At 41.8% G+C, this 115,343-nt stretch carries 107 protein-coding genes, 3 tRNA genes and 1 other RNA gene (1 of these 111 running past the window's edge); 27 read left to right on the forward strand and 84 right to left on the reverse strand.

Annotated elements, in window-relative coordinates:
* Positions 1–178 precede the first annotated feature (178 nt).
* The 4 genes from ACMUMQ_RS12575 to ACMUMQ_RS12590 all read right to left on the reverse strand — a co-directional run bounded on the left by ACMUMQ_RS12575 (position 179) and on the right by ACMUMQ_RS12590 (position 3,976).
* A complete protein-coding gene (locus ACMUMQ_RS12575; protein WP_414682337.1) occupies positions 179–745 on the reverse strand; it encodes a YfaZ family outer membrane protein in 567 nt (188 codons plus the stop codon).
* Between the two features lie 10 nt (positions 746–755).
* Positions 756–1,595 (reverse strand): tRNA 2-thiocytidine(32) synthetase TtcA, encoded by an 840-nt coding sequence (gene ttcA, locus ACMUMQ_RS12580; protein ID WP_414682338.1) that lies wholly within the window; start codon positions 1,593–1,595, stop codon positions 756–758.
* A 111-nt stretch (positions 1,596–1,706) separates the two neighbouring features.
* Positions 1,707–2,219, reverse strand: a complete 513-nt coding sequence (locus tag ACMUMQ_RS12585) for a SprT family zinc-dependent metalloprotease (RefSeq protein WP_414682339.1) — start codon at positions 2,217–2,219, stop codon at positions 1,707–1,709.
* The gene (locus ACMUMQ_RS12590; protein ID WP_414682340.1) at positions 2,210–3,976 is read right to left on the reverse strand and encodes a RecQ family ATP-dependent DNA helicase; all 1,767 of its coding nucleotides are present in this window, start codon (positions 3,974–3,976) and stop codon (positions 2,210–2,212) included. Before ACMUMQ_RS12590 ends, ACMUMQ_RS12585 begins: the two co-directional genes overlap by 10 nt.
* A gap of 95 nt (positions 3,977–4,071) precedes the next feature.
* Here ACMUMQ_RS12590 and ACMUMQ_RS12595 point away from each other — a divergent pair, with 95 nt between their 5' ends.
* Entirely contained in the window at positions 4,072–4,713 is a 642-nt protein-coding gene (locus ACMUMQ_RS12595) for a YecA/YgfB family protein (RefSeq protein ID WP_317003989.1), read from the forward strand.
* Between the two features lie 43 nt (positions 4,714–4,756).
* On the opposite strand, the gene ACMUMQ_RS12600 is transcribed toward ACMUMQ_RS12595, so the two are convergent.
* The 7 genes from ACMUMQ_RS12600 to ACMUMQ_RS12630 are packed head-to-tail and all read right to left on the reverse strand — an operon-like array spanning position 4,757 to position 12,470.
* Positions 4,757–5,902: a SpoIIE family protein phosphatase gene (locus ACMUMQ_RS12600; RefSeq protein ID WP_414682341.1), complete on the reverse strand. Its 1,146-nt coding sequence runs from the start codon at positions 5,900–5,902 to the stop codon at positions 4,757–4,759.
* A gap of 12 nt (positions 5,903–5,914) precedes the next feature.
* A complete protein-coding gene (locus ACMUMQ_RS12605; RefSeq protein WP_414682342.1) occupies positions 5,915–6,217 on the reverse strand; it encodes an STAS domain-containing protein in 303 nt (100 codons plus the stop codon).
* Positions 6,218–6,238: 21 nt separating this feature from the next.
* Positions 6,239–6,586 carry a BolA/IbaG family iron-sulfur metabolism protein gene (locus tag ACMUMQ_RS12610; protein ID WP_414682343.1) on the reverse strand — a complete coding sequence of 116 codons (348 nt, stop codon included), beginning with the start codon at positions 6,584–6,586 and terminating at the stop codon, positions 6,239–6,241.
* Positions 6,561–9,980: an SbcC/MukB-like Walker B domain-containing protein gene (locus ACMUMQ_RS12615; RefSeq protein ID WP_414682344.1), complete on the reverse strand. Its 3,420-nt coding sequence runs from the start codon at positions 9,978–9,980 to the stop codon at positions 6,561–6,563. The genes ACMUMQ_RS12610 and ACMUMQ_RS12615 overlap by 26 nt, the downstream gene beginning before the upstream one ends.
* Positions 9,981–9,989: 9 nt before the next feature.
* Positions 9,990–10,634, reverse strand: a complete 645-nt coding sequence (locus ACMUMQ_RS12620) for a DUF4194 domain-containing protein (protein ID WP_414682345.1) — start codon at positions 10,632–10,634, stop codon at positions 9,990–9,992.
* Positions 10,627–12,024, reverse strand: a complete 1,398-nt coding sequence (locus ACMUMQ_RS12625; protein WP_414682346.1) for a Wadjet anti-phage system protein JetA family protein — start codon at positions 12,022–12,024, stop codon at positions 10,627–10,629. Before ACMUMQ_RS12625 ends, ACMUMQ_RS12620 begins: the two co-directional genes overlap by 8 nt.
* Before the next feature lie 38 nt (positions 12,025–12,062).
* The gene (locus ACMUMQ_RS12630; protein WP_414682347.1) at positions 12,063–12,470 is read right to left on the reverse strand and encodes a sirohydrochlorin chelatase; all 408 of its coding nucleotides are present in this window, start codon (positions 12,468–12,470) and stop codon (positions 12,063–12,065) included.
* Between the two features lie 179 nt (positions 12,471–12,649).
* Between ACMUMQ_RS12630 and ACMUMQ_RS12635 the strand changes: the two genes are divergently transcribed.
* On the forward strand, positions 12,650–13,543 hold the full coding sequence (locus ACMUMQ_RS12635) for a TIGR01777 family oxidoreductase (RefSeq protein WP_414682348.1): 894 nt from the start codon (positions 12,650–12,652) through the stop codon (positions 13,541–13,543).
* A gap of 1 nt (position 13,544) precedes the next feature.
* Here the strand turns inward: ACMUMQ_RS12635 and ACMUMQ_RS12640 are convergent, their stop codons facing one another.
* The 6 genes from ACMUMQ_RS12640 to ACMUMQ_RS12665 form a co-directional block, all read right to left on the reverse strand.
* Positions 13,545–14,057, reverse strand: coding sequence for a topoisomerase DNA-binding C4 zinc finger domain-containing protein (locus tag ACMUMQ_RS12640; protein ID WP_414682349.1), 513 nt, complete (start codon positions 14,055–14,057; stop codon positions 13,545–13,547).
* A gap of 5 nt (positions 14,058–14,062) precedes the next feature.
* Positions 14,063–14,407 (reverse strand): hypothetical protein, encoded by a 345-nt coding sequence (locus ACMUMQ_RS12645; RefSeq protein WP_414682350.1) that lies wholly within the window; start codon positions 14,405–14,407, stop codon positions 14,063–14,065.
* Between the two features lie 46 nt (positions 14,408–14,453).
* Complete coding sequence (locus tag ACMUMQ_RS12650; protein ID WP_414682351.1) at positions 14,454–15,170, reverse strand: HAD family hydrolase; 717 nt, start codon at positions 15,168–15,170, stop codon at positions 14,454–14,456.
* Position 15,171: 1 nt separating this feature from the next.
* Positions 15,172–16,164, reverse strand: coding sequence for a ferrochelatase (gene hemH, locus ACMUMQ_RS12655; RefSeq protein WP_414682352.1), 993 nt, complete (start codon positions 16,162–16,164; stop codon positions 15,172–15,174).
* 96 nt (positions 16,165–16,260) lie between these two features.
* Positions 16,261–17,043 carry a TSUP family transporter gene (locus ACMUMQ_RS12660; RefSeq protein WP_414682353.1) on the reverse strand — a complete coding sequence of 261 codons (783 nt, stop codon included), beginning with the start codon at positions 17,041–17,043 and terminating at the stop codon, positions 16,261–16,263.
* Between the two features lie 115 nt (positions 17,044–17,158).
* Positions 17,159–18,094, reverse strand: a complete 936-nt coding sequence (locus ACMUMQ_RS12665; RefSeq protein ID WP_414682354.1) for a chemotaxis protein CheV — start codon at positions 18,092–18,094, stop codon at positions 17,159–17,161.
* Between the two features lie 252 nt (positions 18,095–18,346).
* On the opposite strand from ACMUMQ_RS12665, the gene ACMUMQ_RS12670 reads away from it, so the two are divergent.
* Positions 18,347–19,132, forward strand: coding sequence for a TatD family hydrolase (locus ACMUMQ_RS12670; RefSeq protein ID WP_414682355.1), 786 nt, complete (start codon positions 18,347–18,349; stop codon positions 19,130–19,132).
* Positions 19,133–19,158: 26 nt separating this feature from the next.
* Here ACMUMQ_RS12670 and ACMUMQ_RS12675 read toward each other — a convergent pair whose 3' ends face one another.
* From ACMUMQ_RS12675 to ACMUMQ_RS12685, 3 genes are read right to left on the reverse strand one after another with little or no spacing between them, the layout of a single operon-like run.
* Entirely contained in the window at positions 19,159–21,504 is a 2,346-nt protein-coding gene (locus ACMUMQ_RS12675) for a DNA polymerase II (RefSeq protein WP_414682356.1), read from the reverse strand.
* 33 nt (positions 21,505–21,537) lie between these two features.
* Positions 21,538–23,997, reverse strand: a complete 2,460-nt coding sequence (locus ACMUMQ_RS12680) for an ABC transporter permease (RefSeq protein ID WP_414682357.1) — start codon at positions 23,995–23,997, stop codon at positions 21,538–21,540.
* Positions 23,994–24,677: an ABC transporter ATP-binding protein gene (locus ACMUMQ_RS12685; RefSeq protein WP_414682358.1), complete on the reverse strand. Its 684-nt coding sequence runs from the start codon at positions 24,675–24,677 to the stop codon at positions 23,994–23,996. The genes ACMUMQ_RS12680 and ACMUMQ_RS12685 overlap by 4 nt, the downstream gene beginning before the upstream one ends.
* A gap of 112 nt (positions 24,678–24,789) precedes the next feature.
* On the opposite strand from ACMUMQ_RS12685, the gene ACMUMQ_RS12690 reads away from it, so the two are divergent.
* Genes ACMUMQ_RS12690 through ACMUMQ_RS12700 form a run of 3 tightly spaced genes read left to right on the forward strand, consistent with a single transcriptional unit; the run spans position 24,790 to position 27,029 of the window.
* On the forward strand, positions 24,790–25,332 hold the full coding sequence (locus tag ACMUMQ_RS12690) for an arylesterase (RefSeq protein WP_414682359.1): 543 nt from the start codon (positions 24,790–24,792) through the stop codon (positions 25,330–25,332).
* A 3-nt stretch (positions 25,333–25,335) separates the two neighbouring features.
* Entirely contained in the window at positions 25,336–26,274 is a 939-nt protein-coding gene (locus tag ACMUMQ_RS12695) for a D-2-hydroxyacid dehydrogenase (protein WP_414682360.1), read from the forward strand.
* An 8-nt stretch (positions 26,275–26,282) separates the two neighbouring features.
* Positions 26,283–27,029, forward strand: coding sequence for a pseudouridine synthase (locus ACMUMQ_RS12700; RefSeq protein WP_414682361.1), 747 nt, complete (start codon positions 26,283–26,285; stop codon positions 27,027–27,029).
* On the opposite strand, the gene ACMUMQ_RS12705 is transcribed toward ACMUMQ_RS12700, so the two are convergent.
* Positions 26,980–27,534: a GNAT family N-acetyltransferase gene (locus ACMUMQ_RS12705; protein ID WP_414682362.1), complete on the reverse strand. Its 555-nt coding sequence runs from the start codon at positions 27,532–27,534 to the stop codon at positions 26,980–26,982. The two genes, ACMUMQ_RS12700 and ACMUMQ_RS12705, sit on opposite strands and share 50 nt — an antisense overlap.
* 146 nt (positions 27,535–27,680) lie before the next feature.
* Here ACMUMQ_RS12705 and yciH point away from each other — a divergent pair, with 146 nt between their 5' ends.
* The 3 genes from yciH to ACMUMQ_RS12720 all read left to right on the forward strand — a co-directional run bounded on the left by yciH (position 27,681) and on the right by ACMUMQ_RS12720 (position 29,603).
* Entirely contained in the window at positions 27,681–28,025 is a 345-nt protein-coding gene (gene yciH, locus ACMUMQ_RS12710; protein ID WP_414682363.1) for a stress response translation initiation inhibitor YciH, read from the forward strand.
* Positions 28,026–28,157: 132 nt separating this feature from the next.
* Positions 28,158–29,168, forward strand: a complete 1,011-nt coding sequence (locus ACMUMQ_RS12715; protein WP_414682364.1) for a GGDEF domain-containing protein — start codon at positions 28,158–28,160, stop codon at positions 29,166–29,168.
* Between the two features lie 24 nt (positions 29,169–29,192).
* Entirely contained in the window at positions 29,193–29,603 is a 411-nt protein-coding gene (locus tag ACMUMQ_RS12720; RefSeq protein WP_414682365.1) for an acyl-CoA thioesterase, read from the forward strand.
* Between the two features lie 200 nt (positions 29,604–29,803).
* Here ACMUMQ_RS12720 and ACMUMQ_RS12725 read toward each other — a convergent pair.
* Both ACMUMQ_RS12725 and ACMUMQ_RS12730 read right to left on the reverse strand, forming a co-directional pair.
* Positions 29,804–29,891: transfer RNA gene (locus tag ACMUMQ_RS12725), tRNA-Ser, on the reverse strand.
* 93 nt (positions 29,892–29,984) lie between these two features.
* Positions 29,985–30,551: a nitroreductase family protein gene (locus ACMUMQ_RS12730; RefSeq protein ID WP_414682366.1), complete on the reverse strand. Its 567-nt coding sequence runs from the start codon at positions 30,549–30,551 to the stop codon at positions 29,985–29,987.
* A 112-nt stretch (positions 30,552–30,663) separates the two neighbouring features.
* Here ACMUMQ_RS12730 and ACMUMQ_RS12735 point away from each other — a divergent pair, with 112 nt between their 5' ends.
* A complete protein-coding gene (locus ACMUMQ_RS12735) occupies positions 30,664–32,190 on the forward strand; it encodes a coiled-coil domain-containing protein (protein ID WP_414682367.1) in 1,527 nt (508 codons plus the stop codon).
* 32 nt (positions 32,191–32,222) lie between these two features.
* Here ACMUMQ_RS12735 and nadA read toward each other — a convergent pair whose 3' ends face one another.
* The 14 genes from nadA to ACMUMQ_RS12805 form a co-directional block, all read right to left on the reverse strand.
* Complete coding sequence (gene nadA / locus ACMUMQ_RS12740) at positions 32,223–33,266, reverse strand: quinolinate synthase NadA (protein WP_414682368.1); 1,044 nt, start codon at positions 33,264–33,266, stop codon at positions 32,223–32,225.
* 41 nt (positions 33,267–33,307) lie between these two features.
* A tRNA-Lys gene (locus tag ACMUMQ_RS12745) sits at positions 33,308–33,383 on the reverse strand.
* Between the two features lie 26 nt (positions 33,384–33,409).
* Positions 33,410–33,485 (reverse strand) — tRNA-Lys (locus tag ACMUMQ_RS12750).
* A gap of 41 nt (positions 33,486–33,526) precedes the next feature.
* On the reverse strand, positions 33,527–34,312 hold the full coding sequence (gene ybgF / locus ACMUMQ_RS12755; protein ID WP_414682369.1) for a tol-pal system protein YbgF: 786 nt from the start codon (positions 34,310–34,312) through the stop codon (positions 33,527–33,529).
* Positions 34,309–34,878 carry a peptidoglycan-associated lipoprotein Pal gene (pal, locus tag ACMUMQ_RS12760; protein ID WP_414682370.1) on the reverse strand — a complete coding sequence of 190 codons (570 nt, stop codon included), beginning with the start codon at positions 34,876–34,878 and terminating at the stop codon, positions 34,309–34,311. Before pal ends, ybgF begins: the two co-directional genes overlap by 4 nt.
* Before the next feature lie 19 nt (positions 34,879–34,897).
* Positions 34,898–36,196 carry a Tol-Pal system beta propeller repeat protein TolB gene (gene tolB, locus ACMUMQ_RS12765; protein ID WP_414682371.1) on the reverse strand — a complete coding sequence of 433 codons (1,299 nt, stop codon included), beginning with the start codon at positions 36,194–36,196 and terminating at the stop codon, positions 34,898–34,900.
* The gene (tolA, locus tag ACMUMQ_RS12770; RefSeq protein ID WP_414682372.1) at positions 36,197–37,159 is read right to left on the reverse strand and encodes a cell envelope integrity protein TolA; all 963 of its coding nucleotides are present in this window, start codon (positions 37,157–37,159) and stop codon (positions 36,197–36,199) included.
* On the reverse strand, positions 37,159–37,587 hold the full coding sequence (tolR, locus tag ACMUMQ_RS12775) for a protein TolR (protein WP_414682373.1): 429 nt from the start codon (positions 37,585–37,587) through the stop codon (positions 37,159–37,161). Before tolR ends, tolA begins: the two co-directional genes overlap by 1 nt.
* Complete coding sequence (tolQ, locus tag ACMUMQ_RS12780) at positions 37,587–38,267, reverse strand: protein TolQ (RefSeq protein ID WP_414682374.1); 681 nt, start codon at positions 38,265–38,267, stop codon at positions 37,587–37,589. Before tolQ ends, tolR begins: the two co-directional genes overlap by 1 nt.
* A gap of 9 nt (positions 38,268–38,276) precedes the next feature.
* A complete protein-coding gene (ruvB, locus tag ACMUMQ_RS12785; protein ID WP_414682375.1) occupies positions 38,277–39,290 on the reverse strand; it encodes a Holliday junction branch migration DNA helicase RuvB in 1,014 nt (337 codons plus the stop codon).
* Between the two features lie 3 nt (positions 39,291–39,293).
* Positions 39,294–39,896: a Holliday junction branch migration protein RuvA gene (ruvA, locus tag ACMUMQ_RS12790; RefSeq protein WP_414682376.1), complete on the reverse strand. Its 603-nt coding sequence runs from the start codon at positions 39,894–39,896 to the stop codon at positions 39,294–39,296.
* Positions 39,893–40,450 carry a crossover junction endodeoxyribonuclease RuvC gene (gene ruvC / locus ACMUMQ_RS12795; RefSeq protein ID WP_414682377.1) on the reverse strand — a complete coding sequence of 186 codons (558 nt, stop codon included), beginning with the start codon at positions 40,448–40,450 and terminating at the stop codon, positions 39,893–39,895. Before ruvC ends, ruvA begins: the two co-directional genes overlap by 4 nt.
* 161 nt (positions 40,451–40,611) lie before the next feature.
* Positions 40,612–42,381, reverse strand: coding sequence for an aspartate--tRNA ligase (gene aspS, locus ACMUMQ_RS12800; protein WP_414682378.1), 1,770 nt, complete (start codon positions 42,379–42,381; stop codon positions 40,612–40,614).
* Positions 42,382–42,595: 214 nt separating this feature from the next.
* A complete protein-coding gene (locus tag ACMUMQ_RS12805) occupies positions 42,596–43,081 on the reverse strand; it encodes a transcription elongation factor GreAB (RefSeq protein WP_414682379.1) in 486 nt (161 codons plus the stop codon).
* Between the two features lie 185 nt (positions 43,082–43,266).
* Between ACMUMQ_RS12805 and ACMUMQ_RS12810 the strand changes: the two genes are divergently transcribed.
* Both ACMUMQ_RS12810 and ACMUMQ_RS12815 read left to right on the forward strand, forming a co-directional pair.
* Positions 43,267–43,704: a MarR family winged helix-turn-helix transcriptional regulator gene (locus tag ACMUMQ_RS12810; RefSeq protein ID WP_414682380.1), complete on the forward strand. Its 438-nt coding sequence runs from the start codon at positions 43,267–43,269 to the stop codon at positions 43,702–43,704.
* 10 nt (positions 43,705–43,714) lie between these two features.
* Positions 43,715–44,458 (forward strand): siderophore-interacting protein, encoded by a 744-nt coding sequence (locus ACMUMQ_RS12815; RefSeq protein WP_414682381.1) that lies wholly within the window; start codon positions 43,715–43,717, stop codon positions 44,456–44,458.
* Positions 44,459–44,547: 89 nt separating this feature from the next.
* On the opposite strand, the gene cysN is transcribed toward ACMUMQ_RS12815, so the two are convergent.
* The 3 genes from cysN to ACMUMQ_RS12830 form a co-directional block, all read right to left on the reverse strand.
* Positions 44,548–46,161: a sulfate adenylyltransferase subunit CysN gene (cysN, locus tag ACMUMQ_RS12820; protein ID WP_414682382.1), complete on the reverse strand. Its 1,614-nt coding sequence runs from the start codon at positions 46,159–46,161 to the stop codon at positions 44,548–44,550.
* A 14-nt stretch (positions 46,162–46,175) separates the two neighbouring features.
* On the reverse strand, positions 46,176–47,081 hold the full coding sequence (gene cysD / locus ACMUMQ_RS12825; protein ID WP_347983226.1) for a sulfate adenylyltransferase subunit CysD: 906 nt from the start codon (positions 47,079–47,081) through the stop codon (positions 46,176–46,178).
* A 233-nt stretch (positions 47,082–47,314) separates the two neighbouring features.
* Positions 47,315–48,256, reverse strand: a complete 942-nt coding sequence (locus ACMUMQ_RS12830; RefSeq protein WP_414682383.1) for a coiled-coil domain-containing protein — start codon at positions 48,254–48,256, stop codon at positions 47,315–47,317.
* A gap of 157 nt (positions 48,257–48,413) precedes the next feature.
* Between ACMUMQ_RS12830 and ACMUMQ_RS12835 the strand changes: the two genes are divergently transcribed.
* On the forward strand, positions 48,414–48,998 hold the full coding sequence (locus ACMUMQ_RS12835; RefSeq protein WP_414682384.1) for a superoxide dismutase: 585 nt from the start codon (positions 48,414–48,416) through the stop codon (positions 48,996–48,998).
* A 97-nt stretch (positions 48,999–49,095) separates the two neighbouring features.
* Here ACMUMQ_RS12835 and efpL read toward each other — a convergent pair whose 3' ends face one another.
* Both efpL and ACMUMQ_RS12845 read right to left on the reverse strand, forming a co-directional pair.
* Complete coding sequence (gene efpL / locus ACMUMQ_RS12840) at positions 49,096–49,662, reverse strand: elongation factor P-like protein EfpL (RefSeq protein WP_414682385.1); 567 nt, start codon at positions 49,660–49,662, stop codon at positions 49,096–49,098.
* Positions 49,663–49,768: 106 nt separating this feature from the next.
* Positions 49,769–50,923, reverse strand: coding sequence for a M14 family metallopeptidase (locus ACMUMQ_RS12845; RefSeq protein WP_414682386.1), 1,155 nt, complete (start codon positions 50,921–50,923; stop codon positions 49,769–49,771).
* Positions 50,924–50,960: 37 nt separating this feature from the next.
* Between ACMUMQ_RS12845 and ACMUMQ_RS12850 the strand changes: the two genes are divergently transcribed.
* On the forward strand, positions 50,961–51,473 hold the full coding sequence (locus ACMUMQ_RS12850) for a hypothetical protein (protein ID WP_414682387.1): 513 nt from the start codon (positions 50,961–50,963) through the stop codon (positions 51,471–51,473).
* On the opposite strand, the gene ACMUMQ_RS12855 is transcribed toward ACMUMQ_RS12850, so the two are convergent.
* The 3 genes from ACMUMQ_RS12855 to ACMUMQ_RS12865 all read right to left on the reverse strand — a co-directional run bounded on the left by ACMUMQ_RS12855 (position 51,470) and on the right by ACMUMQ_RS12865 (position 55,051).
* A complete protein-coding gene (locus tag ACMUMQ_RS12855) occupies positions 51,470–52,081 on the reverse strand; it encodes a MarC family protein (protein WP_414682388.1) in 612 nt (203 codons plus the stop codon). The genes ACMUMQ_RS12850 and ACMUMQ_RS12855 overlap by 4 nt on opposite strands.
* A 77-nt stretch (positions 52,082–52,158) precedes the next feature.
* Positions 52,159–52,683 (reverse strand): peroxiredoxin family protein, encoded by a 525-nt coding sequence (locus tag ACMUMQ_RS12860; RefSeq protein WP_414682389.1) that lies wholly within the window; start codon positions 52,681–52,683, stop codon positions 52,159–52,161.
* Between the two features lie 451 nt (positions 52,684–53,134).
* The gene (locus ACMUMQ_RS12865; protein ID WP_414682390.1) at positions 53,135–55,051 is read right to left on the reverse strand and encodes an ATP-binding cassette domain-containing protein; all 1,917 of its coding nucleotides are present in this window, start codon (positions 55,049–55,051) and stop codon (positions 53,135–53,137) included.
* 250 nt (positions 55,052–55,301) lie between these two features.
* On the opposite strand from ACMUMQ_RS12865, the gene ACMUMQ_RS12870 reads away from it, so the two are divergent.
* Positions 55,302–56,396, forward strand: a complete 1,095-nt coding sequence (locus ACMUMQ_RS12870) for an efflux RND transporter periplasmic adaptor subunit (RefSeq protein ID WP_414682391.1) — start codon at positions 55,302–55,304, stop codon at positions 56,394–56,396.
* A gap of 12 nt (positions 56,397–56,408) precedes the next feature.
* On the forward strand, positions 56,409–59,525 hold the full coding sequence (locus ACMUMQ_RS12875) for an efflux RND transporter permease subunit (protein WP_414682392.1): 3,117 nt from the start codon (positions 56,409–56,411) through the stop codon (positions 59,523–59,525).
* 115 nt (positions 59,526–59,640) lie between these two features.
* Here ACMUMQ_RS12875 and purF read toward each other — a convergent pair whose 3' ends face one another.
* The 14 genes from purF to ACMUMQ_RS12945 form a co-directional block, all read right to left on the reverse strand.
* Complete coding sequence (gene purF / locus ACMUMQ_RS12880) at positions 59,641–61,149, reverse strand: amidophosphoribosyltransferase (protein WP_414682393.1); 1,509 nt, start codon at positions 61,147–61,149, stop codon at positions 59,641–59,643.
* 76 nt (positions 61,150–61,225) lie between these two features.
* Entirely contained in the window at positions 61,226–61,759 is a 534-nt protein-coding gene (locus tag ACMUMQ_RS12885; protein WP_414682394.1) for a CvpA family protein, read from the reverse strand.
* Between the two features lie 74 nt (positions 61,760–61,833).
* Positions 61,834–62,415: an SPOR domain-containing protein gene (locus ACMUMQ_RS12890; protein WP_414682395.1), complete on the reverse strand. Its 582-nt coding sequence runs from the start codon at positions 62,413–62,415 to the stop codon at positions 61,834–61,836.
* Positions 62,416–62,418: 3 nt separating this feature from the next.
* Positions 62,419–63,675 (reverse strand): bifunctional tetrahydrofolate synthase/dihydrofolate synthase, encoded by a 1,257-nt coding sequence (folC, locus tag ACMUMQ_RS12895; RefSeq protein ID WP_414682396.1) that lies wholly within the window; start codon positions 63,673–63,675, stop codon positions 62,419–62,421.
* Between the two features lie 4 nt (positions 63,676–63,679).
* Positions 63,680–64,546: an acetyl-CoA carboxylase, carboxyltransferase subunit beta gene (accD, locus tag ACMUMQ_RS12900; protein WP_414682397.1), complete on the reverse strand. Its 867-nt coding sequence runs from the start codon at positions 64,544–64,546 to the stop codon at positions 63,680–63,682.
* A gap of 31 nt (positions 64,547–64,577) precedes the next feature.
* Positions 64,578–65,384 carry a tryptophan synthase subunit alpha gene (gene trpA, locus ACMUMQ_RS12905; RefSeq protein WP_414682398.1) on the reverse strand — a complete coding sequence of 269 codons (807 nt, stop codon included), beginning with the start codon at positions 65,382–65,384 and terminating at the stop codon, positions 64,578–64,580.
* A complete protein-coding gene (gene trpB, locus ACMUMQ_RS12910) occupies positions 65,381–66,592 on the reverse strand; it encodes a tryptophan synthase subunit beta (RefSeq protein WP_414682399.1) in 1,212 nt (403 codons plus the stop codon). Before trpB ends, trpA begins: the two co-directional genes overlap by 4 nt.
* Positions 66,585–67,202 carry a phosphoribosylanthranilate isomerase gene (locus ACMUMQ_RS12915; protein ID WP_414682400.1) on the reverse strand — a complete coding sequence of 206 codons (618 nt, stop codon included), beginning with the start codon at positions 67,200–67,202 and terminating at the stop codon, positions 66,585–66,587. The genes trpB and ACMUMQ_RS12915 overlap by 8 nt, the downstream gene beginning before the upstream one ends.
* On the reverse strand, positions 67,186–68,010 hold the full coding sequence (gene truA, locus ACMUMQ_RS12920) for a tRNA pseudouridine(38-40) synthase TruA (RefSeq protein ID WP_414682401.1): 825 nt from the start codon (positions 68,008–68,010) through the stop codon (positions 67,186–67,188). Before truA ends, ACMUMQ_RS12915 begins: the two co-directional genes overlap by 17 nt.
* A complete protein-coding gene (locus ACMUMQ_RS12925) occupies positions 68,003–70,210 on the reverse strand; it encodes a motility hub landmark protein FimV (protein ID WP_414682402.1) in 2,208 nt (735 codons plus the stop codon). The genes truA and ACMUMQ_RS12925 overlap by 8 nt, the downstream gene beginning before the upstream one ends.
* 147 nt (positions 70,211–70,357) lie before the next feature.
* The gene (locus ACMUMQ_RS12930) at positions 70,358–71,080 is read right to left on the reverse strand and encodes an EAL domain-containing protein (protein WP_414682403.1); all 723 of its coding nucleotides are present in this window, start codon (positions 71,078–71,080) and stop codon (positions 70,358–70,360) included.
* 171 nt (positions 71,081–71,251) lie between these two features.
* Entirely contained in the window at positions 71,252–72,898 is a 1,647-nt protein-coding gene (gene groL / locus ACMUMQ_RS12935; protein ID WP_414682404.1) for a chaperonin GroEL, read from the reverse strand.
* A 60-nt stretch (positions 72,899–72,958) separates the two neighbouring features.
* Positions 72,959–73,249 (reverse strand): co-chaperone GroES, encoded by a 291-nt coding sequence (locus ACMUMQ_RS12940; protein WP_317005984.1) that lies wholly within the window; start codon positions 73,247–73,249, stop codon positions 72,959–72,961.
* Between the two features lie 129 nt (positions 73,250–73,378).
* Positions 73,379–73,849, reverse strand: a complete 471-nt coding sequence (locus ACMUMQ_RS12945; RefSeq protein WP_317003875.1) for an FxsA family protein — start codon at positions 73,847–73,849, stop codon at positions 73,379–73,381.
* 60 nt (positions 73,850–73,909) lie between these two features.
* On the opposite strand from ACMUMQ_RS12945, the gene ACMUMQ_RS12950 reads away from it, so the two are divergent.
* On the forward strand, positions 73,910–74,230 hold the full coding sequence (locus tag ACMUMQ_RS12950; RefSeq protein ID WP_414682405.1) for an MGMT family protein: 321 nt from the start codon (positions 73,910–73,912) through the stop codon (positions 74,228–74,230).
* A 61-nt stretch (positions 74,231–74,291) separates the two neighbouring features.
* Here ACMUMQ_RS12950 and ACMUMQ_RS12955 read toward each other — a convergent pair whose 3' ends face one another.
* Positions 74,292–74,777 carry a YajQ family cyclic di-GMP-binding protein gene (locus tag ACMUMQ_RS12955; RefSeq protein WP_317003872.1) on the reverse strand — a complete coding sequence of 162 codons (486 nt, stop codon included), beginning with the start codon at positions 74,775–74,777 and terminating at the stop codon, positions 74,292–74,294.
* A gap of 84 nt (positions 74,778–74,861) precedes the next feature.
* On the opposite strand from ACMUMQ_RS12955, the gene ACMUMQ_RS12960 reads away from it, so the two are divergent.
* A complete protein-coding gene (locus ACMUMQ_RS12960; RefSeq protein WP_414682406.1) occupies positions 74,862–75,824 on the forward strand; it encodes a ketopantoate reductase family protein in 963 nt (320 codons plus the stop codon).
* 55 nt (positions 75,825–75,879) lie between these two features.
* On the opposite strand, the gene ACMUMQ_RS12965 is transcribed toward ACMUMQ_RS12960, so the two are convergent.
* The 3 genes from ACMUMQ_RS12965 to ACMUMQ_RS12975 all read right to left on the reverse strand — a co-directional run bounded on the left by ACMUMQ_RS12965 (position 75,880) and on the right by ACMUMQ_RS12975 (position 78,369).
* Positions 75,880–76,713 carry a CvfB family protein gene (locus tag ACMUMQ_RS12965; RefSeq protein WP_414682407.1) on the reverse strand — a complete coding sequence of 278 codons (834 nt, stop codon included), beginning with the start codon at positions 76,711–76,713 and terminating at the stop codon, positions 75,880–75,882.
* Positions 76,714–76,792: 79 nt separating this feature from the next.
* Complete coding sequence (locus ACMUMQ_RS12970; RefSeq protein WP_414682408.1) at positions 76,793–77,353, reverse strand: DUF1415 domain-containing protein; 561 nt, start codon at positions 77,351–77,353, stop codon at positions 76,793–76,795.
* 170 nt (positions 77,354–77,523) lie between these two features.
* On the reverse strand, positions 77,524–78,369 hold the full coding sequence (locus ACMUMQ_RS12975) for a polysaccharide lyase family 7 protein (RefSeq protein ID WP_414682409.1): 846 nt from the start codon (positions 78,367–78,369) through the stop codon (positions 77,524–77,526).
* Between the two features lie 254 nt (positions 78,370–78,623).
* On the opposite strand from ACMUMQ_RS12975, the gene ACMUMQ_RS12980 reads away from it, so the two are divergent.
* On the forward strand, positions 78,624–79,847 hold the full coding sequence (locus ACMUMQ_RS12980) for a DEAD/DEAH box helicase (RefSeq protein WP_414682410.1): 1,224 nt from the start codon (positions 78,624–78,626) through the stop codon (positions 79,845–79,847).
* A 108-nt stretch (positions 79,848–79,955) separates the two neighbouring features.
* Here the strand turns inward: ACMUMQ_RS12980 and ribA are convergent, their stop codons facing one another.
* Together ribA and ACMUMQ_RS12990 are read right to left on the reverse strand one after the other, a co-directional pair.
* Complete coding sequence (gene ribA / locus ACMUMQ_RS12985; RefSeq protein ID WP_414682411.1) at positions 79,956–80,564, reverse strand: GTP cyclohydrolase II; 609 nt, start codon at positions 80,562–80,564, stop codon at positions 79,956–79,958.
* Between the two features lie 96 nt (positions 80,565–80,660).
* Positions 80,661–81,134, reverse strand: a complete 474-nt coding sequence (locus ACMUMQ_RS12990; RefSeq protein ID WP_414682412.1) for an Lrp/AsnC family transcriptional regulator — start codon at positions 81,132–81,134, stop codon at positions 80,661–80,663.
* A gap of 194 nt (positions 81,135–81,328) precedes the next feature.
* Between ACMUMQ_RS12990 and leuA the strand changes: the two genes are divergently transcribed.
* Positions 81,329–82,978, forward strand: coding sequence for a 2-isopropylmalate synthase (leuA, locus tag ACMUMQ_RS12995; RefSeq protein ID WP_414682413.1), 1,650 nt, complete (start codon positions 81,329–81,331; stop codon positions 82,976–82,978).
* A 96-nt stretch (positions 82,979–83,074) separates the two neighbouring features.
* Here leuA and ACMUMQ_RS13000 read toward each other — a convergent pair whose 3' ends face one another.
* The 3 genes from ACMUMQ_RS13000 to ACMUMQ_RS13010 all read right to left on the reverse strand — a co-directional run bounded on the left by ACMUMQ_RS13000 (position 83,075) and on the right by ACMUMQ_RS13010 (position 88,855).
* Positions 83,075–83,998 (reverse strand): GGDEF domain-containing response regulator, encoded by a 924-nt coding sequence (locus ACMUMQ_RS13000; protein WP_414682414.1) that lies wholly within the window; start codon positions 83,996–83,998, stop codon positions 83,075–83,077.
* Positions 83,995–88,470 carry a PAS domain S-box protein gene (locus tag ACMUMQ_RS13005; protein ID WP_414682415.1) on the reverse strand — a complete coding sequence of 1,492 codons (4,476 nt, stop codon included), beginning with the start codon at positions 88,468–88,470 and terminating at the stop codon, positions 83,995–83,997. Before ACMUMQ_RS13005 ends, ACMUMQ_RS13000 begins: the two co-directional genes overlap by 4 nt.
* Positions 88,471–88,603: 133 nt before the next feature.
* Positions 88,604–88,855 (reverse strand): hypothetical protein, encoded by a 252-nt coding sequence (locus tag ACMUMQ_RS13010; RefSeq protein ID WP_414682416.1) that lies wholly within the window; start codon positions 88,853–88,855, stop codon positions 88,604–88,606.
* A 263-nt stretch (positions 88,856–89,118) separates the two neighbouring features.
* Here ACMUMQ_RS13010 and ACMUMQ_RS13015 point away from each other — a divergent pair, with 263 nt between their 5' ends.
* The 4 genes from ACMUMQ_RS13015 (at position 89,119) to ACMUMQ_RS13030 (ending at position 93,394) form a co-directional block, all read left to right on the forward strand.
* Positions 89,119–89,520, forward strand: a complete 402-nt coding sequence (locus ACMUMQ_RS13015; protein WP_414682417.1) for a GFA family protein — start codon at positions 89,119–89,121, stop codon at positions 89,518–89,520.
* A 58-nt stretch (positions 89,521–89,578) separates the two neighbouring features.
* Positions 89,579–89,950, forward strand: a complete 372-nt coding sequence (locus ACMUMQ_RS13020) for a methionine-R-sulfoxide reductase (protein WP_414682418.1) — start codon at positions 89,579–89,581, stop codon at positions 89,948–89,950.
* Positions 89,951–90,429: 479 nt separating this feature from the next.
* Positions 90,430–90,879, forward strand: coding sequence for a MerR family transcriptional regulator (locus tag ACMUMQ_RS13025; protein WP_414682419.1), 450 nt, complete (start codon positions 90,430–90,432; stop codon positions 90,877–90,879).
* The gene (locus ACMUMQ_RS13030) at positions 90,866–93,394 is read left to right on the forward strand and encodes a heavy metal translocating P-type ATPase (protein WP_414682420.1); all 2,529 of its coding nucleotides are present in this window, start codon (positions 90,866–90,868) and stop codon (positions 93,392–93,394) included. Before ACMUMQ_RS13025 ends, ACMUMQ_RS13030 begins: the two co-directional genes overlap by 14 nt.
* 136 nt (positions 93,395–93,530) lie before the next feature.
* Here ACMUMQ_RS13030 and ACMUMQ_RS13035 read toward each other — a convergent pair whose 3' ends face one another.
* From ACMUMQ_RS13035 to ffs, 7 genes are all read right to left on the reverse strand, one after another.
* Entirely contained in the window at positions 93,531–93,974 is a 444-nt protein-coding gene (locus tag ACMUMQ_RS13035; protein ID WP_414682421.1) for a DUF411 domain-containing protein, read from the reverse strand.
* Between the two features lie 274 nt (positions 93,975–94,248).
* A complete protein-coding gene (locus ACMUMQ_RS13040; RefSeq protein ID WP_414682422.1) occupies positions 94,249–94,596 on the reverse strand; it encodes a copper resistance CopC family protein in 348 nt (115 codons plus the stop codon).
* An 11-nt stretch (positions 94,597–94,607) separates the two neighbouring features.
* Positions 94,608–97,742, reverse strand: coding sequence for an efflux RND transporter permease subunit (locus tag ACMUMQ_RS13045; RefSeq protein WP_414682423.1), 3,135 nt, complete (start codon positions 97,740–97,742; stop codon positions 94,608–94,610).
* A 3-nt stretch (positions 97,743–97,745) separates the two neighbouring features.
* Positions 97,746–99,293 carry an efflux RND transporter periplasmic adaptor subunit gene (locus ACMUMQ_RS13050; protein WP_414682424.1) on the reverse strand — a complete coding sequence of 516 codons (1,548 nt, stop codon included), beginning with the start codon at positions 99,291–99,293 and terminating at the stop codon, positions 97,746–97,748.
* Positions 99,290–100,678: a TolC family protein gene (locus ACMUMQ_RS13055; protein WP_414682425.1), complete on the reverse strand. Its 1,389-nt coding sequence runs from the start codon at positions 100,676–100,678 to the stop codon at positions 99,290–99,292. Before ACMUMQ_RS13055 ends, ACMUMQ_RS13050 begins: the two co-directional genes overlap by 4 nt.
* 71 nt (positions 100,679–100,749) lie before the next feature.
* Positions 100,750–101,178 (reverse strand): hypothetical protein, encoded by a 429-nt coding sequence (locus tag ACMUMQ_RS13060; protein WP_414682426.1) that lies wholly within the window; start codon positions 101,176–101,178, stop codon positions 100,750–100,752.
* Positions 101,179–101,515: 337 nt separating this feature from the next.
* An RNA gene (gene ffs, locus ACMUMQ_RS13065) (signal recognition particle sRNA small type) lies at positions 101,516–101,612 on the reverse strand.
* Positions 101,613–101,856: 244 nt separating this feature from the next.
* Between ffs and hisI the strand changes: the two genes are divergently transcribed.
* The 3 genes from hisI to ACMUMQ_RS13080 all read left to right on the forward strand — a co-directional run bounded on the left by hisI (position 101,857) and on the right by ACMUMQ_RS13080 (position 105,066).
* A complete protein-coding gene (hisI, locus tag ACMUMQ_RS13070; RefSeq protein ID WP_414682427.1) occupies positions 101,857–102,264 on the forward strand; it encodes a phosphoribosyl-AMP cyclohydrolase in 408 nt (135 codons plus the stop codon).
* A gap of 269 nt (positions 102,265–102,533) precedes the next feature.
* Entirely contained in the window at positions 102,534–104,201 is a 1,668-nt protein-coding gene (locus ACMUMQ_RS13075; RefSeq protein ID WP_414682428.1) for a methyl-accepting chemotaxis protein, read from the forward strand.
* Positions 104,202–104,280: 79 nt separating this feature from the next.
* Positions 104,281–105,066 (forward strand): class II glutamine amidotransferase, encoded by a 786-nt coding sequence (locus ACMUMQ_RS13080; RefSeq protein WP_414682429.1) that lies wholly within the window; start codon positions 104,281–104,283, stop codon positions 105,064–105,066.
* 38 nt (positions 105,067–105,104) lie between these two features.
* On the opposite strand, the gene ACMUMQ_RS13085 is transcribed toward ACMUMQ_RS13080, so the two are convergent.
* The 9 genes from ACMUMQ_RS13085 to ACMUMQ_RS13125 form a co-directional block, all read right to left on the reverse strand.
* Complete coding sequence (locus ACMUMQ_RS13085) at positions 105,105–105,371, reverse strand: amphi-Trp domain-containing protein (protein ID WP_347983184.1); 267 nt, start codon at positions 105,369–105,371, stop codon at positions 105,105–105,107.
* Positions 105,372–105,376: 5 nt separating this feature from the next.
* Positions 105,377–106,702 (reverse strand): metallophosphoesterase, encoded by a 1,326-nt coding sequence (locus ACMUMQ_RS13090; RefSeq protein WP_414682430.1) that lies wholly within the window; start codon positions 106,700–106,702, stop codon positions 105,377–105,379.
* A 26-nt stretch (positions 106,703–106,728) separates the two neighbouring features.
* Complete coding sequence (locus tag ACMUMQ_RS13095; RefSeq protein WP_414682431.1) at positions 106,729–107,412, reverse strand: histidine phosphatase family protein; 684 nt, start codon at positions 107,410–107,412, stop codon at positions 106,729–106,731.
* Entirely contained in the window at positions 107,409–108,521 is a 1,113-nt protein-coding gene (locus tag ACMUMQ_RS13100) for an HprK-related kinase B (protein ID WP_414682432.1), read from the reverse strand. The genes ACMUMQ_RS13095 and ACMUMQ_RS13100 overlap by 4 nt, the downstream gene beginning before the upstream one ends.
* Positions 108,522–108,524: 3 nt before the next feature.
* On the reverse strand, positions 108,525–109,433 hold the full coding sequence (locus ACMUMQ_RS13105; protein WP_414682433.1) for a GAK system ATP-grasp enzyme: 909 nt from the start codon (positions 109,431–109,433) through the stop codon (positions 108,525–108,527).
* Positions 109,423–111,060, reverse strand: coding sequence for a phosphotransferase (locus ACMUMQ_RS13110; protein ID WP_414682434.1), 1,638 nt, complete (start codon positions 111,058–111,060; stop codon positions 109,423–109,425). Before ACMUMQ_RS13110 ends, ACMUMQ_RS13105 begins: the two co-directional genes overlap by 11 nt.
* Positions 111,061–111,171: 111 nt before the next feature.
* A complete protein-coding gene (locus tag ACMUMQ_RS13115; RefSeq protein ID WP_414682435.1) occupies positions 111,172–112,134 on the reverse strand; it encodes an isopenicillin N synthase family dioxygenase in 963 nt (320 codons plus the stop codon).
* 18 nt (positions 112,135–112,152) lie between these two features.
* The gene (locus ACMUMQ_RS13120; RefSeq protein WP_414682436.1) at positions 112,153–114,462 is read right to left on the reverse strand and encodes an ATP-dependent helicase; all 2,310 of its coding nucleotides are present in this window, start codon (positions 114,460–114,462) and stop codon (positions 112,153–112,155) included.
* Positions 114,463–114,473: 11 nt separating this feature from the next.
* Positions 114,474–115,343 carry the 3' portion of a succinylglutamate desuccinylase/aspartoacylase family protein gene (locus ACMUMQ_RS13125; RefSeq protein ID WP_414682437.1) on the reverse strand. The gene runs 273 nt beyond the window's last position, so only the last 870 of its 1,143 coding nucleotides appear in the window; the start codon falls outside the window, past its right edge; it ends in the stop codon at positions 114,474–114,476.

Here is a 115,343-nt window from a genome sequence, read left to right on the forward strand (position 1 = left end):
GATCAACAACTGCCAATTTAAAGGCGAAGGAATAGTCTCTCTGTGTACGCTTAGGTGTTGTAGTCATTGCACTCTCCAATTGAAGTATTGAAAAGTGACAACCTTATTTAGGACGGGTCACTGAGCAATAAAAAAGGTGGCTAGAGCCACCTTTTTTATTGCTCAGAAATTAACTCATTTAAAAGTCGACTGTAGCACCAACCGAAAATCCTTTATTAATTTCTTTACGGGTTTCATCATCATAAATAATAACAGTGTTTGCATAGCTAATATAAGCACGAGCGTTACGCATTGTTAAATATTCAAGTCGAAAGTCATATGTATAAGTATGATTTAAATTTGAAAAAGATAAGACCTCTGGTGCGTAATATAAAGATCCATAAATACTCAATCTATTAGCTTGTTGTAAAGTATATCTGTACCATCCTCCTAAACTAAGAGCTACAGAGAACTCATTGTCATCATCATTAAGGTCTGCATCTATTACGTTGAGTCTGACACCTAAGCCTGTTTCTAAAGGGCCATTACCTCCAGAGTCTTGAACAGTTAGTCCTACATGTGCTGAAGAACTATTTGTTTCTGTATCATTGGTAACACCAGCATTAACACCAAAAGACCCCATATCTAAATTAACATCACCTTTAATGGTTTCATTAGTCAAACTCACACCAGCCGTTGAGGCATGAACAAATGAACCACCTAAAAGGCCGACAGTTAATAATAGAGTTTTATATGTAAGATTCATTTCTATCATCCTATAGAGAAATAATGTTTAAGCGGTTCATAGCGTCTTCAGCTTTTTTCAAACCTTTAAAGTCAAATAATTCAGTGTCTGCCATATGTGATGGCACAACATTCTGCATGGCTGTGAACATTGAATCTGTTCTGCCTGGGTATTCTTTTTCCCATTGTTGAAGCATGTCTTTCACAACTTGTCGTTGTAAGTTTTCCTGAGAGCCACAAAGGTTACATGGGATAATTGGGTATTCTTTCATTATTGAAAAGGCTTCAATATCCTTTTCTTTGCAATAAGCAAGTGGTCTTATAACAACATGTTTTCCATCATCACTGAGTAACTTTGGTGGCATAGATTTGAGTTTGCCGCCAAAAAACATGTTTAAGAATAAAGTTTCAAGAATGTCATCTCTGTGGTGGCCAAGTGCGATTTTGGTTGCACCAATTTCTTCAGCAAAACCATACAGTGATCCTCGTCTTAAACGAGAGCACAGACCACATGTAGTCTTACCTTCAGGGACAATCTCTTTAACAATACTATAAGTATCTCGTTCTAGAATATGGAAATCTACACCAACCTCTTCTAGATAAGCAGGTAGTATATGCTCTGGAAAGCCAGGTTGTTTTTGATCTAAATTGACCGCAACAATACTAAAGTTGATCGGCGCACTGGCTTGAAGATTTCGAAGGATCTCAAGCATAGTATAAGAGTCTTTACCGCCAGACAAACACACCATAACTTTATCGCCATCTTCAATCATATTGAAATCAGCAATAGCCTGACCTGTCAGCCTGCGAAGGCGTTTTTGGAGCTTGTTAAGCTCGAGCTTTTCTTTAGGTTTAGTCGATAAATCCATCATATATACACTGCAAATAAAACGCCATGATTCTACTATAACAATAGTTTTTTCGCATTAAAAATGAAAGACATAAGCAAAAGTGCATGAAAAATCCTACTTCCTAAGGCAAACCTAGCATTGAACAGATGGACTTTTAAACTCTAATTTGGATTTACAGATTTTACAGATGTATTCCGTGCCTTTTTCAACTTGATTATGACGACGCTGTGTAAATTGATGCTTACTGCATTTACATATGTATTCATAACTTACCTTAGGTGTAGGAACGTCAAAAGTGTGTGTCCGGCTTGGCTGAATACCAAATACTTTTAACATAACTGCTTGCCACTCTTTGCCATGGGGTCTGACCGTGCTCCCATATATTTGAAACACAATAATGTGAGCTACTTCATGAGGGACTACTGTATCTAGAAACTCAGTAGGATTTTGGGAATACATGAAATAATTGAAACGTACTTCGTTTTTTTGGAGATGCGCCGTACCTGCCGCTCTCCCCCTTTGCTTAAGGTTACAGCTAGGACGCTTAAAATGATGATTGAAAAAATGATCTGCTTTATCAAAGCAGCGGTTCATTTCCTCAATGACAGCATTCAATGCATGAAGGTTTTCAGAGTTTAAGGACATAAGGCATTATCTTTTTCAGCCTCCTCTTGATGAATAATATCAATAAGGGAATCGGCAAATCTCGACACTCGCTCTTTAGAAAGTCCCGTTAAACGACTTAAAGATGCTACCGTTTTTGGTTTATGTGTGCAGATGAGTCTGAGCTGAGAGTCGCTCAAATCGAAAGTATCTTGACCTTGTTTCCAAGCAAGTACCTTATGCCAACGTAGATGATCAGCACCTAACTCTACTTCGTTTAAAGTCGGATAATAATGCTCACTAGGTAGAATTATTTGGGTGTTACCTTTCAAAATATCACGCGCTTTTTCATTAATATGTACAGTAAATACTTGAGACTGTCCTAATGATATGAATTCATAGGCAATCAAATGGCGAATCACAGATTTCCATTGGGTTTCTGTAAGTTCTTTGCCTTTGCCAAAAACGCTTAATGATTTAGCATTTGCCGCATCCGTAGATTTATTTGTTTTACCTAACAAAATACCAATCAAAACAGAGAAACTTTGCAGACCTTTGGTGTGGTAAATCAATGACAACATTTTTTGGCAAGCAATGGTCATGTTTTGTTCTGACTTAGAGGAAAGGCATCGATCACAATGACCGCAGGCATCAGAGTCTTCATCGAAATGAGATAAAATATTTTGCCTTCTACAGCCTCTGGCTTCTAACAGCTGAAATAAAGCCGCCAAGCTTTGTTTTTCATTTTCAGACACATACGTTTGCTGCGATATTAGCTGTTGGGCCTGTAACATATCTTGCAAACCATAGAGAAGTAGTGCTTTTGCAGGCTTACCATCACGTCCAGCACGGCCAACCTCCTGAAAATACGCTTCTGGACTGTTAGGTAAATCTAAATGAATAACAAAACGAACATGAGAAATATCGATTCCCATACCATATGCTGTCGTCGCCACCATGATAGTACCGTGTTGCGTGGCGAAGGTTTGATGATTCCTTTCTTTAGATTCTTCTGCCATTGCAGCATGATAACTTAAACTAGAAAAACCTAGATGATTTAACCATTCTGAAAGCTCTTCTGTTTTCTTTCTGGAACGACAATAAATAATACCGGTTTCTCCCGGCACTTCATGATGAAGAAAGTAAAGAATTTGCTGCTTAGATTTTCTTTTCTGAGCGATATGGAGGTGAATATTAGAGCGGTCAAAACTATTTTTCAGAACTAGGCAGTCATTAAGCTGCAATGACTCTTGAATACTCCCAATGGTTTTATTATCCACTGTTCCTGTTAAGGCGATTAAAGGGACATCTGAAAAGTCCGCCTTTAGCTGACCAAGTTGACTGTATTCAGGCCTAAAAGAGCCACCCCACTGAGAAATACAATGGGCTTCATCAATCGCGAATAAAGAAATATCAAAGCTATGTAGAAAGCCTATTACAGATGGCTGAACGAGTTTTTCGGGCGATAAGTACAATAAATCAATGTGGTTATGTCGTAGTGCCCAAATTAAATCGTCTTGCTCACCTGGATTTAAGGTTGAATTTAAAAACCTGGCTTGAATCCCTTTTTTATTCAGTGCTTCAACTTGTTGTGACATAAGTGACAACAAAGGGCTAATAATTACAGCCACGCCTTTTCGCATTAACCCTGCCGCTTGATAGACCAAGGATTTACCGCCGCCAGTAGGAGCGGCAAGCAATACGTCTTGCCCTGAACACAAGGCATCAATGGCCTGCTCCTGCAATGGTCGGAATTCGTTATAGCCTAAGCGAGAAAGGGTTTGCATCTTTAAATTCATTATCGAATTATCTCTTAACTCTGAGTTTTCTGCATCGATTTTTCTGCTTCTTTTCGCTAGAATCAAACACTTAATCTGTATTAGGAATGAATTACATGGCACACCAACCTCTTGATGATCTTGAATTAGAAACATTAGAAAACTTTTTGGAATCGGATCAAGTTCATGAGGAATGTCAAAACTTTGTTATGGCACATGGCTTTTTGACCGCTTTGGCTATTTGTCCTGCCAATCTTACTGAAGACAAATGGCTTCCAGTTGTATTTGAAGACACGCCTCAGTTTCAGAATGAGAAAGAAGAGAAGCAAATTACCCAATATCTATCCCGTTTGTATTTAGACATTCAGAAAGAGCTTGAGTCAGAAGATGGCTTTTTAGTTCCATGCGAACTTGAAATGGGGTCAACGCCAGACGAATTGAGTGAATTACAAGAATGGGCCTCTGGGTTTATGGAAGGCGTATTTATGACTGAATCCCATTGGTTTGAGTCAGAAAAAGAGGAAGTGGTCGCAGAATTATTATTGCCAGTAATGGTAGCGTCAGATCTTTTTGATGATGAGGAAGTTTCCCAAATACGCGCCAGTGAAAAGCTCACAAGCTCATGCATCGCACAAATTCCTGAGGTAGTGACAGACTTATTTCTTGTACTTCGAACTGAGCCGGAAAAACGCCCATTTCCAAAAGCGTCACCGAAGCCAAAAGGTAATAAAGGTAAAAAGCACAACAATAAAAAGTAATAAGATATAGCGAGGTTGAGCCCACCAAATAATATTGTCTTATTTAGTGGGCTCTTCTTAGTGATACCAAAGTAATATCGTCGAACTGCTCCGATTCACCTAAATGATCAACCAGTCTCTTTTCAACTTTCTTTTGTGCTTCAACTAGGTCCTCTTCACCATAAGACTCTATGATGAGTTTATTCACTTCTTCTTCGCCTAACATTAGGCTTTGATGATTTTTTAATTCCAAAACACCATCCGACAAGATAACCAGAGTGTCACCTTGGTCCAGTTTCTCGTTTTGTAAAATGGACTCAAACTCAGAAGAAGGCAACACACCTAAGGGCATGTGAATAGAGGTTAATGGCTGTATTTCACCTGTCGCCCGTCTTATAAGCGCATTAGGCATTCCACCACCCCAATATTGAATCTCACCATTCGGGGAAATAAGCATCAGATATCCCGCACAAAACATGTAGTCGGGAAGAATACCTAGAAGTATTTGATTAATACGTAGCCCTAACTCGCTAACACTTGTTAGGTTTTCGACTGCGTCAAAAAAAGCTTGCATGACAGGTAAGGCACCAATGGAAGCGGGTAAACCATGACCTGTAAAATCGCCGACAAAGACCAATCGAGCATCATCTGAGCGAGTCTTAACTAAGGCCAAATCACCATTAAAAATAGCAGCTGATAATCGCGTAATGGCAAGATGCTCTGAGTTCTTCTCACTTCTCATCTGAATATGGTTCAAGACCTGATGAGCCATTTCATGTTCACGTTCAATAACTTTTTGGAAATAAGTAAGCGTTCTGTTTTTGCGGTACATTTCCTTCATCAACTCAACATGACGCATATGAGTTTTAAAGCGAATGTTGAACAAAACTTCATTGAAAGGCTTAGAAAGGAAATCGTCGGCACCAACCTGAAAACACTTATCCATCATGATGTCAGAGGTATGAGAAGCGAGCACAATAATAGGGATAAAGCGGCTTCCTGCCATTTGCTTTAACTGCTGAATTAGATCAAAGCCGCTCCCACCTTTTAAGATAATATCAAGCGTGATTATATCTGGAGCGTATGTTGAAAAGGCGTCAATTGCTTCTTCATAAGTAGCAACTGACTTCACTTGAATATCTAACTTTTCAGCACATAAAGAAACAATTTCACGATAAACGGGTTCACTGTCTACGCATAATAATTTCATCGTGCTTAGCCCTTAATGAATATCAAAGCGCTTATCAAAGCGGGAAATCATTAAAATATTCTTGATAAAGTCATTTGCACCTTTCAACACAATGCTGCTTTCTGCATCAATCGAATTTCGCATACTTAACAACATACCTAATGCAGCACTGTCCAAATATTCGACCATGCTCATATCAATAATGTAACTTTTATAGACTTTACCTAAATTCGAGTAAGCGTCTCTAAACTCGTTAAATAAAGAGAAATCAAAACTGCCGACTATGGTAATCGTCACTGTTTCTACAGAATCATTTGTGTGAACTGAAATACTCATAAAATACTAGGGCTATTCGCCCTATTCCCCTCCGTGGCATTTTGGAGACATTGGAGCAACAGATTGACGCTCCTCCCATTCACTGACTGTATAAAGATGCATTGCAAGCGCATGGATTTTTGTCATTTCAGCTTGCAAGGTACCATAAATAAACTGGTGACGCTGAACCAATCGCTTCCCTTCAAATGCATTACTTACTAAAACAAGCTTAAAGTGAGATTCGCTCCCTTCCGGTACATTATGCATATAACTCTCATTTTCGAGAGTCATATGATAAACATCGAAGTTGTCTCTAATGGACTGGTCAATTTGTGACTGTATTATCATGCTATCTATTTCTCTATTACGCGCTGGTGAGCAAGGTATCATCAGATTGACCGTTTAAGAGAATCTGCCCTTTTTCTTTAGGGTAAGCAACATCAATTGAAACGGCACCGCCTTCTCGCCATACACTGATAATCGTGTCCATATTCGCAGCCATTACAGCTCGTTTATCATCTGGAGCTGCGGCAATCACCTGTAAACCAATATCTTTCATAAAGCCCATACAAGTGGATGTTTTAACCATATCGATTTTGTTGAAAGCTTCATCGAACATAGCCAAAGAGAAGCCACCGACGATTTCACCTTCCATTGTTTCATGCAATCGATAAGTCGTAGACAAAGCAGCCGCAATCGCCAAATAGAATGGGATTTGGTGCTCACCACCAGAACCGGTCTGAATACGCTGGCTTAAGGTGGTCTTCTTGTTACCTTCCAAGTCTAATATATCGACTTCAAAGTTATAGAACTTACGGTAATCCGCTAAATCCTGCTGCTTCTCTTCGTCTGAAATCAACTCTTGAATAGCTGATATCGCACGAGCATGCTCAGGATCATCACTCATTTTAGGGTCAAACAATCCACCTACATTAGCTTGGTCTTGTGTGCTAAAACGCTCAACAAGATCAAGAATGTCTTTCATATCACCATTTGGATAGTAGCGGAACTGATAAACTTCCTGGTTAAATGGGCGGCGTTTAAGGCTGCCATTTAACTCACGTATAATGTGTGCTACTTGATCCAAAGAGTCTTTCAATTTAGACACATAATCGGAACGGAAGGTTTCTTCTGCTTCTCGACGAGCTAATTCTGCACGCTTAGCGTATTTGGCTAATTCTGTTTCACTAAGAATATCTATTTGATAAGAAACATAATGCTCAAACTCTTCAAACTTAGACTCTAAGTAATCCAGCTGAGTGTCATTATCAAGATTCGCTTGATGATATTTTGCATAATGATCAGCCACTTCTTTTCGCACTTTCTGATCAAAACTGCGGGCTTTCTCATTGGCTTTTTCAGCTCGACTAATCGCTTCTTTATAGATAGCTGCACCGCTTACCATACTGCTTTCTAGTAACGAATAACGCTCACTCGCAAACTCAGCGTCGTAGTTAGGATGAGAAGTCAGGCGATTACGCTCTTCATCTAACGCTGACAGCGCAGAGCTCAATTGGCTCTTCTGAGAGTTTAACGCACCAAACTGTTCAGAAATTTGCTGACGTTCTCGATCCAGTTTTTTCTGCTCTAATTCGATGACCGCAATGCGCTCTTTTAGCTCATCAATACGTTCTTGAAGATCAGTATCATCATGCTTTTGAAGCTGTTCAATTTCCGCTTCAATGGCTTCTAGTTCTTGGTTCATTCGAGTAATGCTATGTCCCGCATTACCCAAGCTTTCCACATCAAACTGGTTGTTCGCCATAACGCGACCAAGTAAGGAATCCGCTTGCTCAAGTCGCTGGTCTGCTTTCAAAAAGCTCATGAGTTCTGAACTTAACGTGGCGAGTTGCTTTTCACGAGAATCGCGCATGCCTTCTGTGTTTATGCCGACCATCATATGAGGAACAGAACGTATAGTAGAAATCGTACCCGCCAACTTCAACATACCGTCGGCTGTCATGGCGCTGTCTTCTCTTAACAACTCACGCTCTGTATCAACGGGTTTAATGCCACCTAATCGACGATTTAAATAAGCCTGAGCATGATCATTATTGCAGCGTATAAAACGCAATGTTGAATTTCTATCGCCACGGCTTAACCATAAACGGGTTTGCGTTGTATCAACAACACGACACCCCATTAATTGGCGACGGTGAGCACGGAAGATACGAATAGACTCTTCTGCGTCTTCAGGTTCCACAATCAATGCTTCACGCTGAGCCCCCAAATACCCTTCGATCGCATCTTGCCACTTTCTGTCTGTGACTTCTGCTAAATGGCTCAAAGGCGTTGCTGTGATATTGGCATCTTTTAGCAAGGCAATAAGGCGTTTGGTATTTTGAGAAAGTGGACTAACGCCACCTTTAAGAGAAGAAACATCCGACTCTAACTGCTTGCACTCATCTTTCAAGTTCAAAATCGTGCGGTTTAGCTCAGACCTTTGACCAAACACAAGCGACTTTTCTTTATCCAAAATGGCATTCAGATAGCTTAACTTTTGCGTGAGAGGTTTTAAGTTACCTTCTATTTTTCCGTTCTCTGAGATCAGCCCCTCAAATGAAGCAAATTCGTCTATTAGAGCAATTGCCTCTTTCGATAAGACATCTTTGAACGCCGTAAGCGAAGATAATAACAAGGTTAATTGACGGGCTTGTAAAACGGCTTTCTGATCTTGCTGGCCCTGCAAAACGAGCAATTTTTTATTTTGCTCCAATTGCTGCAGTTTTAAACCAACATCAGAGTGTTCGTATTGTTGCTCAAATCGAAGTAACTGACTCTGCAGCTGCTTTAACAGACTCGCTTGAGTTGTTAACTCTTCTTCAATCTCTTCTTCACGTTCTTTTTGTAACTCATACTGATCTTGGATTTCGTCTTGTTTACTGCCAAGTTCATCAAAACGTGCTTCGGTTGCAATCCATTGGTAATTGATCGCACTTTGTTCTTGTTGATGTTTCTTATCGCAATCTTGCTGAATTAATTTTAAATCATCAATACGCTTAGAAACTTCCAAAGTTTTGGCTTCTAACTGACGATATTCGTTCAAGGATTTTTGGTAAGCACCCACTTGAAGAGGCGCTTCTGCTAGAACAAAATCCTGCACAAAACGTGTTGGTGACGCAATTGGCACAAATTTCAATGCGTTTTTGAAATTCTTTAAGAAGGAGTCGAGCGTAATCAGCTGCTCTGAACTAGGGCTTAACTCTTCAAGGTAGCGATTAATGTACTGAGTTGCCGATGCACTGCCTGATTTAATGTATGGATCAAGGCAAATCTTTTTAATTGATTCACGTACTTCAATCCAAGGCTTCGCTTTGTAACTTTTCCCTTCCACTACATCAATGAAATCAGTTTTTCTTGCGCCATAATTTGGCAATACAAAACGCCCTAGAATATCTTCTTCTGGTGAAGCAAGAGAAGCACTCAACGCCAAGCCAACACTGGACTCTTTTCCTGTGATGCTGTCTTCAAAAACAAGGGCAAGATAACAAGTCGCATCTTGTCTTGGTTGTGTACCGAATACCTTTGCATTGGCTTGGCCTGAGTCAATCATACCCAAAATATAGGAGCGAATGCTTCGACCACTTGCCTTACCGTCATTGGCGCTGGCGTTATAGTTTAAATGGCGTTTACTTGCGCCAGTTAACACAGTTTGAATAGCATCAAGCAAAGAAGACTTACCGGAACCTGTCGGCCCAATGATAGCGGTGTTGCCGCGAATCTCGATCTCTTCTGCACCAAGTAGGTACCAATTCACTAATACGATTCGATTTAGCTTTTTCATATTTAGGCCCTATTCTTGGTTTGTATCTTGTGTTGTTTCAAAATCAGAATCCGAGTCGATATCGTCTTCATCTGGATCCGCACCGTTAAATGATTCTAACTGTCTCAAATAGGCTTCTGTCACGATCAATCGCACAACAGGCGTGATATTAATCATTTGATTTTTACTGTCGTCTTCATAGGATTTACCACGGATCAAAACACCATGGCGACTAAATAAAGCCAATATTTCTTTAAAGCGAGTTTCACTTGGGATTTCACGTTTAACTAGTTGAACAAAGCGGTCTAAGATCGTATGAGTATTGGTTGCGACAAAACCATTATCGACTTCGAAGTTTTCAATCTTCTCTTCGTATATTTGACGAAGTACCAATAAAAACAGCGTTTCTTCGGTTTTCAATCGAACAAAAGCTTCGCGCTGAACAGGTAATACACCAGCCAAACGCTCATTTTCATTGATGTAAAGCTTCATACCTAAGGCATCAAACAAGCGATCAAAATACTCTTGATACGCTTCTAGCAATAAATAATGTTTTCGCTGCCCATGCTTATATGCGCTCGCAAATTGGTTCGCCAAAACAAAATTCGCTGTTTGTTGAAACTCTTGGGCGTCTTTCCCAGACTCTTCAACAACCTTTTTTAATTCTTTAAGCATTCGCTTTACTCCTACGTACCACTTTAAATTCGCGACATTCAACGAATTCATGTACATCCAAATACTCGTTGGTGAAGTGTATTTCAAATAAGTCTTCTAGCTTTTTCGCGCTCACACCGAGTGACCCTATGTAACGCAAATGATCAAAACAAACGAAGTCTTCAACGGACTCGATCGTAAACTCAAGAATATGTTTAGTATCTGCCGTAGCCATTTGTTTTTCTAAATAAGTTTGCATCTTAGGCACTGTAACTTGACGTGCCTCATGGAAGCGTCGCTGTTGATCACGAATTTTGATCGCATCAGCCGACACTTCAGCTGGCGTCATCACTCTTGGCGGTGGTGGCTCTCGACGCTTTGTTGGTTGTGCGGCCGAAGCCATTCCAACAAAACGAGCACCCACCACGTTTTTCAAAACGGGTAATGTCTCGAATTTGGCAACGTCTGAAATGATGCCAGAAATTTTGTTCGCCATACCAGGTCGAGAGCTGTCCATGTAGCGTGCCGTATCTGCCGCTCGTTTTTCTAAGCGATAACGGTATTCGTCAATTCTCTCTAAGCGTTGCTCGATATTCGTGAATGTTTGAATAATATCTCGGCAATCTTTTTCAACCATGACTTCCGCTTCTGCCATGCTGATTAATTGCTGATCGGCATAACATTGCGCAACCTGATCCATCGTTTCAGGGTTCGATAAAAAGTCCTGAGTCAATTCTAGAATCTGACGACGGAAGCGAAACGGGTTGTTACTTGTCTTAATGGTTTTGTAGTCGGCAATTAAAATGCCTTCGACAAACAAATCAAAGAAACCAGCGACAATGGTTTTAGGGTCGCGGCTTGCAAAAAGCTCTTTCTGAAGGCTTCTGATACCCAATAATATTTGGTTAAGGTGCGCAGAGAAATCACGAGATGCTTCAGCCGATTGGCGTAAAGTCACACCACGCTCTTTAGGATATTTGGTAACGGATTCTAAGTTACTTAAAATACTTAAAACCGTAGCACCGTAATTGCGCTTGCCATGACGACTGATTTCAACCAGTGACCGCAAAAGCATTGAAATTTGAGGTGTCATTAAAACGCTGACACGATAGAGTTCTTGCTCTTCAACCAACCAACCGGTATTTACCAGTCTGTGATAAATTCTTAACGCATAATCGTGGATGGTTTTTGGTGAATCAAAAGACTCTTTTTGTTCATCGTGCCATGAGAAGGTATCTACTTTGTGTAATGTATCTTCAATTGATTCAATGATAGTTGATTTATCTTTAATTGGATCTTCTGCATGATCGTAGAAAATTTCAGCAAGATCGGTTAAAACCGCTTCAATTAACGCCCTATTTGAGCCACTTAATGCCTGAAAAATCTCATCAGGAAGATGTTTAAATAACATTAATTCGACTCCATGAATCAATTAAAAGTCTCAACATACTAAGCCTTACCCAAATGCTGAGCAATGGCCGTTTGAATAGCGTTTTGGACCAAGGTATCTTCGCCAATAGGAGGAAGCAATTTGATCTCTAAATCACTGCGCTGCAAAGCTTCAATTTGAGAAGGAACGTCTTTTCTTAAATGACGACCAACGGCCAAAAAAAGTGGTAATACCGCTACTCGTTTCACATTACTGCTTAATGCTGCAACAGCATCTTCCAATGTCGGGGTCGTCAGTTCCATGTAGGCTAAGCTGGAGTTGTCTGCACCGTACATTTGGCTGATTTGTGAATATAATGATTCAAACGGTTCTTTCCAAAGAGGGTCAGGACTTCCATGTGCAAGAAGTATGATGTGATCGTATTCTTTGCGTAGCATTCTGATACCTAAAGTTTTTTGACAATTCATTTTAGCCATCCTATTGCAGAAAAAGAAGGTGCAGATAAAAAAACCTGCAAATCTATTGAATGATTTTGACAAAAAATAGCCAATATTCATGTTCGGCTAAAAAAATCGAGAAAGCATTGATCTTATTTCGTTTTTTATCCGTATAAATTTAGAAAAACCATCGATGGAGAATGGACACAATGGTAATTCTATTATCTGGCGCAACGGGATTTATCGGACGCGTTTTGCGTCAGCGATTACTAGAAAATAATCACAAGATTTACGCATTAGTTAGAAAGGAAAAATCGGATATCGATTCAGGTATAGAGCAAGTTACGATTGATAGATTAAATTCGATAGACGTTGAATTTGATGTGTTCATTAATCTTGCAGGCGAAAATATTGCCGCTAAACCTTGGACTAAAAAACGAAAGCAGGTTCTTTATTCAAGCCGAGTAGATTTGACAGAAGAAATACGAAAAAATCTCAAACACCCGCCAAAACGGGTTATCTCTATGTCTGCCATTGGTTTCTATGGAACAACAAGTACCGGCATTTATGATGAGAACACCACTCCAACTCCAAGTTTTACTCATGACTTATGCAAAGCATGGGAAAATGCTGCTTTGCAATTTTCAAGCACCGCAACCAGTGTCGTAATCTTTCGTTTAGGTGTGGTTCTTGGGCTTGGCGGCGCACTGGATAAAATGCGCCTTCCTTTCAAGCTTGGTTTAGGCGGCCCAATCGCAGGAGGAAAGCAATGGCTGTCTTGGATTCATATTGACGATGTTTTAAAAGCCATCATGGAAGCAATGACAGACTCTAGTTATAACGGCATTTACAATCTTGTGGCACCGCAATTCACAGATCAAAAATCCTTTGCTTTAAATTATGGACAGTCTCTTAAACGCCCTGCTTTTATACCGACGCCAAAATGGCTAATGACTTTGCTCTTGGGTGAAATGGCGAGTCTACTAACAGAGGGTGCAAAAATTACACCTTATAGATTAGAGCAGAAAGGCTTTAAATTTGAATTCAGCCACTTAGACAAAGCATTAAAAGATATTGAGGAAAAATATCAGGCCAGCTCGTAGCTTACACAGACTTCTTACGCAGAACGGGCAAGCCTTTGTCGTCATTTAAAGTGTTGGTGCATTTGGGATATTGAATACAGCCCCAAAAGTAACCGTTTTTACTTTTTTTTCTAATCAGGTAATGGCCACAAGATCTACAAGGATACTTCTTTGTGCTGGATGGTACGCCTTTATCGTCTTCGACTGTTACTTTGCAATCAGGGTAGTTTGAGCACCCCCAGAAGACATTGTCTTTAAAGGTTTTTCTTCGTAATGGAGAATGACAGGAGGGGCACAAATAGCGTTTCGCCCTAACCGGTTTTCCATCTTCGTTATTGGCGGTGTAGTCACAACTTGGATAAGACTCACACCCCCAAAACTCCCCTTTGCTACCTTGTTTCAACACCAACAGGCTTTCACATTTAGGGCATCGATAACGAACTTTAGCGGCTTTGATATGTGCGTCACTTTGCTCTAGGAATTCTTGCTCCCAGTTTGTGACTTTGTATGGTTGTTTCTCATCATCATTCCGCACAGATATTACTCTTTGTCCTTAAAACAAAGGACATTATCTTCTTTACAGTTTTCGTCCACTATTTCTTTGATTTTAGCGGCACCGTTACGTGCACCTTCCGCTGCAGCAGTTCCAATTTCCTTCATTGCATCCAGTGCCGCTTTACCCGCTTCTTTTGTTTCGTCTGGTATTTCGTCACTTAACTCAGAGGCTTTATCGGAAACTCCATCCGCTACCTCAGAAGAAGTGCTCTTTGTCTTTTCCCATAAGCTTGAAGCACCGCTTTTCACTTTTTCCCACATTGTTTCTTCTGCATGAGCAACAGACGAAAGAAAAACAAGAGAAATACAGATGATTTTGATTGTTTTCATAATAACCTTCACTTTTAAAAAGCTGCTCATTTTAGTTTTGCAGCGACTACTTTAATGTTTTCAACCAATCAGAAAGTTCATTCACGCCTTCCAAGCTTTGTAATTGCGGATAATTTGACAAAGTATCTTCCGCAACTTGCTCATGCTCCCAGGTACTGTGATAAGGAATATGAACAGCTTGAGCACCTAAATCCAGAATAGGTAAAATATCTGACTTCAACGAATTCCCTACCATTAAAAATTGCTCAGTCGAAATTTTGTGTCGCTCTAATATCTGACGGTACGCTTCTTCCGTTTTTTCACTTACTACTTCGATGATATCGAAATAATCAGCAATGCCAGAGCGGGCCAGTTTACTTTCTTGATCAAGAAGATCGCCTTTTGTGATCACAAGTAACTTAAACTTTCCTTTCAACTCTTGAAGCACGGCTTCGATGTTCGGAAGTAACTCGACAGGCGATGCCAACATGCATTTGGCCAGTTGTATGATTTCATGTATCTCACTGCCAGACACTCGACCTTCGGTTAATTCAATCGCGGTTTCAATCATAGAAAGCGTAAAACCTTTCACGCCATAACCAAAGTTTTCTAAGTTACTGACTTGGATTTCTGCCAAGTGAGAGCGAATGTAGCTTTCTTCATGATAAGGCAAAAGCAGTTTAATAAACTCGTCCTGAGCATGAATAAAGATGTCTTCATTGCGCCAAAGTGTATCGTCGGCATCAAAAGCAATGGTGTTTATATTGCTATTTATTACGGTCATTTCATGTCCATTGTTGTGTGTTTTTTTCAATTAAGTCCATGTATAAAGCGACTTGATCTGGAGACTCATTCAAAGCAGGAATATAGTCAAAAGCCTGACCGCCATTGGTTTCGAAGATTTCGCCTAATTCTAAAGAGACTTCTTCTAGGGTTTCAATACAATCAATTGAAAACGCAGGACTGATCACATTGATTCGCTTGGTCCCCATCGATGGCAAGGCTGTTAAAGTTGCATCGGCATAAGGCTTCAGCCACTCTTCACGACCAAATCGAGATTGATAAACATGAGTCCACTCACTGTCTTCAAGCCCTAATCTTTCCGCCACCAGCTTACTGGTCGTTTCACAGCGACGAGCGTAAGGGTCGCCATTTGTTACGTAACGCTTTGGAATGCCGTGGTATGAAAACACCAAGTGACGTCGTTCACCTTGTTTGCTCCATTGAGCCTTAACTGAATTCGCTAAAGCCTCAATGTATAAAGGGTGATCCGCATAATCATGGATTAGTTGTAACGATGGCCAATGAGGACAGCGCTTTAAGGAAGACATTAACCGATCATAAGCCGCTGCTGTTGTTGTAGCGGAGAACTGAGGATACATTGGCAAGACTAAAATATTGTCTACGCCTTGTTCTCTTAATTTTTGAGCTGCGCTATCCACGCTCGGATTGCCGTAAGTCATTGCCAGTTCAACAGGAACTGATTGTCCTGTTTTTTGCAACAAAGCTGTTTTAAGGTTTTCTTTTAAACGGTCACTTAGCACCAGTAATGGTGAACCCTCTTCCATCCAAACTTGTTGATAAACCTTAGCTACTTTAGGCGGACGCAAAGTCAAAATAATTAGGTTTAAGATTGGTTTCCAAAGTAAAGGGTTTAAGTCAACTACTCGCGGGTCAGATAAAAACGCCTTTAAGAAACGGCGTACTTCTGGCGTTGTTGGCGCATCTGGCGTCCCTAAATTAATCATCAATACGCCATAGTTACTCGTTTTGCTCATGTCATACCTTTCATTCAATTATTTCGATTCAGCAATAGCATCATGTTTGCCATTATAAACTATAAAAACAGAGGTGATATTGAAAAAACTTAGTACTCAACTCATCCACATTCGAACCAGTGAACACATAAGGAATACGATAGTACTGATGTATAAGACCACTCTGTCTAAGTTATTTCCTCGCTTGTAACAAAACCAGTGGAAAAACCAATAGCTAATTGCCAACACAGCGAATGAGGGCAAATGAATGGCTCCTACAAAACCAGATAAACCAAATTGATTAAAAGGCTGGGCTGGGTAAATAAAGCCCACCATGGCAGCAATAGAGGTAAAAATGGCAAAACCTAGAATGGTGCCTTCAATGTTCTTTTCAGGATTATCACTACTCATATGAAGAAGCTGCCCCATCACTCGACCACAGTTGCCAGCGAGTAGCGAAATCACACCAAAACCTAAACCAATAGGAATGTTAGCGACTCTATTCATTTGGCGAGGGGCAATTTGGATCGACCGCAAAGTGAAGATCATAAGTAAGATTGCGAAGATAGCGACCAAGAGAAAAAATACATTAAAGGTCACGAAGTTGATCAGAGATAATAACTGAGCCCCGATTATGCCGCCCATCGCGAAACCGGGAGCGAAGTTAATCATGTGCTGAAAATCCACCTGCCCTTTTTGCATCGCTCGAATCCAAGCATGTAAATGAGCCGGAATAAAGGCAACGAGGCAAGTGGCAATCACTGGCAGCATTACATCTTCAAAGGAAACATCAAACAAAGGGAGAAAGAAATAAAAAGAAGGCAAAGCAATAAGAGCAGGAGCACATCGAATAAGGCTGCTAACAGCACCCGCTCCAGAACCAATTAAAACTAATAACAAACACCATTCTAGTATCATAAAACAGCAAGCTCAGCTTAAACACATTCCAAACGATTTGAACAAAAATAAAAAAAGCAGACAAAAGTCTGCTTTTCTAATGATTCAAAGAAAGACACTAATCGCGGTATACGACGCTGCGAATCCTTTCTTGAATTAAGGTTGCTAACTTATCAGGCTGAAACTTAGATAAGAAGTCATCACAACCCACCTTCTGAACCATTGCCTTATTAAAACTACCACTTAAAGAAGTATGAAGAACAATATGAAGGTCTTTTAAACGTGGATCTTCACGCACTTCTCTTGTCAGACGATAACCATCCATTTCAGGCATTTCTGCGTCAGTGATCATCATCAAAAGTTTTTCTGGAACGATTTCGCCACTATCAGCCCATTTCTTGAGCTTCTCGAGGCCTCGTTTACCGTCTGTAGCCGTATGAACCTTGATCCCCATGAAATCCAGAGTAGATTGACATTGAGCCAAACCAACAGAGGAATCATCAACTACTAATACTTCTAAGCCTTTAGCAAGAGAAAGTAAGTCTTCATCAATAACATCATCGCTGACAGTACTATCGTATGGTGCAATTTCAGCCAAGACTTTCTCAACATCAATAATCTCAACAATACGCTCATTAACTCGAGTAATGGCTGTTAAATAATGTTGACGGCCTGTTCCATCTGGTGGTGGTAAGATTTCATTCCAGTTCATGTTAATAATGCGATCAACATCACCTACCATAAAACCTTGTACTGTATTGTTGTACTCTGTAACGATCAGATTAGATGGCTTAGTGCGGTCTATCGGCTTCATACCAATAGACTCAGATAAATCAATAACAGGAATGGTTCTGCCTCGAAAATGAGTAACACCCGCAACTGAAGGGTGTCTATGAGGCATAAGATTGAGCCTAGGAAGTTGTACTACTTCTTGAACCTTAAATACGTTGATTGCAAACATTTGCATTCCACCAAGACGGAACATAAGCAGTTCCAATCGGTTTTCGCCTACCAACTTGGTTCTTTGGTCTACAGCTTCTAACATGCTCGCCATATTTTACTCCAAACGTTTTTCTAAATGATGCTTAGATCCATTATAACCATGATATTGCATTCAGCTATGAGTTACAGTATTTTTTTGCGACAAAACAGGTGTTTAGTGTCTTACCAAATAGCTTAAACTCTTAAAGCTTAACACTTATTTATTTTTTATCACCTCAATCTACAAGAAATGCGAGCCTATTTTGCTCTATTTCGTAACACTGAATTCCACTTTAAAAACACAACGCAATAAGACGAGTAATTTATGATCGATATCGGCGTCAATATTAACCATAGCTTTCTTCTGGATAACCTAGAGCAGACCCTAACTGAAATGCGAGAAGTTGGCGTTAACGGCATGATTTGTATTGCATCAGATTTAGACGAAAGCAAATTAGTACAAAAACTAGGGCAAGAACACACTAAAATTTGGAACACCCTTGGTTGCCATCCTCATCAAGCAAAAACCTGGAGCAAAAGCAGTAAAGCGGATTTCTCCAAGCTTATCCAAACAGCAAAGCCTATCGCCATTGGAGAAACAGGGCTCGATTTCAACCGTAATTACTCTACACAAGATGAACAGTTTTATGCTTTTGATGAGCAGATCGAATTGGCACTCGAACATAATTTACCGCTTTATTTGCATGAAAGAGATGCTCATACAGAAATGCTTGAACGACTTAGGCGACATCCAGAGTTGGCAAAGAAGTCGATAATCCATTGTTTTACAGGCAACCAAGAAGAGCTGAATAATTATCTAGATTTAGGACTTTATATTGGCATTACTGGTTGGGTATGCGACGAGCGTCGAGGTGCTGACTTACAGGCTTCAGTACCACATATTCCATTAGACAAATTGTTAATCGAAACCGATGCACCTTATTTGCTACCAAGGAATATTCGACCAAGACCTAAGAAAAATCACCCAAAATACTTGCCTTGGGTTGCCATGGAAGTTGCTCGTTTAAAAGGTATAACATTAGAAGAGTTAACCTTAAATACTAATAAAAATACCGAGACTGTCTTTGGCATTGAGCTTAAAAGTACATGAGTTTTTGTGGCTGCTAACAGTAAAAGCTACAAAAGTGAGATTTGCTGAGAAAGAATGCTTTCCATATTAGTATGGAAGAACGGCAGGATGCTCTCAGCGATTGGCTCAATTTGCTTCTCTATGTAATGCTCATAATCTAAATGTACTAAATCATCTGTGGTTTCATAGGGAATCACGCCGGTTGTCTGGTACACATAGTAGACTCGCTTCCGTCCTTTATCATACTCAAGCGGTTGTCCAAGCTCAGCCCGCTTTTGATCAATAATCGCTGCAGCTCGGACGTGAGGCGGTTTGTTCTTGGTATAAGAAGACAAAGGTCGGCTCAACTGCTTGCTGTACACCAAAAACTCGTCATACTGCCCTGCTCTTAACTTTTCAATCGTGTCTTGAATGTACGGAATGGGGTTTTCATCGTTAAATATTTTTTCAAACAAGGTTCGCTGAAACTGTCTCGCCAATGGCGTCCAGTCACTTCTGGCGGCTTCCAATCCTTTAAAGACCAATTTCCCTTTTGAACGTCCAGCGTAACGCTTCTTACTGCCTTCTTCTTGGCCTCGAATTGTCGGCATAAAGAAGCGGTCATAAACTTGTTCGAATTCGAGCTCTAAATAAGAGTCTAACTGAGCGTAGTCACTGCACCATTGCTGCAAACATGAGTTCATGTCTGCACAAAGCTGCTCACCAAATAATTGCGGGTCAACCTGCGTATCATTTAACGTCACAAATAAAGAATCTGTATCGCCATAAATCACTTTAGCGCCACGCTCTTCAATCCAGGCTTTGGTTCTTGCTAACAACTCATGGCCGCGCATGGTAATAGAGCTGGCTAATTCAGCATGATAAAAACGACAAACGTTAGAGCCTAAAACGCCATAAAAAGAGTTCATTATGATTTTAATAGCGTAACTTAAAATCTCATTATGAGTTCTTTTGGCTTCTTCCCTTGCTTGAGCAAGCTCAGAGATAAGGTCTGGCAGAATGGCTTTTTCTCTGTCAAAGCTCGCGCCCAAAAAACCGGGAACAAATCGGCTATTGCTTGCATTTAATCCTTTGTTTCCCTCGTGTTGGGCAGAGACCCGCGCTAATGGATCAATATGAAAGGTGCGAACAATACTTGGATACAGACTTTTAAAATCAAACACCAAGACATTCTTATAAAGCCCTGGAATTGAAGACATCACAAAGCCACCAGGACTGGGCACAAAGTCCTCATCACGCCAAGCCGGAGCGACAAAACCAGCTTTATGTAAACGTGGCAAATAAAGGTTTTCAAACGAAGCAACAGAGCCGCCCGGTTGTTCTAAAGGAATCCCCGTTAGGTCAACACGAGTTTGTTGTAGCTCAATTAATTTGAGTTTTTCAAAGATTCTGAGAACCAAATCACAATCTTGCAGGTTGTAAGCAACAAAAGCGTTTAAGTCTTCTTTGTGTAGGCGTTCTATTTCTTGCCAACGATCACCACCATGCAATAGCTTGCCGTCGTCTAAAATTTCTTTACTGACATTATTTAGACTGTATGACTCAAAATGATAGCCGCCCACTTTTAGTAAAGTGATGCCGTCTAACGCTACTCGCCCCGGAATACTAATAAAATATCGCCCCTGATTATCAGACGATCGAATGTTCCAGCTTTCACCATTTACGCCAAATGCTGGTCGAATCCCTAATATCTGACAGCGTTGGTCAATAAACTGCAAATCAAAGCCAATTAAATTCCAACCAATAAAAACATCGGGAGAATGGGTTCTCACATATCGCATAAAGGCCAATAGCAAACTTTTTTCGTCGGAAAAAGTATGAACCAACTCGGTATCAACAGGTTTTTTTGTGACAACGAAGGCGATGCGTTGGTCTTTTGCGGTAATACCAATGGATAGCAAGGTATTCGTGGAAACTGAGGTTTCAATATCCAAGGACCAAACCTTCCAATCTGGGCGCCAATCACCTGCAATGATTTTGGCTTGGCGATAGACTTGATTCGCCGCATCGGGAACACCGATAAACCGAACAGAGCCTCGGATATTGCGTTCCATTAAATAGCGATTATGGGCTTTAATGTCTTCTTCAAAAACGGAATAATCGTTGCGCTTTACTAAGCTCACCATTTGCTGGTGGATAGTCAGACTATGGCTTTGAATAATAGTAACGGGAGCGTTATCAAAAGATCGAAACTGGGATTCAGTACATTGAACCCCAGCAACGTCATTAGGAAGACTATCGAATGGTGCATCAGTGAAAAAAACACTTTGTTGCTTGTCCGGTAGGACCTTAACGGTTCCTTCCGGTGTTTTAATAAAGAGGCTCATTTCTATCTGGCCGCCTACTTCGCGAGTATGGCGGCTGACGATATAGCCATGCTTTTCTACAAACATTCAAACAACCCAGATTAATGAAAAAGTACCTAATTATAACCCACGTAATAAAAGCATGGGCGGCACTTTTAACACAGTCCTGCTGGCAAATATACCAATGGTTGAAATCACCCCAACACCGATTAATGGGCCAAATAGCCACAAAGACAAATGGAAACTTGGAGCGGTGTTAAATACAAACACCTGTAATCCATATAAACAAGCCTCAGCGCCAATGGCAGCTATCAATCCAGAGAAAAAGCCAAGCGCACCAAACTCAACAAACAAGGCTTGTCTTACCAATGAACTTTTCGCACCCAACACTCGAAGTAATGCGCCTTCTTCCAACCTTTCTTCCAATGTGGATCGCACACTGGCGAGCAAAACCAAAGCGCCAGCACTCAGAATACAAAGTAAAACCAATTGGATTGCTTGAGATAGCTGTCCGATGATCGTTTGTATCTGCTTCAAGATATCGCCTACGTTTAAAATAGACACGGTTGGGAATTGTGACATCGCACGATAGAAAGGCTGAGCAGACTCATCGCTAATAAATAAACTGCTCACAAAGTTCGCTGGATAATCTTCTAAAGCACTTTTAGGTAAAATGAGATAGAAGTTAGGCTGCATAGAACCCCAATCAACCGTGCGAACAGACGTAATCGGCAAGGTAACAACATTACCACCAATGTTGATGGTTAATTCATCCCCAAGGGAAAGGTTCGCTTCTTTAGCCGCTTCCTGCTCAACAGATAAACCTTCTGCACTGAAATCGCCAGCCACTAATTCATTCCCTTCACCAAGCGTATCAGACCAAGTGAGATTTAACTCACGCTCAAATAATTCTGGCTCACCTCGAGCTTCTGGATAAAGGTCTTGAACCAAGTCTTCATTAACCGCAGTAACGCGGCCACGAACCATAGGGTACCAGTCAGATTTCTCAACATTAAGCTGAGTTGTCTCATTATTGATTTGCTCGATTTGGTTGGCTTGAACATTAAACAAATAATGATTCGGAGCGTCTTCTGGTAACTGTTGCTGCCAATCGGCAATCAAACTTGATTTAATTCCGATCAAGATCAGAGTCAGCATGATAATTAGAGTGAAAACCAGAAGCTGAAACAAATTTGGAACTAAGCGGCGATACAAAGAAGCCAAGCCAATTTGCCAACCACTGGTTGCACCAGAAGTAAGCGAGCGCCCTAGCCTGAAAGCCAACCAACCAATTCCAGCCACTAACAAACTAATGCCAGCAATCACTACCGTCATAATGCTTGGCAGCAAAATACCATTGGTATAAAGGCACATCAAACCATACATACCAATAAAACCAATGACATAAACAAACAAGGTGTTTTGTTCAATTTTGGCATTGGGTTGCAGCACGGATAATGGCGAGATTTTTATTAGTCTCATCATAAGTGGCAAACAAAATACCAACATGGAAATAAAACCAGTTGCGGCACCTAACCACAAACGATCGACAGAAGGCGCAGGCAAACTGGTTGAAACCAAGCTAGATAACAAGGAAACGATAATCTCCTGTATTCCCCAACCAAGTCCAAGACCAATAAGCGCCCCAACAATTAACAAGGCGAATAATTGCTGAGCAAATATTCGCGTTAATAATTTCGGCGTGGCGCCAAGTGTTTTTAAGATCGCAACTTGCATGAGGTGGCGTTTAACAAAACGAGCAGAAGCAAGCGCCATGGCAACACCCGACATAACAACGGCTAACGTACCGGCAAGCAATAAGAAAGATTCTGCACGACCAATAGTGTCGCCAATACGTTCGCCACGCTGAGCAGGAGTTTGCCAACGCTGTCCGTCTTCAAGTTGTGGTTTAACCCATTCTTCGTATTCTGATAAAGCTTCTCTGTCGCCAGCTAGCAATAACGAATAACGAACGCGGCTGCCTGGAATAATAACATTGGTAGCAGCAAGGTCTTGTATATTCATTACTGCACGCGGGGAGATAGCGAAAGCGGATGTGCTTGAGCCTGGATCCCTTACGAGATAATTGGAAACGGTTAATGAAGCTTCGCCTACTTCTACTTCATCACCAATGCTGATGTTTAGCAAACTAGCGAGTCTGGATGATACCCAAACTTCGCCTTGCTTAGGGGAATCTGCTGTACTCTTTCCTGTACCGAACAAGGTGTCATCAACAAGATAAGCGCCTCGTAGCGGATAATTATCACTCACCGCACTAAGTTGAGATAATTGGAGGGAGTCTTTAGCGAACATCATGGTAGTAAAAGAAGTTCGCTCAGCTTGCTCTAACGATAAGCTCCGAGCTTCCTGCTTCCATTCATCTGAAATAAGCTCATCTGATCGAATTAAACGATCGGCCGCCAAAAGGTTAGCAGATTCTTGCTCAAAAGAAAGTTGCAGACGATCAATGAAAAGCCCAATTGAGGTGACCGTGCTCACTGAAATAATAAGCGCCATGAGAAGTGTGATTAAATCCCCACTTCGGATGTCTCTTAACATCAAACGAAACGTAAAACTCATAGCGATTTTTCCGTAAGCTGACCCGCAGACATGACCAATTGACGGTCGCACATTTTCGCAAGCTCATTATCGTGAGTTACCATCACCAGAGTGGTTCCCTGTGATTTGTTTAAATCAAACAAGAGCTCAATAATCAGATTGCCGTTTTCTTCATCAAGGTTCCCTGTTGGTTCATCCGCGAACAGGATTTTAGGTTGGGAAGCAAAGGCTCTTGCAATGGCTACACGCTGTTGCTCACCGCCCGATAATTGATTTGGATAATGAGTTAATCGGTGAGACAAGCCTACTTTCTCTAACAAGGCTTCTGCTTTCTTACGAGCGTCTTTGTCACCTTTCAATTCTGCTGGCAACATGACGTTTTCTATTGCCTGCAAACTAGGCAAAAGATGGAAGGATTGAAAGACAAAACCAACATACTGCCCACGTATTAATGCTCGGTTTTCTTCGCTTTGGTCAGAGAAAGGTTGATCGTAAAGAGTGATGTCTCCTGATGTATTCACATCCAAACCTGCTAACAATCCTAATAATGTTGATTTACCTGAGCCGGAAGAACCTACGATTGCCACAGATTGACCTTCCATAATTTCCATATTTATTCCTTTCAATATGGTTAAATTCCCTGTATTCGAAGTTACTGTATGCGTTAGATTAGTAACTTTAATCGCGGTACTCTTTGCCATGCTGTTTCACTCTATAAGGTTTAATATGTTTATAAAAAGACACTTCGTACTACTCTGTACAATAACATTTCTCTTCATTAGCTCATTTGCTTCGGCGTCTACGTTATTGGTTATGGGCGATAGTCTTAGTGCAGCCTATAACTTACGACAACAAGATGGTTGGGTTAGTTTACTAGAAAAGCAACTTTCTCAATCAAACCCTGAAATAAAGGTTGTAAACGCTAGCGTCAGTGGAGAAACCACTCAAGGCGGCCTTTCTCGTTTCCCTGCTTTATTAGAAAGCCACAAACCAACATGGGTCATTCTTGAGTTGGGTGCTAATGATGCATTACGAGGTTACCCTCTAAATCAGACCACAATCAATCTTGAAACCATGGTTGAGCGGGCTCATCAAGCGAATTCTAGCGTTTTACTCATTGGTAATCAGATTCCTCAGAATTATGGAAAGCGCTATACAGAGATGTTTTTTAATTTATACAAAGACATCGCAGAAAAATACAATCTAGCTTATTTACCCTTTATGCTTCAAGATGTTGCGCTGAATAAAGAGCTGATGCAAAACGATGGAATTCACCCAAATGCCAAAGGGCAACCCATCGTACTAAAGAACATATTGCCTCACTTAGAAACACTTTTAGAAAAAAATAAGGAATAGACTATGAAAGCGGTTTTTTTAGACAGAGGTTCATTCCCCGACTCCATCAATATTGAATTGCCAGCGCAAATTAGCGAAGTAGTTGAATACCAAAACACACAACCAGAACAAGTAGCAGAGCGCATCAAAGACGCTGATATCGTCTTAACCAACAAAATTGTGCTGAACGCAGACGCGATTCAAAAAGCTTCTAACCTGAAGCTGATTCAAGTTATGGCAACGGGCGTTAACAATGTGGATGCAAACGCTTGTCAGAAAAAAGGCATTGCGATACAGAATGTTGAAGGCTACTCAGTTAACAGTGTTCCTGAACATACATTTTCAATGCTCCTCGCCCTAAGAAGGAACCTTGTTTCGTATATCCAAGATGTGAAAGCGGGCAAGTGGTCGAGCTCTGAACATTTTTGTTTTTTGGATTACCCAATAAAAGATCTACACGATACCAACATGGTTATTATTGGTGGAGGCTCTTTAGGAAAAAGAGTCGGTGAAATAGCAAAAGCGTTTGGCATGAAGGTTACCTTTGCAGAACGCAAAGGAGCGAAAGAGCTTCGGACCGGTTACACAGAGTTTGAAAGCGCTTTAAAAGTAGCTGATGTAATCAGCATAAACTGCCCATTAACCGAAGAGACTAAAAACTTAATCAGCGATGCTGAATTCGCTTTAATGAAACCAAGCGCCCTGCTGCTTAATATCAGTCGTGGTGGAATCGTTGATGAACACGCATTGCTTAACGCATTCAAACAGCAAGCGATTTCCGGTGCCGCTTTTGATGTTGCTACACAAGAGCCGATGCCATTAGAGCACCCGCTACATCAATTAGCTGAGTATCCCAATTTTCTACTGACACCTCACATTGCATGGGCGAGTCATGAAGCCATGGAAACATTGGTTCATATTGCTGTCCAAAAAATTGCGGCTTTTATCGAAGCCAATAAGTAGAACATAGAATGTCATTAGAGATTTTGTATCAGGATGATTATCTGGTTGCCGTCAACAAACCGGCTGGATTACTGGTTCATCGAACCCATTTAGCCAAAGAGGAAGAAGACGCCGTCGTTCAAAGGTTAAGGGATCAAACGGGTAAATGGGTGTTTCCTGTCCATCGATTGGACAGAGGAACATCTGGCGTTTTGGTCATGGCATTTAGCCCTGAAATGGCAAGAAATCTATCGGCGCAATTCTCTGAATCTCAAACCAACAAAACATATCATTGTTTGGTTCGTGGTTTTTGTGATCCCGCAGGCACCATAGATTATCCTTTAGCCAAGCTAAATGAGCAAAAAGGTCGTTCTCGATTTAAAATTGAAGGAACAGAAAAAGAGGCTGAGACGAAATTTGTCTGCTTAACACGTTATCAAGCCCCGATTCCGGTTAGTCGTTATCAAAGCATGCGTTTAAGTTGGTTGGAAGTGACACCAAAGCAAGGGCGAAAGCATCAGATAAGAAGACATTTTAAACACTTGTTGAATCCATTGGTTGGTGATTCTTGTTACGGTTGTCGACACATTAACAAGGCTCTTAAAGCCGAATGGCCGGAACACTTTAGATTAATGCTTCATGCGTCGCATCTCGAATTCACTCACCCAGTAACAGAGGAAAAACTCACGCTAAGCGCACCTTTGAGTGACCAAATAATCGATATGCTTAATTTGCTAGCGCCTCATGAAGTTCCACTATCGGCATCAGAGCGGTAACGTCGTCTGATGCAGCCCATTTAAAAACCAAACTATCGTGTATGTCAGGGTCAAAGTTAATGCTGTTTTCTTGTCGTTCACTGACATGAAAGCCACATGACATGAGCACTTTCATTGACGCATTATTATGATCCGCCACCTGTGCATACACTTCTGTAATTCCATAGCTGGCCCATAACATCAACAAGCGCTTCAATACGAATCTGGCAATTCCTCGATTAGTAAATTCATTGGCAACACGATAAGACACTTCCATTGTCCGCTGTTTTGCATCCAATACTTGACCACTGAAACGACCAATCAACTCTCCGCTGGGCAAAACCACCAGATACTGTAGATTTTTAAACCTCCCATTGAGTAAATATCTAAAATAGTTCTCTGTTTGCTTACGCAAAACGTGTTTTGGCAAAAACTGAGAAAACCATCTTCTATTTCGAAACTCGAAAAGAAGAATGCTGTTAAGGTCTGCTTCTGTTGCTTGCCGGATAATTAATGATCTTTTCATATCGAAACACACGCCCCACATAAAGGATTACCTTCTAGCTTAGTGCAGATATGCGATAAATGCAGAAGATTACGCCTTTTTAACTGAATCCCCTTCTCCTAAATGATAAAATCTATAAGACAATACAGTGTTATAAGGTATCATTCATGAAGAAGCGAAATTTAGTCTACTCAACGGATCAAGGGCGCTTATGTCCAGATTGTGAACATTCAGTAGAAGACTGCCAATGTAAGAATGAGCAAGTCATTGGTGATGGCAAAGTACTCATTTCTTTAGAAACAAAAGGCAGAAAAGGCAAAGGTGTTACTGTTATTAAGGGCTTGCCTATTACACAAGACGAGCTAAAAAAACTAGGCAAAAAACTGAAAACCCAATGCGGTACTGGCGGTGCAGTTAAAGACGGCCAAATTGAAATACAAGGCGATCAACGTCAACAAATTAAAGTCATGCTTGAAAAGGAAGGCTATTCAAGCAAATTCAATGGCGGCTAATGTTGTTTTTCATAATGAAAACCATGGCATCTATAGTAAAGAAAACTGAAGTGATACAGACAAATCAAGCGTTATTAACTATGATGGAACTAATCTCCTTTAATAAAAAACATGGTTACAGCAGAGGCGCGAATGTTCCAGCATAATAAGCAACAAGCAGATCATTTAATGCGGTCAGCCATTCCTTTAATGGAGAAATTAGATATTCCACCAACGCCCTATAATTATGGGATTTGGTATGAGTACGCCTCCAACAGAACACCTGAATTGAACAAAGTTGTTGATACCGCTTTACGTCGATTCGGCAGCTTACCTGCTTTTGTTTCTCAGGAGCTATTTAGCGAGTTTTTATTGTCTGAAGAGTTTCAGCACGCCCATCGACAAGGTCCTGTATTAAAACAACTCACGGATAACCTAGAGTCTGAATCTGGCCAAGTTACTGATGAATTAACTCAGTTTTCCAAAATGCTTAGCCAGGGAAAGAAGGCCTTAAAAAACACCAAGGACACAAATCAAATTGAACGTATTGCTTCATTGCTCGAATTAAATACGTTCAAAATGAATCGAGTTGTTGAACACTTCAATGACTCATTGGTATCTGCTCAAGAAGAGCTAGCAACATTGAGAGCAGAACTAGCAGACGCAAAACAAAGCACTGAATTAGATCCTATGACCTTGTTGGCTAATGAAAAAGGCTTTGAGCGCACACTCTTCTCGTTAGTGCCTTATGCCGAAGATGATTTAACTCTATTGATGATTGACATAGATGATCTAGGTAGCATTAATCAGGAATACACTAAAAAAGCCGGTACCTCTCTTATTCGTTACATAGCAAAGCTCTTACGAAGCTTATTACCAGAAGGTGGTTTTCTTGCACGCTTCCAAGGTGGACGATATGCCATGCTACTCAGTGAGACAGAGCTAAGCGAGGCAGCAGAACTGGCTGAGCACATACGTCATCAAGTTTCCATACAGAAAATACGTTACAAACAATCTAAAGTGCCTTTACGTCAGGTTACAGTATCTATTGGTTTGGGAACTCTATTTGGAAATGAAAGCCCTAACGACCTCATTGAGAAAGCTCAACATTACTTAGTATTTGCCAAACGGTCTGGCAAAAACTGCGTTACACATCACGAATAAAGACTTTTGCTTTAAGGTAACAACATGCCAAAAACCTCAAGCCAAGCACATTGCACTTTGTTTCAAGTGCGCGACTACGAATGTGATATGCAAGGCATAGTAAATAATGCGGTCTATCAAAATTATTTAGAGCACGCCCGTCATCAATTTATCAAAACAAAAGGGCTAGACTTCGCCGAAATTACTAAACAAGGTATACATCTCGTCCTAATCAAAGCTGAGCTTGACTACAAGCGATCACTGCAAAGCAGTGATGAGTTTTACATTCAAACCAGCGCAGAAAGAATCTCAAAACTAAAACTGGCTTTTAATCAAAGCGTATACAGAGCAAAAGACGATCAACTTATGCTGCAAGCCAAAATGACAGTGACATCCACCACCAAAGAAGGTCGACCAGTTGTGTTTGAGCAAGCTGACGTGCTGCTGACTAATTAAGTCCGTAGTATCAAAAGATAGTTTTTTAAAAATGAAAGCACCACAACGCCCTACCTTACCCCTTAATTAGATATAAGCAAAACATTGAGTAAGAGAAATAAAAAAGCCGAATAGACATAAATCTATTCGGCTTCTATTGATGTACTTTTTTCAGTACAAGATCAAGACTTAACTCTAACATCTTAATCTTTAAGGAATAATGGCGGTGAGCAAGAGATTCGAACTCTTGATGCCTTTCGACATACACGCTTTCCAGGCGTGCTCCTTCGGCCACTCGGACAGCTCACCAAAACAAATAAATACGCTCTGCGTAATTTCTGCGCGTATTTTAGAGAGCAATACTTTAGATTGCAACTTGTTTTGTAAAATAAACCTTAAGAATTAATCTCTTACCCATTCTAGACGTTCACTGAGCCTTGTGTCGGTAACAATATTACCGGCTTTTTCCGGTGTGCCTGCATAGATCAAGCCAATGATTTGATCATTTTGCTCTAACCCAAGAAGTTCTTTTGCCTTTTCAGTAAAACAAGCAGGTCCGCTACGCCACATCCCACCATAACCGAGCGCACTTAATCCAAGCAGAACTTGTTGAGCCGCTGCAGACGATGCCATGACTTGTTCAACTTCAGGAACTTTCGGATGCTCTTGTATGCGAGCGTAAACCAGTAGAACAGCAGGTGCACGAAAGGCTTTTTTGATAAAAGCCTCTTCTTTACTTTCAGGCATAGATACGACTTCAGATAAAGCATGATGCCAGTATATTTGACCTAACTTTGCTCTCCCTTCACCTTCATAAATACGGAAGCGCCATGGTTTTAAGTTGCCGTGATCTGCTGCACGACTTGCTGCATCAAGAATAGATTCCCATTCACTTTGCGTTGGAGCTGGCGCATTTAGTAGCGGTTGGGATACACGATTACGCATGAATGTTATAAATTCTTTACTCATAAGACATTGAATTCCGTTAATATGATGGGATTGCAGAAAGCAAGTATACTGTTTTATTACGCCTAAACAATAATGGATATCATGCCCATTTTTCGTGGGTCTAGGGGGAATTATGCCAAAGTGGCTTATCTGGACATTGCTAGAGCTCACGACTTTTCTTATGCTGGCTAATTTAACCTTTTTATGGCTTTCTCACCGCCTAAATAAAGACATTCAGAAACAAGAGCAAGAACCTGTAGACTCCAAAGATAGCGAGGCTAATAATACAGCTTCTGCGGATTTATCAGATAATACTAAAGTTTTTAAGCGCTTAGCACACTTCCTTGATCAGCAGATAAGCCATGCTGCAGCCATGCTCAGCCCAAAGCAAGAGAATCAGCATGAAACAAATACTTTAAAGTTATGGGGAACCATTTTAAGAGCTGAGCGTGCTATTGTTTTAAATCAAGCCAGTGAGCAGCCAAAACCAATTCTAAATCGCTTCCTTGCTAACTTACTCTATGCGATATCCACCGCCAAATTACAAACAGCGGATCCAGAGGAGTTACAGCAAAACCTAAAGGACATGGAAGATGAATTCTTTCAATCTTCCGAGTTGCTTATCACGAAAGAGTCCCTATCAAAGAATCAAATGCTGCTTAACGAAGATTTACGCAACAACATTGATCGAGCTAATAAACGCATTAAGCAAATGGGCATTAAGATTGCGGAACAACAAAGACTGCAAATAGAAATTGATGAATTACAGAGAAAAATAAAAGCCCTAGAAGCCACTCAAAAGTTACATGCAGATGACTTTCCTGAGATTCAGGCTCACTTGCATGAAACACAAAATCAAAAAGCACATACAAAAAGTGCAACCTTCAAGCAAATATCCTCTCTTAACAACCTGTCTAATCGCCAGCAAATGGTAATTGAGCAGCTAAAAATTAAAATTGATCAAGCAAGAAAAAGTCAAGGTTCTGGCGATGGTATTGAGTCTCAAAAAATTGCTATAGCAAAAATGGAAAGGTTAGCCGAAGAGTCACAAACAATCATCTTGCAATTAGAAGCGGAAATGGAGACATCAAACTTATCAATTACCTCTCTAAGACAAGATATTAATGCTAAGGATGAAAAGCTTGCCGAGCTAGAGAAAATGCTCTCGCGCAGTAACGAAACTGCGATTGGAAACCTTCAAAACCTTCATGCTAGTCGGAAAGAGACATTAGGCTCTCTACGTGATGACTTAAATATCGCTCTAGAAAGCAACTCAAGTGAGAACTTAATTGAGCAAGATAAAGACACAAAAATGCTAGAGCGGCTTCTACAAGAGTCTGAGACCTGTGTTACTTTGTTGGCTCAAGAGCTAGAAACTGCCGAAGAAGAAAACAATCAATTAAAAGTAAAAGTGAATGCTCTCGCTAAAACAAGCAGCGGAGAAACACCGCAAGAACACAGAGAGCTTCTAGAACAGCGAGAGAAAAATAGAACTCTAGTGGAACAAACAACCAATCTAAAGAATCAATTGCTAAACTCAAAATCAAGTAAAGACCTGCAAGGATTACGCGTAGAATATAATAAGAAGAGTTTAGAGTGTGATCGCCTACAATTGGCGTTTGCAGACTTAGAAATGAAATATCTAGGGACTCTTAATTAAGAGCCCCTACTCTAATAATGCATAAGATTGATTTAGGCGTTAAAGTCCAACATGCGCTGTAATGGAATAAGAGCCTTCTCTCTTGTTTCTTCTGGTACGTGGATTTCACCTAAATTGTTTTTAAGCGAATCTCGCAGCATTTCCAAGCTATTAAGCGCCATCCAAGGGCAATGGGCACAACTTCTGCAACTTGCACCTGAGCCTGCCGTCGGCGCTTCAACGAAGCGTTTATCCGGAGACGCTTGCTTCATTTTGTAGAAAATCCCTCTATCTGTTGCAACGATGAAGGTACTGTTTGTCATTTTCTTAGAGGCATTTAGCAATTGCGAAGTGGAACCTACTACATCTGCCACCTCTACAACAGATTCTGGCGACTCAGGATGAACAAGCACAGCGGCATCTGGATAAACGGCTTTTAAATCTAAAATACCTTTAGCTTTAAACTCTTCATGAACGATGCAAGCACCATCCCAAAGAATCATATCTGCACCTGTTTCACGTTGAATATATCCACCCAAATGTTGATCAGGCGCCCAAATAATCTTTTCGCCCTGCTCAACTAAATGATTAACAACATCAAGTGCAATACTTGAAGTGACAACCCAATCAGCACGAGCCTTAACAGCGGCTGAAGTATTAGCGTAAACAACGACTTTTCTGTCTGGGTGCTGATCGCAAAAAGCAGAAAACTCATCGATTGGGCAGCCAATATCTAAAGAGCAAGTTGCTTCTAATGTGGGCATTAAAATAGTTTTTTCAGGGCTTAAAATTTTAGCCGTTTCCCCCATGAATTTAACACCCGCTACCACCAGTGTTTGTGCTTCATGATTAGCGCCAAAGCGAGCCATCTCTAAGGAGTCTGCAATAATACCGCCCGTTTCTTCTGCCAACTCTTGAATCGCATCCTCTGTGTAATAGTGAGCGACTAAGGCAGCATTTTTTTGCTTAAGTAAAAGCTTGATCTCATTACGAATTTGTTCATTATCTAAAGACTCTTTCTGCAAGTTCTTCTCAGCAGAAAATAAATGCTTTTGAACGGTTTCGCGCAAGGCAGCTTTATTAAGAAGATCGGACATATCATTACCCCTTAAGAAACTGGGAGTGGAATGAGTGTTTTTGGTGGGTCGTACTGGATTCGAACCAGTGACCAATTGATTAAAAGTCAACTGCTCTACCAACTGAGCTAACGACCCAAAAATCACAAAAAGGAATTAAACGTTGGTGGGTCGTACTGGATTCGAACCAGTGACCAATTGATTAAAAGTCAACTGCTCTACCAACTGAGCTAACGACCCAACGGGTTGCGTATATTACAGAGCCCGTTGAGGATTGCAAGCTATTTAATTTTACTTAAGTAACCTGACGCTAACTTAGCAGCTTTACTTTCAGGAAAACGACCGATGACATCTTGTAAATAAGACCTAGCCTTTGCTGAGTCCCCAAGTTGGTCATTGACTGTTCCAAGCTTATACAAAGAGTCTGGCTCTTTACTGTGACCAGGAAACTTTTGAATGACGGTTGAAAAAGCGTTGATTGCTTCAACTGACTTCCCTTGCACTAATTTGACTTCACCCAACCAATAATAACCATTACCGGTTAATGTGTTATTTGGGTAATCTCGTACAAACTGAGCAAAAGCAGCTTCAGATTCATCAAACTTGCGTTCACGAATGAAATTATAAGCTTCGTTGTACTCTTGTTTAGCTTGTTCTGTTGGCGGTTGTAAAACAACAGGGGCTAGTGGCGATATTGGCGTACTAACAGTGGGTCGCTCTTGTTTAACGGGAGTCACTACAGGAGCCGGCGCTGTTTGCTCAACTGGCGAGCTAGAGGTAGTCTGTCTATTGATAGATGATGTCATAAGCAGAGACAAGCGCTTATCAAGATCGATATAACGGTCTCGCTGACTTTCTTTCATCAGTTTTAATTCATACCCCTGCTCTTCTAACTGGCCTCGTAAACTTTGCACTTCCTGTTGTAATGTTTCCAACTGGAAAAGTAACTCAGCGGCAGCAGCGGGAGATAATGCAGTTCTGGCTTGTTGAGTTTCGGCCATTGCAAATGGCGCTGTAAAACACAGCGCCATTGCAACAGAACGAACCTTTACTTTTCTAAAGATCATTTTTCGTAACGTACTTCAACTCGACGGTTTAACTGCCAAGCATTATCTTCGTGACCAAATGCTACAGGCACTTCTTCACCAAAGCTTACAGTTTCAATTTGAGATGCAGCAACGCCTTGAATAGTCAAATAACGGCTGATTGCTTTAGCACGACGCTCACCAAGAGCCATGTTGTATTCACGAGTACCACGCTCATCAGCATGGCCTTCTAATACGATACGCGCATCTGGGTTCGCAACTAGGAATTCAGCGTGTTTAGCCAAAGCTTCACGAGATTCTGGTCGCACAATGGATTTATCGAAATCAAAATAAAATACTGTTTCTACTCCAGCTAAAGAGTCCATAGCAGTTACATCATCTTCAACAATAACACTTGTTAGAGCGCCATCTTCACCAGCACCAAATGCTTGATCAGTACTTGCATCACCTTCAGACAATTCTGTTGCACTAGCTCCATCTTCTGCAACAGTTGATGAATCCGTTTCTGTTGCTGTTGTACTACAACCTGCAATCCAAGCTGCAGATAAACCGATAACAGCAAACTTACCTAATTTGTTTACGCTCATTATTAACTCCTCAATGTCTTTATTTGAAATACGGAGACCAAGATGGTTCACGCACATCACCTTCAGCTGATGGTAACCTATATTTAACTAGCCCATCAACGGATACTACAGCTAAGATACCCTTTCCTTGATAGGTTGTGGCATACATCACCATGCTACCGTTTGGCGCAATACTTGGTGATTCGTCTAAGTAAGTCTCTGTGAGAATTTGAACTCGGCCTGTTTTCATATCTTGTAGTGCAATATGATAATTACCGTCGTTCTTCTGAACCGTTACAAGATATCTTCCATCTGGCGTCATACTTGCTCTGGTATTTAGATCACCTTCAAAAGTGACCCTCTCTACACGCTTACTATTTACATCTAGTCGATAAATTTGCGGATTACCGCCTCGATCAGATGTGAATACTATCCCTTTACCATCAGGCTCCCAACTTGGCTCTGTATCAATAGAGTAATGGTTTGTCATCCTCTGTAGCTTCTGGGTAGCGATGTCTAAAGTGTAAATTTCAGGGTTGTTATCTTTAGATAATACTAAAGCTAATTTCTTACCATCTGGTGACCAAGCTGGCGCACCATTCAACCCTCTAAATCGTGCAATCTGCTGACGTTTGCCCGTTGCCAGCTCCTGAATGAATATATTTGGGCGTCTATTTCTAAACATTACATAAGCAATATTTTTTCCATCACTACTCCATGATGGTGATAAAATTGGTTCTTTTGACTCTACAACCACCTGAGGCCGGTGTCCATCGGCATCAGCAACTTGCAACTTAAATAAAGGAGAACTTTTATTACCCTCCGCTGTAACATATAAAACTCGGGTACTAAAAGCGCCTTTTATCCCAGTTAATAACTCATATATTTTATCGCTAATATAATGGGCGGCATCACGAAAATTCTTTTCACTAACATCAATTGAGGCATGCTTTTGAACAGGCTTTTGACTCAATACATTCAACAATTCGAAGCCTATACGGTACTGGCCATTTGACAACCTTTGAATTGAACCAATGACAACATAATCACTTTTTAAAATACGCCAATCTCTATAATATACATCAGCTTCTTTGGAAGGCATACTGAGCATATTCGACCTTGAAACTGTCTGAAATAAGCCGCTTCGAGTCAAATCCGCATCAACAATCTGGGCTATATCTTCCGGTAAAGCGTTAACACCTTCATAACCAAAAGGCACAACAGCAATAGGCAGTAATTGATCCGCTCCACTGGTGATTTCAATAACAAGTTGTGCTTTAGCGGTATTTATAAAAAATAAGCAAGTAAATAAAACGCTTAACCATTGTTTTAACATCATTTAATTTCTCAAATCTTGCGGGTTAAAAATTAAGTCTATTTGGCGAAAGTTCCGTTCAAACGTATAAGAATCAACGTCAGCTAACTCTTCTATGCGTCCAACTTTGTACACAGCATCTACGGCTCTTTGATCGAATAGGGCATCGCCACTGCCTTTTGTTACTTGTGTGTCTCTTACTTCACCGTTCGGTAAAAAGTATATTCTTAATTGGGTTTTCATCCCATTTCTAGCATTCGGTGGACGATTCCACACAGATGTAATTCGACTATTAATCAAGCTACTAATAGACTGAACCATTTGCGCTTCTTCCGCTGCTCGTAACCGTTCTTGCTCTGCCGCAGCGGCTTGTGCTGCCGCCTCTTCCGCTTGCTTTTTCTCTTCAGCTAACCTAGCGGCTTCTGCTTGTCTTTTTCGTTCTTCATCAGCCAACCTCTCAGCCTCAGCTTGACGTATAAGCTCTTGCTCTTTGCGTTTTCTTTCTTCTTCCGCCTGTTTTTCTAAACGCTGCTTTTCTCGCTCTTTTTCTTGCGCCAGACGCTTTTTCTCATTCTCTTGTTCGAGGCGTTTCTGCTCAGCAACCTGTTGCCTTTCTTTTTCTTTTCTTGCTGCAGCCTCTGCAGCTTCACGCTCTTTAACTCGCTTAGCTTGAGCAAGCTGTTTTTCTCTGGCTTCTAAAGCTTTCTGTTCAGCTTCTTTTTTACGCTTCTGCTCTGCCTCTTGCTTTCTTTTAGCTGCGGCATTTGCAGCTTGTTGCTTAGCTGCTCTTTCTTCCGCTTCGCGCTTGCCAATAATCGTATCCGAAATATCAATTACTGTTGCGTTGACAATAACAGGACGCTTAGGCTGTTGCTTTTCATCATCACTAAAATCAACCGCCACGACGCCTGCTACTAAAATAACAGCATGTAAGCCAACAGCTAATAATACCGGAAGCCCGTAGCTATCATCTTTTAGCCATTTCATTATTTTGTATCCGGCTCAGTGACCAAACCAACATTTGGTGCACCTGCCGCCTGCAAAGCGACCATCAACCCAACAACATCACCATAAGGCACATTTTTATCACCTCGAACTAACACTGCCATCGTTGGGTTTTGCGACAATACTTTTCGCACTCTATCCTGCAAAAGCTCTAAACCGATTGACTCTTGCTGACCACCAACATCCAAATAAAACTGCCCCTTTGAATCCACAGAAGCAATCATGACATCACTTTCTGTATCTTGTATAGGCGCCGCATTTGCATTTGGCAATTCAACATCAACACCTTGAGTCAACATTGGTGCAGTAATCATAAAGATCACCAATAACACCAACATGACATCAATGTAGGGTACGACATTGATTTCAGCCATAGGCTTTCTTTTATTTCTTCTTCTAGAGCGAGCCACTATACAGCTCCTCCCTCTCTAACGTGCACTTTACGATGTAATATACTTGTAAATTCATCGGCAAAGTTTTCATAGCTAGACGCCAAAGATTCTGACGTTGCAGAAAAACGGTTATATGCAATCACAGCAGGAATTGCGGCTGCCAGACCAATAGCCGTTGCAATAAGAGCCTCCGCAATACCTGGGGCCACAGTGGCCAATGTTGCTTGCTGAACCTCAGCCAAGCCGATGAAAGAGTGCATAATCCCCCAAACGGTACCAAACAAACCAACATATGGGCTTGTAGATCCAACTGTTGCTAAAAATGGAAGATGCTGATCAAGCTTCTCTTCCTCTTTATACAAAGCCACTCGCATAACACGTTGAATACCATCCATAACGGCATCTGGATCAACATTTTGATTCTGTCTTAGTCTAGTAAATTCTTTGATGCCTGATGTGAAAATGGTCTCGATGCCTTCAACTTTTCTGCCGTCCTGCGTCAACTTTCTGTAAAGCTGACTAAGGTCAATACCAGACCAAAATTGATCTTCAAATTCACCACGCACTTTTTTGGCCTTCTTAAGAACACGGATTCGCTGAAATATTACAACCCATGAAAAAATTGAAGCCGAAAGTAGAATCAACATTACAAGTTGAACAACAATACTGGCGCTGGCGATAAGTCCCCAAATTGACATTATTAACCTCTATTTAAAGTCCGAAGGTAACTGGTAATTAAAATGTTCGTATGCACGCTTTGTAACCTGACGCCCTCTTGGGGTTCTGATAATAAACCCTTGCTGAATCAAGAATGGTTCAATGACGTCTTCAATTGTATCTTTGTCTTCACCTAACGCAGCAGACACACTGTCCAAACCAACCGGTCTGCCGTCAAATTTCTCTATCATAGTCAATAACATACGTCTGTCTAGGTGATCAAAACCTTGATTATCTACACTTAACATATCTAGCGCCCTTTGAGCAACTTTTTGTCCAACTAATGTTTCACCGCTCACTTGAGCAACGTCACGCACACGACGCAAAAGTCTATTGGCTATTCGCGGTGTTCCTCGAGAGCGTCTTGCCACTTCAAAGCTACCAGAGTCGTCGAGCGTCATCCCCATTTTGCCCGCAGATCGTGTCACAATAGTGGTCAATGACTCAACATCATAAAACTCAAGTCGCTGCACAATCCCAAACCGATCTCGCAAAGGGGATGTAAGCAAACCAGCTCGTGTTGTAGCTCCGACAAGTGTAAAAGGCGGGAGTTCAATTTTTATTGATCTCGCAGCAGGTCCTTCACCTATCATAATATCCAGCTGATAATCTTCCATTGCCGGGTATAAAACTTCTTCTATTGCAGGGCTCAATCGGTGAATCTCATCAATAAATAAGATATCACCTTCGTTCAAATTGGTTAGAAGCGCAGCTAAGTCTCCTGCTCTTTCTAAAACTGGGCCAGATGTCGTCTTAACTTCAGCTCCCATTTCGTTGCCAATAATATTGGCCAATGTCGTCTTACCCAATCCAGGAGGCCCAAAAATCAATGTATGGTCGAGAGGTTCTTCCCTTTGCCTAGCGGCTTGAATAAAAATTTCCATTTGCTCACGAACAACTGGCTGCCCGATATATTCCGATAAAGCCTGAGGCCGAATAGCACGATCTATCTGTTTGTCATTCCCTTTTAGCTCTGCTGAGATGATACGATCTTGTTCAATCATATTTTATTTCCTTAACATCCCTTGCAATGCAGCCTTAATCACCTCTTCACTGCTGGCAGAATCCATTGGAATACTCGCAATGGCTTTAGCTGCTTCTTGAGGCTTATAACCAAGAGAAATAAGCGCTGCTTCTGCCTCTTGTCGAGGGTCAGCTTGTACTTGACGCAAAACAGTTGGCGCAGAAAACAAATCGTTTTTAGCTGCTTGGCCGAGTTTATCTCTAAGCTCAATAATCAAACGCTCTGCCGTTTTCTTACCAACGCCAGGAATCTTGGTTAAGGCGGTCACATCTGAATCTTGAACGTTAGCAACCAACTCTTCAGACGACATACTAGATAAGATAGCCAACGCCATTTTAGGGCCAATCCCATTCACTTTAATAAGCACTCTAAATAAAGCTCTCTCGCTTTTATCTATAAATCCATAAAGAGTTTGAGAGTCTTCTTTCACCAAAAAGTGCGTAAACAAGGTTACTTGACCACCTAATTGAGGAAGGTCATAAATCGTTGTCATAGAGGCGCTGATTTCATACCCAACGCCATTAACATCAACCAATAACTCTGGTGGTGTTTTTTCCACCAAAGTTCCCACAATCCTTCCTATCACAGAGCTTTCCTTACATCTTGTTCTGTCCAGCGTTTAGAGGCACGCCCTGCTCGCTTACCAACACCATATTCTAGGCCACCAGAGGTTCGAGTGTTTGCATGACATAATGCAATGGCCAAAGCATCAGCGGCATCGGCTTGGGGCTTTGATGATAATTGCAATAACATTTGAACCATCAACTGAACTTGTTCCTTGTTAGCGTTACCATTACCAACGACAGACTGCTTCACTCGTCGAGCCGCATATTCATGTACATCCAACTCTTGAATGGAAGCGGCAACAATTGCAGCGCCTCTAGCTTGACCAAGCTTTAATGCTGAATTTGCGTTCTTTGCTAAAAACACTTCTTCAATCGCAAATTCATTCGGTTTGTATTCATCCAATAAGGCAGAAACATTGTTAAAAATATGCTTAAGTCTAACCGATAAAGCTTCATCAGGAAGACGAATACAACCACTGTTCACATAAACTGTTTTTCCATTCACAACATCAAGGATGCCGAAACCAGTAATGCGAGAACCTGGGTCAATCGCTAATATTCTAGTGACGCTCATGTTTTTCTCTATTCTCTTTGTTACTGTATATTTCAACAGCCCTTTCGTAAGTATGCAATCTATAAATAAAAAAAAGGCCGCTAATAAGCGGCCTTTTACGATTTTTTTGCAGTCCTTTAACATAACTGACTGTTTTTAATCAGCTTAAAGGAGAAAAGAGTCTATTCTGTAACGGGTTTTCTTACTCGAATACTCAGTTCTTTTAGCTGTTTCTCGCTAACTTCACCCGGCGCTTGAGTTAACAAACAAGTCGCGCTTTGCGTTTTAGGGAAAGCAATTACATCACGAATAGATTGTGAACCAGTCATCAACATAACCAGACGATCAAGACCGAATGCTAAGCCGCCATGTGGTGGCGCACCAAACTTAAGCGCATCCAATAAGAAGCCAAATTTCTCTTCTTGCTCTTCTTTAGAAATATTTAGCAATTCGAAAACAGACTCTTGCATATCTGATTGGTGAATACGGATAGAACCACCACCAAGCTCAGTACCATTAAGAACCATGTCGTATGCTTGAGACAAAGCTGTCAATGGATTTGCTTTCAACTCTTCTGGAGAGCAAGAAGGCGCTGTAAATGGGTGGTGAATCGCTGTAATGCCGCCATCACTTGTTTCTTCAAACATTGGGAAATCAACAACCCAAAGAGGCGCCCACTCGCAAGTGTAAAGATCCATGTCTTCACCCAACTTGCAACGCAACGCACCAAGCGCTTCATTTACAACTTTTTCAGAGTCTGCACCGAAGAAAATCAAATCGCCGTCTTGAGCATCAAGACGAGTCAAAAGTGCTTCGCGCACTTCAACTGGCAAGAACTTAACGATCGGAGACTGCAAACCTTCTTCAAGGTTAGATTTATCATTTACCTTGATGTAAGCCAAGCCTTTCGCGCCATAAATGCCAACAAACTTAGTGTAGTCATCAATTTGCTTACGAGTAAGCGCGTTACCACCAGGCACTTTAAGTGCAGCAACACGACCTTTTGGATCAGTTGCTGGGCCAGAGAAGACTTTGAAATCTACGCCTGCCATCAAATCAGAAACTGTTACGATTGTTAGCGGAATACGAAGGTCTGGCTTATCGCTACCGTATGTTTCCATTGCTTCTGAATAAGGCATGCGAGGGAAAGACCCTAGATCGACATTCAATAGCTCTTTAAACAAACCGGTAATCATCTCTTCTGTCATGCCCATGATCTGCTCTTCAGACATGAAAGAAGTTTCAATATCAACCTGAGTGAATTCTGGCTGACGATCGGCACGTAAATCTTCGTCACGGAAACATTTTGCGATTTGGTAGTAACGGTCAAAACCAGACACCATCAACAACTGCTTAAACAACTGTGGAGACTGAGGAAGTGCGAAAAAACTACCTTGCTGCGTACGACTTGGCACCAAATAGTCACGCGCACCTTCAGGTGTCGCACGAGTCAAAATCGGAGTTTCAATATCCAAGAAGCCATTGTCATCTAAGTAACGACGTAATACAGAGGTCACTTTAGAGCGGAAACGCATTTTAGCTTGAACTTCAGGGCGACGAAGATCAATAAAGCGGTTTTTCAAACGAACGTCTTCACCAACGTTTTGGTGATCATCTAACTGAAATGGGGGTGTTTGTGCGGCATTCAAAATTTCTAGGCTAGTGCCTAAAACTTCAATTTCACCCGTGTTCATATTTGGGTTAACAGTTCCTTCAGGGCGCGCACGAACCAAACCTGTTAATTTAACTACGAATTCATTACGAACACTGTCTGCTAACGCAAAACTGTCTGCACGATCTGGGTCAAAAACAACCTGAGTGATACCTTCACGATCACGAACGTCTAAGAAAATAACACCACCGTGGTCACGACGACGATGAACCCAACCGCATAAGGTAATTTCTTGTGAAATATTAGAAGCATTTAACTCGCCGCAATAATGGCTGCGCATAATTTCTTTCCTATTACTGTCTCAGTAAGAGAGTGATGTGTTCTTAGGGTGTTTTCTGTTAATTCAGCCAATGTTACCGACATCAACTTATGCAATAAACAGAAGAACGGAATATTTTAAGGCAAAGCATTATATGCGAACAGAGTCCGACTCTCTAGGGGTTACGTAAAATTTGTCTACGACAAGCTTTACTCATTTACTTAATTGCGAAATTTTAGTCTATTTGCTCGATCTCATAGGCCATCTTTACGCCATATTGAGAAAGAACAACTTCCTCACCGCACTCCTTTCCTATCAAAGCTTTCCCGACAGGACTAGATAAGGTAACTACTAAAACTTTACTGCCGTTTATTTCGACGGAAAGCCCGCCCGCACATGGCGCAACATAAAAACACTTAGCCAATACCAAATCCGCATCAATAGGAATCAGTTTAACCAAGCTCCATAAATCCACATTATCCCGACTTACCGTTACCTCTTTCTTTTCAAATGCCAGCCAATCCTTCTCGCACTCAATAACTCGCTGCGATTGCCCATGGGCCAAATAAGATGCCTCCAACCCAAATGTGTCATATTTATTTTCAGCAACACTCTCTTCATTTGTTGCGGCTTCATGAGCCTGCTTTGCCGCCCATTTAGCATTTTCAAAGCGACTTAATAACGCAGATTGAATCGCCTGATGAACCTCGACTTTGTTCATACATTCTCACCTAAATACATTCGCAGACATTGTAGTGATTCAAATTAAGAATAAAAGCCTCTAAATCGGCTTACTGCAATCAGGGAAGAAATATGTCTTTTTCAACAAACGATGAAATCTAAGTTGACAGTATCAACTATAAAAACTTATATTGATAAGTATTCTCATTAAGGAGATATTCAATTATGAAAGAGGCCATTGCAGAAGCATTACATCAGCTCATTCACGGCCACCGAAACCAAATGAGGTCTCTCACCACAAGTTCTGGTATCTCGATTCCCGTCAATCATATTCGATCTTTGAAATGCATCGACAAAATACCTAACTGCAGTGCAAGAGATATTGCTCATAAACTCTCTCTTGATAAGTCACAAATCACTCGAGTTTTGAAAGATCTTGTTTTGGAAGGTTACGTCGAAAAACATCCAGACCCAAACAACCACAGAAGCCAATTATTAACGTTAACTAAACATGGAGAAGCTCTGCTCATCAAACTAACCGACTTGCACCATCAAAGTATAGAAGCAATGACCGCAGGTCTAAACGACCAACAGATAGCAGATTTCATAAAGATTTCAGAAACCATGATAAGCAATCTTCGCAAATCCATCGAAAACAATTAAGGAGACCAAAATGAGCAAGCCACAACCTAGAGAGCTTATCGTTATTAAAAAAGACCAAATCTCGCCTAATATGTTGCGCATTACATTAGGCGGGCCAAATATGAGTAACTTCCCCGAAAATCAGGAAAGTGGCTATGTAAAACTCATTTTCCCAAACGGCGATTCAAAACCTTTATTACGAACTTATACCATCCGACATCAACGGGATAACGAAATTGATATCGACTTTATGCTTCATCAAGATGGCGGCCCTGCATCGACTTGGGCACAACAGTCACAAATCAATGATGCCATAGTGATTGGAGGCCCAGGCCCAAAGAAAATGATTGCTCAACCTGCTGATTGGCACTTGCTCGTTGGAGACATGACTGCCCTTCCAGCAATTAGCGTTAACTTAGAGCAACTGCCTGCCAATGCGAAAGGCTACGCCGTGATTGAAGTTGTGAGTGCCGATGACATACTGGATTTAAAACACCCAAAAGGTGTCGAGATGAAATGGATTATCAATACTCATCCAGGTGAATACAGCGCCAGTCTATTAAATGAAGTTAAATCACTTCCGTGGCTGGATGGAAAAGTCTCCGCATGGGTAGCTTGCGAATTTAGCAGTATGAAATCTTTGCGCCATTTTCTTAAAAAAGAAAAAGCACTTAGCCATGACTCTTTATATATTTCAAGTTATTGGAAGTTAGGCAGCAACGAAGACCAGCACAAAGTGGTAAAACGCAATGATGCCGAAGAAGAAATGATATAAAACAAAAAACCGGCTTCGCTACAGGGTTCCACTATAAAAGTGAATCCCTGTCGCTAAGCCGGTTTTTACAACGCTTTTATTTTAAAACATTATAGTCGAACGCTCTCAATTACCAAATCAACTACGTCATCCAATGACGTTTCTGCAATCTCAGAATCAGCGATGGATGAATCCGCCACAAGGAAAGCAACACCTGTTTGACGAACTAATTGAGCTTCCGCTTCAGTCGCATCCGCTTTCACTAATGCCACAATACCTTGACGTAAGAGTAATCGCTCTAATGCATCAGATTTAGCCAATACATCAGCAGACAAGGCAATAACCGCTGGTTTCTGACCAAGGCGCGCTGCACGATCTTCCGCACTGACAATAGTATCCGCATCTAGCTCAGCAACAGCCTCTTCAACCATCCCGGCACCAACGGTGACGTTGGTCAGGCGGTCGATAATAACCAACGCACCAGTCAAACGACTGTTTTGGTATTCATCAAACGCAACAGGCGCATCAAATTGAATCACGCAATCGCCAATACCGTTAAGCTCAAGAGAATCAATATCACTTTTCTCCAAGGTATTTACATCTACGCGGTGGTTAAAGTGATGCACTTTACCCGGAACGGTTTGCGTGCCTAGCTTAAAGTCATAAAGCTTACCAGGAACCAAAGCCTGATCCGCCATCCACACAACGGATGCTCTTAAAGTAGAAGCGATTAGAGGCTCATTTTCTGGGTGTGACAACATATCGCCACGACTGATGTCGATTTCATCTTCCAATGTAATCGTCACGGCTTGACCAGCTTTAGCCGATGCTAAGTTACCGTCGTAAGTTACAATCTCAGCAACTTTGGACTTTTTACCAGAAGGCAAAGCGACAATCTCATCACCTGGCTTAACAACACCTGCAGCAATAGTTCCAGAAAAACCACGGAAATCTAGGTTTGGACGATTCACATATTGAACAGGCAGACGGAAAGAGTCTTTCTTAACATTACGGTTAATCTGAACGGTTTCCAAAATCGCCATCAAAGGCAAACCTTTGTACCAAGGCGTGCTTTCAGAGGCATTTACTACGTTATCGCCACGTAATGCAGACATTGGCACAAACTGAATATCTTCAGGCTTGCGATCTCCAAGCTGGTCTACAAACGCAAGGTAGTCTGACTGAATTTCATTGTATTTAGCTTCAGAGAAATCCACCAAATCCATTTTGTTAACCGCCACAACAACATGCTTAATACCAAGTAAAGCGGCAATATAAGAGTGGCGACGCGTTTGTGTTTGTACACCGTAACGAGCATCAATCAGGATAATAGCAAGGTCACAAGTAGACGCACCGGTTGCCATGTTACGTGTGTATTGCTCGTGTCCAGGTGTATCAGCAATAATGAATTTACGTTTTTCGGTAGAGAAGTAACGGTAAGCTACATCGATCGTGATGCCCTGCTCACGCTCAGCTTGAAGACCATCAACCAATAAGGCTAAATCAACTTCTTCACCTTGAGTTCCTGACTTTTTACTGTCACGTTTAACTGCATCCAAATGATCTTCATAAATCAATTTAGAGTCATGTAGCAAACGACCAATTAACGTACTTTTACCGTCGTCTACGTTGCCACAAGTAAGAAGGCGCAGTAGATCTTTTTCTTCATGTTGTTTCAAATAGCCAAGTATGTCTTGGCTGATCAATTCTGACTGGTGAGACATTCTTTACTCCAAACTTAGAAATAGCCCTGTTTCTTCTTCTCTTCCATTGATCCCGAAGAATCATGGTCAATCATACGCCCTTGGCGTTCTGAACTGGTTGTCAGTAGCATTTCCTGAATGATCTCAGGCAAAGTTGCTGCTTCTGATTCAACCGCTCCAGTTAACGGATAACAGCCAAGTGTACGGAAACGAACAGACTTCATTTCAGGCGTTTCACCATTGAGAGGCATACGCTCATCATCAACCATGATAAGAGTGCCATCACGCTCAACAACAGGACGTTCAGCAGAGAAGTAAAGAGGAACAATTGGAATACTCTCTAGATAAATGTATTGCCAGATATCCAATTCCGTCCAGTTAGACAGTGGGAAAACACGAATACTTTCGCCTTTATTTACTTTGCCGTTGTAAATATTCCACAACTCTGGACGCTGGTTTTTAGGGTCCCAACGATGTTGCTTATCACGGAAAGAATAAACACGCTCTTTCGCACGAGATTTTTCTTCATCACGACGAGCGCCACCAAATGCGGCGTCAAAACCGTATTTATCCAAAGCTTGCTTTAAACCTTGAGTTTTCATCACATCGGTATGCTTAGAGCTGCCGTGTGTGAAAGGGCCAATGCCTTGAGCGATACCTTCTTGGTTCTGGTGAACAATAAGCTCTAATCCAAGCTTCGCGACCAACTCATCACGAAACTTAATCATTTCTTTAAATTTCCAGCCAGTATCAACATGCATTAAAGGAAACGGTGGTTTACCTGGATAAAATGCTTTCATAGCAAGATGCAGCATTACCGCTGAATCTTTACCGATAGAATAAAGCATTACTGGATTATCAAATTCTGCAGCCACTTCACGAATAATATGGATACTTTCCGCTTCCAGTTGCTTTAAGTGAGTTAACCTTTCCTCAGTCATAATTCCTCATCTCTGTTGTAAGGATTGTGTATCTGTAAACTATAACATGCCTTTAAGTTATAAAAAGACTCATATTTAGACTTTAGTTGAATATGCATATTAAAAATATGATTAACCAGCCGACAGAACAAAAAATCACCCCCAAAGCCACTAATCTTGGACAGAGTTTCTTATTTCAGACACAAAAAAGGCCGAATAATCGGCCTTTAGTCTTTCATTTAGATGGCTCTCACTTATTCAGCATTCAATTGCTGCTCAAGCATGAGTTGATTAATTTGCTTACGCAGACGAATGATTTCACTGTTTACCTGCGTTCTAAATGCATCGCTAGAGTCAATCGCATCCTGATGGCTGGCTAAAGTTTGCTTCACTGTCACCAAGTCTGCATCACTAATATTCGATGCTTTATCGTCAAATGCGGCCACTTCATTTTGAAGAGCTGCTAACTCTTGCTGAATTTTGCTTAGCGCGGCTGTTTGACTAACCACAGCACTATCCAAAGCCTCAACCTGCTTTTCTTGAGCAATTATTTTGCTATCCACTTCATTTAGGGTTGCACCTTGCTGCTCTTGTAGTGCTGTTACATTTTTCACTGCACCGTCTAACGAAGCCACATTAGGAACAAGCTTGTTGTAACCTGCTTCGATGTCATTAAAAGTATCTGACTGAATAGCAATACGTTTAGACTGAACAGATAAAGTCTCCTTCAATGAAGCGACTTGTTTCTCCAGTTCCTCTATCGTTTTATTATTGTTGGCAATCGCCGTGCGATTTCTATCGTAAGCAACAGCCCACAATTTACGAATTTCGCTATCATGCTCTTTTAGGGTTTCTTCTAATGTCTGACCTTGTTTGTTAGCCGAAACATCCGCTGCAAGCAATTGGTGGTCAAGATTCTGTATTTCCGTCTTGGCACCATAAACTTCATTGCGCAATTGCATATTTTGTTGCCACAGCCAAAAACCACCACCTGCGGCAGCTAATAAGACAATCAAAATCAACAAGTAAACGCCTAGTAAATTTGCCTTTTTATGCACAACATTAGGCGCGTGCTTTGGTTGCGCTTGGGTAGGAATAGACCGAGTTTTAGGCGTCGCCATAGTCGGTCTTCTTTCGCTGACTTCATCTTGATCCAGAGTCAGGCTTGGGATCTCAACATCATCATCTCTTCGCATGGAAATCTTATATAGTCGTTATTAACAAAAATTATGGAAAATCGTCCGAGAACAATTCTAAAGAATATTATCTTAACTTGTTCGGTGCTACTATATAAGCACCATTAACTGCTTGATAACAAGCATTTTTCGTTAATATAAAGCAAGGAGAATTGAAATGTCTTTTGAATTACCAGCCCTTCCTTATGCTAAAGATGCTCTTGAGCCTCACATGTCTGTGGAAACTCTTGAATACCATCACGGTAAGCATCACAATACTTATGTTGTGAAATTGAACGGCTTAGTTCCTGGTTCTGAATACGAAAACAAATCGCTTGAAGAGATCATTACATCTGCTCCTGCTGGTCCTGTTTTCAATAACGCAGCACAAATCTGGAACCACACTTTTTTCTGGAACAGCTTAAGCCCTAATGGCGGCGGCGAGCCAACTGGCGCTCTTGCAGATGCCATTAACGCTAAATGGGGTTCTTTCGCTAAGTTCCAAGAAGCGTTCAATGACAAAGCAGTCAACAACTTTGGCGCTAGCTGGACTTGGTTGGTTAAAAATGCTGACGGCTCTCTAGATATCATCAACACTAGCAATGCAGAAACACCGCTAACAAGCGACCAAACTGCAATCCTAACTGTTGATCTATGGGAACACGCTTACTACATTGATTACCGCAATGTACGTCCTGATTACCTTAAAGGTTTCTGGGCACTAGCTAACTGGGAATTTGCGGCAGCAAACTTCTCAGCTTAAGGCCTTTCAAACGTTTTATTAAAACGTTCATAAGACCAGTCAAAAAAAACGCGGCTTTTAAGCCGCGTTTTTTTATTCAAATTTAAAGCCTAAGCACCTAAGCGCGGCCGGCAAATTTACGCTCTTCAACATTAACCTTAATTAGATCGCCCGTAGAAATATGCTCCGGCACCTGAACGGTTGCACCAGTCGACAATTTCGCGGGTTTAGTACGAGAGGTTGCAGAAGCACCTTTGATAGACGGATCTGTTTCAACCACTTCTAACTCAACGTTAGTTGGCAATTCAATTGCTACAGGCACATCGTTTACCAAGACTACTTGAATACCTGCAGTACTTTCGTTGAAGAACAATACTTCCTCTTCAATCGACGCTGTATTCAAGTTATAAGGCGTGTAATCTTCATTATCCATGAAGACGTACTCATCACCATCAGAATAAGAGTACATCACAGGTCTACGGATAAGATCAGCCAAATTGATCATGTCTGAATCTTTAAAGGTTTCATCCAACTTTCGACCTGATACCACATCGTACATGCGCATGCGGTAAAGACTTCCACCTGCACGACCTTGTGGAACTGAGCGCTCAATAGCTCTTACAATGTATGTTTTACCATCGTAATCAATCGCCATATTTCTTTTAATTTCACTCGCCTTAGGCATCTTCTCTCATCCTAAAAATAACGTTTTATAAAATGTAAAAATGAGTCTTCACTCATCTATTAACGCCCCGAAGGGCTTTAATGCTATTTGTGCTTTTTTAGCAGCATTAATCATCTGCTTTCATGTGAGCACTGTTGATCACTTGATGAATAGGATAAAGCACATCCGCTCCTAAAATCTTAGCACGCTCAGGTGACCAACCAACTATTTCGTCTGGTAGATTCTGGTTGTCTTTAAACGGCATTTCCAAAGTAAAAGACAGGCAATTATAAGTTTCACCAACCCACTTCGTTGCCACCGTAAGATTGGCCTCACCAAATTGATCTGGCGTATAACCAATTTCTGTTTGAAAGTCTGGGCTGACAGCAGTAAAGGCGTCTTTAAACAAAGTCTCCATTGCAGCCATCCGATCATCAAAAGATGGAACACCTTGGCAACCGTCTACAAAGTTTACAGGTAAGGCTTCATCACCATGAATGTCTAAAAACATGTCGACACCTGTTTCAGCCATTTTTTTCTGAACAGCCAATACTTCAGGGCTAAATTCTGGCGTTGGATTTTTCCACTCGCGATTCAAGTTCACACCTTTCGAATTCACTCGTAAATTACCTAATACCGCGCCATCTGGGTTCATATTTGGCACAACATAAAAACGACATTGTTTTAGCAAAGAACGCGCAATGGGGTGAGACTCATCAAACAATCGCTCTAACAAGCCTTCAATAAACCATTCTGCCATGGTTTCACCCGGATGCTGACGGGCAATGATCCAAATGTTTTTTGCTAAGCCTTGGGTTTTGCTGACTTCCAACAAAGTAATATCACGCCCTTCTGCAGTTTCACCTAAATGATCGGTAATACAATCTTCATGGCTTGCCGCCCAAGAAATCATGTCTAAGTGACGCTCATAGCTGTAAGGCGCAAAATAAGCATAATAAACGCTGTCTTGCTCAGGCTGATGAGAAATCACCAATTTGCCATCAACATATTCTGTAGGAACACGGAACCAGTATTCACGATCATAAGAAGCAACCGCTTCATAATTTACCCAGCCATCAGGGTAAGCGGCATCACTGGCATTTTCGAAATGGATCACGCATTGTTCGCCCATTCCGCCTTGTAAACGAAAATAAAACCATTGGAGGAATTTAGAGTTTGTATCATTAGGGATCTTTACTCTAATATTGTCCGGCTCCGACGCATTTATAACGGAGATGTTACCGCCATCAAACGCACTACTGATCTTGATTCGGCTGGTCATTTATTCTTCCTTAACAATCAAACATTGGTTCTAAATTATGGCAAGTTTACCTATATTCATGACGGCTGTCGCCAACTCTTCCGACGAGCCCGCTTTCCCATTACTTTTTACTTGGTCTACTCATGGTGCTCAGGTTAAAGAAGTGCTCGTTATTCCAGATGACGAATGGCTAGAAAACCACACTATCGAACCTAACACCCATGATCTGGACGAGCAGCAACTCCATGAATTTGGTTTTGAAGCCAGCGATATCTTAGCTGAGTGGATTAATGAATTTGATACAGATGTTGTTTACGGACTAGAGCCTGAAGAGCTTAACCACCTTATCGAAGCCACTTACGATATAAAAGGTTTAGAGCCGAGCTTTGAGGTTCAAAGCATTCACTCTTGGTTTGAAGAGCGTGACGTAAACCTAAACGATGCTTTTTTAGAACAAGGTCAAACAACGCCACTGCACTTACTACCACCTGATGAGCTAGTCATACAGCTATTACAAATTGCTGTGGAGCATGGGCTCATCGACCAAAACGATATTCCGCCAATAGATTAAAGTGCGGCAACGGTGTGTGTAATCAAACTGCGCACACCGTTCACCAGCATTTGCACAGACATCATCAATAACAACATTCCCATTAACCTTTCTAGTGCAGCCAAGCCTTTTTCTTTTAATAAGCGGTTCAGCAAAGGTGCCATGGCTAGAATCACAACCGAAATCCCCCACGCCGCCAAAACAGAAATCAGCAATGAATTCTGTTCTTCAGGGAAACTTTTTACCATAACCAATAGCGTAGCTAAGGTTGACGGCCCAGCTAACATAGGAATAGAAATAGGCACTATGAATGGCTCTACAACGTTGGTTTTCTCTTGGCTTAACGCAGAAGGGAAAATCATTTTCAACGCGATGACAAACAAGACAACGCCACCAGCAATAGAAATAGACTCTGTTTCAAGGTGCAAGACTTTCAAAAACTCAGCGCCAAAAAATAAGAAAGCCACCAAGATTAAAAGACCAATCAAACCGTCACGTATCACAATTTGATATTGTCGCTTTTGTGCAACCCCTTTCATAACGGACAGTAGAATGGGGATATTTCCAAATGGATCAATTACAAAAAGAAATAATAGGGTTGCAGAAAGGATTGAAAATTCATTCGTCATTAGTATAGCCAGTTAAACTTATTAAAAATAAAACAGTTAGAACAGACAAACAAAAGCCTGCTCTAATCAGATTGCTTTTATACCACCGTGCCTCTTGGTGGACGCTCTTTATTGATGGTAAATATCATGCCATCTAATAGTTCTCCAAGATCAGGGCGAGCTGATGGACCATTAGATATAGCCACGATTTGAACCGTCCCGTCTGGACGCAAACAAAATACCGCAGGCTCTGCAAACAAACCATCTGCCTCATTTGGGCTCAGTGGTTCACTAATATACAAGCCTAATTTACGCATCTCATCTTCTGACAATTCGCAAGCGACAGGAAAGGTCCAACCAAACTCAGCAATATCCGCTTGTGCTTTCTCACGAGAATCCGCCGATACTGTCATAATGCTAAAGCCAGCATCATGCCAAGCTGTTTGCATTTGTTCCAAGGTGTTCAGATATTTTTTACATCGGGCACAATGCTTACCACGATACACAATAACTAATTGCCATTTTCCAGACGCGTTTCCAATTTCAACTTTCTCACCACTGTCTACAGACAATGCAGAAAAGGAAGGAAAAGTAACGCCAGCACTCACTTTTGAACCACTCATAAGACATACCTTTTTTATAATAATTTATTGACATGTACAGTCTTGCAAATTTACTGCAGAAAACAACCTAGACAATAGGCTTATTCACTCTTTGCTTACTTGTTGAAAAACCACCATTGTAAGGTTTAAAGAGCGACTTCCTTGTCGCTCTTTATCAATATCTAAACATTGCTGCTTCGAAGTCTAGGGAAGGTGCGAACAAGTCCACTGGCTTCAGCGTGTGGATAAACCTTTATTATTCGAGGCAAGCTTCGCAGTCCAATATTGAACATATTGGCAAGAAGCTTAACAAAGAATAAAAAGTGTTTAGCCCACGCCCTTCGGGTCTTTCAGAGAAACGGCCTTTCTGCGTTAAGAGTAATTGAAAGGTATTAACATTCCTGCTCACTCTTGCCTTGATAGACCGTTTCTCTGATAAGACTGAAGTTCAGAAGACTTAATCGCACCTTCCCTAGCCGTTTTGCATTTCTTCAAGTTCAAGCCAACGCTCCATTGTGGATTCAAGCTCCTGCTCTTTGTTAGCCATTTCCGCCAAAGTATTCTGAACTTTCTCTTTGTCTCCAGAGTAAAAGTCAGCCGAGCTTGTGATCTCATTTAATGAGGCAATTTCAGCTTCTAGCTTGGCAATGGTTTCCGGCATCAAGTCAAATTCACGCTGCATTTTGTAGCTGAGCTTCGCCTTTGGTTTAGTGGCAGTTTTTGCTTCAACAACAGGTTCTTTTTTTTCAGCCACTTTAGCTTTGCTTTTCGGCTCATCTGTTTGCGATGTCGATTCCGTTGGGAATTTACCGCCTTGGCGAATCCAGTCTTGATAACCACCAACATATTCTTTCACATGACCATCACCCTCAAAGGCAATGACACTGGTGACAACGTTATCAAGGAAAGAGCGGTCGTGACTTACCAACAACAAGGTGCCGTCATAGTTCATTAACAGTTCTTCCAATAACTCCAATGTTTCCACATCTAAGTCGTTGGTTGGCTCATCCATTACCAATAAGTTTGCTGGTTTAGTAAAAAGCTTTGCTAATAAAACACGGTTACGCTCACCACCCGAAAGCGCTTTAATTGGTGTTCGAGCACGCTCAGGTGGGAATAAGAAATCACCAAGATAGCCAATAACGTGTTTGTTCTGGCCATTAATCTCAATAACATCTTTGCCTTCACCCACGTTTTCAGCAACCGTTTGTTCAGGATCTAGCTGTTCACGCAACTGGTCGAAGTAAGCGACGTTTAATTTCGTTCCTTGACGCACTTCCCCTGTTGTTGGCTGAAGGTTGCCTAATAAGATTTTTAGGAAGGTACTTTTACCGCAACCATTTGGACCGATCAATCCGATACGGTCACCACGATTCACCATAAAGTCCATCGGGCGTAAAATAACTTTATCCTCAAAGGAATGGCTAACTTGAGTAAACTCTGCCACCAACTTACCGGACTTCTCTTTCGTCTCAATTGCCATTTTGGCATTACCTTGACGATTGATTCTTTGTGACCTTTCTTCACGCAAGGCTTTTAAAGCTCGTACTCGGCCTTCGTTACGGGTACGTCGCGCTTTAATCCCCTGACGAATCCACACTTCTTCTTCAGCAAGACGCTTATCAAATAAAGCATTTGCGCGCTCTTCTTCTTCTAGTAGCTTTTCTTTAAAGACAAGAAACTCATGAATGCTGCCGCTAAAAGAAAGTAAATTACCACGGTCTAATTCGACGATACGGTTTGCCAATTTTTCGAGAAAACGACGGTCATGGGTAATAAAAAGAATCAAACCACGGAATTGCTGAAGCTGCTGCTCCATCCACTCAATCGTTGGAACGTCCAAATGGTTTGTTGGCTCGTCAAGTAGCAAAACATCTGGATTCGAAATCAATGCTTGCGCCAAAATAACACGACGACGCCAGCCGCCGGATAATTCCGACATTAATTTATCAGCCGGCAAAGCCAATCGTTGAATCATGTGATTCACTCTTTGCTCTAAATCCCAGCCTTGAACTTTATCCAATTCAGTTTGAATTTCACCTAGCTCATCTGAGTGGTCATTTTCCATGTCTTCTAAAAGCTTGAAATAACGAGCCATTAGCTCGTGAGCTTGACCTGCACCCTCACTCACCACTTCTCGAACGGTTTTTTCATTCGCTTCAGGCAGCTCTTGAGGTAGTTGAGCGACCTTCATACCGCCTTCAATTCGAACCACACCTTCGTCTGGAATTTGCTCCCCAGATACAATTTTCAAAAAGGTGGATTTACCAGCGCCATTACGACCGATAATAGCAACACGCTCTCCAGCTTCCGCTGAAAAACTGATTTTTGACAACAGCGGATTATGCCCAAAAGCAACACTGATCTGTTCTAACGACAATAGACTCATATCTATCCATATAATGTAAAAATTTTGTGGCGATATAGTATCACTCTTCTAACAAAAGAATCAGTACATACCCATACCTAGGCATCTAAAAATAGTTAATCTAAAGGCAATAAAATAAACATTTAGCAAGCAGCGTCATTAACTCAGATAATAACCCAGATATAATCCTGACAATTCTTGAAGAAAAGCAGATCATTAGCCATTATCTAAGAAAACAATTCATTATAAATTTTCATTTATGGAGCCTTAAATGGAGCTAAAAAATAAAGTAGGACCCATCACTGCTGTTGTTGTAACCGCTATTGCAGTAGGTTGGATGCTCATTGGTGGAAATGGCGTTACGGTTAGCCCTTCCGAATCAAGCCAAACAAACAATACGATTTCCAGCCAAACAGCAGAGTCCAAACTTATTTATTCCGTTCAAGCAAAAACATTGACGGCTCGTACCATTGAAATGCATTTGCCGCTTAGTGGCACAACAGAAGCGGATGAAACCTTATCTTTGATTAATACCTATCCGGGTAGAATCACCAATTTGCCAATCGAAAAAGGTTCCTTTGTCAAAAAAGGAACACCTCTTTTACAAATTGATACTCGAACACTAAAAGCCGAAATCGACCAAGCTAAGCTGCTAGTCAAACAAAGAACATTAGAGCTAGAGGGAGTTAAGCAGTTAGCCGCCAACAATTACTCTTCTAAGGTGAGTTTGGCCCAAGCAGAAACCGAATTAGCCAGCGCGAAGTCAGCAGAGCGTCGACTATTGGTCGATTTAGAGAATGCCACTCTTACTGCGCCCTTCTCCAGTATTTTAAACACATTAGATGTTCAAGAAGGCCAAGTCATTGCCGCTGGTGATGCCATCGGCACATTAGTCTCTTTGAATCCCATTAAGGTGAGCGTGAACATTCCTCAAAACAAGATTCAGCAAATCAAACTCGGTACACCCGGAGAGATTCGACTTGAATCAGGCTACGAAGCCGAAGGTTTTGTTTCTTATATAAATACAACTGCCAATGCAGCAAGCCGAACCATTACGGTCGAAATACAGGTAGATAACCCAGATAACGTTATTCCGGCTGGATTAACCGCAGCGGTTGATTTCATCATCGACGAACAAAAGGCGCATGCATTTTCACCTGCATTACTCACGTTAGATGATGCTGGAAATACGGCAATCAAAACCATCGATATTAATAATCGAGTAGTGATTTCTCCAGTGACTATTGTGAAATCTGAGCGAGACCAAGTATGGGTCAGCGGCCTACCTGATAATGTGAATATTATTACTGTTGGACAAGGTTTTGTGTCTTCTGGTGATAAAATTGACGCACATTACAAAGACTAAGGAGGCTCAGCCATGCAAACTTTGATTGAGGCGGCCTTAGCTCGCTCCAGAACCGTAATGATGTTCTTTGTCCTAATACTTGTTATGGGCGTTGTATCTTACATCGAAATAGCCAAAGAAAATGACCCAGACATTACCATTCCCCTTGCCTATGTTTCTGTCTCCTTAGAAGGTATCTCTCCAGAAGACGCCGACAGCTTATTAGTCCATCCTTTGGAAAAAGAGCTGAAAGGGCTCGAAGGTTTAAAGGAATTAAAATCGACCGCCTCTGAAGGTCATGCCTCTATTATTTTGGAATTTGAGTCTGGCGTAGACATAGATCAAGCTATTATTGATGCGAAAGACAAAGTCGATCGAGCGAAAAGCGAATTGCCTGATGATGCAGATGAACCCACCGTCACAGAAATCAATTTATCGACGTTTCCTGTATTGCGCGTCAACTTATCAGGTAATGTGGATTTCGCGACTTTAAGCCGCACAGCGAAGAACCTTCAAGACGCTATCGAAGCGGTTGATGGTGTTTTGGAAGCGGCTATTAGTGGTGACCGTGATCAACAAGCGCAAATCATTATTCGCCCAGAACAACTTGAATCCTATAATTTATCTCTCACAGATGTTGCCAATTTTGTCTCAGGCAATAATCGACTTGTCGCTGCAGGTAACCTTGATACTGGCGCGGGCCGCTTTTCTCTAAAAGTCCCAGGCCTGCTTAAAACCAAAGAAGACATCCTCAACCTGCCGATTAAAGCAGAAGGCGATCAAGTTGTTCTATTAGGTGATATTGCAACGGGTGAACTCACCTTTGAAGACCCAAGCAGCTATGCTCGCGTTGAAGGAAAACGTAGCATCAGCTTAGCGGTATCAAAACGCGTCGGTGAAAACATTATCGAAACCATTGAGGCGGTAAAGACTGTTATCGCGTCTGAAAGTGAGCAATGGCCAGAAAATCTTGAATACAACTTAACCGGCGATAAATCGACCGATATAGAAACCTCTTTAAACGATCTGTTCAATAATGTCTTAGCGGCCACTCTTTTGGTTATGATTGTGATTGTCTGGGCTCTCGGTATTCGCAGTGCTCTACTGGTCGGTTTGGCGATTCCTGGTGCTTTTCTATCTGGTATTTTGTTATTGGATTTACAAGGCTACACCATCAATATGGTTGTCTTGTTTGCCTTGATACTCAGTGTCGGCATGTTGGTTGACGGCGCCATTGTAGTTACAGAATACGCAGATCGAAAATTAGCCGAAGGCGCATCGAAACGACAAGCGTACAGTGAAGCTGCAAAACGTATGGCTTGGCCAATTACGGCTTCGACAGCAACCACGCTTGCTGTTTTTATGCCTTTGCTCTTCTGGCCTGATATTGTCGGCGAGTTCATGAAATTCATGCCGATTACCATTATTGCAACACTGGCCTCCTCACTGGTAATGGCATTGATTGTACTTCCTACCATTGGCTCCATGATTGGTAAGAAAGGCGCTTACAGTGAAAAAACGTTACAGGCTATGCGCATCACGGAAAGCGGTGACTTATCTGAACTGACGGGCGCGACTGGCTTTTATGGAAGAATGCTAACCCGTTTAGTCGAGCGACCAATTTGGGTATTGATGTTCACCATTACTCTCCTTATTAGTGTGTTCATGATTTATGGGAAGTTTGGTAAAGGGGTGGAATTCTTCCCTAACATAGAGCCTGAGTCTGCCAACTTGGAAATACGAGCCCGTGGCGATTTATCTCTTGATGAAAAAGACGATTTAGTCAAACAGGTTGAGCTACAACTTATTGGCACTCCTGAACTAAAAAGCATAGTGACGACTTCCTACGCAACACCCGGAAATAACGCATCGCCCGATAGCATAGGCTCAATCAGTTTGGAATTTGTTGATTGGTACCAGCGTGAGCCAGCAAGTATCATCCTGGATCGAATTCGCGAAAGGACGAAGCAAATTCCTGGGATTGAAGTGAGCGCAGAAAAAGAGCAAGGCGGCCCACAATCTGGTGCGGATATTCAATTACAGCTTACTTCTAATTACTCGGAAGCGCTCTATTTAGCAGCAGATGAAATCAGTAAAAAGTTGCTTGAAAGAGAAGAAATCGTCACGGTCAATGACGATCGATCCTTAGACGGAATAGAATGGCGTATTGATATTAATCGAGCTGAAGCAAGTCGCTATGGTGTTGATGTTAATAGCCTTGGCAATGTTATTAAACTGGTCACCACTGGCATAACATTAAGTGACTTTTTACCAGAAGGTGCGGATGACAAAATCGACATTGTTTTGCGCTATCCAGTCAATCAACGTAGCTTGGATCAACTTGACCAGTTACAGATACCAACGAATCAAGGAAGCATTCCTGCGAGCAATTTCATTACTCGTTATGCAGCTCCAAAACAAGGTGTAATCAATCGTACAGACGGTAAAAAAGCCGTTCAAATTGATGCTGACGTGAAAGACGGTTTAGTCGTTGATGAAGTCATTAAGGCTATTAAAGTCGAATTGGACAACGCCAATATCGACAAAACAGTCAGTTATGAATTTCGAGGTAATACCGAAGAGCAGCAAAAATCGATGGTCTTTTTGTTGAAAGCTTTTGGGGTTGCCTTCTTCATCATGGCGATCATTCTTGTCACCCAATTTAACAATTTCTTCCAATGCCTATTGATATTGAGTGCGGTTGTCTTTTCAACCATGGGTGTCTTCATCGGGCTCATGCTGAAAGGCCAGCCTTTTGGTGTTGTTATGAGTGGCGTTGGAGTCATCGCCTTAGCCGGTATTGTAGTCAACAACAACATTGTATTGATTGATACCTTTAATGGTTTACGCAAGCAAGGGATGATGGTGCGTGAAGCAGCGATTCGTACGGGAGTTCAACGCCTGCGCCCTGTTATGCTGACTACTATCACAACCGTGCTTGGGCTAATCCCGATGGTGTTTCAGTTAAACATAGACTTAACACATCAATCATTAAGTGTTGGGGCTCCTTCTGCTCAATGGTGGACACAGCTTTCTACTGCTATTGCTGGTGGATTGACGTTTGCTACACCACTGACACTGATCTTAACGCCTTGCTTGTTAGTACTTGGCTATCGTAGAAAAGAAAGAAAGCAGCTTGAAGCCCTTTAACAGGAAACGGCCTCGAACGTTTCACCCATCAACTCAGTAGAATAAGTCCCTTCCCTAGAAACAACAAAGCCAAGCATAATGCTTGGCTTTGTTTAGGTATTAAGCAAGAAAGATGCTACATAGGATGCATCATATCACTTGCTTGCACGTCTTCTATCGCAGACTTGTTGGAGTCATTACGAACACCTTCTAGACCTGCCAAATAATCACTGTCTATATTGCCCGCAATGTAAGTTGCATCGAATACAGAAGTATCAAACTCACGAACATCAGAGTGCTTTTCATCAATACATGCATCGATCAAATCAGGTAAGTCTTGGAAAATTAACTTATCTGCGCCAATCAATTCACAAATCTGATCCACATCGCGATTGTGAGCGATTAACTCCTGTGCTGCCGGCATATCAATACCGTAAACATTTGGGTAACGAACTTCAGGAGCCGCAGAAGCAATGTAAACTTTTTTAGCACCTGCTTCACGAGCCATCTCGATAATTTCTTTACTGGTTGTACCACGAACGATGGAGTCATCAACCAATAGAACCGTCTTGTCTTTAAACTCAAATGGCACAGGGTTTAATTTCTGACGTACCGATTTTTTACGAACTGCCTGACCTGGCATGATAAAGGTACGACCGATATAACGGTTTTTAACTAAGCCTTCACGGAAAGGAATGTTTAGCGCTTGTGCGATTTGAAGAGCCGCTGTTCGGCTCGTATCAGGAATAGGAATAACCACATCAATATCATGATTCACCCACTCACGTTGGATTTTCGCAGCTAAACGATCTCCCATGTTAATACGTGCTTTGTAAACTGAAATTGAATCAATGACGGTATCAGGACGAGCAAAATAAACGTATTCAAACAAACAAGGACGCGCAGGTTTCTTCGGTGTGCACTGACGAACATGAACTTTATGGTTCACATCAAAGAAAATCGCCTCACCAGGTAAAACATCGCGCTCAATTTTGAAACCAGCAGCATCAAGGGCAACACTTTCAGATGCCACCATGTACTCAATACCAGTATCAGTTTGTCGAGAACCATAAATCAACGGGCGAATACCATCAGGGTCACGGAAAGCTAAAATACCGTAGCCTGTGATCAAGGCAACTACCGCATAACCACCTTCAATACGATTGTAAACACGCTCTAAAGCATTAAAGATATCTTCTGGATTAGGAACTAACTTGCCTTCTTCATGAAGTTCATGAGCTAAAACGTTCACCAACACTTCGGAATCAGACGTGGTATTAATGTGACGTAAGTCAGATTCAAATACTTCACGCTTTAATTTCGCTGTGTTTGTTAAGTTGCCGTTATGTGCAAGAGAAATTCCGTAAGGAGAGTTAACGTAGAAAGGTTGTGCTTCTGCTGAACTGGATGTTCCTGCAGTCGGATAGCGAACATGTCCTATGCCGATATTACCTAGCAATTTTTTCATATGGCGAGTACGGAATACTTCACTCACAGGACCATTATCTTTACGCAAAAATAAACGGCCATTGTGACTGGTTACCATGCCCGCAGCATCTTGCCCACGATGCTGAAGAAGCGTTAACGCATCAAAAATTGACTGGTTAACTATGGACGTGCCAACGACACCAACGATACCACACATGTTATAGATCCTCGTGTTGGGGAATTACGGTAAACACCGTAAGAAATCTTAACTTATTTTATTGCCACTAAAGCAATTAACTACCAAGAACACGATCCATGAGAGTCGAATCCATAAGATCCGAACTCTTGCCTAACATTTCACGTGTCCATTCATTCAACTGTCCCAGTTGAGGAATCAACTGCGACGATTTCCAAAATTCTGCTTGCTCTATCGCTGGGCTCAAACTGAGCAAAGACACAAAAGCGACAACTATTAAGCTGCCTCGAGCAAAACCAAATAGCATACCCAAAACTCTGTCTGTACTAGACAAGCCAGTCACCTGAATCAATGAACTAAGTAAAAAGCTTACCAATACACCAGAAATCAATGAAGCAATAAACAAAGAAACAAACGAGACGATATAGCGAATGCGATCATCTTGTACTTGATCAACCAGCAAAACCTGCATTTGATCAGAGAATTTGATTGCCACTACAAAGGCAACAACCCAAGTTAAAAGAGATAAAACCTCCTTCACAAATCCTCTTTTTAAGCTAAGTAAAGTAGAAAGAACCACTACTGCAACAATTAGCCAATCCAGTGTTGACATCGAGTTTACCTGTTCCATGAATACCTCTAAAAATCGCTGCGGAGTTTAACAGAACAGCAATATATTCCAAATACTGAAAACTAAAAGCTTGTTTAATTCGTAGAGAATTTTACAACGATACCAGACAAGCTGAATTTGCTTTTGATCTCGTTTCTAATCTTTTCAGATGTTTCTCTTTTAAACTCTGGCCCGACAAATACCTTATACAAACTATTTGCCGTTGTGCTGTAAGCGTCATAATTTGCCTGTTTAAGCTTTTCAACCAAGCGAATCGCGTTATCCTTACTCTTAAAACTGGCGATCTGTACAACCCAACGATCCGCTACCACTTTAGGTGCTGGTTTTTCTACAACAACCTTCTGTGCTGGCTTAGCCGTTGCTTTAGGCGCAGCCTGTTTTATTGGTTCATCCACATCTTGTGCTGTTTTCGGAACAGGAATAAGGCTAATTTCTTGAGGCTCGTTCTGATCTTCCGATGATTCATTCGGTAAGGTATCTACAGGTTGAACAGGGGCAATTTTTAATGCAGGAAACTCTGGCGGCTCACTTACTTGAACCTGAACATCTAACTCAGGTGGACGCTCGCCGTCTAAAATAAGAGGCAAAATAATCGCAGCTGAAAGCACCATAATACTGGCACCAATAAGTCTGTAGGTTATGGTTCTATCAATCATAAATCACTCTTTTGATTGGCCAATAGCCAAATAATCTGAGACGGTTATAAAGGAGCCAAACACAATGACGGAGCGTTCTTCTAATTTTGCTTTAGCGATAGCTGAATCAAACGCCTCAGCAACCGAAGAAAAAGCTTTAACATGAGACTCAAGATTAGAAGCACTAGCAATTACTTGATCAGCAAGTTCCTTACCTTTAGACCCTCTTGGGCCTTCTAAGTCACAACAAAACCAACTCGAAAAGCTACTTGATAAATGCTTTACAACACTTGAGATGTCTTTGTCTTTTAGCATGCCGCAAACAGCAATCGGAGGTTTAGGGAATTGCTTTATTCTCTGAGCAAGCTCAATGGCTGCTTCCGGATTATGAGCCACATCAATAAAAACATCTGGGGTGCTTGCTACTTTTTGAAAACGCCCTGTAAGCTGTGCTGTTTTGAAAAGCGTAATAAGATCATCTTGGGAAGGCTTCATTCCCATAAAGACTAATATAGCAAGAACGGTAGCGGCATTTTGTAAAGGAAGCGAAGGAATAGGTAAATCTGTATATTGCAAGCCAGAACCATTCCATGACCAGCTTGATTCGCTGGCTAGGAAGTGAAAGTCCTGACCTTTTTGTCGTAAATCAGCACCGACTTGTGAGGCAGTTTTCGCAATGGATTTTGGCGGAGTTACCACACCACTGATCAATAATTTGTCTTTTCTCGCTATCCCTGCTTTTTCTTGTGCAATGACCTCAAGGTCATTCCCCAACCAATCCGTGTGATCCAAAGAAATAGACGTAATAACCGCCACATCTGTGTCTATCATATTGACGGAGTCCAACCTTCCACCTAACCCTACTTCAAGAACCCAGTAATCTAGCTCAGATTGATCGAACACCCATAAAGCGGCAAGAGTACTAAATTCAAAGTAAGTTAAAGGAATGTCCCCTCTTGCTGCCTCAATTACTTCAAACGCCTGACATATCAAGTCGTCTTCACAAGGCGTGTTGTTTAAAGTAATTCGTTCATTGAAGGCTATAAAATGAGGAGAAGTATAGGTTCCGACAGAATGTTTTTGGGAACACAAATACTGAGTTAACATGGCACAAGTTGAACCTTTGCCATTGGTACCAGCCACGGTAATGACTTTGCACTTTGGACGGGAGAGATTTAGGCGAGATAAAACCTCATTCCCTCTATCCAGACCTAACTCAATTTCAGAGGGATGCTGGCTTTCAATATATGAAAGCCAGCTTGATAATGACCTTTGAGTCATTTAATTAAGCAACCTTGTTCGTCAATATCGATAGGATGTTATGTAAACGATCACGCATTTCTGAACGTTTAATAATCATATCCAATGCGCCCTTATCTAATAAGAACTCACTACGCTGGAAACCTTCAGGTAGTTTTTCACGAACAGTTTGCTCGATAACACGAGGACCTGCGAAACCAATCAAAGCATTTGGCTCAGCAACGTTCAAATCACCCAACATAGCCAAAGAAGCCGACACACCACCAAATACTGGATCTGTCATAACAGAGATATAAGGAATACCTTCTTGCTTCATGCACTCTAAACCAGCACTGGTTTTCGCCATTTGCATCAAAGAAATCAATGCCTCTTGCATACGAGCACCACCACTTGCAGAGAAGCAAATTAGAGGGATCCGTTTTTCTAAACAAACATTCACGGCTTGAATGAAACGTTCGCCAACAATCGCACCCATAGAGCCGCCTAAGAAATTGAATTCAAAAGCAACAGCCACAACAGGCATGCCATTTAGTGCACCTTGCATGGCGATCAATGCATCTTTTTCGCCTGTTTTCTTTTGAGCATCAGCAAGACGATCTTTATAACGTTTTGAATCTTTAAACTTCAATTTATCTTCAGGCTCAAGATCGGCTGCGATTTCATAGCGGCCTTCTTTATCTAAGAAGATATCTAGACGACGTCGAGCACTAACACGAAGGTGATGCTCACACTTAGGACAAACATCCAAATTTTTCTCTAATTCTGGGCGGTACAATACGTTTTCGCATTTTGGGCATTTCTTCCATAAGCCTTCAGGAACAGAGCCTGATGTGCCGCGTTTCGATTCACTGCGCACAATGGAAGGTACAAACTTATCTAGCCAACTACTCATTTTTTTCTCCACATTACTTGTTTGCTGCCGCTTAAGCGTCCATTTCACTACGCATTGGTGCCAAAATAGCGCCTAAAGCGTCAGCTATATATTCTTTTTCTCTGTCTTTATTTTCCGCAATAGCATTTACTAAAACACTGCCAACAATGACGCCATCGGCGCACTTACTAACCGCAGCAGCTGTTTTAGCATCTCGAATTCCGAAACCAACACCAATCGGCAAATCAGTTACGGTGCGCAATGAATCAACATGATTTTTGACGCTATCGACATCTAATTCGGCGGAACCCGTTACACCTTTAACAGAAACGTAATACACATAACCTGATGCTAGATCACAAATTTTCTTAGCGCGTTCAGGTGTCGTTGTCGGTGATAACAAATAAATCAGATCAATTTCATTCTGCTGGAAGCATTCTACTACATCTGTCGCCTCTTCTGGAGTCAGATCGACTAATAAAATGCCATCAACACCAGCTTTATTTGCTGCGTCGGCAAATGCTTGATATCCAAAAAACTCGATTGGATTCAAATACCCCATCAATACAATTGGCGTGTCTTTATCTGTCTCACGAAAATCCGCAATGATCTGCAAAACTTTCTTAACACTTGTGCCAGCAGCTAAGCTACGCTCACACGCCAATTGGATAACTGGACCATCTGCCATTGGGTCTGAAAACGGCATTCCGATTTCAATCACGTCAGCACCGGATGCCACTAAAGAATGCATCATTGAAACAGTGTAACCTGGTGCTGGATCTCCCGCGGTAATATACGGAATGAGCGCCTTTTTACCAGACTTTTTTAAATTTTCAAAACATTGTTTTATGCGGCTCATACTTCTATCCCATCTAATTCTGCAACAGTAAGAATATCCTTATCACCACGACCAGAAAGGTTAATTACAACAATTTGATCTTTTTCCATCGTAGCAGCCAATTTCATACCGTAAGCAACAGCATGACTTGATTCCAAGGCCGGCATAATTCCTTCTAAGCGAGTTAAATCGCGGAACCCCTCCATTGCTTCATCGTCATTGATCGCCACATAATTTGCACGGCCGATATCTTTCAACCAAGCATGCTCAGGACCAACACCTGGGTAATCCAAGCCAGCAGAAATAGAGTGCGTGCCTATGATTTGACCATCATCGTCTGCCATCACATAAGTTCGATTACCATGCAATACACCTGGACGCCCTGCATTTAAAGGTGCAGCATGTCGACCAGTTTCAATTCCATCACCGCCGGCTTCAACACCGTACATCGCCACACTTTCATCTTCGATAAAAGGATGGAACATACCTATTGCATTTGAACCGCCGCCGACGCAAGCCACAACAGCATCGGGCAATCGTCCTTCATGCGCAATACACTGAGCTTTTGTTTCACGCCCAATAACTGCCTGAAAGTCTCTAACTAATTTAGGATAAGGATGAGGGCCAGCCGCAGTACCAATAATATAGAAAGTGTCGTCTACATTGCCTACCCAATAACGCATGGCTTCGTTTAATGCATCTTTAAGTGTTTTTGTACCTGACTCAACAGACACCACTTCCGCACCAAGCAATTTCATTCGATAAACATTTAAAGACTGTCGACGAACGTCTTCAGCGCCCATGAAAACCTTACACTTCAAACCTAAACGCGCAGCAACAGTTGCGGAAGCAACACCATGCTGACCAGCGCCAGTTTCGGCAATAATATTTGGCTTACCCATATGTTTGGCCAATAACGCCTGACCAATTGTGTTGTTTATTTTATGGGCGCCTGTGTGATTTAAATCTTCACGTTTTAGATAAATTTTTGCTCCGCCTGCTTTTTCAGTCAGACGTTCTGCAAAATACAGTGGTGATGGACGACCTACATAGTGTGCTAAATCGTAATCAAACGCAGCTTGAAATTCAGCGTCTTTAGATAAGCGATCGTACATTTTCGCAAGATCATCCAATGCAGACATAAGGGTTTCGGATACAAACACCCCACCATACGCACCAAAGCGACCATGAGAATCAGGTAAATCTAGATTAATATCTTTGCTATCCACATTTTGCTCCACTAATAAATTTTTGAACCTTGCTTTCGCTTTTGATGCCTTTAGATAACTCTACACCACCACTTACATCAACAGCGTAAGGTGAAACTTGTTCTACCGCATCGGCAATATTTTCCGGAGTTAAACCGCCCGCTAAGACTATTGGCTTCGATAGTTCTTCTGGTATTAAACTCCAATCAAACTGCTCCCCCGTACCACCTGGAACGCCAGGTTTATAGGCATCCAACAATATAGCCGTTGCCGTTGAGTACTGATCAACCAACGCGGCAATGTCATCACCTTCCTTTACTCGCAAAGCTTTCATGTAAGGGCGATTATATGAAGCGCATTCTACCTCATTTTCGGAGCCATGAAACTGAATAACCCAGCGAGAGTTTTCACTCACAACAGAATCAATAATGGAGACATCTGCATCAACAAATAATGCAACAGGAGTAACAAAGGGAGGTAACTGTGAAACTATGGCGTTCGCCACATCAGGAGGAACATATCTTGGGCTCTTTTCATAAAACACAAAGCCCAAGGCGTCAGCACCATGTCGACATGCCATTAACGCATCGTCTATGTTTGTAATACCACAAATCTTAACGCGGCAAGTCATAAGGAGGCTCTTCTATGTAAGGTAAAAAATGAGGACCTAAAGGGGCTGTCGGTACATTAAAGGATTCTGGGTATTGTGCATCAACAAAATAAAGCCCATCTGGTGGTGCCGTAATTCCTCCTTGACATCGATCCTTTGCTTCTAAAACATCTTTTGCCCAAGATACAGGTTTTTCTCCCGCACCAATCGTCATGAGCACACCAGCAAAATTTCTAATCATATGATGCAAGAAGGCATTAGCTCGAACATCTAAAACAATGTACTGCCCTAATTTCTGAACATTAAAGTTTAATACTGTTCTAATTGGCGTATTGGCCTGACATCCTACGGCACGAAAAGAGGTAAAATCATGAGTTCCCAAAAACACTTTAGCCGCTTCTTTCATCGCATCGGCATCAAGTTTTTTATAAGTCCAAGTCACGCCTTTTGCCAGAATCGCAGGACGAAGATCTGAGGGATAAATAACATATCGATAACGTCTGCTCACAGCACTAAAGCGAGCATGAAAATCATCTGAGACATTACGAGCAGCAACTACGGAGATATCGGATGGAAGGTAAGTATTAACACCTAACGTCCATGCTCGCTCATTTCGCTCTACATTTGTTTCAAAATGAACCACCTGAGCACTTGCATGAACACCAGAATCAGTGCGGCCAGCACAAATCACCTTTACCGGATGATTTGTGATAACCGCCAATGCTTTTTCTAAATTTTCTTGAACACTTGGAACACCAAACTTTTGCGCCTGCCAGCCTTTGTAGGCTGAGCCATTATATTCAACAACGAGTACAACTTTTTTAGTCACTTGGGAACATTCGCTCCATCATATTTTGCGCCTCAGCAATTTGTTTTTCATTACCCGACTCAACAACATCTTCTAGGATGACGCGCGCGCCCTCTTCATCTCCCATATCCATATAAGCTCGAGCTAAATCCAATTTAGTTGCCACTTCATCACCACTGGCGTCAAAGAAGTCAAATTCCTCTTCATCATCACTGACTTCTTTATCTTCCGCCGCTTCAGCTTCACCAAAAGCAGGAACATCAATTTCTTCTGCATCAGATTGAGTTTCGGCGAGAGTCTCCTCAATAGAATTAGCCAAAGAGTCATTAGACATACCACTAAAAATTGCAGATTCATCAACATCTTCTTGCTCAGAGTCATCCAGCAAATTGGAAACAAAGGACTCTTCTTCACTACTTATGTCATCTTCAGAATCGGTTAAAGCATCAATGTCTTCAGGTTCCATAGTAGGAATATCAGCAACAAACTCTTCTAAGTCACTTTCTTCATTCAGATCTATCGATGGCTCAGGTAAGTCATCAGTCTGTTCAAAAGAAGCGAACACATCTTCGTCTGTTTCTTCTTCCTCTGTAGCACTTTCTAATTCAGTCTCTGGGTCTTCTGAAAAATCTGTATCTTCATTGACAACTAGTTCAGGTTCATCAGCAGAAGAGAAGCCATCATCAAAAGAATCAAAGTGATCGATATCCTCTTCTTCATCTGCCACATCAAAATCAAAAGCAAATGGATCTTCTTCTTGTACATCATCTTCTGAATCTACTGTATCAACCACCTGATCTGCGATTACTGGTGCAGCTACAGCAGCGGAAGCCGCCGCCGTAGAAAGATCAAACTCATCTTTTTTTGTAGCAGTAGACTCATCTACTACTTTCCCTGAGCGGCGCATGATCAAGCCGATTAAAAATCCAAAGAGCAATAAAACCACAGCACCGATAGAAACAATAATAGGATTGCCAAATATTTTATTAACTAAAGAATCCGCTTCCGCTTGCTCTTTTTCACGGCGTATTTGGTCTGCTTCTAACAATTGATCAACCGTGTTTTTCTGCTCTTGTAACGCCTGTTGAGCACTGGCAAACTGTTGCTGTAAATCGGCTAGCTGCTTATCTTTTAGAGTAATCAAACGCTCTAAGGTTGCCAGTTGTTCATTTAACTCACCTAGCTGACTAGAAAGCTCGCCCTTCTCTCGTTGCTCTTTATCTAACAACTCTTGAGAGGCTGAAAGTTCAGTCTGTAATGCATTGATTGTGGCATCGCTGGCTTCACCAGCATTTGAACTCGCCGTGCTCTCTGACAATAAACTTTGCCCTGAGGACAAGGTCAATTTATCTTCAGATGCTTCCGTTGCCGTCGCTGCCGCTTTGGCATTTGCTTGAGTATTAAGCTGAGCTTGCTCAACACTGCCTGTATTATTAGAGGCTTTTAAAGCCATCCAAGCATCATGTTGACGCTGAAACTCTTCTTGCGAAATGGTTCTATTGAAGAGTGCTATTTGCTCCTGTGTTGGAAGTCTTAAAATAGCCCCTTCTTTTAAAAGGTTAATATTTTCTGAATAAAACGCATCTTTATTGAGGGCTTGAATCGCCATCATAGTTTGATAGATGGTTAATTGATTAGTAGGACGATTTTGATCAGCAATAGACCAAAGCGTGTTTCCTTTTGCGACGTCTAATTGTCTTGCTGGAGACAGTTTCTCTGCCTCAACTGTAGCGTCTCGAAAAACAGAGCCTGTTCCAGAAGCAGCTTCTGTGACGTTTGAGTCAGAAACTTGTGCTGCTTGAATCACTTCTTCTTGTGATTTTTCAACTAGAGCAGACTGATTGAGTGGTGTTTGATACTCTCTAACAACTTGCCCACTTGGCCAACGTGCAGCCAAAATAAAGTGCAGCTCATCAGCTTCCAATGGCGTTGATGAAGAAACCTCAACAACGAGCTCTCCATTTTCACGAGCCACATCAAAACTCAGTTGAGATAGCACTCTGGTTGGAGCAAACCCTGCTTGACGGAACTCACTCTCACTACCTAAACGAATCAGAATATCGTCACTTGTTAAGGCGCCGACATCAGAAAGTTCAATTCGACCACGATAAGGTTCATCCAAATTTGATTGAGAGGTTAACTCACCCAACTCCAATGCGTAACTGTTAGAAACATACAAGGCTCCTGAAACAGCAATACTAATGAGGGTTTTTCTGAGCATAATCTTCCCTTTATTTACAAAATATGGACGCGAATATATTAACAAGTATCTTACACAGGTAAGCATTTATCAATAGCTTTAGAATCAATGGTTTGCACTATAGTAAGGTGAAGCACTAAAAAGTCATTTTTAATGGTTAGGAAGCCATTAATAATTCAAAAAACGATCACGATAATAAAAGCCTTGAACAAAATCCGCTCCTATAGATCGAGCAAAAAGCACATCTTCTTCACTCTCAATTCCTTCTAAGACTACCTTTTTCCCAGTCACATGAGCAAAATCTATTATTTTAGAAACAAACACCATGAAGTTAACATCTGCACGCTTTTGCAAAACATATCTATCTAACTTAATCCATTCCACTAACTGCAACACAGAAACCGACAACATTGACTTAGGGTTACACAAATCATCTAACGCAGTTTTTATCTGTAACTTATCGAATACCTCAATCATGGATAGACTCATAATAGCGTCACTCATCTCTGAGTTTTCGATAAGTTCAACCACAACCCTCTCTCGCCCAGTTTGCTCGATCAATTTAATAAAAGGATTATCTTCTTCTTTTTGGCCTGAAGCATAAAATGCATCCTGATCAAGATTAACAAAAACTTTCTGCTGTTTTGATAAATGATCAAATTGAATTTTTTTCTGAGCAAGCTCAACTTGAAACAAGGATAACGGGCTGTCATGCAAAGAAGCATACACATAATCAGGACGAATAAACTTTCCATTAGAATCTTTAAACCGTGACAAAGCCTCGTAAGCAAAAGTATCTCCTGTTTTCAGCTCAACAATAGGCTGATACTCGACACCAAAGCGCTTAGCCTCTAACAGCTCCAATAAAATTTCTTGCGACACGTGCCCCATCAAAAACAACCACCTAAAAAAGAATGAATCTCATTAAATATCATAGATTACAAAAAACGTAACCAAATGACTATAATTTTCTTTTATTTCATAGAGTTAATAAAGATAAAGCCAAACAAAAAAGCCCCGCTTACGCGAGGCTTTCTTAAGTAGCTCTGGGTTAGAGAGGGATCACATCATCCCGCCCATGCCACCCATACCGCCCATGCCACCCATATCAGGCATGCCAGCAGATTCTTCTTTCGGCAGTTCAGCAATCATTGCTTCAGTTGTGATCATTAGACCAGCAACAGATGCTGCGGCTTGAAGCGCAGAACGTGTCACTTTCGCTGGATCTAGGATACCCATTTCCAACATGTCGCCGTATTCGCCAGTCGCAGCGTTGTAACCATAGTTACCTTCGCCTTGCTTAACTTTATCGACAACAACAGAAGCTTCATCACCTGCGTTAGTTACGATTTGACGCATTGGCGCTTCCATCGCACGTAGAGCAAGAGCGATACCAACATTTTGATCTTCGTTATCACCTTGCAGGTCGATAACTTTTGTCAAAGCGCGAACAAGTGCAACACCGCCACCCGCAACAACACCTTCTTCGACCGCTGCACGAGTAGCGTGAAGAGCGTCGTCTACACGAGCTTTTTTCTCTTTCATTGCCACTTCAGTTGCTGCACCAATCTTAATAACAGCAACACCGCCCGCTAATTTAGCAACGCGCTCTTGAAGTTTTTCTTTATCGTATTCAGAAGAAGAGTTCGCAATTTCTGCACGAATTTGCTCAACACGACCTTTGATGTTTGACTCAACACCAGCACCATCAACAATCGTTGTACTTTCTTTTGTCAAAGTAACACGCTTAGCCGTACCTAGTTGCTCAAGAGTAGTGCCTTCAAGCGTCATACCTACTTCTTCAGATACAACCGTCGCACCCGTTAGAATTGCGATATCTTCTAACATTGCTTTACGACGATCACCAAAGCCAGGCGCTTTAGCTGCTGCAACTTTAACGATTCCGCGCATGCTGTTAACAACCAAGGTTGCCAATGCTTCACCTTCAACATCTTCAGCGATGATCAATAATGGGCGAGATGCTTTTGCAACACCTTCCAATACTGGTAGCAAATCACGGATGTTAGAGATTTTTTTATCAACCAAAAGAATGAATGGGTTTTCTAATTCCGCACTCATAGTTTCTTGGTTATTAATGAAGTAAGGAGATAGGTAGCCGCGATCAAACTGCATACCTTCAACTACAGCAAGCTCATCATCGAAGCCTGAACCTTCTTCAACAGTAATAACACCTTCTTTACCAACACGCTCCATTGCTTCTGCAATGATCTTACCAACAGACGCATCAGAGTTAGCTGAAATAGTACCAACTTGCTCAACTGCTTTAGTATCTGCACAAGGTGTAGACAATGCTGCGATTTCTTTTACAACCGCTTCAGCTGCTTTATCGATACCGCGCTTAAGATCCATTGGGTTACGACCTGCAGCAACAGACTTAAGACCTTCCGTTACTAGCGCTTGAGCCAAAACAGTTGCTGTTGTTGTACCGTCACCTGCTACATCATTTGCTTGTGATGCAACTTCTTTAACCATTTGAGCGCCCATATTTTCGAACTTATTTTCTAGTTCGATTTCTTTCGCTACGGTTACGCCGTCTTTTGTCACAAGTGGTGAACCAAAAGATTTTTCAATAACAACGTTACGGCCTTTAGGCCCAAGAGTCACCTTAACGGCGTCTGCAAGAACGTTTACGCCTTTCAACATTTGTTGACGAGCGCTGTCTCCGAATTTAACTTCTTTAGCTGACATTCTGTAATACCTTTAAACTGTTTTAAATGTTACAAATCGAATATGAACTACAAAGAGAAACTAGGCTTCAACAATGCCGTAGATTTCTTCTTCTTTCATAATAAGTAGTTCTTCACCATTGATCTTCACTGTTTGACCAGAGTATTGACCAAACAACACAGTGTCACCAACGTTAACAGCAAGCGCTCTTACGTCACCGTTGGATTGAATACGACCAGTGCCTACAGCCAAAACCTCGCCTTGCGTAGGTTTTTCTGTTGCAGATCCAGGTAGAACGATACCAGATGCGGTTGTTGTCTCTTCTTCTTTACGGCGAACAACGACACGATCGTGCAAAGGACGAATATTCATCAATCATTTTCTCCAATTTAAAACAATACCAGGAATCCCCTGGCAGGACTTATCTCGCTTACAAGCGAGAATCTCTATCGAGCTTCTATATACGGTTAGTAATTTGGAATTCAACCCACCAAATTAAAATTATTTTTTATCTATCAAATCATTTTCTTCATTCACGTATTCACCCTCAATGATTTCGCCATTTTCTTCGGATGAATAAGCTTGGCCACCTCGCCACTGAGTGCTTTTCGCCATCATGGAACTAATGAATTTCACAATAAGTCCAGCAGCAAACAATTTTCTCAATGGAGGAACTAGCAACAAAGCACCCATAGCATCAGTAACAAAGCCAGGAATTAATAAACACAAACCAGCAAAAATAAGCATCAAGCCTTCTGCGACTTCGGATGCAGGCAATTCACCACGGCGCATTTTCTCTTGAGCTTTTAAGGAGGTTTCTAAACCCTGCTTACGGATCAGTGTCACACCTAAAATAGCAGTAAGGAATACCAAACCAATTGTTGCTAACGCCCCTATTTCACTGCCAACTTGAATTAACACAGTCATTTCAACGATAGGAACCAAAATAAATATTAATAGAGCAAATCTCATGAAAACCTTCTTTGTTTTATGCTTAAATCCAACAATTAACTTCTATCTATGGGCAAACCAGTGACTAATCAAGCAATGGAGCACTTTAAATCTCAAGTACTGCTTATTTTGAGTGAAATCCCCTCAGGAGAATACATCAGCTATGGTGAACTTGCTAAGCAAGCAGGGTTTCCTGGGTACGCAAGACAAGTTGGCAGATTAATGAAACTTTTGCCCAAGGACACTAAGCTCCCTTGGTTTCGAGTGGTTAATTCACAAAGAAAAATCAGCTTTGCAGAGAACACTGACGCTTATGTGAGGCAGCGAACAAAACTTGAAGACGAAGGTTGGGTAATAGTTGGAAACAAGCTGATGATCAATGATTTGACCAACCACAAGTAAAAAGAGAGAGGATAAAAGGAGCGCTAATTACAGCCCTCCTTTCGTAACAAGAATTTAGAAATTAATCTCTAAAGTTGGTAAATTGTACTGGCTGAGCAAGATCAGCGCCGCGCAGCAACGCCATAACTTGTTGCAAGTCATCACGTTTTTTTCCAGTCACACGAAGTTGATCGCCTTGAATTTGAGCCTGAACTTTAATCTTGCTCTCTTTAATCATTTTAACGATTTTTTTAGCTTCGTCTGTCTCAAGACCCTCTTTCATTCTTACTGCTTGAGAGGCACGCATGTTGCCTTTTTCCACGGCTTCTTTTTCTAAGCTTTTTAAATCTATACCACGCTTAACCAGTTTTTGATTCAAAATGTCAGACATTTGACGAAGTTGAGGCTCAGCCTCTGCTTCCATTACGACACTTGATTTGTCTTTAACTTCGTAACTTGCCTTAACACCTTTGAAATCATAACGTGTTGTAATTTCTCTATTGGCTTGATCAACCGCATTGCTGACTTCGTGCCAATCTAGCTCAGAGACGACATCAAATGATGGCATTTTTTTACTCCTTTGCATTTCCAATCATGTATTTTTGGAGCGATAATAGCAGGGATTGAAACAAAATACCTAATGGAACCTATTATGAAGAATACACCTTGGCTTATCGTAGGTGCCGGTGCTATAGGCCTTTTCTGGGCCTGTAAGCTACAAGCGCTCGGTCACAAAGTACATCTCGTATATCGTTCAGAAAACCCAGGAAAAAAAATCACATTAGATTCCCTACCGGATACCACGGAGCAAAATGAAAGCATTCGATCCGAGCATAAGATCAAAAGCTTTACCGCCCAAAAACTTTTAGAGCAAGACAGCATCGAAAACTACAACAAAGTCATGTTGTGCACTAAATCCTTCGATTTAAAAAGCGCTTTCCTGCAAATCGCATCAAAAGTATCGGAAGACGCCAATATTGCATGTCTATGTAATGGCATAGGTGCACAAGACGAACTACAAAATACCTTATCGGAAAACCAAACTTTATGGGCTGGCGTAACAAGTGAAGGCGTTTTAAAACTAGACTCCAACCACGTAAAACATACTGGCCTTGGGGACACTTACTTTGGTCAATGGACGCCCACCGATCCTGCTCGCATATTTCCATTGAGTCATTTGACTGTCGCTAACATACATCAAAAAATCATCGAAAAACTTGCAGTCAACGCCACCATAAACCCCATGACTGCACTCTTCTCAATGCATAACGGCGACATTTTAAACGAAGAATATAAGCCGTTACTTGAGGCAATAACCGATGAATTGGCTGGTGTTTTCTCTCATTCCAAATTTGATTATGTAGAACAAAGTCAGCACTTAACTTCCGATAATTTAAAGAATCGCGTGAATACCATCGCCCAACTCACTCGACTCAATCGCTCTTCAATGTACGAAGACATAAGACAAGATCGTCCAACTGAAAATGAGTTTATTTCTGGTTTTTTAATCAAAAACAGCCCTATCGAACTACCTATTCAAAAGCTACTCTACAATGGCATAGCCTTCCCAGAGCAGCGCGAAGAAAGCAAAAAAAAGCTACTAAGTCTTACTTAGTAGCTTCTCATTCGCAGACAAAAGTATCTTCGATAGAATCAAACAATAGACTGAACTAGAGTTTGGTTACTTTTTCTTTTGTTAGCAAAATTTTCTTATCTTTATAAAGTGCGCCCAAAGCTTTTTTGTAGGTTGCTTTACTGACTTTAAAGACGGCATAAATGGCTTCTGGTGAGGCTTTATCCGTTAAAGGTGATTCCCCACCCTGCGCATCAAGATAATCCAGAATATCATCAAGAATATTTCGAACTTTTTTATAGCCTACTTCCTGAAGACTCAGATCTATCTTGCCATCTTCGCGCATTTGCTTAATAAAACCGGTGGTTTTCTCACCTTTTCGTAACTGCCTAAAAGCGTCCTCAAAAAACAGAACACCCCAGAATCGATTATCGATCACACACTTGAAACCGATATTGGTTTTATCACCAATTACAATAGACACTTTATCACCCACACGATAAGGCGCTTCTTCTCTATTTAGCAGTGCATCGACCTTTGTGGTTGCGACAATTCTATTGGTAATATTATCCAAGTAGATAAAAAGTAAATGGGTTTCACCCTCTTCTACTCGATTTTTTTGCTGACTAAAAGGCACAAGTAAATCTTTAGGCAAACCCCAATCAAAAAAAGCGCCCACTTGATTCACTGCCACCGCTGTTAGCGCGGCAAACTCACCAACCTGCGCCTTAGGGAAATCGGTTGTTGCAATCAGCTTGTCATCTGAATCCAGATAAACAAAGACTTCGATCTCTTGGTCTAAGGTAATATTTTTAGGAACATAGCGTTTCGGCAATAGAATTTCACCCAACTCTTCTGCATCCAGATAAACACCAAAATCTTTCTCTTTAACGACTCTTAATGTATTTAAGCGCCCAATTTGTGTAGCCATAATTTCTCCGGCAAATATTTTTTTCGCACTATACGCACTTCAAAAGTAAGCGCAACAGGAACGCTTTTAGATTCTGAACTCAGTCATCATTCGCTTTCATACAATTCGCAAACATATCATCTAGCTTAGCTTTGCCAAGGGATTCCATTTTATCAATATTTTGATTTGGTATTTCAGAGGTATCACCATAAAACTCAATGGCTTTATCTAAGCTATTTTCTCTTAATAGATGCAGCATAGGATAAGGCGAGCGATTTGTATAATTCGATACGTCATCTGGCTCAGCACCAGAAAAACAATAATCAGGGTGAAAAGTAGCAAGCTGATAAACGCCTTCACAACCTTGATCAAACATCAGGTCTTCTGCTGTCTCGACAAAATCCAAATAGCGATGAAATCCTTTAAATAAAGTAGGAAAAATCAGCAAGGTAGTTTCCGTTTCAGGGTGCTCATCCAGCCATTGAACTTCTGCCATTAACTCCTCTAAAGCCACTTCCACTTTTTTGGAGCGAAGCACAACAAAACGAACACTTTCCTTCTCCACTTCGCGCCTGGCAAATGGGCAAACATTCAATGCCACAATAAAATCTTTAACCCAACTCGTTGTTTGAGCAATGACTAATTCATCTGATAGCAACATAGCGCATCTTCTTATTAAATTATTTTAAGGTATTTTAGAGCAAAGCTTAGGGAGGGTCTAACATCAATGCCTGAAAGCATGAGCAAATAAAGAAAAGAAGGTAAAAAAGGCTAGAAAAGAAAATGGCTACTTTCATGCGATATGAAAGTAGCCATTACTTAAAACACTAACTATTTGTTCTCGATTTTGTACTCAAGAGACTTAAAGTGAACTTCACTGGTACCGTTTTTGAATTGGTTATACACGCCTGCTTTGAAGTAGCTGTGCAAATGTTTCCAGTAGCTAATGTCATGATCAACTTTTGTTTCACCGTTTACATTTATAAGCATTTTAGAATTACCGACTACGATATCAAAATGCGTTGGCGCTTTAGGATCAACCGGACCCAAATCTAATTTGATGTAAGCATTCTTACATTCAGTCGTTCCTTTGTTACCACTCTTCGAGCCACAATCTACAGCATTGTTTTTGATAATTGCCCAATAATGGTCTTTTTTACCGCTACGTTCAGCTTCATAAACAACACGCATTAGTGGATGAGGTATGTAACCTTCACCGCTCGTTCCGCGAGGGCTTTCGCCATTACCACTGTTATGTACTTGCAAGAAAGTCATAGCGTCATTTTTGGATTCACTATTTTTCACAGACTCGCGAGGATTGATTGGCATCAAGTCAGCAGTAAGGTGATAGAAAGTGTTCGGTAAAGACGTATCGAAGTTATCAAGAATGCGAACTTCACTACGGTTTTTATAACCTGTCATGTTAAAAACAAGAGACTCGGTCGCTTTATCCACATAAAAGTGCTCACTCACAACCCCCGTAAAATCACTGTCGGTTGCTACTTCACTCTTATTACCGGATTTACCATTAGGGTCGGATACTTGCAGTTTTGATTCCGCTAGAATTGGCTGATATTGACTGTACTCAACAGGTGCAACACGATCTACAGCGAACGCTGAACCACTAACTAAGATGGCAGTAGCAATGCTACTCATTTTGACTAAATTAAGATTCATTGGGTAATCCCCTATTTATTTTTATTAATTTCTTATGCCTAGCCATTCATCATACAAATAAATTTAATCGACAACTAGAAGCAATTAAAAAATTTTATGTAGCTTTTTGCATCTTGATGAAGATTTATGGATTCTGGTGGGCTTTCAATTTCGCAAACAAGGAAAACAAGGTATCATTCACAGCTACTTATATAAGCCCTTTGAAATGACATGCGAACCAAGTCATTTTATTTATCCTGCTACAGAGAATTTACATGTCATTTGCTGAATTAGATCTGGATTTCACCATAGAACAAGCCATTAGCGACTTAGGCTTTGAAGAAGCAACAGAAATCCAAGAACAAGCTATCCCAATTGCACTTGATGGTTCAGACCTTCTTGCAACAGCACCAACAGGAACAGGAAAAACCATCGCTTTCTGCGCACCTGCAGTCCAGCATATTCTTGATCGCGATGAACAATCCACAACTGCACCAAAAGTACTCATTCTTGCGCCAAGCCGTGAACTTGCCCGTCAGATTTTTAATGTGGTTGAGCAATTAACACAACACACACGTATAGCCTCACAACTCATTATTGGTGGCACTCCTTATGGTATGCAGCAACAGCAACTTAGTGAGCCGTGTGACATTTTGGTTGCAACACCGGGAAGATTAGTAGAACTCGACGAGAAACAGTGGCTTGATTTAAGTGACGTATCTTACTTTGTTATCGACGAAGCAGATCGCATGCTAGACATGGGGTTTGTTAATGCAATTAATCATTTAGCAAAAGAGCTGCCACAAGAACACCAAACACTGATGTTTTCCGCCACATTGGAAGGCGAAAAAATGGGGCGTTTTGCCAGTGCTTTACTAAAGAGTGACACACAGCAAGTTCGCCTAGGTGAATCTTCTCGCACAGTACCGCACCAAATCCGCCAAATCGCTTATCGTGTGGACAACGAAGAACATAAAGAAGCCGTACTAAAGCACTTATTGACGCAAGAGCGTGTACAGCAAGCCGTATTGTTTGTTTCAAACCGTGAGCACGTAGATGTGTGGGTACAGCGTGTTCGTAACATGAATCTAATGTGTGACGGATTGCATGGCGAAATGAAACAAGGCGACCGCAGCGAACACATGAAACAAATGAAGCGCGGGCGTTTGCAAGTGTTAGTCGCTACCGATGTTGCCTCTCGTGGTATCGATCTCCCTGAAATCAACACAGTGATTAATTTACGACTACCTCGCAAAGCAGATTCTTACATTCACCGCGCTGGCCGAGCATCTCGCGAAGGCGCACCTGGCGACTGCATATCTTTAATTGATATCAACGATCTACCAATGATTGAAAAGATTCAGCGATTCATGCAAGCCAATATAAAATTTGGTCGAATTGAAGGCCTTGAACCTAAAACCAAAACACGCTCACCAAGTGCTAAGAAAGGCAAAAAGAAGAAAGCGCTGGCTAAGTCAGCCAAGAAAAGCGTCAGGTAATTTTTTAATCATTAAGCGAATAGCTCAAAATTGGTAACATAAAGCCAATAAAAAAGGCAATCTTCAGATTGCCTTTTTTATTGCTCTAAAATACTGAATTTCAGTGCTTTAATCAAATTTCAAAGTATGCAGTTTACGCTTAGCTTTTGTCTCTAAATACTGACGATTGTGTTGATTAACATGCACTTTCGTTGGCACTAGCTCAGCGACGTCAATACCATTATCCGTCAGCTGTTGAGCTTTATCTGGATTATTCGTCAATAATCTAACTTTAGAAACTCCCAATGCTTCAAGCATCTTGGCAGCAATACCAAAATCGCGGCCATCATCAGGCAAATGCAACATTTCATTCGCTTGATAAGTATCATAACCTTGATCTTGCAGAGCATAGGCTTCTAGCTTGGCGTACAAACCAATTCCTCGGCCTTCTTGGCGCAAATACAGAATATAGCCACCTTCTTCATTAATGCGATCAATCGCCTCATCTAACTGTTCACCACAGTCACAACGACCAGAGCCAAAGATATCGCCAGTCAAACATTCAGAATGCAACCGTACCAATGGAACATAATCTTCTGCTTTAGGCTCTTCACCTTTAAAGTAAATCCCTATATGTTCTTTACCAGAATCATCTCCATCAAAGGAAATAAACTCGGCCATCACGTCTCCCGCCCTCACAGGAATCATTACCTGACGCTTAATTGTTAAATCACTCATACTGCTTCTCTTTATAGGGACTTTTATTCAATCGATCGTCCATTTATTAGGTCATAACTTCATAATTCAATGGGCAGTTATAGTATAACATTTAATTCACAGTAAATGCTTTAGTGGTAAAGCCGTACTTTCTTTTACGCTACGCAACAAAAAACTGGACTGAACACCTGTAACACCGGGGATGCGTGTTAGTTTACCTAATAGAAAATCATGGTAAGTTTCCATGTCCTCCACCACAACTTCCAATAAATAGTCACAATTCTGCCCCGTTACCAAGTTACAGTTTCGAACTTCAGGGAAATCATTTACTTCTTCTTCAAAAACGCTAAATCGATCAGGCGTGTGCCTATCCATACTGATTTGGAGAAAAGCAGTTAGCTTTAGTCCCAAACTAGAGCGTTTTAAAATGGTTACTTTTCGGTCAATTACTCCACTTTCTTCTAATGCCTTCACTCTTCGCAAACAAGGAGAGGCAGAAAGTCCTACACGATCCGCTAACTCCTGATTTGTTAAGCTAGAATCTTGCTGTAATTCTTGCAATATATTCAAATCAATTTTATCAAAACCCATATCAACAAACCCTAATTACCAAAATAATTAATTTATACGCAATATAATGCCATAAATATTGATTTATTCATAAAAAACGCAATCTTTTACTAAACAAAATTCGTTATGATAGACACATAACAAAGCACTTACCCAAGTGCACTTACATTAAAAAATTGAGCTTATCCGCTCTACCAATGAAGAAGGGAAAGATCATGACATCTTTTGATCATACTAAGTACACGCCATTTAAATCCGTCGATATTAAAAATCGCACTTGGCCAGACCAAGAAATCACAGCCGCTCCGATTTGGTCTAGTGTGGATCTGCGCGACGGCAATCAGGCATTAGTAGAACCAATGACGGTAGAACAAAAGAAACAATTTTTCGCCCTACTTGTTGATGTTGGTTTTAAAGAAATTGAAGTCGGGTTCCCTGCTGCATCTCAATTGGATTTTGACTTTGTACGTTGGTTAATTGAAGAAGACCAAGTACCTGACGATGTTTACATTCAAGTATTGACTCAAGCTCGCCCAGAGTTGATCGAGCGCACTTATGAGTCGTTGAAAGGTGCGAAAAAAGCCATAGTCCATGTTTATAACTCAACATCTAAAACACAGCGTGAGCAAGTTTTCCGCCTAGACAAAGACGGCATCAAAGACATTGCGGTAAAAGGTGCTCAATGCGTGAAAGATCATGCTGCGAAACACCCTGAAACAGAATGGGTTTTCCAATACTCGCCTGAGAGTTTCACAGGCACTGAGACAGATTATGCTATTGAAGTCGTTGACGCTGTTGCCGACGTTTGGCAACCAACCCCAGAAAACAAGATCATCATCAACTTGCCAGCAACCGTTGAAGTCGCAACACCGAATCGCTTTGCTGATCAAATTGAATACTTCTGCCGCAACGTAAAACAGCGTGACAGCATGATCATCAGTTTGCACACACACAACGACCGAGGTTGTGGTGTCGCAGCGGCAGAGCTTGGGTTGATGGCTGGTGCTGATCGTATCGAAGGTACATTGCTTGGTAATGGCGAGCGTACAGGTAATATGGATGTTGTAACCATGGCTATGAATATGTACAGCCAAGGCATTGATCCTAAATTAGCATTGGGAGATATGGACCGCATCATCAGTGTTGTTCAAGCTTGTACTTTGTTACAAGTTCACCCTCGCCATCCGTACGCAGGTGAATTGGTCTTTACAGCTTTCTCTGGCTCTCACCAAGACGCTATTAAGAAATGTTTGGCAAACCAAACAGACGACAAACCTTGGGATGTGGCTTACTTGCCAATCGACCCTCGTGATGTTGGCCGTAGTTATCAAGAAGTCATCCGTGTAAACAGCCAATCCGGCAAAGGCGGTGTTGCCTATACTCTTGAGCAAGAATACGGCCTAGCATTACCTCGTTGGTTACAGGTTGAATTTAGCCCATTAGTGCAGAAATTTGCTGAAGAAGATGGCGGTGTTGTTGACGCTGAATCAATGAAGAAGTTGTTCGAAACAAGCTTCATGACTGGCGAAACACCATTCAAATTAGGTAAATATGACTTAACCAAAGATGATGTTGATACAGTAAACGCTCAACTTATCGGCAAAAACGGTAACGTGAGTATTTCAGGTGACGGCAACGGTGCTTTATCTGCTTTCAGTGAAGCATTGGGTAAACACTTTGATATGAGAATTGATATTATCCAATACCAAGAACATGCATTGACAGTGGGCAGTGATTCACAAGCTATCGCCTATGTTCAAGCAAACATCAATGGTGACCGCTTCAACGGCGTAGCAATAGATAACGATATCGTATCCGCTTCTATTCAAGCCTTGTTAGCATCGGTAAACCAAAAAGTAGCTTAGCCTTTACTTTTCTCAATAAACGAAAAGTACCAATAAACAAAAAAGCCGAAACATCATGTTTCGGCTTTTTTATGAGCTGTAAGACACATATTGCTTTTATTGATATTCAACCACTTTGTTTCGACCAGTATTCTTCGCTTCGTATAAAGCCGTATCCGCATGCTTTAAGACTTCCATTTTAGTATCTTTAGAATAATGCCCTTCAAAGATAGTGAAGCCGATACTCGCTGTTACAGAAATAACCATTTCTTCATGCAAAACTGGCTTTTCTTCAACCACATGACGACAACGCTCAAAAATATCAAAAGCCTCATCTTCACTAATATTAGGAAGAATAATACCAAATTCTTCCCCACCTAAACGCCCTACCAAATCCACGTCTCTTAGGTTTTTCTTGATCCGATCAACCACCTCGACTAAAACTTCATCTCCGGCAGCATGCCCGTAGGTGTCATTGATTGCTTTGAACTTGTCTAGATCAAAAATGGCGAACGCTAAGCCATTACTGTTCTCTTCTATTGAAGACATTTCGCTTTCTAATACAGACTCAAAAGCACGACGATTACTAGCACCTGTTAAAAAGTCAGTAGAAGCGATCTTTTCAAGTTTTTCATTCATATCGACTAAACGGCGTCTCATATCTGAAATCCGCTTCATCGCCAGCATTTTAGCTACTAGGATTTTCTGACTAATCGGCTTAATAAGATAATCATCACCACCAGCCCAAATTCCTTGTTCTACGTCGTTGTCATTGGCGCTGGCACTCAGAAATATGATGGGAAACCATTCTTGCTTTTCTTTCTCTTGAATGTCTCGAATGGCTTTTACCGCCTCGAAACCATTCATTTGAGGCATTTGCACATCGATTAAAATCAAATCGAGGTCATGAGAGTGACGTATGTATTGCTCAATTGCTTCTTGCCCATTTTGAGCCTCTACAACTTGATAGCCCAATTTACCCAAATATAACTTTAAAAGTAGACGATCCGTGTTTGTATCATCAACAATCAATACCTTCATAAATCCGCCATCATGCTCTGAAGCTCATTTTTCACCTGCTGATACATTGCACTTAATTCCTGTGTTTTAAGTACAAAATCAGGTACGTCGCCATTACGAGCTTCTTGCTCAAGCTGGGCTGCCATCGTGGACAACGAAATAGCGCCTACGTTTTGACTAATCGACTTAAGACTATGAGACACTTTAGCCACACTCTCGCAATCCATGACCAACATATCGTTTAGAGACACCATAATTGGCTCTGCGTCCCCAAAAAAAGCGTCTATTAGTAAAGTAAAATCATTACCTAGCAATTGTTTTAAATCATTCAGTACTGCCTTATCAATCACAACATCTGATACGGATTCAAAAGCTGAGCTTGCTACAGGAGCATTTTCATTCCCCAGATTACTTAAATCCCGTTTACTATCTGGCAGCCATTTGTTCAACATTTCAATAAACTCCTTCTGCTTAAATGGCTTCGGCACCAAACCATCGCCACCAGCCCGAAAAACTTCTGATAGCGCCTCTTGTTGAACATCTGCCGTCAACGCGAGAATAGGTACTCTTACCTTCTGACTATTTTTTTCTGCTTGCCTAATACTACGCATTGCAGCCAACCCATCCATAACAGGCATGTGTAAATCCATAAAAATCAAATCTGGCTGGTGCTGCTTCCACATAGCAACACCAATAGCACCATTTTCAGCTTCAATAATGTCAAACCCCATCTTGCTCAAAATGCCACAAGCTACTGCCATGTTAGCTTTCATGTCTTCAACAACCAGTATCAAGCCTTGCTTGGTGTTTTTTCTATTGTTTTGAGACTCAACATCAGCATCCGCCTCACTCCAATTATCATAAGCAATCTGATGACCGAGCAAATCTTCTGATACAGCTTGAATCAGTCCTTGTTTAAGAACAGATCCACTCATCGGTTTTGGAATACAAACATTCACTCCAGCGGCCGACAAAGCATCTTGAGACAAAAAGTCAGCGGATGACGTCATTAAAATAGTCGGCTTGTAGTTAGATACACTGATATTCCGAATAAGTTTCGAAAGCATTAAGCCGTCTAACTCGGGCATCATATAATCTAGAACAATAATCTGATACGGCACGCCTATTTTAATTGCTTGCTCTATTCTGGCGAGACCATCTAATGGATCTACTTCTATATCGGCATGAATGTCGCAGGCTTTAAGCTGGTTCTTCAGTATAGTTAAATTAGTTTCATTATCATCTATCACCAAGGTTTTTTTCGCGACCAGCAACGCCTCATCATCCATCTTTTCAATGTTAGAAATAGCATGACTCTCTGGTAAAGATAAGGTTACGGTAAATGTAGAACCAACACCCTCTTCACTAGACAAAGAAATATTCCCTCCCATTAATCCTGCCAGTTGCTTTGTAATAGCTAACCCCAGCCCTGTTCCACCAAATTTACGTGTTGTGGAGCTGTCAGCCTGAACAAAAGCATTGAATAAATGAGGCTGAATCTCTTCGGCAATGCCCACGCCCGTATCAATCACGCTCATACTAATGGCCGCAATACCTTGGGAATCCATATTCCCTTTGATAGACACTAAAACATGGCCCGTGTGAGTAAACTTAATAGCATTACTTACTAAGTTAATGAGAACTTGTTTAATTCGAAATGCATCACCGACAACAAAACGTGGACAACTGTTATCAAACTCGATGAGCAAATCTATGCCTTTCTCTTCTGCTTTCAACATTAAGAGACGCGCCACGTCGTAAACGATTTTCTCTAAGTTGAAGTCTTCTCTTTCAATTGCAAGATGCCCTGCTTCTATTTTCGAGAAGTCCAATATGCCATTAATTAGCTCTAAAAGACTTTCTCCAGAGTCTCTTAATACCGCAAGGTTTTGTCTTTGTTCTGAGTCTAAGGACGTATCTGCTAATAATTCCGCCATACCCAATACACCATTAAGAGGCGTTCGGATCTCATGGCTCATGGTGGCAAGGAAGTCGCTCTTAGCTTTACTCGCTGAAATGGCTCGATCACTGGCTTCACGCAATACGACTTCGGTTTCTTTTCGAGAGGTAATATCCATGTTAACCCCAACGATGTGAGAAGGCTCTCCTGCTTTATCATAGATAATAGTCGCATTCGATTTTAAGTAACGTAGCTGGCCATCTTGCCGAATGATTTTGAAGTCCGTATCCAAGTGATCTGATTGATCAAGTGCATTGTCGTTATTGATGAAATATCCACCATCTTCCCCCAAATTCACAAATGCGCTTTTTAAACGCTCTCTATCTTCAGGGTAAACACACTCTGTCCAAACTTGATAAGGTGGCTTCCGCTCTTCCTTATTGAAGCCGTATAAGCGATACATCCAGTCATCCCAGTGAAGAGTATTGTTTTTCAAATCCACTTCCCACACACCGATGCCTGCTGTGTCCGTAGCAATTGATAAACGCAAATGCGTGTCTATCATTTTTTGTTCAACTTCCAATCGCTCACTAACATCTCGAACATGGCCAATGTAACCGCCAAAGCTCCCATCAGAGTTATGAATCATGCTGCCAATGGTTTCAGAATGAAAAACATTGCCTTCGCTATTTTTGTAACTCACTCTATAACGATTAAGGACATCCTGAGAGGTTTGATCATAAGCCGCTCCCTTTTCAACAAAGTCATTTTCTTCCGCATAGAGCATTTGCGTACTCTTACCAATAACATCGTCTTCCTGATAACCAAACAACTCAGAAAAAGCAGGGTTGACCATTTTAATTTTACGATCGTTACCAACCAATATGATCGCTTCGGGGGCATGAACAAATAGGGATTCGAACAAAGATTTTTGCTCAACGAGCTCTTTCTCTTTTTGAATTTGCTCTGTTTTGTCTTGGAAAGAGATAACAACCCCTTCCACTTCCCCAGACTCAGAACGCATGGCAACACAAGTGTATTCACAGACAAAAACCGAACCGCCTCTCTTATTAAAATACTCACCTCTTGCCGAACAACTTTTACCATTCAGTAAACTATTCTGGATTGGGTTCTCGTCTAGAGAAAATGGCTGACCTTCTTTGTCACGATGGGAAAGCAATTCAATCACATTACGTGAAAGCAACTCTTCCACAGAGTAGCCTAAAATATGGCAAGCAGCTGAGTTAGCAAATGTAATATTGCCACTTATATCAACGCCAAAAATACCTTCATGTACGGCTTCTAGGATCAGTCGTTGCTGCTGTGTCACAACACTCAGATTTAATTCGTCTTGATGTCGAGTAATCTCATTGCCAACCCACTGCGATAGCAACTTCATCACTTCATAGTCATCATCACCGAAAGGTTGTGATTTAGGATCAGGGCTTGAAAAATTCAGCGTTCCCCAACGCTTTCCTGCTACATATACAACAATCCCTATATAGGCTTCTAATCCAAAACTTTTATAGCAAGGGTGTTCTTTGATATCACTTATGGCCGTATGAAAATACGAGGTAGGAGCATCACTCTTAAGGGTATGAATGCAATATGTTCCATTCAAATCAAACCTTGCTCCAGGTAAGACTTCACCTCCTGGGGTTTGACTGTATTCAACATAATAATCATCGCCTTCAATGCGACTAATTAAGCCTATGGGTAAAGAGAATTGCTCAACACCCACTTGTAGAATATTTTGCAGTTTTTCATCATGCGACAAGTCAAAATTGGCCGTTACTTCATGGAGCCTTTTTAACGTATTCAAGGTTCTCTTTTGAGAAGTAATATCCTGCATGTACAAATACAGTCCCGTTACTTCTCCATCGTTAATCCTGGGAACGTACGAGGCATTAATAAACCTCAGCTCACCATCATCACCTTGCTCTAAGGCATACTCAAATTTAACAGGAACACCAGATAAAGCCTTCCTTACATAATCTTCTGTCGCGCTGCAAATTTCTTCAGGTATAGCGTCTTTTATATAAGTACCAACGGCATCTTTTTTGGACAGTGAAAATCGTTGAGCATAAGCATCGTTAATAAATTCATAGCGTAGCTCTTGATCTACCAATGCAATGTAAGTCGGAATTTTATTATTCAACCTAAGAAGGTCTGTATGGCTCACTTGATCAGGGCCTGACTGCTGATCTGAAGAGCCCGTTTTGGAAGAAAGCAATGAAGAAATGATACTAGTAAGAGAAACTAGATGTTTATCAAAGCCCTCTAAATCAAGTGGACACGAACGATCACTTAACACAATTAGGCTTGCATCTACATCTGCTAAAGGCTCTACAACGCAGCAACATATAGCCTTCCCTTCTAAGGGATAAATTGCTTTCAGAGCAGGATCTTCAGCCTTTAAACAACGAATGGCAGGCAAGGAATACAGGGCTTTGAAAATACCTATTAACTCATCAGATGAACTGTCATGAATGCTACCAGAAAAGGCAATAGACTCAGAATTAGAAACAACTCCCACACAGGAAGCCCCTAAAAGAGACTTTGCAACTTTTAAAGAAGCAACTAAACCTTCCATTTGCTCATCCTTTTATTATTAGTTAACAGGCAATACGCGATACAAAACCCTCTTAAAGCAAGGCTCGCTTTCTGTATTGTTTTCTATAAAACATAACAGAAATCGTAATATTTGCGCCTTAAGACACAATTTTTTACGGAAGTAGTTTATCTACTAAAATGCAATCATTCGTCTCGTTGCGGCTTGCTTTCACCTTATCGATGATCTTTTGAGCCGCCTCCTTCTTACTAGAGCTTATGTATTTGGTATCAACTATTTTTTCAGCCTTCTCCAGATAAGAGTTCAATTCTGGAGTACAGATATCCTCAATCGCTAGAGCATTTGAAGACATCAAAACAGTAAGGCTTGGAAGAAGAATAAAAGAAAAGGAAAATTTAAAACGCATAAGATATACCTAGATAAAAGTCTCAACAAAAATGTACTCGAAAAATTAGATCATAGGCTAAGATAAAGATAAACCTAAAGCGTTCTTTTATAGTGCTTTTTATAGCAATCATAGCTTCTTCTTGTAATAGAGAAGGACACTATAAAAATAGCAAAAGAAACAAGCTTCATCTTTATTGCACATATCCCTGATACATTTTGAATATGATGTCTTTTATAGGTAAATTTAAGGTTCATAAGAATAATCAGAAAGAGGAATGAATTATGTTAACGGGCAGCTGTTTATGTGGTGGTATTCAATACGAAATTCAAAGTGAACTAGGCGACATCATGCAATGCCATTGTCAAAATTGCCGTAAGGCTAATGGCGCCGCTTTCGCAGCAAATGCAGGCATTCCAACAAATGCGTTTAGCTTACTTAAAGGACAAGAATTAGTCAGCGAATATGAATCAACACCAGGTGTTTTCCGTGTATTCTGTCAGCGCTGCGCTTCGCCTTTATACAGCCGTCGACCAAGCATGCCAGACATTCTTCGCTTAAGAATTGGTACACTTGATACCAAAATAGATAAAACACCTTCTTTTCACATTTTTGTTGACTCAAAAGCAGAATGGCACAACATTTGTGACGACATTCCACAACACAAAGAATTTCCCACTAGCTAGTATTAAAAGCAAAACGCTATTAAATACTTTCTAATAATGGAATAAGAGATAGATTCACATGAGCAACTCATACAACAAATTAACACCTGCTGAGGCCAGTGTTATCCTCGACAAAGGTACCGAACGACCGTTTACAGGGGAATACACTGACACAATGACAAAGGGCTTATACCTTTGCCGCCAATGTGATGTGCCGCTCTATACTTCTGAACACAAGTTCATATCACATTGTGGCTGGCCAAGCTTTGATGATGAGATAGAAGGCGCCGTAAAACGCGTTCCAGATGCAGATGGACGACGTACGGAAATTGTTTGTGCAAACTGCGAAGGTCATCTAGGGCATGTTTTTGAAGGCGAAAGGCTGACTGCCAACAATATCCGTCACTGTGTAAACTCCATTTCAATGAAATTTATAAGTAACGAAACTTAAAACCACCACCATATTTATTGGCGCATTCAAACCCTGAATGCGCCAATTCTGTATAGCTAATCGGTATCTTGATTGAACTATAAGCTGGCCGCTTCCCAGCAATCAATTTTTTACAAGTGCCTTTCAATTCTACTTGCATGAAAGTTATTACAACTGTTCGAACCACTCACCATATTGTCTAACCAGAGTTAAATTGTGCCACTTTACTTTGTGAGCGCCATATTAAACAAACACAAGCCTAACTTGACGTATGTCCTACACACATGTTGTAGACTCGGCTTGGTCATCAATACTTATGATCACTTAAGGAGAGTGAAATGAATTGCTGTAATAAGCCACCTAAGGGCGGTACTACGAGCCTCTCCCTTTTTATAAAAATGGTACTGGTCATGCTGGTCATTATTCTGACCCTTGCCTATCTGTTTGGATAAATTTTCCTGACCCATAAAGCTGATTTCAACTTTATAGAGGAGTACAAGATGTTAACCACAGAAATCGCCAGATTAGTGGGTGTCACCCCGGAAACAGTGCGTTTTTACACGCGCAAGAAACTGCTCCAAGCCAGCAAAAACCCCACTAATGGCTATAAAGAATATGATCAAAGCGCGGTTGAGCGCTTACGCTTTATTAACCATGCCCGCAGCATTGGTTTTAGCCTAAAGCAAATTACCGACATTATTGAGCAGTCGGAACAAGGCACTTCTCCCTGCCCAAAGGTCAGAAGTTTGTTGCAAGAGCAGATCCAACAAACGAAGCAAAAAATTGCTCAATACCAGCAACATTTAGCCCTAATGGAAGCAACTTACCAAAGCTGGCAAGGTCAGCCAGATACCATTCCTGATGGCAAAGCCATCTGCTGTTTGATTGAAGAATGGTCTGATAAACACCCAGCAGCCATAACAAAGGAGGTGGAAAATGAGCAAGTATAACCATACCTTGGCGCTTGCAGGCGTACGTTGTCAAAATTGTGTTAATAAGCTCACCGCAGCCCTGAAAGCCAGTGACGAGAATGTTGAGCTCAATATTAATGCAGAGAAAACCCTGCTTACACTCACTACCGACTTAGGTATTGACGAGGCCATTACCATCGTTGAGTCCTGCGGCTATCAGGCAAGCCTTGTTGTGCCCTCAGAGCAGCCAGCGCAACAAGACAATGCTGATCAAATAATCGATAGCAACCAATCACGCCCTAGCAACACCAGCTCAAGCATCAAGCTTGCGTTATTGAATGTCACTTGTGCCGGCTGTGTTAACACCATAGAAAAAGCCCTGACAAAGCTTTCCGGTGTAGAAGAGGTAAGTATCAATTTTGCCGCTCGCACCGCTTCGGTGGATACGCAATTACCAGCCAGCCAACTCATTCAAGCCATTCAAGCGGTGGGTTATGATGGTCACGAAATTATCGATGAAGAGGCAGAAGCCAGCCAAAAAGACAGCCGCGAAGCCGCTCTTTACCAACAAAAGCTTAAACACAGTGTGATGGGCTTAGGAGTCGGTGTACCGCTGATGCTTTACGGGCTTTTAGGCGGCCCCATGTCTGTAGACTCCAGTTTGCAGCAAGGTATTTGGTTCCTAGTGGGGATCATTACCTTTATGATTCTGTGGCTATCGGGCCAACACTTTTATCGTGGTGCGTGGAAAGCATTTGTCCACCGTAGTGCCAACATGGATTCCCTAATCGCCCTAGGCACAGGTACCGCCTGGCTATATTCCATGGTCGTGGTTTTGGCATCTAGCCATTTACCGGCTGAAGCCAGACACCTGTATTTTGAAGCGACCGCGATGATCCTTGGCCTCATCAATTTAGGGCAAGCCTTTGAATTAAAAGCTCGAGGACGTACCTCAGACGCCATCAAACGTCTGCTTAACCTGAAAGTAAAAACCGCCACAGTGATACGTGATGGCAAAGAACAAATAGTACCCGTAGAGCAAGTCATGCTGGGCGATCAGATTCGCGTCAAAGCCGGTGAAAAAATCCCGGTGGATGGTGAAATCATGAGTGGCCATACCAGTGTGGATGAAGCCATGTTAAGTGGCGAACCTATCCCAGTGGAGAAACAAACGGGCAGTAGGGTTTCTGCAGGCAGCATTAATGGCCAAGGTAGCTTTATCTTTGAAGCGCAAAAAGTTGGCAATGACACCCTGCTCTCACAAATCATTGCCATGGTGTCCAGAGCGCAAAACTCTAAGCCGCCCATTAGCCATCTTGCCGATCGTGTGTCTGCAATCTTCGTCCCCAGCGTGATGATTATAGCCATTATCACGGCGCTCGCTTGGTACAACTTAGGGCCACAACCCGCCTTGGTGTATATGCTGATTGCCGCGACCTCCGTGTTGATCATCGCCTGCCCTTGCGCACTAGGCTTAGCAACCCCTATTTCCACCATGATAGGCGTGGGTAAAGCAGCAGAATTTGGCGGCTTAATACGCAATGGTGAAGCCCTGCAAAAAGCCAGTGAGCTTGATGTCATCTTGCTCGATAAAACGGGCACCATTACCCAAGGCAAGCCACAGGTCAGCCATTTTCAGGCTCTAGGTGATGAAGCACTCATCTTGCCCCTCGTTAAGAGCCTAGAACAAGGAGCGAATCACCCCCTTGCCAATGCCTTGATAGCCTATGTACAAGATACTGCAAGCAAAAGTTCCCCCGTGGAACTGAGTGGTTTTGAATCTCATACTGGCTTAGGCGTATCCGCCTTTTACCAACAGCAAAAACTGCTGTTAGGTAACGACAAAATGATGCGTCAATTTGATATCGACATCTCTGCGGTTGAGACTCAAGCCCAGAGCTGGCAAGCCCAAGCCAATACTTTGGTGTATTTCGCCATGGACCAAAAGCTGCAAGCCATATTCGCTATTAATGACCCCATTCGCGATGATTCACTTGAGGCCATTAGCCGCTTTAAGCGCCGTGGTATTCGTGTCGTCATGCTGACCGGTGACAACCCACAAACGGCCGCCGCTGTCGCTAAAAGTGCCAATATAGAAGAGTATTATGCCGAACTAATGCCTGCCGACAAACTCAACTGGCTCAGCCATTTTCAGCAACAACAACTGAAAGTGGCCATGGTAGGAGACGGCATAAACGATGCCCCAGCCTTAGCTCAAGCCGATGTGGGCTTTGCCATTGGCAGTGGGACAGATGTTGCCATTGAAAGTGCCGACATTACTTTGATGAGAAGTTCTTTGCATGGGGTGTCAGACATTATTGATATCAGCCATGCGACGATTAAAAACATCCGCCAAAACCTCTGGGGGGCCTTTGTTTATAATGCCCTCGGTATACCGATTGCGGCAGGGGTGTTATTTCCAATCACAGGTTGGTTACTAAGCCCCATTATTGCAGGTGTTGCCATGTCACTTTCCTCCATCACAGTAGTGAGCAACGCTAACCGCTTACGGCTTTATCAACCCGCTAACCCACAAGCTAGGGTTAAGGAGTAAATTATGTGGATCAATATTTTTGGTGTGCTGTTAATTGTGGCGATTATCTGGTGGTTTTGGGGAAAATAAATCACTTTGCATAATACTAGGCCACTAGATTCAAATGAATCTAGTGGCCTAAATGGTAAGTGAAATCTTAATAGGCTTGATAAAGGCCTATCTTCCCTTGGGAACTAAACTTAACCAAATTAAAACCTCGGTAAGCTTCCCCTTGTAATGCCATACCCGGCGAATACCTTGGCATCGCAGGTACCGCTAAACCCGCTATATCATCAGGCTTTTCAGCCAATAAGCGTACTACCTCTTGGGGTGGCACATGCCCTTCTATCACATAGCCTTGTACCTGTGCCGTATGACAAGACTGCAACTGCATCGGCATACCAGCATCTCGCTTAAGTGATGACCAATCATCGCTATGGTGAATATTAACCTGAAAGCCCTGCTCTTCCATTAATGCGGCCCATTTTACACAGCAACCACAGCTTGGTGACTTATAAATGTCCATCACAGGTTGTGCTAATAAATTAGAGCTCATGAGCGCGAGCGTTGCGACCGCGGCAATATTTTTTATCTTTTTCATCATTACTCCTAGTCTTTATTCTTTATTTTAAGGTTAGTTGTAACCGACTTTGCTCACTTGCCAAAAACAGATAACTGCCCTTAACCTGCCAAGTAAAGGCGAGGGTTTGATCTGGTACTATTATTGACCTACTGGAGCTGCTTGCTAGCCCCAACAGTCCAGCTAATTAACTCATGGACATTAAGTTGTGCTTAATTCTCAGCCAAGGCTTTTATTTGAATATTTCACCTACTTGTCATAAGTATCAAACCGCCTCTCTACTCACGATCAATCTTTAATGCTGCATGAAACTAAAATCACCTTTCATCACATGCCCATCGCCCCCCATAGCCTTCCATTCAACTCGGTAGGTATCCGGCTTAATATTCGGCAAAGCTAATTGAAAGTGTTGTTGTGCAGGAGCTTTACGGTCAAGCTTAAGAGGAATTGGGACACCATTAGAGGCAATAACCTTAAGACTCATCACTCGCATCGGCTGTTTAAAATGTAACTCTATCTTTTCTGCCTGTGCCATCAGCATGGCTCCATCCTTTGGAACAGTCATCGCCATCATTCCATGAGCCAAAGCATTAACAGAGACCATTAAGGCCACAGAGACCATTAACAGTTTAAATTTATTCATAATCTTTTCCTTTAAAGTGAGTTCGATTGAGTTAAAGAGGATTTTTTCCATAGAAAATAGACAACTGGCAAGACTAACAGTGTTAGAACCACCGCACTGACCATGCCACCCACCATAGGCGCGGCAATTCGACTCATTACTTCTGAGCCCGTACCTGTACCGTATAAAATGGGTAATAAACCAATGATAATAGATGCGGCTGTCATCATTACTGGACGCACCCGCATACCAGCACCATGCAATACCGCATGGTAGAGTGTCTCGATTCTTGGTGATAAACCTTTGTCCGCGCATTTTTCTAGGGTTTCATCCCACGCTTGATTTAAATACACCAACATAATGACGCCTATTTCTACTGCCACACCGGCCAAGGCGATAAATCCAACCCCGACGGCAACGGAGAAGTTAAAGCCAGACAAGTACATCAGCCAAATACTGCCAACCATGGCAAATGGCAGAGTGCCCATAATGATGGCCACTTCAGATAAATTACGGAAATTGATGTACAGCAACACTATGATGATCAGTAGGGTAAGAGGCACTACATAGGTCAACTTGGCTTTTGCCCGTTGCATGTATTCGTATTGGCCAGACCAGTTCAATGAGTAGCCCGCAGGCAACTGCACTTGCTCAGCGACAATCTGCTGGGCATTTTCTACATAGCGACCGATATCTACGCCTTCAATGTCCACAAAGGTCCAGCCATTTAGCCGCGCATTCTCACTTTTCAGCCCTGGAGGGCCTTCTTCTACATAGACCTCAGCAATATCTCCTAAGGCTATTCTTAATCCGTTCGGGGTAACGATAGGTAAAAGGCTAAGCTGCTCTGGAGAGTCACGATACTCTTGTGGATAGCGGACATTGACCGGGTATCGCTCCAAGCCCTCAACGGTATTGGTAACATTCATACCCCCGACAGCCGATGAGATAACTTGCTGCACATCTTGAATATTCATGCCATAACGTGAAGCTTTCTGACGATTGATATCCACCTTAACGTAGCGACCACCAGCCACCCGTTCAGAATAAACCGATGCTGTGCCCTCGACGGGCTTAAGGATTTTTTCAAGTTGCTGGCCTATACCTTGGATGACAGTTAAGTCTGGACCAGCAATTTTAATCCCTACCGGAGTTTTAATCCCCGTTGCCAGCATATCGATACGAGTTTTAATGGGCATCACCCAGGCATTAGTAATACCCGGAATCTTCACCATTTCATCCAGCTGCTGTTTGATTTTGTCGCTGGTCATACCTTCTCGCCACTGTGACTGAGGCTTTAACTGGATAAAGGTTTCAATCATGGTCAATGGGGCTGGGTCGGTTGCGGTTTCCGCACGCCCTACTTTACCAAACGCCGTTTCCACCTCTGGAAGCGTCATAATCAGCTTATTCGTTTGTTGCAACACCTGACGTGCTTGGCCGATAGATATACCTGGGTAGGCCGTTGGCATGTACATCAAGTCGCCTTCGTCCAAATTAGGAATAAACTCACTGCCTAATTTATTCAATGGCCACATACCAACGAAAAATACCATTACTGCCAACAACAAGGTGGTTTTGGGGTAATGCAACGCCGCTTTTAAGGCTGGCATATAGACAGCCACCAGAGCACGATTAATCGGATTCTTGTGTTCCGACACAACTTTGCCGCGAACAAAATACCCCATAAGTACGGGCACCAAGGTAATAGCTAGCGCCGCCGATGCTGCCATGGCATAGGTTTTGGTGTAGGCCAGTGGCCCAAACATCCGTCCTTCTTGAGATTCCAAAGTAAATACCGGCACAAAACTCACAGTAATAATCAGCAAGCTAAAGAATAAAGCTGGCCCGACTTCCGTTGCCGCCTTAGTGACAATTTGCCAACGATTCTCCTTGGTCATCTCAACTTTCTCCATATGCTTATGGAGGTTCTCTATCATTACTATGGCGCCATCAATCATGGCACCAATAGCAATGGCTATGCCGCCCAGCGACATGATATTGGCGTTAATACCTTGCCAATGCATAACAATAAAGGCCGTTAAAATACCAACTGGCAAACTGATAATCGCTACTAAAGAAGAACGTACATGAAATAGAAACACCATGCAGACCAGTGCTACCACGAGAAATTCTTCCAGCAGTTTGGTCCATAAATTATTGACGGCACGATCGATCAGTCCTGAGCGGTCGTAAACCGTAACCACTTCCACGCCTTCCGGTAAGCTGGACTTTAAGCTCTCCAGCTTTGCTTTGACACCGGCAATGGTTTGTTGTGCATTTTCGCCAAAGCGCATCACCACAACACCGCCAACCGTTTCACCTTCACCATTCAGTTCCGCTAATCCGCGACGCATTTGCGGACCAATACCCACCTCGGCAACATCTTTAATGGTCAACGGCGTGCCACTGGCACTAACCCCTAGCGGAATCGCCTCAATATCTTCAATGCTTTGAATGTACCCGGAGGCACGTACCATATATTCCGCTTCCGCCATCTCAATGACCGAGGCCCCCACCTCTTGGTTGCCCCTTTTGATGGCATTTTGGATATGACTTAGTGGCATATTGAGTGCACGCAGTTTGTCTGGGCTAACACTGACTTGATATTGTTTCACCATGCCACCGATGGGAGCTACTTCAGAAACTCCCGGTACCGTTTGCAACTCATACTTTAAGAACCAGTCTTGTAACGACCTCAACTGGGCAAGATCAAGGTTGCCTGTCCTATCGATTAAGGCGTACAAATAAACCCAACCGACACCTGTGGCATCTGGACCTAACTGGGCTTTGGCATTACTCGGTAACGAGGGCGCGACCTGACTCAAGTATTCTAAAACACGACTACGGGCCCAATACATATCGGTATTTTCATCAAAAATGACGTAAACATATGAATCGCCAAAAAATGAATAACCACGTACGGTTTGCGCGCCTGGCACCGACAGCATTGCTGTGGTTAAAGGGTAAGTAACCTGATCCTTTACCACCTGTGGCGCTTGGCCTGGGTAGCTGGTCTTAATAATGACTTGCACATCAGACAAATCTGGAATGGCGTCAACCGGGGTGTTTTTTAAGGAATACAGCCCGACCGCCACCAACACCATACTGGCCAACAACACCATAAAGCGATTATGGATAGACCATCGAATAATTGCAGCTATCATGAATTACTCCTGCTCGCCACTAGCGGTTAAATAGTCACTGACCACAAACTCAACACTGCTCTCTCGAGTGATTTCAAGTTGTAAATCTTTACCAACAGGCAGTTCACTTGGCTCCAGCCAATCCGCCAGTGCAAAGTCCATGGTCATCTTCGGCCAACCCCAATCTGCTATCGCTGCATGATCAACATTCAGCACCCGCTTAGTGGCATCAATGTCATTGATTTTCGCTGCTACCCACACCACATCACTGACTGGTGCGGCTGGGTTTGCGTCATCATGTTCTGCCTCCGAAGCAGCCATTGTCATCTGATTATCTGGCATGATATTCATGCGTTTAAAGTCTGAGCTTTTGCTAGATTCGGAATCCAAGAGAAACTGAGCTGAGGTGACCACTTCATCGCCTAATGCCAGTCCTTGTAATATTTCTACATAATCGTCTCCGAAGGCGCCGGTTTGTACGGAGATAGATTTAAAACGCCCTTCTCCTAGCGCCAACACCACGCGATCTTGGACACCACCACGAATCAGTGCGGCTTTTTCAACCAAGAGCTTTGGCTCTGACGACACCGCTTGAATACGCACATGAGCAAACATATCGGGTTTCAATAACTGCTCGCTATTGTCTAAGCGAATGCGTACCTGAAGGGTGCGATTTTTGGCGTTTAAAGTGGGGTAAATAAAATCAACTTTGCTATGAAAGACTCGCCCTGGTAGAAAGTCCATTTTTGCTTCTACCGACTGACCAACCGCAACCAACTGTGATTGTCTTTCAAACACTTCAGCTTCTAGCCACACCTCACTGAGGTCAGCGATCGACATTAGCGTGGTACCGGGCTTGATGTAAAAACCATCCTGAATGCCTAAGTTATCTATCACCCCACTTTGTGAGGCATAAAAACGAATGGTTTGCGACACACGGCGCTTTGACTTAAGGGTTCGAATAAAATCACTGGGCACATGCAAAGCTTTAAGCCTTTCTTCTGTTGCTTTCATCATGCGTTGATCTTTACGATCTAAGGCAAATAAGAACTCTTCTTGTGCATTCACTAACGTGGGTGAATAGAGATCAAACAATGCTTCTCCCTGCGCCACGTAATCACCATTTGATTTCACAAAGCTTTTCTCTACCCAACCTTCTACCCGCGGATGGATATGAGTGATCTTGTCCTTGTTATAGGTTAAATACCCAACTGTACTGATATTAGGCTTAAGTACCCCTTGAAAGACCTCACTGGTTCGTACACCTAAATTGTTCACTACTTCTGGCGAGATTGTCACCGTTCCCGTGCTACTCTTAGCACCGGACTCATTCGCGTAAAAAGGGATGAGATCCATACCCATTGGCGATTTACCCGGTTTGTCTCGTCGATAATTTGGGTCCATTGGTGCTACCCAATACAAGGGTTTTTCCTCAGTGGCTGAGCCGCTAGAATCTGTGTCCACTGTATGTTCAGCCATTTGTCCCGACACAACTGAAGGTAAAAAATGGTAACCAGCAACAGAAAGCACACCACCTAAAATAAACACTCCGATAAAATTCATCACTTTCATTTGCTCACCTCTTCTGCAGTGCTCGCCAATACATAGTTCAATTCAGACAAACGCTTTAAGCGCTCGACTCGGATAGCCAGTAATTCAATTTGGGCATTTAAAATAGCAATGCGCGCCTGAACCACCTCGGTAAAAAAGCCGTCATTACTGGTGTAGGCATTCAGTGTGGTTTGTGCACTTTGCTGATAACTCGGAATGAGTTGGCGCTGGAACAGCTCGACTCGCCCCTGTAATAATTCAATGTCTGAGGTAAGGGTGAGATACTTTGAGCGTAATTCGTTAAGGACTAATTGTTTTTCTGAAACGATAGCCTCAACTTTTAACGCCGCAGCTTTAACCTGTGCGTCTTGATTCCGAGAGGAAAATATTGGCAGGCTGACACTGGCAACCACCGAGGCCAGATCAGCTCGACTATTACCACTTAGGTCATCACCCCGATAGCCATAGCCTAAACTGATGCCCCATTGCGGCTCGTATTGTTGTTCAGCAAGGGCTTTGTCTACTTGTGCGATAGACGATCGCGCCTCTACCATTTGCACCATTGGGTGTTGGCTTAAACGCCTCATTAACACTTCAGAGGATGGCTTCTGCATGGCGGCGGCAGAAAGACTTAAAGACTCAACACTATTAACGTCTAGTCCAATAGGTGTGCTCGCCACTGCGGAGGAGGAGGAGGACTGAATATATTGCGATAGTTTGAATAGCGCACTACGTTTACCCTGTTCTAGCTCTGCTAACCTATGATCGAGCTTGATCAATTCTAATTCAGAGCGCACTAAGTCTTGCTGTTTAGCCGCACCATAGGCTGAGCTATAACTACTTTCCACCACATCATGGAGTTGTTCAAAGAGCTTTTTATTTCTCAATACCAGCTTAATACTTTGCTCATATTGATAAGCCGTTAGCCATAACTTAGACACCTCCATGGTCAAAATGGCTCGGCGATTATCCCGCTCCAGGGGTAACTGATCCCCCTGAACACTGTACTTTTCCGCCATTAATCGCAAAGTATCGCCAGCGGGAAAGTTTTGCGAGATCGAAAAACTCAGTTGCGTCATAGCTTCTTGATTAAAATCAAAGCTATCCGTTGGCATATTTAATAAACCAAGATTGACCTTAGGGTCCGGTAAGGCTGTCGCCCCTTGGCTTAGTGCCCGTAACGCCGTTTCTCGATGCAGACTAGAGTCAAGCCATTTATCTTCGCTAATGGCTTTGCTGATAGCGTCTTGCAGCGTTAATTTAGTGCTATCCGCCACCGCAGGAAGCACTGCAAGGAAAGGTAACACCAATAAATAGCGTAAATAGCCCATTCTGCTCGTCATTGAGCAAGGCTGATCAGCGCTCTGTGAATCACCACAGAGAGCCCAAACATTGTTTTTGGTCATTGTGTTTCATACTCATTTTTAAATTCATAACAACTCAGCGCAAAGTAGCGCGATGAGCGTAAACAGAGAATTTAAGAAATGACTATAGGGGGAAAGTAAGGGGTACTTGGGTGGGCAGAAGTATAACTTTGCGTGGGGAGTAAAGTGTGCACCGCAAAGAAGGTATCAGAGGAATTAATGTAACCTAACAGCAAACCTGAAAAGGCACTACAGTGGCTATCCAAACAGTCTTGATGAGAGTGATCCATTGTCATGGCCGCACAATCAAGCATGTTTTCTGGCTGACATGCGATATCGCCAATGGACATATCATGGTCAGCTTGTGTCATAGTATGAGCAGGCATAGTATGGCCAGACATATTGTTCATACTGTCACTGGCCATCATCATGCTGTTGGTGGTCATTGCCATAGAAAATAAAGCCAGCATAAGCAGCACTAAGCAGACGAAACCACGCCTTCTTAACGACTTATTGATTTTATGCTCTTGATCTACAAACATGAGAATTCTCACTAACAAGTAGCCGGACTATATAAAATAGCAAGCGAGTCTGCAAGGGAATTAAGCTGACAAACAATTAATCTTAACAATCACGGGGTATTCGATACCTGTAAGGAGTGATTCAAATAGAATAATTGATAAAGAGTGGTTTAGATGAAAACAGCCATCAAGCGCTAACACCCTTCCATACACAATTGCCTCAGCATTTATCTAACACTAAGAAGCTTGAGTTTTTTTGTTTGGAATTATGAGAGCTATGATTTTATATATATCTATTCTGCAAATTGAAATCTAAAAATATGTCTTTTAATTTACAGGGAGGAAAATTAGGTGGCATCTCCACCAGCCACACCTCGGCACACAAGGCCACCGCTGTGGCTGCTTCCTTCCGGACCTGACCAAATTCACGGTTTATTGTTGCGAGGGGACCAGCAGAGACACCATAAAGGAGGCCTGTTGACCTTGGGGCGCAATTATACGCAGCCTTTTCGTAAAATCAACCAACTTGCCTCTATTTTTCAAATACTTAAAAAAATCCTCTAATCTTGATCAGCAAACTCTCTCTTCAATAATCAGCTTATATGTTTTCAATGTTAGCATGTAACATTTTAAGTGAGCTTACGGTAAGATACTCGCCATTAATTACATAGACATTCTTCCTGAGAGTAAGGCAACCCAATGAGTTTAAAAGAATACGAAAACCTCCCTAAAGGCGAAAAGCTACCTTTAGACACCATTCTAGCGAATCTAAAAACAGATGATTCAGGACTCATCGCAGCCATAGCTCAGCAACATGATACTGGTGAAGTTTTAATGCTTGCTTATATGAATGAGAAATCGATTCGCGAGACATTAGAAACAGGACAAGTATGTTACTGGTCTCGCTCCCGTCAAACCTACTGGCGTAAAGGGGAAAGCTCTGGACATAGGCAATCTTTAGTCTCTATGTCGTTTGATTGTGATGGGGATTGCATACTGTTAAAAGTCGATCAAAAAGGGCCTGCCTGCCATACCAATCGACGTAATTGCTTCTTCTTTAAAGTCGAAGAAGGTAATGTTGTCATTGCAACAGAGCCAAACAAATAAACGAAAGCACCAAAATGGCGCCTCAATGCTTCACCTTAGCATTATGGTGCCATTCTAGTGCAAACCAGCCAATTCCCTGTACTATTTCGAAAACTTCCCCTCTAAAATACGATCAAATATTGTGCATAGCTTTCAGGTATAAGGTATAAATCAAATGAAAGTTGCAATATGTAAAGACATCAAGCAAGTTTGTAACTCTATGTAAATTAGACGGCATAAATATTGCTAGTTAATTAACTCCTATCACAAACCATCCTCTAGGTTTATATATGATTAACATAACAGTACGCACCAAAATTTTATCTCTCATCGCATTGTTTTCTATCGTTATTGTTGGCATGGGAATCAGCTCTGCTTTTTCTAGTAAATCCGTTTCATCCGAGCTGCAAAATCTTTCTTACCAAAGTTTGCAACTTATGAAAAACCTAGAAAAAAGCCGCCAACTACTACTTCAACAGTCAGTTGAATTTGAACGAGGCTTCTTCCAAGTATCCATTGCTAAATCATTGGGAGGTTATGGTGTTGAGCAAGTGGCCGAGTCTGAAACAAAGTTTAAAACCTACACAGAAGAGCTTTTGGTTAGCATCGAAAATGTTAAGAACATCCTCTCGACTATGCCTGAGAATGCAGGCTTAAATAACTTGTTAGAGCAAATTAACGCCCTTGAAGAACAGCAAGCTGTCTTTCTCGAATCCAGTATAGAAACATACAGCTGGTGGACTAAACTCAAAACCATGCAAGCCAATAAGGCAAGACGCATAGCAGATGAAAGTTTGCTGTCAGTTAATGCCCAAATGGAAACAATCATCACGTCTATAGATGAGTACAACAGCACAGTTGCTAAAAACCAAAGCAATAAACTGGATCAGACTATTTATACAAGCGGCGCCATTGCAGCCGTTCTCATTTTAGTTGGTATTGTTATTAGCTTAGTGATTGTAAACGGTATTTGCGGGCCACTTATTAAAGCAGTGAAAAGAGCAGAAGACATCGCCTCTGGAGAGCTCATAGATTCAAGTACAAACAGTAACCGTAAAGACGAAATAGGCATGCTTGAAGTTGCTATGGATAAGCTCGTTGTTCAACTAAGAAGCATCCTTCATGATGTAGCACAATCTAGCTCTATGCTGACTAATGCGGCTAACGACTTGAATAAAATCACAGATGAATCATCTAAAATGGTTGATCAACAACAAGAAGAGACAAACTTAATCTCCCAAGCAATCCAAGAAATACAAAGCACAGCGGTTCATGTTTCAGAATCAACAGCCGACGCAAGTTTGGCCGCTCATGACGCAGAAACAGCAGCAAATCAAGGCTCTGACATTGTTACGCAAACCATCAACAGCATAGAGGAACTGGCTGCTGAAATTTCTAGCTCGGCAAATACAATCAATGAACTGCAGTCAAACACAAACGAAATCAGTAATATTTTGAATGTGATTCTAGGCATTGCAGAACAAACAAACCTACTGGCTCTGAATGCTGCAATAGAAGCCGCTCGAGCAGGTGAACAAGGAAGAGGCTTTGCGGTTGTAGCGGACGAAGTTCGTCACCTAGCGAAGAACACGCAAGATGCTACACAAGAAATAGAGAAAATGATTCTTGTCTTACAGAACGGAACATCCTCTGCAGTGGCGGCTATGACATCAAGCCACCAGCGCTCTACTGATGCAGTGAATCAAGTAAAACATGAAGAAGAGTCTCTAAGTAATATCAACCAATCAGTCACAAAAATCCGCGACATGAACGACAGAATATCGGCTACAACAGAAGAACAAGCTTCCGTTACAGCCGAAGTGGGACGCAACATCTCGAACATCACAGATATAACGAAAAAAACAACGCAATCAATTCATTCAATCAGCCAATCTGCAGAACAATTAGCGACTTTAGCGTCTCAGTTATCCTCCAAGATCAGCTATTTCAATGTATAAAACTACCGTATAATTTACTCAACATTAACATTGCAAAAGGAAGCCAAATGCTTCCTTTTTTGTGATTAGGAGAAAAGGCATGTGCCGTTGGATGGCCTATCAAGGTGACAGTGTTTACCTTGAATCACTACTTTTTGAACAAGAACATTCTCTAGTGCATCAAAGCCTCAGTGCAAAGAAATCTGAAGTCACCGTGAATGCAGATGGGTTCGGATTAGGTTGGTACGATGAAAGAGAAGAACCAGGCTTGTATCACGAGATACTACCCGCTTGGAGTGACTGCAATTTAAAAAGTTTAGCACGACATATCCGCAGTGGATTATTCTTTGCTCATGTTCGCGCCTCTACAGGGACAGCAACCAACCGTTCAAATTGCCATCCCTTTAGCTATAAAAATTGGTTGTTTATGCATAATGGCCAAATTGGTGAATATGAATCCTTACGCTGGCAACTAGATCGTTTAATTCCGGAATACTTGTATAACGAGCGACGTGGTGCGACCGATTCAGAAGTGATATTTCTACTCATGATTGCGAATGGTTTGGAAACCAATCCAGAGCAAGCAATTACTGACACACTGGCACAAATCCTCAACATCATGAAGAGCAAAAACATCAAAGAAGCGTTTCGATTCACTTCTGTCATTTCTGATGGCACAGACATGATTGCCGTTCGTTTTTCTAGTGATGAGCAATGCCCTAGCCTTTATTGCAAAAAGTTCGATGATCACATAGTAGTCGCCTCTGAGCCTCTTGAGTTTTCAGGTAATGGCTGGGAGTTGGTTCCAGAATCTTGCATGGCAAAAATAAAGAACAGAGATTACCAAATCACCCCTCTTCCAGATCTATTAAAAATGGCGGTCTAAACCGCCATTTTTTTGCTCATAGGAAAGAATAACCTGTATTAGCTCTCTATTTTGGGCGGCTTTTTACTGAGTGTTTTTGGTGTTTTTTCCCAGCGAACTTTAATATCAAACTGCTGACGATCATCTTCATCTGACGCGGTCACTTTTACGTACAAAAGACCTTGAGGCCCTAAAGACAAAGTTCCCTTGTCATCAGAAAACTCTAGCTTCCCTTTCCCTAACCCTTTTGAGATTGCTTTGAGTAAATCCTGAATGTCCGATGGATCTAATAAAGCCTCATGTTTAAATTCGGTTTTCGATTTCATCTCAGTCACTCATATATTTTTTTAAGTTCGTCAGGGCGCATAATTTTAGCAGTTGGATAATCGCAACTCAGGCCAATCACACCTTGCTTCTTGCTAATTAACGTTGCTCCAATACCAAAACCGTCTAGCCCTTCTTGCTGTCTAGAATGCTCATCCAATGTAATGTCAGCTTCAATATGAATTAACCCTTTTTTAACGGTAATTCGCTGACCGTGTTGGCGGTTAACATGACCTTGAACAACAAAATGAATGCCTGCTTTATGAACCGCGTTCACGCCTCTTTCAGTCAAAGGCAAATCGGCATCACGGTATTTGGTTCTAAAGGTGTTGGCGATGGAACTGTAATAAAAGCCGAATAAATCCATGTGCTTCAAATTACGGTGAAATGCTTTATTGGCGTATGAGATTCCGTTTTTCAGTAACAGCTCTCCCATTGCATCATCCAAGCCAGCATGCAGGAACAAAAACGATCCACGTCGCTCGACCAGTTTCATTTTTTTGAAAAACCAATGAAACTCGCCTTTTTTATGCAAAAACAATTTCTCACACTGTAGAGAAGCCGCATACACATGACGTAGAGTTAATCCCGCCGCTTCACAGTGTTTTTCAAAGCTTTTGGTCTTTGAATGCATTTTATGCACTTCACGTTCGATACCTTCTGCCGTCAAAATACCTGCGGCATGATAAGGAAATTCTTTAAACCATTTATCATCGGGAAACAACGCTTTGCGACAAGTGTCTTCATCAGGGATTTTTTTGTCCCATTTAGTGCCATCTAAATATTGATCAAAAACTTCTTTAAAAAGCGGCACGACTTTTTTCCCCATACGGACAAAAAAGTGCTGATTACCTATGTTTTGTTTCTTGCGTTTTAAGGCCAACAATCCCATAAGCAGACGTAAATCGTGGTTTCCTGCCAACAGAGTCACACGAGCATTCAGCTTGTATAAATGCTTAATGCTTCGTAACAAAGAAAGATTACTTGGCCCTTTATCTAAACAATCTCCACCAATAATGATTTCTGCACGGCGACCTTCTTTGGTCAATTTTAAGTGTTGTAAGCCAGGCTTTTTTTGAATCACAACACCAGCAGAAATTAACGACGCTTCAAACGCGTTCGCATCAGCATGAGGATCTGAAATAAAGACAACAGGTCGATTAGGCCATTTTAATTTTCGCTTATTAAACTTCTTAGGCGCTTCTGTCGAGAGTCTCGCTGTCGCATTGTATGACGTGTTATCTTGCGGCCAAGCAGACCACTCAGTAGGCAATCTTGAAATAATCTCAGCATGCTCTTTTCGAGCCGAAATTTTAGGTAATTGCGTTTGCATTATAAAAGCCTCCCATTATGGCGCTATTAATCTGGCACATCTTGAATCTGGCGCTGCTTCCAATCCCCAAAGATCTGACGCGGCACTTGATTCTCGACGAACTCCAAAACCACTGGATGCCCGTAAAACATGCTAAGTTTCTTAATATCATTAAATTGAATCGCATTAAGGTGGCAAGCTGCATGACGAAATGCTGCTCCATGCCCAATAAATAACTTAATGCTTTCCCCTGCTTTTTCTTGCCAAGCAGTGATCTGCTTAGCCACTCTTTCACCCGCTTGATTCAAAGATTCCGCGCCATCAAAAGGCAAACAGTAATAGCTGTCTGATTTCCAATCTTTAGGCGGAACATCAAATCTAGGGTCAAGTGACAACACTCGTTCGATTTCTTCAATCGTCAAGTTAGCGACAGCTCCCACACTTCGTTCGCACAAATCAAATGTACTTTGGATGCTTGGCGGACTTGTAAAAAAATCTTTTAATTCATCGATGTAAATTTCGGCTGTTTGAAAAGCTCGCAACAAGGTAGAAGACGCCACGACAGGCTCAACCGTATGTCCTGTTTCCTTTAACCATTCAGCAAATAATCTGGCCTGACGTCGCACTTCTTCTGCCCCTTCCGCTGTTAAAGGGAAAGGCTGTAACGCGCTTGGCACTTGGCTCAACTGCTCATAAGCACCATGACGAATTAAAGCAAACTTAGCGCTCATAATGCATCCAGATTTTCAATCAGTTCAAAGGCTTTATCAAAATCGATGCCGCCAACAAGACGGAAAACACGTACACCATTTAATGCTGCGCAATAAGCCTCTAAGGACTCACAAGCATGCAAGTCAACAAACAAGCCTGAGTTGTCTTGGTAGAAAGGGCCAGGACGTTTGCGCAAGCCTTCAATCACTTCTGGTTCAAGAGTAAGATCAACCAGCTCTAAGCGTGTTTCATCACTTGAAGAGAAAGACCAATCGAGCATAATTAAGTTAGCTAACTTGCCTGACAAAGCCACCCTGTCTGGGCCATATTCATCTTCAATTTGCACATCGTATTTTTCTTCCAATACCCACAAATCAGATGACGCCATTTCAAGCAGTTGTTGCTGACGATCTTCGGCCAAAATATGACGTAACCGGTTTTGATGCGAATGCAATAAAGTACCAGGATTAACTCTAGGTAACTTAGCGACACCAACGGCTTCAACTGAGTCCCCAATATTGCGCATTAGAATACGATCATTGGTGACAAATTGACGTGTGCTGTCTTCTAGACAGCGTAGCATCAAAGTAGATTTACCGCCGCCAGATCCCGCCGCAATTGCCGTCACGTCACCGTTCACAGAAAAGCCTGACGCATGCCCTAGCAAGCTGCCTTCGCGAAGATGAAGATTGATAAATTGGTTATTAATAAAGTTAATAATTTGCGCCATATTCGCTGAACATGGACCAACAGCCATAGGCTTTTCAACTCGTTGCAATAGAGTCATACCAGTTTTGAATTTCTTGATCCAACGACCGGTAAATACACCCTCGTCAGAAAAAACGTCTAAGTAGCCTTCTTTCTTACCTTGCTTACCTGCTTCTCTTGGCACATCAATCCAAGGAGCTGATTGAGCAATCTCTTCATGCTCAACGGCATAAACATCAACACTGTACTCACCTGTTGAAGGCTGAGTGTAGCTTTTATAATAGGCCTTCAGCTCATCCAAAATGTCTGTATTATTGGTATGAACCCGTACAGTTAAAACACCAAAAAATAACTTAGCTTGGTTTTCACATTGAGCCATGAGTGTATTCAACAGCTTCTCATTCAATGGTTCATTCATCATCAGTTACTTTCCTTCAATGGTTCTTAACACGTAATTGGCATAAGCTTCTGCAGCATCGAGGTTACAGCCATCTAATGCACCTTTAAAACCACCAAACGCCGATACTTCAAATACCACAGGACCTTGGTCTGTTAACGCAATATCAACCGTTGTGAAGCTCATATCGAAACACGCCTGCGCACGTCGCCCAAGCTCAATCAAATCATCGTCAGCTTCGAACAGTTCATAACGCCCGCCACTGTGAATCGTTGTGTTCCACGCATCAGAATTGGCAACGCGAGCATAAGTACAAAAATACTCACCACCGATGAAAACCATACCCAAATCACGGCCGTTTAAATTCAAGGCTTGCTGAATATAAAAAAGCGACTGAGTTTCTTTGTACTCTTCCAACTGAGCACGAACCGATTCGTCACTGTCTTCTTCGCGTAAAAACACCATACCACGCGCCTTGGTTGAATAAAGTGGCTTCAAAATAGCCGAACCAAACTGGCGAACAACATTAAAAGCCAAATCGACCGATTCTGTGACACGCGTTTTCGGCATTGGGATATTTCCCTGTTGCAATGCCAAAGTACCACTCAAGCGGTTAATCAGTTTCCCCATGCTTGCTGTTGGACTAAACACAGGCACGCCAAGAGATTCCAAATGGGACAACATATGAATTCTGTCTTCTGTACTTGGCGCATAAACCTGACTGATTTTTTTCACAATCAGACCGTCTAATTCCGTCAGATCCAAACCGTTGCAATACACTTTATTTGTGTCTAGATGCAGCTCAAAATCGCTCATATCCATAACAGCACGGAACCCTGTTTTGGCTTCTAAACGATCAGCCAACACTTCCGTAGACCATTTACCGGGAACACCTATCACTCCGATTTTCAATCGCTGTTCAGATTTATTCAGCATACAATTCCTTAAATGGAAGTTTGAAATTAAGTTCTTTTTCTGCAGGCAAATCAGCCAAATGTTCTAGTAAATAACGAGCACGTAAATGCATACGCGATGCCAGTTTTTTATCGAATATAAAACGCGTGGAAGTCGCAAATGAACGAGCCAAACCAGCCGCCAGACGCAACTCGAATGTTTCATCACCTTGTCTTTTGGCAAAGCGTCGACCAAATTGATAGATTTGAATAGCACTTTGCATCATCAGTTTTCGAGTCGATCCACTTAATACTTGCAAGCGGTAAATCGACACCATCAGAACCGATATGTCTTGGACATAATCAAAATAAGAAGCGCGATGAAGGTCGATAAAATAGATACGTCGCTCAATTTCATCATAAATGATGTTATCTAAATTGAAGTCGCCATGAATCAAAACTGAAAAAGGTGCGCGCCATCTCGGCTCTTTTTCTTCAACAACTCGAATCAGTTTTTTAAAGCTCGGCGAAACATAGCCGCAAATGCGACGTTCTGGCGTGAAAAAATCTGGGTGAACAGCCATGCTATCTGCGATGCGCTTATCTAATTGCCGCATAAACTTCGCGTCGCAATGCTCTGCTGTCATCGTTGATTTCCAAGAGCGATTTAATGTTTTGAAAAGTGCCGACAAAGCAACATCAAGTGTGTCCTTTTCTTCATTTAAGAAAAGCTTCTCAAAGGTTTTTCCCGCTAAATGCTCTATCAGAAGCGCAGATGATTGACCGTTTTTAGTTGAATGCGCCAATACATCTGGCGCGATATCAGGATCCACCTCACGCCACGTTTTCACGCCTTCCACTTCTTCCGCTAACTTATCGTGATCACCCTCTTTGTAAACCGCAAGAATGCCTTTACCAGATTCATTTTTATGGGATATTGCGGCGATTGCACTGCCTGATCGAGTTAAAGCAAGGCGCTTCACTTTCAAATCATTCAAGCTGTAATTTAAAGAGGATGCGGTGTCTCGTAAGTGATCATAATTCTGCAAACTGACCACTTGACCTAAATCCGCTTTAATCAAAGACTCGCCGACAATAGCAAGCTGCTTAATCGCGCACTTTAAAGCGTAATTCACCAAAATGGAGGACTGTAATTCGGAGTCTTTCAGCGTTTCTTTGGAATCCAATGTCAGTGACTGAATATCATCGTACAAAGCAAGCATTCCCTGTGTGCGACGACCTAATTTAATACCTGTTCGACGCTGAGATTCTCCCAAACCTAGCTTAACAAGGTTCAATGAGCGATCAATACGACGAATTAATTTACGACACAAGGAAGCACTAGGATGCTCATAAGACTGATCTAGAGTGCCTTCATGTACACAATCAAAATAACAATGGGAAATATTGTCTAGCGCATCCGCTAATGATCGAATTGCTTCGATACGAACCACATAAGCTGTACCAGATTTACGGCGTTTGGTGCTATTAGCACATTCGATCTCAATCTTTTCACGTAAGGTTTGTACATAACCACGACGCGCTTGAATACGAGGCAAAATATTTAACGAAGCCGTTTTAAAAAAGAGGTCAGTCAGGTGATAGTGTTTTTCTACTTCATTGACTAGAAAGTAAAGATTCTCTTGGATAGCCAAGGGATGTGATGACATAAAATTATTTACCGTAAGACTATGTACTTACTGTAGCATTTTTCCGTCATTTTGAAAGTTACCGTTCTATGACATTTTCATGAACACAGAACGGCTAAGCTATTGAAATAATTACGCCTGGTTCGACTCTTTGTCACGATAAGAATACGTTGCATCCAAACGTGCTTTAATCCAATCGCCACTTAATATTGGCTCATACTTGGCTGGATTGGCTTTTGTCGCACAAGTTGGCACGCAAGCCACTTCCGTTTCGTAGTCTGGCTCAACAAAGAAAGGGAAAGAATAACGGTGCACGTCTTCGGCAGACGCACGAACTCGGTGCGCGGTTGAAACGTATTCATCATTCGTCCAATGCTGCATTAAGTCACCAATATTCACCACAATGGCATTTTCAATCGGTGTTGCATCAACCCATTCACCTTGTCGATTTTTCACCTGCAAACCACCAATGTCATCTTGTAACAACAAGGTGACACAACCATAGTCCGTGTGTGCTCCCGCGCCATTATCATGATCATTTTGAGGACGTGGTGGATAATGGATCATTCGCAACACAGTCACATGATCTGTGAAACCCTTGGTAAAGAAATTATCTTCAAGAGACAAAGCTTGCGCCATGGCTGTAAGCACTTTATGCGCGACACCAAAAGCTTCCACATAATAATCCTGTAAAACCTCTACCGTTCTAGGGTCGCTAGGGTTTTGGTTCGGCCCATACATACTTGGGTATTTCGCTGCCAAAGGGTGATCTTCCGGAAACTCCAGCGCCATATCGAACGTTTCTTTCCAATCTGCATGACCATTTTCATCAAGCTGTTCTTCACCGATCTTGCCGTAGCCTCGGTGATTTTTGCTTTTTGCAATGTCGATGGCTTCTTTTTCAGCTTGAGGTAAAGCAAAGAAGCGCTTCGCTTCTCGCATCAAGGCTTTCATTAAACTGCTTGGAATGCTGGTGTTTACAAGGTAAAAAAAGCCAATTTCTCGACAAGCTTTGTCTAAAAGTTGGATTTCTTTCTGGCGAATAGAAGGCGTTTCATGAGTTAGTTTTTCTAAATCTATCAATGGAATAGACACAGTGTTCTCCTTTTAAAATCAGGTTCGTGAAGATAGCTTTATCAAGGTCGTGTACTTCGGATTAAAACGTTTTAATCCTTGTTCACCGAAATCCACACAAATCATTTGCTTACCATCTTGCTCCTGCCTTACAACAACGCCTTGACCATATTGATCATGACGCACCTTGTCTCCTGATTTTAAAAGGCTCTCTTCTTCTACACGAGAGCGAAACGCTAGTTTGGGTGATGATAAAACCTTACTTAAATAATGCTGAAAGACACTTCCTTTCGAAGTATCAATTGGCTCAGCATCATTGCAACCATTATGCCAATTTTTATCAATCAATTGAACAACATAGGGCTGAGATTCAAACACAAAACGCGATAAAGACAAGCTTTTTAAATCGGCTCTTGGAATGTCTCCTCGCTTTAAAATCGTGGCTTCATCTTTCGTTGGCGTTTCCAATAAAACCAACTTTTGTCGCGCACGAGTAATGGCCACATAGAATAATCTACGCTCTGACGCCATGGCCTGAGCAGCCTGTTTATCAATACTGCTTAAATCCTCATCATAATAAGGAAAACGCCCTTCCCTTAATCCTGATAAAAGCACCTGATCAAACTCCAGACCTTTAGACTTATGAATCGTCATCAAATGAACACCATGACTCTCATCTACTTGGCGCTCATTAAGCCGAGATAATTGAGACAAAATGCTTTCCGCGTCTCCGCCAACACCTCGAACATAAGCCATAAATGCATCGCAGGTGGCGATTTTCTCTTGTGTCTGGATGTCTTTATTACTGGTGCTTTCGAAGTAACGATAAATACCCAGCTTTTCTAAGGTATGCGCCAAGCCTTGAGCGGGGTCTGAGCGATAAATCGTTAAACTACGTAACCAATCCGCTCGCTCGTAAAGCTTCTTCGCTCGCCAACCGTCATTTGAATCCCCTAAGTTTTCAATAATCTGAGGCAACAAATGTGGAGATTGTTTGGCTTGTTGAATCAGTGTTTTTCGCTGTGCAACAGAACCACCTAAACTAGGAACCGTGAGCAGATATTCAATATCGTCGGCATGAAAAAAGGCACTTGGATTTTCAAGTCCGCCAGCCATCACAGCAAGGTAAGCCATTAACATGCGAATCTGGCGATTTTCCAATAAAGGAGAATCACCATGCAGTTGATACGGAACGCCTTTGTGCATCAATGCCAGTTGAATCGGCACCATATCGCTGTATAAACGCACCAAGACAGCGGTGTCATGGAGGTTTTTTCCTTCTTCCAACCAAGCTTTTAACTCACCAAGCAATGCTTTGCCTATTTTAGGCGCACGAGCAAATGACACTCGTGTTGAAACGCCGGCGCCAATAACTATGGTCTTAGAATCATTTTCACTGATCACGCTCGATGCCATTAAGCCAACCGTATGCCCAAAGCGAAAACTGGTACTCAGAGGATAGTGTTCAACTGCTTCAAAATCCGCATCAAATTGAGTCGCCATAATATCAGGACTAGCGCCACGCCATTCATAAATACATTGCTGCACATCACCCACAATCATCCATTGGCACGGTGTTGGACAAAGCGTTTTTAGCAGCTCATATTGGCAAGGGTTAATGTCCTGAAATTCATCAATCAATAAATAACGAAACTCAGGTACTAAACCTCGAATTTGTATTTTTTGAGGCTCATCTAGTCCCTTTAATAAGTCATAAGGATCGCTTAATAGATCTGCAAAAAATCGTATGTTGTTACGTTTTCGAAGTGCTTCTAACTCATCGTATAACGCAGGAAAAAACTGGCGCTCTTTCGACCAACCTAAAGCATCAAAAACTTCCTTTGGAGTCTTATCTGAAGCTTTCACCTGATCAATAAAAAGCAGTACATCTTCTAGCCAGTCTTTCTCATCTTGAATGGCGACTTTTTCGCCTTTGCGAATAAGTCGCTGTAATGCCTCACGTAGCATTTTGACTAGACTAAAATCGTCTGTAAGCAATTTGGCTGGCGCCAGCCAACCCTGTTGTTCTAGGCGGCGACAAAGCTTCATACCAAACGAATGAAACGTCATTACACTCGGTGAGCGTAAATGCCCCGAATTCATTAAATACTTACTTAGACGTTCAGAGAACTCTTCTTGGGCGCTTTTGTTGAACATAAAAACGCCAATATGAGAAGGGTCAACACCTTGCGCTAAAAGGTGCTCTATTCGTGAAATTAAAGTGGTTGTTTTCCCTGCACCAGCAACAGCGATCACTTTTGCTGGGGTCGTTAAGTCATGTTTTACAACGCGTAGCTGCTCATCGGTCAACGAGGATTGCAGCTCAGATTTGTCCTGTGCTTGAGTCAAAATAATGGAGCCTAATCTTCAAATAAGTGACCGATTTCACGAAAAGCAAGATGTTCTCTACCTGCAATTTTCGCAATAGACTCGCCACAAACGACCAAACGACGCTGTACTCTCGCGAAGAAAACACCATTTGTTCTGGAAACCAGAGGGTAGCTAGATGACTCAACATCGTCATCCATTAAATTTACTACCTCACCAATCACTTCACCTTCTTCCACTTCATCGCCAATGGATTTGTGATAACAAACAATTCCAGCGCAAGGTGCTTTTACCAAATCCATCGCATCAAGAGGATAATATTCCACTTGGCTATCATCAATTTCAGGTTCTTCACCACCAATAACGCCACGCAAAACTAAGTAATCAAACAAAGCAGATGCATCTTGATGAGCAAACTCATTAGAAATATCATTTTCACCGCGCAATTCTAATGTCAGTGAGCGGCTCCCCCAAGGTATTAGATGTGCATAATGGGCTTTCAATTCACGCCAAACACTGACGTTTGTTTCATCAAAAGAAGAAGCGCCTGTATTTAGCTCAGATAGACCGACTTTGGCACCTAATAACGCCAACAAGGGTTTAAAGTAATCTTCAAATTCTTGTGCCACATAAGCATGCATGGAAGCTTCGCCAGAGCAATGTAAATCAATAATCTCATCAGCATCCATCGACAGGGCCAGCAAGGTTTTCTTCATGCCTTGAAGCTCAGTATTTTCAGGCAATAAAGCAAGCTCTTGATGAATTGCACGACGCACCAATGACACATTTTCTAACGTATCACCTTTGATTTCACCCTTAACACGCTTTTCGACTTTGCTGCCTAACTGAGGCCAATTACGGTTAAAATTCCCACCACCATCGGAAAAAGCAAAACGCCCTGG

It is taken from the genome of Marinomonas algae (assembly GCF_047525555.1).
Taxonomy (GTDB): Bacteria; Pseudomonadota; Gammaproteobacteria; order Pseudomonadales; family Marinomonadaceae; genus Marinomonas.

What these genes read in the sequence shown, in the direction of transcription:
- aspS (WP_414682378.1), bottom strand. Translation starts at nt 42,381, where the DNA reads ATGCGCAGCCATTATTGCGGCGAGTTAAATGCTTCTAATATTTCACAA.
- ACMUMQ_RS12735 (WP_414682367.1), top strand. Translation starts at nt 30,664, where the DNA reads ATGCCAAAGTGGCTTATCTGGACATTGCTAGAGCTCACGACTTTTCTT.
- ACMUMQ_RS12715 (WP_414682364.1), top strand. Translation starts at nt 28,158, where the DNA reads ATGTTCCAGCATAATAAGCAACAAGCAGATCATTTAATGCGGTCAGCC.
- ACMUMQ_RS12685 (WP_414682358.1), bottom strand. Translation starts at nt 24,677, where the DNA reads ATGGCAAAGAGTACCGCGATTAAAGTTACTAATCTAACGCATACAGTA.
- ACMUMQ_RS13060 (WP_414682426.1), bottom strand. Translation starts at nt 101,178, where the DNA reads ATGTTTGTAGATCAAGAGCATAAAATCAATAAGTCGTTAAGAAGGCGT.
- ACMUMQ_RS12925 (WP_414682402.1), bottom strand. Translation starts at nt 70,210, where the DNA reads ATGCTCAGAAAAACCCTCATTAGTATTGCTGTTTCAGGAGCCTTGTAT.
- ACMUMQ_RS12670 (WP_414682355.1), top strand. Translation starts at nt 18,347, where the DNA reads ATGATCGATATCGGCGTCAATATTAACCATAGCTTTCTTCTGGATAAC.
- ACMUMQ_RS12865 (WP_414682390.1), bottom strand. Translation starts at nt 55,051, where the DNA reads ATGAGTCTATTGTCGTTAGAACAGATCAGTGTTGCTTTTGGGCATAAT.
- ACMUMQ_RS12675 (WP_414682356.1), bottom strand. Translation starts at nt 21,504, where the DNA reads ATGTTTGTAGAAAAGCATGGCTATATCGTCAGCCGCCATACTCGCGAA.
- efpL (WP_414682385.1), bottom strand. Translation starts at nt 49,662, where the DNA reads ATGCCTAAGGCGAGTGAAATTAAAAGAAATATGGCGATTGATTACGAT.
- ACMUMQ_RS13025 (WP_414682419.1), top strand. Translation starts at nt 90,430, where the DNA reads ATGTTAACCACAGAAATCGCCAGATTAGTGGGTGTCACCCCGGAAACA.
- ACMUMQ_RS12870 (WP_414682391.1), top strand. Translation starts at nt 55,302, where the DNA reads ATGGAGCTAAAAAATAAAGTAGGACCCATCACTGCTGTTGTTGTAACC.
- ACMUMQ_RS12885 (WP_414682394.1), bottom strand. Translation starts at nt 61,759, where the DNA reads ATGGAACAGGTAAACTCGATGTCAACACTGGATTGGCTAATTGTTGCA.
- ACMUMQ_RS13030 (WP_414682420.1), top strand. Translation starts at nt 90,866, where the DNA reads ATGAGCAAGTATAACCATACCTTGGCGCTTGCAGGCGTACGTTGTCAA.
- ACMUMQ_RS12945 (WP_317003875.1), bottom strand. Translation starts at nt 73,849, where the DNA reads ATGAGATTTGCTCTATTAATATTTATTTTGGTTCCTATCGTTGAAATG.
- ACMUMQ_RS12630 (WP_414682347.1), bottom strand. Translation starts at nt 12,470, where the DNA reads ATGAATTGTCAAAAAACTTTAGGTATCAGAATGCTACGCAAAGAATAC.
- ACMUMQ_RS13005 (WP_414682415.1), bottom strand. Translation starts at nt 88,470, where the DNA reads ATGGAAGGTTTAGTTGCTTCTTTAAAAGTTGCAAAGTCTCTTTTAGGG.
- ACMUMQ_RS13015 (WP_414682417.1), top strand. Translation starts at nt 89,119, where the DNA reads ATGTTAACGGGCAGCTGTTTATGTGGTGGTATTCAATACGAAATTCAA.
- ACMUMQ_RS12860 (WP_414682389.1), bottom strand. Translation starts at nt 52,683, where the DNA reads ATGAGTGGTTCAAAAGTGAGTGCTGGCGTTACTTTTCCTTCCTTTTCT.
- ACMUMQ_RS12815 (WP_414682381.1), top strand. Translation starts at nt 43,715, where the DNA reads ATGAGCAAGCCACAACCTAGAGAGCTTATCGTTATTAAAAAAGACCAA.
- ACMUMQ_RS13100 (WP_414682432.1), bottom strand. Translation starts at nt 108,521, where the DNA reads ATGATGAATGAACCATTGAATGAGAAGCTGTTGAATACACTCATGGCT.
- ACMUMQ_RS12970 (WP_414682408.1), bottom strand. Translation starts at nt 77,353, where the DNA reads ATGTTGCTATCAGATGAATTAGTCATTGCTCAAACAACGAGTTGGGTT.
- ACMUMQ_RS13020 (WP_414682418.1), top strand. Translation starts at nt 89,579, where the DNA reads ATGAGCAACTCATACAACAAATTAACACCTGCTGAGGCCAGTGTTATC.
- tolA (WP_414682372.1), bottom strand. Translation starts at nt 37,159, where the DNA reads ATGAAATGGCTAAAAGATGATAGCTACGGGCTTCCGGTATTATTAGCT.
- ACMUMQ_RS13010 (WP_414682416.1), bottom strand. Translation starts at nt 88,855, where the DNA reads ATGCGTTTTAAATTTTCCTTTTCTTTTATTCTTCTTCCAAGCCTTACT.
- ribA (WP_414682411.1), bottom strand. Translation starts at nt 80,564, where the DNA reads ATGAGTGATTTAACAATTAAGCGTCAGGTAATGATTCCTGTGAGGGCG.
- ybgF (WP_414682369.1), bottom strand. Translation starts at nt 34,312, where the DNA reads ATGATCTTTAGAAAAGTAAAGGTTCGTTCTGTTGCAATGGCGCTGTGT.
- ACMUMQ_RS13085 (WP_347983184.1), bottom strand. Translation starts at nt 105,371, where the DNA reads ATGAAATCGAAAACCGAATTTAAACATGAGGCTTTATTAGATCCATCG.
- ACMUMQ_RS12705 (WP_414682362.1), bottom strand. Translation starts at nt 27,534, where the DNA reads ATGAAAAGATCATTAATTATCCGGCAAGCAACAGAAGCAGACCTTAAC.
- ACMUMQ_RS12610 (WP_414682343.1), bottom strand. Translation starts at nt 6,586, where the DNA reads ATGATACCTTGCTCACCAGCGCGTAATAGAGAAATAGATAGCATGATA.
- ruvB (WP_414682375.1), bottom strand. Translation starts at nt 39,290, where the DNA reads ATGATTGAACAAGATCGTATCATCTCAGCAGAGCTAAAAGGGAATGAC.
- ACMUMQ_RS12930 (WP_414682403.1), bottom strand. Translation starts at nt 71,080, where the DNA reads ATGGGGCACGTGTCGCAAGAAATTTTATTGGAGCTGTTAGAGGCTAAG.
- hisI (WP_414682427.1), top strand. Translation starts at nt 101,857, where the DNA reads ATGAGTTTAAAAGAATACGAAAACCTCCCTAAAGGCGAAAAGCTACCT.
- ACMUMQ_RS12845 (WP_414682386.1), bottom strand. Translation starts at nt 50,923, where the DNA reads ATGACCAGCCGAATCAAGATCAGTAGTGCGTTTGATGGCGGTAACATC.
- ACMUMQ_RS12650 (WP_414682351.1), bottom strand. Translation starts at nt 15,170, where the DNA reads ATGACCGTAATAAATAGCAATATAAACACCATTGCTTTTGATGCCGAC.
- ACMUMQ_RS13105 (WP_414682433.1), bottom strand. Translation starts at nt 109,433, where the DNA reads ATGCTGAATAAATCTGAACAGCGATTGAAAATCGGAGTGATAGGTGTT.
- ACMUMQ_RS12850 (WP_414682387.1), top strand. Translation starts at nt 50,961, where the DNA reads ATGGCAAGTTTACCTATATTCATGACGGCTGTCGCCAACTCTTCCGAC.
- ACMUMQ_RS12680 (WP_414682357.1), bottom strand. Translation starts at nt 23,997, where the DNA reads ATGAGTTTTACGTTTCGTTTGATGTTAAGAGACATCCGAAGTGGGGAT.
- ACMUMQ_RS13080 (WP_414682429.1), top strand. Translation starts at nt 104,281, where the DNA reads ATGTGCCGTTGGATGGCCTATCAAGGTGACAGTGTTTACCTTGAATCA.
- pal (WP_414682370.1), bottom strand. Translation starts at nt 34,878, where the DNA reads ATGAGCGTAAACAAATTAGGTAAGTTTGCTGTTATCGGTTTATCTGCA.
- ACMUMQ_RS12810 (WP_414682380.1), top strand. Translation starts at nt 43,267, where the DNA reads ATGAAAGAGGCCATTGCAGAAGCATTACATCAGCTCATTCACGGCCAC.
- ACMUMQ_RS12585 (WP_414682339.1), bottom strand. Translation starts at nt 2,219, where the DNA reads ATGTCCTTAAACTCTGAAAACCTTCATGCATTGAATGCTGTCATTGAG.
- accD (WP_414682397.1), bottom strand. Translation starts at nt 64,546, where the DNA reads ATGAGTAGTTGGCTAGATAAGTTTGTACCTTCCATTGTGCGCAGTGAA.
- ACMUMQ_RS13040 (WP_414682422.1), bottom strand. Translation starts at nt 94,596, where the DNA reads ATGAATAAATTTAAACTGTTAATGGTCTCTGTGGCCTTAATGGTCTCT.
- purF (WP_414682393.1), bottom strand. Translation starts at nt 61,149, where the DNA reads ATGTGTGGTATCGTTGGTGTCGTTGGCACGTCCATAGTTAACCAGTCA.
- leuA (WP_414682413.1), top strand. Translation starts at nt 81,329, where the DNA reads ATGACATCTTTTGATCATACTAAGTACACGCCATTTAAATCCGTCGAT.
- ACMUMQ_RS13090 (WP_414682430.1), bottom strand. Translation starts at nt 106,702, where the DNA reads ATGCAAACGCAATTACCTAAAATTTCGGCTCGAAAAGAGCATGCTGAG.
- ACMUMQ_RS12805 (WP_414682379.1), bottom strand. Translation starts at nt 43,081, where the DNA reads ATGAACAAAGTCGAGGTTCATCAGGCGATTCAATCTGCGTTATTAAGT.
- ACMUMQ_RS12635 (WP_414682348.1), top strand. Translation starts at nt 12,650, where the DNA reads ATGGTAATTCTATTATCTGGCGCAACGGGATTTATCGGACGCGTTTTG.
- yciH (WP_414682363.1), top strand. Translation starts at nt 27,681, where the DNA reads ATGAAGAAGCGAAATTTAGTCTACTCAACGGATCAAGGGCGCTTATGT.
- ACMUMQ_RS12940 (WP_317005984.1), bottom strand. Translation starts at nt 73,249, where the DNA reads ATGAATATTCGTCCTTTGCACGATCGTGTCGTTGTTCGCCGTAAAGAA.
- ACMUMQ_RS12690 (WP_414682359.1), top strand. Translation starts at nt 24,790, where the DNA reads ATGGGCGATAGTCTTAGTGCAGCCTATAACTTACGACAACAAGATGGT.
- ACMUMQ_RS12620 (WP_414682345.1), bottom strand. Translation starts at nt 10,634, where the DNA reads ATGCTTAAAGAATTAAAAAAGGTTGTTGAAGAGTCTGGGAAAGACGCC.
- groL (WP_414682404.1), bottom strand. Translation starts at nt 72,898, where the DNA reads ATGTCAGCTAAAGAAGTTAAATTCGGAGACAGCGCTCGTCAACAAATG.
- nadA (WP_414682368.1), bottom strand. Translation starts at nt 33,266, where the DNA reads ATGTCCGATCTTCTTAATAAAGCTGCCTTGCGCGAAACCGTTCAAAAG.
- ACMUMQ_RS12975 (WP_414682409.1), bottom strand. Translation starts at nt 78,369, where the DNA reads ATGAATCTTAATTTAGTCAAAATGAGTAGCATTGCTACTGCCATCTTA.
- hemH (WP_414682352.1), bottom strand. Translation starts at nt 16,164, where the DNA reads ATGAGCAAAACGAGTAACTATGGCGTATTGATGATTAATTTAGGGACG.
- ACMUMQ_RS12615 (WP_414682344.1), bottom strand. Translation starts at nt 9,980, where the DNA reads ATGAAAAAGCTAAATCGAATCGTATTAGTGAATTGGTACCTACTTGGT.
- ACMUMQ_RS12835 (WP_414682384.1), top strand. Translation starts at nt 48,414, where the DNA reads ATGTCTTTTGAATTACCAGCCCTTCCTTATGCTAAAGATGCTCTTGAG.
- ACMUMQ_RS13055 (WP_414682425.1), bottom strand. Translation starts at nt 100,678, where the DNA reads ATGACCAAAAACAATGTTTGGGCTCTCTGTGGTGATTCACAGAGCGCT.
- ACMUMQ_RS12600 (WP_414682341.1), bottom strand. Translation starts at nt 5,902, where the DNA reads ATGAAATTATTATGCGTAGACAGTGAACCCGTTTATCGTGAAATTGTT.
- tolQ (WP_414682374.1), bottom strand. Translation starts at nt 38,267, where the DNA reads ATGTCAATTTGGGGACTTATCGCCAGCGCCAGTATTGTTGTTCAACTT.
- ACMUMQ_RS13110 (WP_414682434.1), bottom strand. Translation starts at nt 111,060, where the DNA reads ATGTCATCACATCCCTTGGCTATCCAAGAGAATCTTTACTTTCTAGTC.
- ACMUMQ_RS12590 (WP_414682340.1), bottom strand. Translation starts at nt 3,976, where the DNA reads ATGAATTTAAAGATGCAAACCCTTTCTCGCTTAGGCTATAACGAATTC.
- ACMUMQ_RS12595 (WP_317003989.1), top strand. Translation starts at nt 4,072, where the DNA reads ATGGCACACCAACCTCTTGATGATCTTGAATTAGAAACATTAGAAAAC.
- ACMUMQ_RS12695 (WP_414682360.1), top strand. Translation starts at nt 25,336, where the DNA reads ATGAAAGCGGTTTTTTTAGACAGAGGTTCATTCCCCGACTCCATCAAT.
- ACMUMQ_RS13050 (WP_414682424.1), bottom strand. Translation starts at nt 99,293, where the DNA reads ATGAAAGTGATGAATTTTATCGGAGTGTTTATTTTAGGTGGTGTGCTT.
- ACMUMQ_RS12990 (WP_414682412.1), bottom strand. Translation starts at nt 81,134, where the DNA reads ATGGGTTTTGATAAAATTGATTTGAATATATTGCAAGAATTACAGCAA.
- ACMUMQ_RS12955 (WP_317003872.1), bottom strand. Translation starts at nt 74,777, where the DNA reads ATGCCATCATTTGATGTCGTCTCTGAGCTAGATTGGCACGAAGTCAGC.
- ACMUMQ_RS12625 (WP_414682346.1), bottom strand. Translation starts at nt 12,024, where the DNA reads ATGTTATTTAAACATCTTCCTGATGAGATTTTTCAGGCATTAAGTGGC.
- ACMUMQ_RS12605 (WP_414682342.1), bottom strand. Translation starts at nt 6,217, where the DNA reads ATGAGTATTTCAGTTCACACAAATGATTCTGTAGAAACAGTGACGATT.
- ACMUMQ_RS12855 (WP_414682388.1), bottom strand. Translation starts at nt 52,081, where the DNA reads ATGACGAATGAATTTTCAATCCTTTCTGCAACCCTATTATTTCTTTTT.
- ACMUMQ_RS12575 (WP_414682337.1), bottom strand. Translation starts at nt 745, where the DNA reads ATGAATCTTACATATAAAACTCTATTATTAACTGTCGGCCTTTTAGGT.
- ACMUMQ_RS13045 (WP_414682423.1), bottom strand. Translation starts at nt 97,742, where the DNA reads ATGATAGCTGCAATTATTCGATGGTCTATCCATAATCGCTTTATGGTG.
- ACMUMQ_RS12720 (WP_414682365.1), top strand. Translation starts at nt 29,193, where the DNA reads ATGCCAAAAACCTCAAGCCAAGCACATTGCACTTTGTTTCAAGTGCGC.
- ACMUMQ_RS13095 (WP_414682431.1), bottom strand. Translation starts at nt 107,412, where the DNA reads ATGAGCGCTAAGTTTGCTTTAATTCGTCATGGTGCTTATGAGCAGTTG.
- ACMUMQ_RS12890 (WP_414682395.1), bottom strand. Translation starts at nt 62,415, where the DNA reads ATGATTGATAGAACCATAACCTACAGACTTATTGGTGCCAGTATTATG.
- tolB (WP_414682371.1), bottom strand. Translation starts at nt 36,196, where the DNA reads ATGATGTTAAAACAATGGTTAAGCGTTTTATTTACTTGCTTATTTTTT.
- ACMUMQ_RS13000 (WP_414682414.1), bottom strand. Translation starts at nt 83,998, where the DNA reads ATGAAGGTATTGATTGTTGATGATACAAACACGGATCGTCTACTTTTA.
- ACMUMQ_RS12980 (WP_414682410.1), top strand. Translation starts at nt 78,624, where the DNA reads ATGTCATTTGCTGAATTAGATCTGGATTTCACCATAGAACAAGCCATT.
- ACMUMQ_RS12730 (WP_414682366.1), bottom strand. Translation starts at nt 30,551, where the DNA reads ATGAGTAAAGAATTTATAACATTCATGCGTAATCGTGTATCCCAACCG.
- folC (WP_414682396.1), bottom strand. Translation starts at nt 63,675, where the DNA reads ATGACTCAAAGGTCATTATCAAGCTGGCTTTCATATATTGAAAGCCAG.
- ACMUMQ_RS12875 (WP_414682392.1), top strand. Translation starts at nt 56,409, where the DNA reads ATGCAAACTTTGATTGAGGCGGCCTTAGCTCGCTCCAGAACCGTAATG.
- ACMUMQ_RS12665 (WP_414682354.1), bottom strand. Translation starts at nt 18,094, where the DNA reads ATGGCGAGCATGTTAGAAGCTGTAGACCAAAGAACCAAGTTGGTAGGC.
- ACMUMQ_RS12965 (WP_414682407.1), bottom strand. Translation starts at nt 76,713, where the DNA reads ATGGCTACACAAATTGGGCGCTTAAATACATTAAGAGTCGTTAAAGAG.
- ACMUMQ_RS13035 (WP_414682421.1), bottom strand. Translation starts at nt 93,974, where the DNA reads ATGAAAAAGATAAAAAATATTGCCGCGGTCGCAACGCTCGCGCTCATG.
- ACMUMQ_RS12700 (WP_414682361.1), top strand. Translation starts at nt 26,283, where the DNA reads ATGTCATTAGAGATTTTGTATCAGGATGATTATCTGGTTGCCGTCAAC.
- ACMUMQ_RS12830 (WP_414682383.1), bottom strand. Translation starts at nt 48,256, where the DNA reads ATGCGAAGAGATGATGATGTTGAGATCCCAAGCCTGACTCTGGATCAA.
- ttcA (WP_414682338.1), bottom strand. Translation starts at nt 1,595, where the DNA reads ATGATGGATTTATCGACTAAACCTAAAGAAAAGCTCGAGCTTAACAAG.
- cysN (WP_414682382.1), bottom strand. Translation starts at nt 46,161, where the DNA reads ATGTCTCACCAGTCAGAATTGATCAGCCAAGACATACTTGGCTATTTG.
- cysD (WP_347983226.1), bottom strand. Translation starts at nt 47,081, where the DNA reads ATGACTGAGGAAAGGTTAACTCACTTAAAGCAACTGGAAGCGGAAAGT.
- ACMUMQ_RS13075 (WP_414682428.1), top strand. Translation starts at nt 102,534, where the DNA reads ATGATTAACATAACAGTACGCACCAAAATTTTATCTCTCATCGCATTG.
- ACMUMQ_RS12915 (WP_414682400.1), bottom strand. Translation starts at nt 67,202, where the DNA reads ATGACTTGCCGCGTTAAGATTTGTGGTATTACAAACATAGACGATGCG.
- trpA (WP_414682398.1), bottom strand. Translation starts at nt 65,384, where the DNA reads ATGAGCCGCATAAAACAATGTTTTGAAAATTTAAAAAAGTCTGGTAAA.
- ACMUMQ_RS12645 (WP_414682350.1), bottom strand. Translation starts at nt 14,407, where the DNA reads ATGAAAACAATCAAAATCATCTGTATTTCTCTTGTTTTTCTTTCGTCT.
- ACMUMQ_RS12960 (WP_414682406.1), top strand. Translation starts at nt 74,862, where the DNA reads ATGAAGAATACACCTTGGCTTATCGTAGGTGCCGGTGCTATAGGCCTT.
- ruvC (WP_414682377.1), bottom strand. Translation starts at nt 40,450, where the DNA reads ATGAGCGTCACTAGAATATTAGCGATTGACCCAGGTTCTCGCATTACT.